Source organism: Bradyrhizobium symbiodeficiens, from assembly GCF_002266465.3.
GTDB classification, from domain to species: domain Bacteria; phylum Pseudomonadota; class Alphaproteobacteria; order Rhizobiales; family Xanthobacteraceae; genus Bradyrhizobium; species Bradyrhizobium symbiodeficiens.
Genome location: NZ_CP029427.2, coordinates 3331981 through 3443288, shown reverse-complemented (window position 1 = coordinate 3443288; position 111308 = coordinate 3331981). Strand labels below are relative to the sequence as shown.

The window sequence follows — 111308 nt, the reverse complement described above, 5'->3', positions numbered from 1 at the left end:
GCCTTCCACGTGCCGAAATTCATTCTGCCCTCCCCGCTCGCGACGATCCAGACGCTGGGAACCGCGAACTACGCCTGGGGCGCCAACACGCTGGTGACGGCGATCGAGATCCTCGGCGGCTTCGCGCTCGGCGCCTTCGTCGGTGTCGCGCTCGCCGTGATCTTCAGCTGGGCGCCGCTGCTCAGCCTCGTGCTGCTGCCGCTGTTCGTGACGCTGAACATGATCCCGAAGGTCGCGCTCGGCCCGCTCTTCATCGTCTGGTTCTCCTACGGCATCATCCCGAACATCCTGATCGCTTTCAGCATCTGCTTCTTTCCGATTCTGCTCACCACCGCGCGCGGCTTGCGCGAGGTCGAGCCTGACCTGCTCGACCTCGTCAAATCGCTGCGCGGCTCGCGTTGGACGCTGTTCCGCAAGATCCAGCTGCCGGGATCGCTGCCTTACATATTCTCCGGCATGAAGGTCGGCGCCATCCTCGCGGTCGCCGGCGCCATCGTCGGCGAGTTCATCGCCTCCGAGCGCGGGCTCGGCTACCTCATGATCCAGGTCCAGTCCTCGCTCGACACGCCCGCGATGGTGATGGCCGTCGTGCTGCTGACCGTGCTCGGCGTCGCTCTCTACGGCCTGGTCCTCGTCCTCGAACGCATGTTCGTCGTCGGCGACGCCAGACAAAACTAACGAAGGACCGACCATGCTGCTCACCCGCGAGACCCTGCCCAAGACGATTCCCGATATCGCGGCGCTCGACGATCTCCTGTGCCGTCCGACGCAAGCGCTGATCGACGACCTCGCCAAGGTCGAGGGCGACATCATGATCCTCGGCGTCGGCGGCAAGATGGGTCCGACGCTGGCGGGACTTGCGAAGGCGGCCGCTCCCGATCGCCACGTCATTGGCGTCGCCCGCTTCAGCGAGGCCGGCGTGAAGGAATGGCTGCACGCGCGCGGCGTCGAAACCATCAATTGCGATCTGATGGACGAAAGCGCCATTCAGTCGCTGCCGAAGGCGCCGAACGTCGTCTTCATGGCCGGCCGAAAATTCGGCGCCGAGGGCGATCTGTCGCTGACCTGGGCGATGAACGCGCATGTGCCGGCGCTGGTGGCGCAGGCCTTTCCGTCGTCGCGCATCGTGGCGTTCTCGACCGGCTGCATCTATCCTTTCGTGCCCGTCGACGGCAAAGGCTCGACCGAGGAGATGGCGCCGAACCCGCCCGGCGAATACGCCCAGTCGTGCGTCGGTCGCGAACGGATGTTCGAATATTTCTCGCGCAAGTTTTCGACGCCCGGCCGGCTGTTCCGCCTCAACTACGCGATCGACATGCGCTATGGCGTGCTGCACGACATCGCGACGAAAGTGCTCACGGGTGCGCCGATCGACGTCAGCCTGGGCCACGTCAACTTCATCTGGCAGGGCGACGCCTCCGCGCAGGCGCTGCGCTGCCTCGCCCATTGCACCGCGCCAACCTCGCCGATCAATGTCAGCGGCCACGAGATTTTGGCGGTGCGTGATCTCGCGGCAAAATTCGGCGCAAGGTTCGGCCGCGCGCCGGTGCTTGTCGGCGAGGAGCAGCCGACAGCATGGCTGACCGACACCTCGAAGGCCGTGGACCTGTTCGGCCTGCCGGTCGTGGACACCGAGCAGCTGATCGCCTGGACCGCCGATTGGGTCTCGCGGGCCATGCCGAGCCTCGGCAAGCCCACCAAATACGAGGTCCGCGATGGCCGTTACTGACGCCCCGCACATCGTCCGGCTCGGCGTCGACGACGCGATCGCGGGGCTGGCGTTGTCGACGGAAGCGCATTGGAACCAGACCGATGAGGACTGGCGCATCTTCCTGCGCGACGGAATCGTGTTCGGCATTCGCGACGGCATGCGGCTGGTCGCCACGGCCGCCCTGCTGCCCTATTCCGGCAACAACGCCTGGATCAGCATGGTGCTGGTATCAGGCACGCATCGCCGCCGTGGGTTTGCCACGCACCTCGTCGATAGTTGCCTGGAGACGGCGCGCCAGAACGGCCTGACCAGCTGGCTCGACGCCACGCCCGACGGCGCCGCCGTCTACGGACCACTGGGGTTCACGCCGACGCTACAATTGCGCCGCCTGAAGCTGGCGAATCCTGCGCCGGCCGAAACGCCGCCATCGTCATCCGCGACCATCGAAGCGCTTCGTGCGCGGGACAAGCGGGCCACCGGTTTCGACCGGACCGCGCTGCTCGAAGCCTTCGCGCAGCGTTCCGGTTCACGCATCGTCGGCGCGAACGGCGCCATCGCGCTGGTGCGCTACGGCCGCACCGCCCGCCATGTCGGCCCGTTGTTGGCAGACGATGCGCTGGCAGCGCTGGGCCTGGTCGACGCGATCGCGCGATCCGAGACCGGTCCGCTGCTGCTCGACGCTGTCGCCTCGCAAAGGACGTTTCTGGAAGGCCTGACGGCATCCGGCTGGACCATCGAACGGCCGTTCCAGCGCATGCGGTTCGGCCCCGCCACCACTGCCGGTGAAGAAATGCCATTCGCCGTCGCCGGCCCGGAATTCGGATAGGACATCATGCACCACAGCCAGATCAATGCCGACATCCGCAAGCTGATTGCCGAGGGCACCGTGATGCCGGCGCATCCCCTCGCGCTCACCGCCGAGCGCCAGCTCGACGAAACGCGTCAGCGCGCGCTGACGCGCTACTACATCGACGCCGGCTCCGGCGGCCTTGCGGTCGGTGTCCACACCACGCAGTTCGCCATCCGCGAGGTCGGGCTCTATCGGCCCGTGCTCGAGCTTGCCGCCGAGACCGCGGCCAACTGGACCAAGCGTCCGCTGGCGATGGTCGCAGGCCTCGCCGGCCCGACCACGCAGGCCGTTGCCGAGGCCCGTACCGCGCGGGACATCGGCTATCATGCGGGCCTCCTCAGTCTTGCCGCGATGAAGAACGCCTCCGAGGACGAGATCATCGCGCACTGCACGGCGGTCGCCGCCGAGATTCCGCTGGTCGGCTTTTATCTCCAGCCGGCCGTCGGCGGCGTCATCCTGTCGAGCCGGTTCTGGCAGCGCTTCGCCTCGATCGACAACGTCATCGCGATCAAGATCGCCCCGTTCAACCGCTATCGCACCCTCGACGTCCTGCGCGGCGTCGCGGCCGCAGGTGCGCTCGACCGCGTCGCGCTCTACACCGGCAATGACGACCACATCCTGCTTGACCTGATGTTGCCGTTCGATCTGCGCGACAAAGGCGTGACGACGCGCACGTACTTCAAGGGCGGACTGCTCGGCCATTGGTCGGTGTGGACGGCGAGTGCGATCAAGCAGTTCGAACGCTGCAAGGCGGCACGGCACAAGGACAGCGTGCCGGCCGACCTGCTGGCCCTCGATGCCCGCGTCACCGACTGCAACAGCGCCTTCTTCGACGTCGCCAACAATTTTCACGGCTGCATCGCCGGCTGCCACGAAGTGCTGCGGCGCCAGGGCCTCATGCGGGGCCTGTGGTGCCTCGATCCGGACGAGGGCCTCAGCCCCGGTCAGAAGGAGGAGATCGACCGCGTCTACCGCGAGCATGCCGACCTCAGCGACGATGCCTTCGTCGCCGCCCATTTGAGCAAATGGCTGGCATGAGTTCAGAACCCTTCATCAGCCTGCGAGGCGTCCGCAAGGTTTATCGCAGCGGCGGCGCCGAATTTTTGGCAGTCTCCGACGTCACCATGGACGTGCAGGAGGGTGAGTTGGTCTCGCTGGTCGGGCCGTCCGGCTGCGGCAAGACCACGGTGATGAAGATCCTGGCCGGCCTGCACGGCGCCGACGGCGGCACGGTGAAGATCGGCAACGCCGAAAGCCCGTTCGACCCGACCCGCGACATCGGCATGGTGTTCCAGCAAGCGCTGCTGCTGAAATGGCGCACCATCCTGGACAACGTGCTGCTGCCGGCCGAGATCGTCGGCCTGCCGATGAAGGCCGCGCGCGAACGCGCGCGCGACCTGCTCAACCTGGTGGGCCTCTCAGGCTTCGAGCAGAAATATCCGCGAGAACTCTCCGGCGGCATGCAGCAACGCACCGCGATCGCGCGCGCCTTCATCCACGATCCAAAACTGATCCTGATGGACGAGCCGTTCGGCGCGCTGGACGCCCTGACGCGCGAGCAGATGAACCTGGAGATGCTGCGGATCTGGCGCGAGAGCGGCAAGACCATCATCTTCGTCACGCACTCGATCCAGGAAGCGGTATTCCTGTCGTCACACTGCGCGGTGCTGACGGCGGGACCTGCGAAGATGGCCGACTACTTCCCGATCGACCTGCCCTTCCCGCGTGACCTTCCGCTCAAGACGACCGATGCGTTCGGTGTCTATGCGCGGCGGATTTATGCGAAACTGGGGTTGGGGACGGCGTAATTCAACACACGATAGATCTCGTAGGGTGGGCAAAGCGCAGCGTGCCCACCATGACGAGTCAAGCAAGTAGTGGTGGGCACGGCGCAAATGCGCCTTTGCCCACCCTACAAGAGCGCGGCGCAATCGCAGAGCCGCGCCCTCTCGCCGTCAGCTCTTGTTGCGCATCTTGCTGAGCAGATAGTTGTCGTAAAAATTCTCCGCGATCTGCGTATAGAACAGCAGCTCCTTCATATACGCGTCGTGGCTTTCCTTGGTCCGCTTGAACAGGTCGCTCTTGGCGGCGAGTTCGTTCAGATGGTCCTGGGTCGCGTTGTAGCAGGCCTCCAGCACCGGCTGCGGGAACGCCTTCAGCTCCGCGCCGTTGGCGATCAGCCGTTTCAGCGCCGCCGGATTCACGCTGTCGTACTTCTCGAGCATCCAGGCGCCGGCCGCCGCGCCCGCCTGGTTGACGATCGCCTGGTACTGCTTGGGCAGCGAGGCCCATTTCTCGTCGTTGACGATCATGTGCAGCATCGCGCCGCCTTCCCACCAGCCCGGGAAATAATAGTATTTGGCGACCTTCTGGAAGCCGAGCTTCTCGTCGTCATAGGGGCCGACGAACTCGACCGCGTCGATCGTGCCCTTCTCCAGCGCCGGATAGATATCGCCGCCCGCGATTTGCTGCGGCACGACGCCGAGCCGTGCCAGCACATGGCCGCCCATGCCGGCGATGCGGAATTTGAGGCCCTTGAGATCGTCGACGGTCTTGATCTCCTTACGGAACCAGCCGCCCATTTGGGTGCCGGAATTGCCGCAGAGGATGGCGTGCGCCTTGAACGGCTTGAGCGCTTCGTTGGTGAGATCGGCGCCGCCGCCGAAGTGCCACCACGATTCCTGATGGCGATGATTCATGCCGAACGGGGCGCCGGTGGCATAGGCCAGCGCAGGCTCCTTGCCGATGTAGAAATAGAGCGGGGTCTGCGCCATCTCTACCGAGGCGGTGCTGACGGCGTCGAGCGCCTGCAAGCCCGGAACGATCTCGCCGGCGCCGAAGGTCTGGATCTGGAATTTGTTGTCGGTGGCCTCGGCGACGTATTTCGCGAAGGTCTGCGCCGTGCCGTAGATGGTGTCGAGCGACTTCGGGAAGCTCGAGGTCAGGCGCCATTTGATCTCGGGCGCGCTCTGCGCGATCGCAGGTGCAGCAACCAGCGTCGTCGCGCCGGCGACTGCGCCGCCCTTGAGAAATGTACGGCGTTTCATGATGGGTCTCTCCCTGAACTAAATTTCAAACATATGGGCTTGCAGCGACGATCTTCGCGGATCGTTTGCCCGTTCCCGTCGTGGAGTTCAAGATGCGCGAGGAGAAGGCCCCTGGCCGCTAGCCCGCATGACGCAGCGCGCTCCACCCGGACTACGAGACCGTGAGCAGACGAGCTTCAGAGCAGCCTGGCGCTGACGAACAGCGCGCGCACGGCGTTGGTTGCCTGCACCGCCAGCATCGCGTTACCGGCCGCACCTTCCAGAGCTTCGACGGCGTCCTCGTGCAGGGAGCGGAATTCCATCCATTCGACCGACTTGAAGTTGGTGAGGAATTGATAGGCCTGACCGACGGTCGCTATCGCCAACGTGTCACCGTTCAGCTTGATCTTGAACGTCGTGCGCAGCGGGGTCTCGGAACTTGATGGATCACTCATGGGCTGCTTCTGGACGATGACGGCTTAACGAAGGGGAAACGGCAGCCCCGCCGCAGCAGGCGAATATCAGGAGTCGGTGCTGGCGCGCTGCGAGGCGGTCGCCGATCCGCTCAGGCTCGGCACCACGACAAGACGGTTGAACTCGCCATTGTCCCACGCCTTGAGGAAACGATCATAATCCTTGATCGAGACGCAGCCGTTGGAATCGCCGCGCGGGCCCAGCATGTAATTGTGGGTGAGAAGGCCGACGCGGCCGAGTGCGCTGGTGCCCTCGGTCGGCGTCAGGCGCAAAGCGCGGACACCGTGGAACAGCTTCTCGCGCGGCTTCAGGTCGTAGATCGCGGGCGGAGTCGCACCGACCATGCGCTGATCGACATGATCGGGGTCGTCCATAAGCGCGCCCATGCCGGAATGGGCCTCCAGCGCGACGCCGCTCGGCAGGTAAAGCGCCTTGGCCTTGATGTCATAGACCGCCGTCCGCGAATCGTAGCCAAGGGCGGCCAGGTCCGGCGCCTTGCCGAACAGGCCGTCGCCGGGCGTCAGCGAGGCGAGCCTGATCTTGTCGGTGAATTTTTCGAACAAGTTGCGGTTGTCGACCCTGGGGTTGGTCTCCGCGTACGCTTGGCTCGACGCGATCTGGGCGGAGAGGTCCGCCTGCGCCGGGCGCGAGCGCGGCATGGGCACCGCGTCGGCGTGCTGCGTACCGGGCCTGGTCTCATCAACCATGTGCCGGTCGTCATCGGTCAGGGTCGAGCGCCAATCGTCGCCCTGGAGCTTCTGGGCGAGCATCGCCTTGGCGTCGCGGAGCTTGAGCTGGACCGCGCTCAAGGCGGAACGCTCCATCGTCCGCAGGCCGAACTCGCGGGCCGGCGGATTGCCGGACGCCGACGCGAAACGGTCCTCGAAAGACGGGCTATTGGCCGGCGGCAGTGCAGCAGTGACCAGTGCGGTCGTATCGCCGATATCAGCGACCCAGGCAGCAGTCCCCAGTGCCAGCGCGACGGCAGCCAAAGACAGCAATATCGTCTCCGCTCGCCCCATACGGCGGCGCGGCAACAGCCTCTCGGCGCTTGCGCGGTCGGAAACCATCAGATCCCCAAAACGACCCCCGGGGGGCCCAACCCCCACCCGGCGACTCTATACCAGCTATCACATTGGGAGCCAAAAGTTAGGCATAATCGCGGCCGGCAAGGGTTGCGACAAGGCACCTTGAGGTATCTAATGACCGATCTTTTCGATCTAGAGCGCTTTCTCCGGGCCCAGGATCCGGTCTACCGCAACGTTCTGGAGGAGCTGACCCGGGGCCGGAAGCAGACTCACTGGATGTGGTTTGTCTTTCCGCAGGTCGCCGGACTCGGGTCCAGCGCCATGTCGCAGCGCTACGCCATCGGCTCCCGCGCGGAGGCTAAGGCCTATCTCGCCCATTCCTTGCTCGGGACGCGCCTGATCGAATGTACCAGGCTCGTGCTCGCGGTTCAGGGCCGGAGCATCAACGCGATCCTCGGCGCCCCGGATGACGCCAAATTCCGCTCGTCGATGACGCTGTTCGGCGCGGTGTCCAACGAGCCCGTGTTCGGCGAGGCGCTCGCCCGCTATTTCGCAGGCGAGCGCGACGCCGTGACGCTGGAGATCCTTGCTACCCTTGGTCGCTAGGCCAGGCCCGCACCCGCGGACCCCGGCAGCGTAAACCCCCGATTAATACGGGTCTGTCAATTTCCGGAGAATATCTTTCTCCCCTCCCGCGCCAATTGCCGGACAGATCATGAAAATCGGAACGCTCCTGACCACCGCCATCGTCTCGCTCTCGACCGTCGGTGGCGGCCTCGCCGTCTACGTCGCCGTGACCAAGTACCAGACCATGGAGCGGATCACCGAGGCCCAGGGGCGGCTGGCAATCGTCCGCGCGGCCAGCGACATCCCGCGCTACCTCAACCCCGAACGCGGCTTTTCCACCAACATCCTCTACGGCCCTGCCACCATCGATCCGGCACAGCTCGCCGAACAGGACAAGCTGCGCAAGCAGACCGACGGCGCCCGCGACAGGATGAATGCCCTGCGCAAGGAGCTGCCCGGATCGTTCGACGACGGCAACACCATCGGCAGCAACATCGACGGCATCAATGCGAAATTCACCGCGCTCCGCGCGGCCATCGACAAGGCGCTCGCGGGACCGGCCGAGGCACGCAAGGACGCGGCCAAGAAGATCGTCGCCGAGAACGCTGTGCTCAACAGCGGCGTGACCGCGCTGCTCAACGAGCAGGTCCGCCGCATGGCGATCCTCAACGGCGACGCCTACCGGCAGGCCAGCTACGCCAACACCGCCATGACGCTGCGCGACGTCGGCGGTTTCAACTCCAGCCTTCATAAGAATCTCGTCGGCGGCAAGAAGCCGGCGACCGACACCGAGAAGGCCGACATCGGCCGCTCGCAGGGCCGCAACGACCAGCTCGTGATGGCGCTGCTGGAATTACGCGGCAATCCGGCAACCCCGGCGAACGTCGCTAGCGCGCTGGAGAAGTTCAGCTCGATCTATGTCGAGGAGTTCGGCCGCGAGCTCAAGCTCGTCAAGGACGGTGCGATCAGCGGCAAGTACGAACACGACATGGAGACCTATTACGCCGCCACGCAGCGCGGCCTCAGCACCATCATCGAGGTCCGTGACGCATTCTACGACAATGCCGAGCAGATCCTTGCCGGCGCGTCCTCCGCCGCGCGCATGAGCTTCACCATCGCGCTGCTCGGCCTTGCTGCCGTGTTGATCGCGAGCGCCGGCCTCATCGTGATGGTTCGCCGCCGCGTCTGCGCGCCGATCGTCAACCTGACCAGCCGGATGTCGCGGCTCGCCGAGGGCGAGGTTGCGGACAGCATCCCGGGCGCCGAGCGCTCCGACGAGATTGGGGCGATGGCTGCGGCCGTCCAGGTCTTCAAGGACAACATGATCCGGGCTGACCGGCTCGCGGCCGAGAAGCAGGCCGAGAACGACGGCAAGATGCGCCGCGCGCAGGCGCTCGACGAACTCACCCGCGCGTTCGAGGCCAAGGTCACTGAGCTCGTCGGCGGCCTGTCGAACGCGTCCTCGACCATGGAAAGCACGGCACAGTCGATGACCTCGACGGCGGCCCAGACCAACAGCCAGGCCGCGGTCGTCGCCACAGCCTCCGAGCAGACCTCGACCAACGTGCAGACCGTCGCCAGCGCCACCGAAGAGCTGACCTCCTCGATCTCCGAGATCGGCCGTCAGGTCGCACAATCCACCGAGATCGCGGCCCGCGCCGTCGAGAACGCCCGCCGCACCGGCGACACTGCGCGCACCCTCGCCGAGGGCGCGCAAAAGATCGGCGACGTCGTCACCCTGATCCAGAGCATAGCCGAGCAGACCAACCTGCTCGCGCTGAACGCGACCATCGAGGCCGCCCGCGCCGGCGAGGCCGGCCGCGGCTTTGCCGTGGTCGCCTCCGAGGTGAAATCGCTGGCGGGCCAGACCGCCAAGGCCACCACCGAAATCTCCGAGCAGATCACGGCGATCCAGACCGCGAGCGACGAGACCGTGGCCGCGATCCGCAACGTCGCCGACGTCATCGGCGAGATCGACCAGATCGGCACCGCGATCGCCGCGGCGATCGAGCAACAGGGCTCGGCGACCAAGGAGATCTCCCGCAGCGTCCAGGAGGCCGCCCGCGGCACCCAGGAGGTCAACACCAACATCGCAGGCGTGCAGCGCGCCGCCGACGACACCGGAGCTGCTGCCAGGGAAGTGCTCGGCGCCGCCGAGCAGCTTTCGACGCAATCGCGCGACCTCGCCGGACAGTTCGACCGCTTCCTCGGCGAGGTCAGGGCGGCGTAAGACGCCCTCTTCGCTGCGGCCAGAGGCCGGAGGGCGGAAAGGCCCAGGCGAGCACCTGCGCAGCCATCGCCAGGCGAACCAAACGTTGTGGACGAGAGGGAATACGGATTCCTGCGGGAGACGTTCTATCGATGTTGTTCTTTGTGATCATCGCAAGCTCCTTCCGACCAAATCGTGATGCAGCACTGACAATTGACTGAGAGCGGCTCAGAGGTCTCCCGCTCGTCGGCGTGTCCTACTGCCGTTGCGCAGCCGCCTCCGCGATCTGCTCCGGCGTGAAGGGCTCGAGCTTGACAGTCAGCTTGTCGATCTTGCCCGTGAACTTGAACGGAGAGTCGTAACGATACTCCAAGAGCGCGACCCCGGTCCGGGTGTCCCGGCCGATATCGAAGGTTTCATCCTCCGGAAACGTGATCGGCGTGGTGTGCTCCAGGGAGTTCTTGGCTACGATCTTTCCATCGACGGAGAGAACGCCCGTCCCTCCCTTGCCCAGGCCAGGACCATCGGCCTTGAATTCGAAGACGATGGTGTGCTTGCCGGATTCAAGCTCGGGGCCTTCCCACATGGTGCGCTTGAGGTCGAGCAGGTTGTAGAGGAACACCACCCTGCCGTGGCCCACGCCGAAGTCGCCCTTGCTCAGGAACAGGCCATAGCCGCCGAAGCGTCCGCCTTCGGTGACGATCATGCCCTCCGCGCCGCCCTCGGGCACGTCGACCTCGGCCGTGATGGTGTACGACTTGTTGAGGATGCTGGGCGCGGCGCTTGCAGGCACGCCAGTCAGTTCGCCCGAATAGTTGAACACCGTGCGTCCCGCCGTGAGGCTCGGGCGCGGCGTGTTCCAGCGGGAGAGCGAGGAGTTGTCGAGCGGCAGCACGTTGTACTTCTTCGCCTCGGCGTAGAAGGCGTCCTGAAGCTGCTTGAGCTTGTCCGGCAGCTGGCTGGCGAGATCGTTGAACTGGGTCGGATCCTCGTTGACGTTGTAGAGTTCCCAATTGTAGCCGGTGATGACGTCCGGAGGCGTCTTGGTGCTGAGCTCCCAGGGGATCGTCGCCGGCGTCGTGGCCGCCACCCAGCCGTCCTTGTAGATCGCGCGGTTGCCGAGCATCTCGAAGTATTGCGTCGCGTGCCGGGTGGCAGCGTTGCCGTTCGCCTTGTCCCAGGTGTACGCCATGCTCACCCCTTCGACAGGGCTCTGCTTGACCCCGTTGATTGTCTCGGGTTGCGGAATTCGGGTCGCTTCCAGGATGGTCGGAACGATGTCGATCACGTGATGGAATTGGCGCCGGATGCCGCCCGCGTCGTTGATGTGACCGGGCCACGACATGACGACGCCCTGGGCCGTGCCGCCGAAGTGCGACGGCACCTGCTTGACCCACTTGAACGGCGTGTCCATCGCCCATGCCCAGGGCGCCGCGAAGTGCGGGAACGTCCGCTCCGAGCCCCAGAACGGGTACCAGAGAAACTGGTCCTTCACCGGAACGGCGACGCCATTGAAGGTGGTGAACTCGTTCGGCGTGCCGTTGATCATACCTTCGGAGCTCGCACCGTTGTCGCCGCCGATATAGATGATCAGGGTGTTGTCGAGCTCGCCGAGATCTTCGACGGCCTGGATCACACGGCCAATTTCATGATCGGCATAAGCCAGGAAAGCGCCATACACGTCCGCTTGCTTGATGAAGAGCTTCTTCTCGTCGAAGCTGAGCGAATCCCACTGTGGCAGGTCTTTCGGCCAGGGCGTCAGCTTGGCGTTGTCGGGCATGATGCCCAGGCGCTTCTGGTTGGCGAAGATGGTCTCACGCACCTTATTCCAGCCGTCGTCGAACAGGTGCATTTCACTGATCTTCTTGATCCACTCAGGCGTCGGATGATGTGGCGCATGTGTGGCTCCGGGCACATAGTACACGAAGAACGGCTTGTCGGGCGCGACCTCCTTGAGCTGCTTGATGTGCTGGATGGCGTCGTCCGCCATCGCCGTCTCCAGATTCCACTTGGGATTGCCCTCGAACGGATAGATGGCCGTGGTGTTGCGGAACAGGTTCGGCTGCCACTGGCTCGCATCTCCGCCGACGAAACCGTAGAAATAGTCGAAGCCCATCCCGTTGGGCCATTGCTCGAAGGGTCCGGCCTGGCTCGACTGGTAGGAGGGCGTGTTGTGATCCTTGCCGAACCACGAGGTGTCGTAGCCGTTCGCCTTCAGGATCGTGCCGATGGTGCCCTTCTCGATGGGAATGATCGAGTCGTAGCCGGGAAAGCCAGTTGCTATTTCGCCGACCACGCCGAATCCGACCGAATGATGGTTGCGGCCGGTGATGAGTGCTGCGCGGGTCGGCGAGCAAAGTGACGTCGAGTGAAAGTTCGTGAACCGCAGCCCCGCTTTCGCGATGCGATCCATGGAAGGTGTAGGTATGACGCCGCCGAATGTGCTGGGTGCGCCGAACCCCTGGTCATCGGTCATAATGAGCAATACGTTGGGTGCGCCCTTCGGCGGCACCACGCGCGGCGCCCACCACGGCTTCGATTCGGTGGCCTTCTCCCTGATGACACCGCCGAACTTCGGGTCTGGAGGCGGGATCTGCTTGCCGTCGATCGTGATACTGGCGCCGGGATCACCCGAAACGCCAGTCATCTGCTGAGCCGACACCGGGGCACCGATGATAAGGACAAGAAGACTCGCGCCTGCGAGCAAGCAGCCAAAGATTTTCATGACGCAGGTCTCCCGTCATCTGAGAAAGGGCCGACACGCTTCAAAAATGAGTCAGACGTTCGTCCCGCTCGCAGGAGGGACGTTCGGAGGCGATCAGCAGGGTCGATTCGAATAGTGGTCAGGCGCCGCAAATGCTCCTCGGCGGCGTCTCACAGCTTGTTTCGGTTCTTGCTCGCGCCCCTCAATTTTGGAGCGTCCGCCGTCGATTTCGCCCAATCCGCCATTTGCATACAGGTCAGCATGTCGACATAGCTGTCACTGCCGCCGGCAGTCGCCTCACCTTCGCACTGGTTTCGAAGGGTGTCGGAATTCTGGAGCCAGACGGTGTTGAGCTGTTTGAGCGCGGTATTCTCGTCGCGCATGCAGTTGTCGTAGCTCTCCGGCAAAGTCAAACCCATTGCCTTGTCGGTGGCTACGGTCGCCTTGCACAGCGCCTCGACATCGAAGTGAGGGACGCGGTCGCTGACGGAAATCGTCGGCTGGCCGACCATCATTGCCAACGAGAGCAATGCAATCTTCATGATAGAGTTCCCCGGGTGAGACCTTACCGAAGTTGAAACTCCATCCGACGACATCCGTGCGAGTGGATGTTGATCTGAATCAAGGAATAGATGTGGGTTGGCTCCTCACTGAATAGGGCGCGAGAGCTGAGCACTCTGTCGATGGCCGCCGTTGAGCGGATGCCATCCTTACCTTTCTTTGCCTTCGTGATTTTTCTTCGCCAGCGCTCGGAGGGTAAGCTGGTGGCACGCGAGCGACGGCATTCCGGCACCAGGGGCGGATCGCAACAGGGACGTGCGACCCGACCCGCGCAGGACATGTCGCTTAAGAAGCGCGCTCACCAGCGATCGGAGCAGGCTTCCCGCTCCGTTCCGTCGCGGTCGCCGCGGCCATCCTGACTGTATTCTTCGCAGCCCCCGGTATTTTGGTCTACCTTCGCAACATCGGCGAGGCCGCTGGGCTCACAATCGGCAACGCTGCGAGGTCGCCGGCCAGACGGGTTCAGTAAGGCGGCGCCTTGCGCGCCCGCTGCGCCTTGGCGGCTTCGATCCACCAGGCGAGATCGTCGGCAAAGCGCGGGAACGCGCGCTCCAGGGCCTTGCCGCCGTCGCCGGTCGGCTCGCCCTCGGCCGACAGCGTCTGCGCGATCGGACCGACGCCGATGGTGCTCGACACCACCACCATTCCCATCTCGGAGAGCGTGCCGTGCCAGGCGGTTGCGGCGCGCGCGCCGGACAGGCGGCCGGCCGAATAGCTCACGATCGCGGCCGGACGCCAAAACCACTCTTCGAGGAAATGGTCGGTGAGATTCTTCAGGCCGGGCTGGATGCCCCAATTGTACTCGCCGGTGACGAAGACGAAGCCGTCGGCGCTGCGGATCTGCCCGGCCAGATTCTCCAGCGCCTCGGGCGCCGAGCCCTTCGGATACTCCTTGTACATGCGGTCGAGCATTGGCAGCCCGATCGCCTTGGCGTCGATGAAGGTCACCTCGTCGCCGCGCTCGCGCAGCCGATTGATGACGAAATTTGCAAGGCGGATGCCCATGCGGTCGGAACGGTAGGAACCGTAGAGAACGAGGATGCGATTGCCCATCCCCTGACGGTAGCACGAAACCGGCGGCCGCCCTACTCGATTTGCCAACTATCGCCCGCGTCCGCACTCCAGCGTTTGCGACGGCGTCTCGCCAAACTGGTCGCGGTAACTTCGGGAGAAGTCGCTGAGATGCCAGAAGCCGAACGCGAGCGCCACGGCTTTGACACTGCCGGCGCCCGCGAGCAGGCGCTGGCGCACCAGCCACAGCCGGCGCAGACGCAGGTAACGGTGCAGGCTCATGCCGCGATAGCGGCGGACGACGTCGTGCATCGTGCGGACGGACAATCCGAGCTTGCGGGCAATCTCCTCGCTGTAGATCGGCTGCGAGAGATCGTCGGACAGGAGAGCGCTGATATCCCTGAATATCCTGAAGTTCCGCTCGTCGTTGGGGCGCAGGGTCCAGCGGGCCGAAACGACGTTTTCCAGCGCGTGGTCGACGGCCGCGAGAAGAGACTCCCTCATTGCTCTCGCCTTGAGCGGAATATCTGACGCCTCGACCGGCGCTGAGGCCGCGGCGAGGATCTCGCGAACCACACTGCGCAACCGATGAATGCCAACGGCGCTCGTTTCGAAAATCTTGAAGCTCTGGGTCGGTCTCGGCCAGCCGCGCTCGGTCACCTCCGGCCTGAAAACCACAGAGGCGATCTGCCGCTGCACTTCCTCGATGATGGTATAGGCCGCGCCGCCGCTGCCGATGACGACAGCCGGACGCATACGCTGCGAGCCGTTGAAGCGTATCGGCACGTCGAGGTCGTCCATCGTGAAACCAACCGCCGTGCAATTCTCGACAAGCTGGGCGTCGACCACGCGCGGAAATGCGGTCGTCAGATTCACGTCGCATCCAGGCATCGACAGAATGATCTGCTCGGCCGAAATCCTCCGAACAAAAGGCGTAAACTCGAAGTTCAGGCCTCGGATGGCATTTCGAAATTCATCGACATCTGAAAAGCGAAATATTCTGGGTGCCAAGCTGGGCACATCATCAATGCTGTTCATGGCGACGAGAAGCGCAGCGTCGCAACGACACGCGCCCGGCAATGAGCCGTTCGCTCCCCCCTTCGGTTTTACGTCAGACCGAGGGAATCGATCTGAGCGTGTGCCCTCAGGAGACGAGCGTCCAGTCCTGAGGACAAGGAGGGACGCGGGATCTCGCCAAATTTCGATAGCGTTTTCCGGTCATTCGGTATCCGGCTGCGCAATCCATAAAAAGCAAATTAACGCCTTTCGGGCGAAATGAAACGCGTTAGATCGTCAAAGTCATTGCATCCGGGCCCCCTGCCATGATGGCAAACGCGCCTGCTAATATATTGATCGAGCTGGAGGATGCGGTCGCAACCTGCCCGTTGGACCGTTGCGCCCGCATCCTCGAAGGCATTTTGCAGCTGCTCAGCGGCAGCCGTGAGCAGCCGCAGCAATTGCTTGCCAATGTGGTCGACCGGGTCCTGCTGCGGTTGATGGAGCGGCTCGACGCCAGCGCGTTGATCCAACTCGGCGATGCGCTCGCCGAACTCAAAGCAGCTCCACCGGAGACATCGAGACGCCTTGCCTCGCACGATGATCCCGACGTCGCCTGCCGCGTTCTGCTCAAATCGCTCGCGCTGTCCGCGTCCGATCTTGAAACGATCGCGATCTCGAGCGGCGAACCACAGCAGCTCGCGATTGCTGCCCGCGCGCGCATCGAGCCGCAATTGACCGAGACGCTCATCAGGCGCGGCGTCCGAGCCGTCCACCTTGCCCTGATCGGCAACGCAGGTGCACAATTCTCCGATGCCGCCTACGTCGCACTCGTCGAGACGTGCGCAGGCGATGACGAACTCACAAAGGCTCTGGCGCTGAGACCAGGCACGCCAGATCCGGTCTTGAAGAAATTGCTGTCGGCCTCGCCGGCCCCCAACGCTCGCGCGGAGACAAAGGCTCCCTCCGTTTCGGCTCCACAAGCGGCAGCGCCGATTGTGCCCCGGTTGCCCAGTGCGGCCGCCTATGCGAGCGCTCGGCCGGAGATCGTCGCGCTCAACCGCATCGGCAAGCTCAACGATTCCACGGTCAATCGCTTCGCGATCCGCGGCGAGACCGCCAATTTGCTCACGGCCTTGTCGGTGCTTTCGGGGACTCCCGTCGAGATCGTCGAGCACGTCATGACCGACGACGATTGCGAAGGACTGGTCATGGCCTGCCGGGCTTCGCGGCTGAACTGGCAGACCACGCTCGCCATCCTGAGCAACCGCAGCTGGACCAGACTTTCCTTTGCCGAGCGCGAACGCGCACAACTCATTTTCGAGACGCTGCTTCTGTCGACCAGCCAGTGGACGGTGCGGTGGGGGGAAATCGCCGCAAGCGTCAAGGGGAGCAGTCGGGGAAGTCGCGGCGCAAAAGCGGGGGCTAGCCGATGAAGTTCGACGGCCGCAAGGCGGCGCGCGTGAAGTTGGATCACAAGCAGCCGGTCAATCTGATGGGCTCGGACGGCACGTGGCGCCGCGGCTGCGTTCTGCTCGACATCTCACAAAGCGGAGCCAAGATCGAGGTCGAGGGCACGCTCGACGTACTCCAGGCCAAAGAATTCTTCCTGCTGCTGTCTTCGACTGGGCTCGCCTACCGGCGCTGCGAGCTGGTCTGGATCGACGGCACCACGGCGGGCGTGCGCTTCGTCACCGCAGAGAGCAAGAAGAAGCCGGCAGACCGACAGATCGCGGCAACGCAGAACTCGATTCAGAGCAAGTAAGCCGGGGGAATCCTTTCCCCGGATTGAACTATGGCAACGTCGAGGTCGAACCGTGCAGAACGCGCGAACCTTACCAAGCCCCGTCAAGCGTGACGCCGGGATCCGAGAGCGGGAAGTCGCCCGCCCATTCGTTCATGTGCTGGCCGACACGTCCGATAAGCTGTCAGGCGTGTGCTCGATCGTCGAAGACAAATTCACCGTTGCGGGCGAACGGCTCGACGCCGATTCCAAATTGTCACAGCAGCCGTTCGCCTTCGTCATCCGCGCGGAGCTGCGCGACGTCGGGACCATCGCGGCCATCAAGAAGCGGGCCGGCAAGCTGGCGAAGGCGAAAAAACGCATCTTTCTGCTCGATCACACCTCCCACGCGGTCGTATCGCAGGCCTACGCACTCGGCGCGACGCTCGTCCTTCCCGGACCGGTCAACCGGGTCAAATTGCTGGCGGCGCTGTCCGATCCGGCAGAGCCGTCGTCTGCCTCGTCAGGCGAAACCGCGCAATCCGGCAACGCCGTCGAGACCGCGGCGACCGCCATCGCGTCGATGTTCACTTCGGTGACGTTGAGCCAGCCGCTCGATGTTGACGGCGCCAGGGAAGCCGGCCGCCAGATCGCCGATCGCATCACCCAGCATGGCCTGTCGGAATGGCTCACGACGGTGCGGCGCCATCATGAGGGGACCTATCAGCATTGCCTGCTCGTGACCGGCCTCGCCATCGACTTCGGCCTGAGCCTCGGCATCGGCAGGCCCGATCTGGAGCGTCTGTATACGGCGGCCATGTTCCACGATATCGGCAAGGCCCGGATCCCGCTTGCGATCCTCGACAAGCCCGGCCGTCTCGATCCCGAGGAACGTGCCATGATCGAGACTCACCCGGCGGCGGGCTACGATTTCCTGAAGGGCCACGACAAGATCTCGCCCGAGATTCTCGACGCCGTGCGTCATCATCACGAATATCTCGACGGCAGCGGGTATCCGGATGCTCTCTGCGGCGAGAGCATCAGCGACCTCGTTCGTATTCTCACGATCTCGGACATCTTCGCGGCGTTGATCGAGCATCGCCGCTACAAGCCGACGATGCCGCGCCTGGAGGCTTATAACATCCTGTGCGGAATGAACGGCAAGCTGGAGAAGGCTCTTGTAGCCTCCTTCAGGCAGGTTGCGCTCACGAGGTGAGCGCAACGGCGCGACAATCATGACGGGACCGGCGCAACGAACCCGCTAGTGGGTGGCGCGATGGCTGGCGCGGCGCGGGATGGACCGGCAGGCCAGCCCTTCGGCCAGCAGCTTCATGTCCTCATGCCGGCCGCTGCGAATCAGCCGGCCGAACTCTTCGGGGGTGAAGGGGAGACTTGGATCAGCATCGATCGGACGCCGCAGCCGCGGGCCGAAGAACCGTCGAACCAGGCTAGCCAGCCGCCGCATGTCAATTCCCTCGCGCCAGCAACAAAGCTCTCAGGAGGCATATTGTTCCTCCCGCATCTTCGAGATTGCAAGAGGCCGCAAGGAGTCCACACCAAAAATTTCTGCCAGAGAATAATCTCCTCTCCGTCGTCCTAATCGACAAAACCGACGTAGCGCACAAACTCCTGATTGTGCTCGCGATCCGAACGCACCGTATTCGCGGCAAAACCGTCGTCGGGATAGCCCATCGCGACGCAGGTCATGATCACCTCGTCTTCCGGAATTTTCGCGACCTCGCGCACGATGTCGGAGCGCATGATGCCCTGCCCGTTGATGACGGAGCCGAGACCGCGATCCCATGCCGCGAGCACGATGCCGTAGCAGAGCGCGCCGAGATCGAAATGGCAGACGGCGCCGGGGTCGAGCACGCGGTCGTAGGTCAGGACGAGCGAGACCGGCGCGTCGAACTGGCGGAAGCCGCGCAGCACCCAGTCCTGCCGCATCGGCTTGTCGTCGCGCGCGATCCCCATCGCGCCGAACAGCTTCTTGGCGACGTCGACCTGCCGCGTGCGATGCACACCCTGGTACTCGCCGTGGCTGATGATGTCGCGCTTGACCTTGGCCCCGCCGATCATCTCTTCCATGTTGCGGCGGCGAACCTCCTCGAGCGGCGAGCCGGTGAGTACATGGACGTGCCAGGGCTGGGTGTTCATCGATGACGGCGCGCGCTTGGCGCTCTCGATGATCGCCTCGATCACCGCGCGCGGCACCGGCTCGTTCCGGAAGCCGCGCACGCTGCGGCGCGACTGGACCAGCGTTTCGAATTCCACCTCGTGAACCTCCCTGCCCTTCATCCGGCCCTGAACACCGTTGCCGATGCGGCACGCAAAACCTATGCTACCCCGCAAGCAAGACCAAGAATCCAGTGAGGAACAATGCCCGCACCGCTCGATCCCGTCATCGCCCAGATCATTCCGCTGCTGCCGCTGCGCGATCCCACCGCGATGACGCCACAGAGCGCGCGCGATTCCTTGCGTGCACTGGCTGCCTCCCGCGCCGCCATTCCGCCGCCGCCGGTCGAGACGGTGCAGGATATCGAGGTGAGCGGCGGCGCCGGGCCGCTTCCTGCCCGCCTCTACCGGATCGGCACCACGCCCGCGCCGACCGTGGTGTTCTTCCACGGCGGCGGCTGGGTCGCCGGCGACATCGAGACCCACGACCGGCAGGCGCGCAATCTCGCGATCGAGACCGGCGCCGTTGTCATCTCGGTCGATTATCGCCGCCCGCCCGAGACGCGGTTTCCCGGCGCCTTCGAGGATGCGTTCGCGGCCGTAAGCGACATCTTCAACCGCGTCGCGGAATTTGGCGGCGACGCAAAACGGCTTGGTGTTGCCGGCGATAGCGCCGGCGGCAATCTCGCCGCCACCACCGCGATTGCCTGCCGCGATGCCGGCATCAGGCTTGCCGGGCAATTGCTGGTCTATCCCGTGACCGACGTCCTTGGCGCCTACGCCGATGCGGGCGAGAACGCGCGCTATCCCTCGCGCGCCGAGAATGCCGACGGCTACTTCCTGACGCGTGCCACCATGGAATGGTTCTGCGGCCACTATCTCGCCGACCCCAATCACGCCCTTGACTGGCGCGTCTCGCCGCTGCGGGCACCGTCGCTCGAGGGCCTCGCGCCCGCGATTGTGACTACCGCATGGTTCGATCCCCTGCGCGACGAGGGCGCGGCCTATGCGCGGGCGCTGGAGGCTGCCGGCGTGCCCGTGAAACACCATGAAGGCCCCGGCCTGATCCACGGCTATTTTGGCCTCGGCGATGCCTCCGAGGTCGCGCGCGCCGAAGCGCAGCGCGCAAGGGCCGACTTCAAGGCCCTGCTCATGCGGGGCGCATGAGGAGGCGCTAGGTGCGCGGCACTGGCTGCGCCGCCGTGTGCCCCCAGGTTTCGTCCCAATCCTGACCGGCGGCGTCGACGACGCGGCCGTCGGCTTCGAAAAACTTGTTCGGCACCTGGAAGATCGCCAAGATCAAGGCGCCCTCCGGACACCAGGCGGCATGCCGGCTGCCCGCCTCTCGCCAGATGAATTCGCCGGCGTTGCAGGCGATGCCCTCGGCCGGCCCCTCCTTGTCGACGAGCGCGCCTTCGATCACCCAGCTCTGCTCGATGCCGACATGCTCATGATCGGGCAGCACCGATCCCGGCGCAAATCGCATCAAGGCGGTCATCAGGCCGGTGCGGCGATCGAACAGCAGCGTCTTGGCCTCGCAGCCTGGAAAGCGCGTCGTCTGCCAATCCATGTCTTGAGGCCGAACCAGATGCGAATGCTGATCGGCAGCTTCCGAGTGTTTCGGGATCACGGCGTCCATCACGATGCTCCGTCCGGCTAAGCTGGCCAAGCCTAGCAGGGTTGCCCGCCGCGGTCAGCGAGCAGTGCAACAGGAAGCGAGCCCGGCCAGAGCTCCCGCTCGGAAAAATCGCCAGCCGGACCGGACGGCGGGCCCTCATCCAGCTTGATTGCGCCACGATTCCCGGTTCCAATCTCTCCGCCATTTCTGGTTTACGGAGATACCCATGATGAAGCGGATTTTCCTGGCTGCGATCGTTGCCACGTTTGCAGCGGGCTCGGCCTTCGCGGACGACACCTGTGAGAGCAAGGCGGTCGGCAAGGACGGCAAGGCGCTGGCCGGCGCCGCCAAGGCCTCGTTCCTGAAGAAGTGCAAGGCGGACGCCTGCACGCCCAAGGCCGTCAGCGCCGACGGCAAGCCGCTCGCCGGCGCCGCCAAGAACAGCTTCATGAAGAAGTGCGAGATGGGCGCGTAAGCGCCTGGAGAGATCCTCGAACGTCATCCCAAGACGTCATCGGGCTCGATTGAGACCGTATCGAGCTCGATTTGCTGATTCTAATATCTCCAATTGGCCGCTTCGATGCGTTTGCGGCTTCAGCTCCCTGCGCCGACTCAGGGGCACGACCGGCGAGTGTCCTGATCTTGGTCACCACAGCTTCGCAACCGACCAAAGCGGCCGTGCTGACGGCCGCAACGATGATCTGCTTCGCGGCGAACTCGCTGCTGTGCCGGCTCGCGCTGGGGCCGGGGCTGATCGATCCCGCAAGCTTCACGACCGTGCGCGTTCTGGCGGCGGTCGTCATTCTGGCGCTGGTGGTTTGGCAACGCTACGGACATTTGCCGTCATTTGCCTACGCCAAGGTCAGGTCGGTGGCCGCCCTGTTCGTCTATCTGATCTGCTTCTCGTTCGCTTATGTGCGGCTGACGGCAGGCACGGGCGCCCTGATCCTGTTCACCGCCGTGCAGCTCACGATGTTCTGCGTCGCGCTGCGGGAGGGAGAGCGTTTCTCCGCAGCCGGCTGGATCGGGCTTTCAATCGCAAGCCTCGGCCTCATCTGCCTGGTTCTGCCGGGCGTCAGCGCGCCCGATCCCCTCGGCGCGATCCTGATCGCCGTATCGGGAATCGCCTGGGGCGTGTTCTCGCTGTCGGCAAGAGGCGTCGATCATCCCATCGAGGCCAACGCTATCAATTTCCTCTGCTGCCTGCCGCTTGCCGCGGCGGTGAACCTCTGGCAGCTCTCCGATGTCCATGTCACGTCGACCGGGCTTGCCTATGCCATCGCATCCGGCGCGGTGGCCTCGGGGCTCGGTTATGTGATGTGGTACGTCACGCTGCGCCATCTGTCGGCAGCACGCGCGGCCTCCGTTCAGCTTTCCGTCCCTGCCATCGCCGCGATCGGCGGCGCGCTCTTCCTGGCCGAGCCGGTCACGCTCCGATTGCTGCTCGCCTCCCCCGCCATGCTTGGCGGCATCGCCTTGGTGCTCGCGCAACGCAGCAAGCGATAAAGCGTTTTCCGAATCTTGAGCCCCGTTTTCGATCCGATCGGAACGGTAACCGCTCTAGCGGCTCCGCTAGCGCTTCAAGCCCGCTTGAACCGGTAGTCGAACGCCCCATCCAGCGGCTTGATCCGTCCGACCGTCGGCGCCGGAAAATGAACCGGCAGGATCAGCGTGTCGGTGTCCGCAACTGACGCAAAAAACTTCCGCCGCGACACCGCCGACTGCTTCGGGTCCCAATCCGGCTTCGCCGACCAGTCCGGCTCGCGGCACTGGATCTGGTGATACATGAGATCGCCAGCGACCACCGCGCGCTGCCCCTTCGAAAAGATGTTCACGCAGCAATGGCAGGGCGAATGCCCCGGCGTCGGCGTCAGCGTGACGGTATCGTCGAGCGCGTAATCGTCGTCGACCAGGAGCGCCTGCCCGGCCTCGACGATCGGCAGGCAATTGTCGCGAAACACGGTACCGGGCGGATTGCTGCCCTTGGCGTGCTCGGCCTCCCAGGCCGCATACTCACCCTTGTGGAAGACGTATTTCGCATTCGGGAACGTCGGCACCCAGCGCCCGTCGCGCAAACTCGTGTTCCAGCCGGTGTGGTCGATATGCAGATGCGTGCAGAACACGTAGTCGATCTGCTCAAAACCGATGCCGAGCGCGAACAGCTCGTTGCGCCAGCGCTCCTTGCCGGGAAAATCGAACGGCGGCGGATGGCCCTTGTCCTCACCAGTGCAGGTATCGACCAGAATAGTGTAGCGCGGCGTGCGCACGACGAAGGTCTGATAGGTGATCACCATCATGCCGCGCGCGGCGTCGAACACCTCCGGCTCCATCGTCGGCAGATGACGGGCGAACACGCTCTCGTCATAGGCCGGGAAGAAATCCTGCGGTCGCCGCCACGGCCCCTCCCGCTCGATGACGGCGTCGATGGTGATGTCGCCGATCCGCAGTTGCTTCATGATGGTTCGCTCCCTTTTTTGCAGGGAGCGTAGCGCAGGGCGCTAACCCGTCAAGCCACGCCGCGGAATGCTAGCTTCGCAGTCCCGGCGCTTCCTGCCCGGTGCGCGCGACATATTCCGTGTAGCCGCCGCCGAACTGGTGGATGCCTTCCGGCGTCAGCTCCAGCACGCGGTTCGAAAGCGTCGCCAGGAAGTGCCGGTCATGCGAGACGAACAGCATGGTGCCCTCGAAATCCGACAGCGCATTGATCAGCATTTCCTTGGTGGCGAGGTCGAGATGGTTGGTCGGCTCGTCCAGCACCAAAAAGTTCGGCGGGTCGAACAGCATCTTGGCCATCACCAGGCGCGCCTTCTCGCCGCCCGAGAGCACGCGGCAGCGTTTCTCGACGTCGTCGCCGGAGAACCCGAAGCAGCCCGCAAGCGCGCGCAAGGATCCCTGCCCCGCGGTCGGAAACGCGTATTCGAGCGACTGAAACACCGTCTGCTCGCCGTCGAGCAGGTCCATCGCGTGCTGGGCGAAATAACCCATCTTGACGCTGCCGCCGACCGCCACCGTGCCCTGGTCCGGCTCGCTCGCGCCCGCAACGAGCTTGAGCAGCGTCGATTTGCCCGCGCCGTTGACGCCCATCACGGCCCAGCGCTCCCTGCGGCGGATCATGAAATCCAGTCCGTCATAGATCCGCTTGCTGCCGTAACCCTTGTGGACGCTCTTGAGCGCCACGACATCCTCGCCCGAGCGCGGCGCCGGCGGAAAATCGAATGCCACGCTCTGGCGCCGCCGCGGCGGCTCGACCCGCTCGATCTTGTCGAGTTTCTTCACCCGGCTCTGCACCTGGGCCGCATGCGAGGCGCGCGCCTTGAAGCGCTCGATGAACTTGATCTCCTTGGCGAGCATGGCCTGCTGGCGCTCGAACTGCGCCTGCTGCTGCTTCTCGTTCTGCGCGCGCTGCTGCTCGTAGAATTCGTAGTCGCCGGTATAGGTGGTGAGCGAGCCGCTATCGATCTCGATCACCTTGGAGATCACGCGGTTGATGAACTCGCGGTCGTGCGAGGTCATCAGCAGCGTGCCTTCGTAATCGTGCAGGAATTTTTCCAGCCAGATCAGGCTTTCGAGATCGAGATGGTTGCTCGGCTCGTCGAGCAGCATGACGTCGGGACGCATCAGGAGGATGCGGGCGAGCGCCACGCGCATCTTCCAGCCGCCGGAGAGTTTTCCGACGTCGCCCTCCATCATCTCCTGGCTGAAACCGAGGCCGGACAGCGCTTCGCGCGCGCGGCCGTCGAGCGCGTAGCCGTCGAGCTCCTCGAAACGGTGCTGCACCTCGCCGTAGCGCGTGATGATCTCGTCCATCTGGTCGGCCTTGTCAGGATCGGCCATGGCCGCCTCGAGCTCGCGCAGCTCGGCCGCGACCTCGCTGACCGGACCGGCCCCGTCCATCACCTCGGCGACGGCACTGCGGCCGGACATCTCGCCGACGTCCTGGTTGAAATATCCGATGGTGATGCCGCGATCGGTCGACACCTGCCCCTCGTCGGGCAATTCCTCACCGGCGATCATCCGGAACAGCGTGGTCTTGCCGGCGCCGTTCGGCCCGACCAGGCCGATCTTCTCGCCTTTGTTGAGGGCGGCGGAGGCTTCGATGAACAGGATCTGGTGGCCGGCTTGCTTGCTGACGTTGTCGAGGCGGATCATGGGGTCTTTTCAGGGGGATTTTTGCGTTGCAGCGTCATAGGCCATGCGGGCCGCCGGGGGAAGCCCGGCGGGGTACGGATTCCTGCCCGCATGGGGCGCCAATTCGGTGGCTTTACCCGGCGGCTTGGGGCGGATGGCCGACAGGCGTTCTGATGACACCCTTTCGTTTCTTTTACGCATTCACGGCGCGACCATGTCGGTATGGGCTGGCCTCGACCGTCCTCCGGTCGACACGTCTCTGAAGTACCGTGCATGCACCCGTGCACGTGACGTGATGTCATCACCTCGAGCCGCCAAAATGAACCTGGAGCAATGCCCATGAGGATCGCCGTCGAGACCAACGTAGCAGCGCCCATCGATCAGGTCTGGCGTGCCTATACGACGCCTGCCGACATCGTGAAGTGGAACGCCGCGTCCGACGACTGGCATACGACGAGGGCTACGGTCGAGCTGCGTGACGGCGGCGCGTTCTCGTCGCGCATGGAAGCCAAGGACGGCAGCATGGGTTTCGACTTCGCCGGCACTTACACGAAGATCGTTGAACACAAGCGGATCGAATACGCGTTCGGCGATCGAAAGGCCGAAGTCGAGTTCGTGCCGGGCCCAAAGGGCGTTGTCGTCCGCGTCGTCTTCGACAGCGAGCCGACGCACTCGGTCGAGCAGCAGCAAGGCGGTTGGCAGGCGATCCTCGACAGCTTCGCGCGATATGTGGAGGCAAAACAGAACAAGTCGTGACGTCGTGCAGGCAGGAAAAACGCATCTCTCCGGGCATCGAACCAAACCATGCCGGCGAACTCGTTCCGCGAAGGCGTCGAAAAGGACTTGCCCTATATCTTCACCGACCTGGAATTCGAGCCGATGGTCGAAGCGCGCTTCGCCGCAGTCAAGCAAGGCTTTGATCACAACCGCGGGCGCCCCCCGAAACGTTGAGGGTGCCGCCCGGATTCAAAACGGTTGCGTAGTGGACCGCCGATGTCCCAGTCGGAATGAGCGATCGGCCACCAGCGGTCATGCGCCTACTTGCCGCGGTGAGAGCCTCGACAGTCGGAGGAAGGAGTCATCAGGTCACTTCGCGTAACCCTGTGATCGGAGCCACGCGATCCGACGCTCACCATTCATCCAATCGTCAATTTCGGCCTTGCTCGTGAAGCCCGTGATTTCTCGGGGTTCTGCGCCCGGGTACTCGGCGATAATCGCCCAGTCGCCCTCTGCCTTACGAATTGGTTTGAAGCTCACTTTTACTTTTGCCATGCCCTACCTATGCAGGAAAGTGCGCTAAAAGGGAACCTCTCCAAGCACTCGAGGTCGCCTCTGCAATCACTCACCGGTTCGCGCGGCCCTTAGCTACGGAACAAATGCACCAACCATAAGAAGGAGCCGTCGGCTTCTACTTGAAGTCTCGCGGCTGCCGATGTAAGGTGTCAAGCATCGATACTGGCCGAACAACTGTTCCGCTTTCGCCTCAGATCCTGACGGCGCGCACGTTTCAGACATTCTCCAAAATCGACTAACCGGAACGCTGGCCGCACGTCCGCGCGCCAGCTGTCCTGCGCGCATACGAAAGGAAGACCCGATGAATACGGGAACAGTGAAGTGGTTTAACAGCCAAAAGGGCTTCGGCTTTATCCAGCCGGCAAACGGCAGCACCGACGTTTTTGTTCATATCAGTGCGGTCGAACGCGCTGGCATGGGCACCCTGAACGAGGGACAGACGGTGTCTTATGACGTCGTCGCAGACCGTCGTACGGGCAAGTCCGCTGCCGATAATCTTCGTGCTGCTTAATTAAGAGCACGACAGACCTGTCGCTCTCGCCACGGATGTACTGGCAGAGCTTGTGGTCCCGCCCCGCTCCTGAGTCTTCAGGGCGGGGTTTTTGCGTCAACCCCTGCAAGCGACTGTAAAGTATGCTTCTCGTCACTGTCGGCCCTGTGGTCGCCCTGCTGGTAAGCCAACAGATCGAACCGGTGAAACGAGCGAGGCTTCTCGGTCTCTGACCTCACGGCCATCGAATTTCGAAGTGGCTTGTTTTGTGTTTCGGGCGCATAGACGGGGATGCTCGAATCTCATCACCGATCCTGTCGGTGCGGCGCCGTCTATGGCCGAAGCGAGGCAAAAGCCCCGGTCGGCAGATCGTCAGCTGCGAATGCTCGGTTTGCGGCGCGACCCTGGAATCGTGGAACAGTGCTTACGAGCCAGGTCGGGAGCCGACAGCATGCGTTACGTCACTCCACGCTTCACGCGAGAGCAGCCGCAAACATCGAGGTAACACATGTCGTATGCCTATAAGCTGAATGAAGACGTTCGCCATCAACCCCAGGGGCCGCAAGGACGTGCCACCACCGAACCGCCAATGATTTATACCATCATTCAACACATGCCCATCGAGTCCGATGGACGCGTGAGATACCGCATCAGGGCCAAGTCCGAGAAGATCGAGCGAGTCGTTACGGAAGATCAGCTTTCGTATTTTCAATGATCGACCGGCCGAGACCGGCAGCAGATGCGCGCGGCGAGAACCTCGTGACGACGTCTCCCTACGCCCAGAACGCGAGGGCACTCGTTCTGGTTGAAAATTACAAGATTGCCGGATGAACAAGCACGGGCTCTAGGCCCTTCTCATCAACCTGAGCGAAGCCGCCAGCCGCAGGCTGCGCTTGCCGGCGAGCGCGATGCCTTCGAGCTCGCCGCTATCTTCGTTGCAGGTTCCGGAGAAGCCGATCCCGACCTCATAGCCGCCGAACACGGGATTCTCGCCCTTCGCAGGCGTGTGCTCCTGGTTGAGCATCTCGCCCTTCCAGCGGCCGTCCGCCGAGGAATAGGAGCCGAGATAGTAGAAGAACGCATCGCCTCCGAGGATGCGGCCGTCGATCAGCAGCATCACGCCGGAGAGTCCGGCATCGACGCCGTCGAGCGCGCGCAGGCTCATTCCGTAGAATCCGTTGGCGATGCCGCCCTGCCCGATCGTGCCGCGGGGCGGCAACGCCCCGTCATCGAGCCGCGTGAGATTGGCCCAGAAGTGGGCGCCCGGCATGGTGTTCGCACCGCCCTGCAGACGGATCTCGTTGCCAACCAGCCGGCCGCGCGCCTCGATCGAGGCGACGTCCGCCCCCATCAGCGGCTTGTAGTTGGGATCGTGGTTATGCCGCTCGGTGATGACTTCGGCGATGATCTCGCCGTCGCGCTCGACATAGGTGCCGAGATGCGCAAAGCCCGAATTGCCGCCTAGCATCTTGCCGTCATGCAGGCACATGATGCTGCGGCCGAGCGCATCGTTGACGCCGTATTCAACCTTGTAGAGTCCGTCCAGCAACGTAACCAGCCCACAACATCGGAAAAGAATGCAGGCTACCTAGCATTGCCGCCGCATCTCGGCCACCCGGCTTTTCCGCGCAGGGCCTTGCGAAACCGCGACGGCCCGATGCCATCATCTTCCTGTTTTGCCCGACAGGCCAAAGCGGAATTCTTTGCCCGATAGGTCAAAGTGGACTTCGCAAAATCCGTGGCTCGTAATTTCGCTGCGATTTCAAGGACCTTCTACTGTGCATGGGGTTGTTTTCGAGATTTTTGCTTTGGCGGGCCTTCATCGCGCGTCAGTGCCGCTTGAAATACTGCACCTCGCGCTCGTGCTTTTCGGCAGCCGCACGGCTCCTGAAGGTCCCGAGGTTACGACGCTTGCCGGTCTTCGGATTCACCTTGCGTGAATAGAGGCGGTATTCGCCCGACGCCAGTTTGCGGATCATGATCGCGCTCCGTTTCGTCTCGAAGTCAACGGGTGCGCGCGATTGAGGTTCCGGCGTGTACGGCTCTGCTCAGAAGCACAGCGTGGTGACGAGCTTGCCCTGCTTGTCCTTGATCGCATAGGGGCAGCGCAGCCGCTCCAGCGCTGCCTTGGCGTCTGCGTCGCCGAGCGCGGCGGCGCGCTCGTAATAGGCCTTCGCGGCGTCCTTGTCCTTCGGCCCGCCGCGGCCGCCTTCCGCGAAGGCCCCCATCCGCTCCAGCGCGCCGGGATGGTTTTGCGCCGCCGCCTTCTCGAACAGCGCACGCGCCGCGACGTCGTCCTTCGCACCGCCCGTACCTTCGGAGAGCATCAGGCCGAGTTGGTACTGCGCCTCCGCATTGGTCTCGGCGGCCTTGCCGAGCAGCGCGCGCGCCTGCGCGGGATCGGCCGGCGCGGCGCCACCCGCACCGCCGAGCGCGGCGAGGTTGCTGACGCCGCGGGGGTTGCCTGATTGCGCCGCCTTCTCGAACAGCTTTCGCGCCTGAGCCTCGTCCTTGGCGATGCCGGAGCCGGTGCCATAGGCAACGCCGAGCTCGACCATGGCCGCGCTCGATCCCTTCTCGGCCGCCTTGCGCCAGGCGGCGATCGCCTCCGCCGTCTGCCGGTTGGCGGCATAGGCGCGGCCGAGCGCGAACATCGCGCGGCGCGACGATGCTGCGGCCTGCTTGCAGAACCTGATCGCGGTGGCAACGTCGGAGGATGCGATCTCGGCCACGCCCCTCACGTCAGCCGGCTTGTCGGGATCGCTGGGATCGGCAGCGACCCGGTCGCACAACACGAGATCGGCCGATTGCGCGCGCGCCGCAAGGGGCGCGGCGAGCACGAGGACGACGGCAAGGAAACAAATCCGCATGGTCGTCACGTTGCGTCCTCGCTCCGGCAAATTCAAGGCTCGAGTCCTGATTGACGCAGGACCGGCACGACCTCGGGCGATGCCAGATAGCGCAGCAGGCGGTCCGCGGCATCGGCATGCTTTGCGGTTGCGATGCGGCCGGCAGAGAACACCGCCGGTGTCTGCAGCGCGTGCGGGATCGGACCGACCACCTCGATGCCGCCGATCTGCTTCAGCTCGCTGATCTGCTGCACGGCGAGGTCGGCCTCGCCGCTGACGAGACGCTCGGCCGTGAAGCCCTGCTCGACGACGGTAGCCTTGGCGCTGATCTCGGCTGCGATCCCCATGCGCACGATCAGCTGGGCGAAGTAGACGCCGCTGGCGCCCAGCCGCGAATAGGCAACGGACCGCGCTGCGAGCAGCGTCCCGCGCAGCGCCGCTTCGCTTCCGATATCGGGATGCGCCTGCCCTGCCCGCACCGCAATGCCGACATAGGAGCGCGCCAGATCGGCCGCGCTTTCGGCGAGCACGCGGCCTTCCGCGATCATCTCGTCCAGCCCCTCGCGCGTGAGGATCACGAGATCGGCGGCCTCGCCCTCACGCAACCGCTTCAGCAAGGCGAGCGTCGGCGCGAAGTCGGCGTCGATGCGGACGCCGGTTGCGGCTTCGTACGCGGACGACAGGCTGCGCATCGCCCCCATCAGGCCGAGCGTCGAGAGCATGCGAAGGTTTTCCATGAGCTATTCCCGTCGCGATCAGGCGCGATGCATCAGCTTGAGCGAAGCGGTCAGGCGCAGGCTGCGCTTGCCCGCAAGCGCGGTCGCCTCCAGCACCGCCCGCTCTGAATCGTACGTGCCGCCGAAGCCGATGCCGACCTCGTGGCCGCCGAAGATCGGGTCATCCTTGGCCGGCGTGTGCTCCTGGTTGAGAAGCTGGCCCTTCCAGCGCCCATTCGCGGCGGTGTAGCTGCCGAGATAGTAGAACGACGCATCGCCGCCGAGGATGCGGCCCCGGTTGAGCAGCATCACGCCGGTGAGGCCGCCGTCGAGACCATCGAGCATCCGCAGATGGATGGAGTAGAGGCCGTCGGCGATGCCGGCTTCGCCGACGCCTCCGGCGATCGGCACCTCGTCTTCCCTGATCGGCGTCATCACCGACTGGAAGGGAATGCCCGGCAGCTCCTTCAGCTCGCCCTTGAAGCGATAGAGGTCGCCATCCGCCCAGCCCTCGGCGAGCAAGGTGGCATCATCGGTGCCCGCCATGGCGCGGTAGTTCGGATCGGGGTTGTGGCGGACAGTGTTGATCACGACGTCGACGCCGCTGTCGGTCTTCTCGTAGGTGCCGATATGGGCGAAGGCCGAATTGCCGCCGAGCATCTTGCCGCTGCCGGCATGCATCACGCTCCGGCCGACGGCGTCGCCGAGCTGAAATTTCACCTTGTAGAAGCCTTCAAACACCAGCCGTCCCTGGCCCTGCGCGCATCCTGCGGGCACTCTATCGCGCTTTGGGCTGAGATGGACAGGCTTTACGCGACGCAGCCCTGCTGCGTCACGGGAATGGCCCTCATCAGGATGCTAAAAAATCCGCCGGAGCCTTTCAGCTCCGGCGGATTGAAAGCCAACCCGGGCCAGCCCCCCAGCCCGGGCCGGGAGGATCTTAGGCCGCGGCCTTCTTGTCGGCCGGCACGGACGCGATCGTCTTCAGGATCTGCGAAGCGATCTGGTATGGGTCGCCCTGCGAGTTCGGACGGCGGTCTTCCAGATAGCCCTTGTAGCCGTTGTTGACGAAGGAGTGCGGCACGCGGATCGAAGCACCGCGGTCGGCAATGCCGTAGCTGAACTTGTTCCACGGCGCGGTCTCGTGCTTGCCGGTCAGACGCTTGTCGTTGTCCGGGCCGTAGACGGCGATGTGGTCCATCAGGTTCTTGTCGAAGGCGGCCATCAGGGCCTCGAAGTACTCCTTGCCGCCGACCGTGCGCATGTACTCGGTCGAGAAGTTGGCGTGCATGCCGGAGCCGTTCCAGTCGGTGTCGCCGAGCGGCTTGCAGTGGAATTCGATGTCGATGCCGTACTTCTCGGTGAGGCGCAGCATCAGATAGCGGGCCATCCACATTTCGTCAGCGGCTTTCTTGGAGCCCTTGCCGAAGATCTGGAATTCCCACTGGCCCTTCGCGACTTCCGCGTTGATGCCTTCATGGTTGATGCCGGCGGCCAGGCAGAGGTCGAGATGCTCTTCGACGATCTTGCGGGCGACGTCGCCGACGTTCGAGAAGCCGACGCCGGTGTAGTACGGGCCCTGCGGCGCCGGATAGCCAGCGGTCGGGAAGCCGAGCGGACGGCCGTCCTTGTAGAAGAAGTATTCCTGCTCGAAGCCGAACCACGCGCCGGAGTCGTCGAGAATGGTGGCGCGCTTGTTGGAGGCGTGCGGGGTCTTGCCATCGGGCATCATGACTTCGCACATCACGAGCACGCCGTTGGTGCGCGCGGCGTCCGGGAAGACGGCGACCGGCTTCAGCACGCAATCGGAGCTGTGGCCTTCGGCCTGCTGGGTGGAGGAGCCATCGAAGCCCCAGAGCGGAAGCTGCTCGAGCGTCGGGAACGACGCGAATTCCTTGATCTGAGTTTTGCCGCGCAGGTTCGGAGTCGGCGTATATCCGTCGAGCCAGATGTACTCGAGCTTATACTTGGTCATTGAGCCTCTCTGTAGATGATGCGAAAGGTTGGGGGCCCGGAGGCCACCGAACGTTTTGTACCCGGCCATCATCGGCCGGCTATTTACAAGCATTTTACGTGCCAAAAGGCCGCAGTGCTGAAGGTCTCCACCGGCAACCGAGGTCTCCCCGTCGCGAGGAGATGTCCCCGGTAATATGCGTCATAGCCGCGCACCTTCGCGTGAAGCTGCATCGCAAAAAACCCACGGAAATCGCCCGATTCTGAAGCAGCCAAGCTGGCGTGGAGGTTGCCGATGAAACGCGCATCAACGTCCAGCAATTTTCGCAAAGTCTTCAGCCCCGGCCCAGCAACCTTTGGAATGGCTCAGGCGTTAGTCATCGACAGGCTGCCTTGGAGGATGCAGAGCTCCATCTGCCCACAAATTGGGCGGCAACTGATTTCCTTTTCAGCACTTTCCAATTCGGGAGGCGCGGCCGATATGGGGAGTCCGGTAACCACAATCGAACGAGTCGGGCGCACCATGGGAGGCTATGGCGCTTCGACCAAGGAGAATCTCAATGATGAACAATGGTCTGAGTCAGGGATCGGCAACGATCTACCAGTTTCCGGTCGGGGGCCGCGCTGCTCTCGCCCGAGGCCGCTATGGCGAGACCCGCCTTGCTGCCGATCATGCTTCGCTTCCCGCGAACGTCTCGATCTGCAGCGACAGCTGGTACCATCAGGACGCGGTCGACGAAGCCAAGCCGAAATGGGATCGCTGATGCCTATTGCTGGTTTGAGACCGCCGCGCCCTCGCAGGTGCCCGGCGGCAGTTTGAAAAGGGGTCGAAACAACGAGGTTTCGGCCCTTTTTGATTCCAGCTCGTCCTCGCAGCTAGATCCCGGGCTTTTCGATCACCGCGCAAGCCGTGACCGGCCGCCTCAGGTGCTTCACCGTGGTGGGTCCGGCCTTGGGAATCTTCAGAGTCACCCCTGCCCCCGAATAGCGTGCGCCCGAAACCGACAGTCGCTTTGCGAGCGTGACCGGTTCACCGTCGATCTGGAGGAACGCGCGCTTGTCGTCGTCATAAAACCCAGCGATGAACTGTGTACCATCGGCGCAGCGATAGGTACGGAACGTCTGCGCTTCAGTCTGCGGCGCACCGGTCGATCCAGCCGCCAGCATGGTGCCCCCCAAAAGAATGGCCTTGTGCCGGCCCATGATCGCCCCCTGTAATGCTTTCAAGGATGCCCCCTCGTGCGTCCAATGGAACCATAACCATAGCCGATCCCATGTCAGATTCCCCTGCCCGTCACCTCGCCCTGCAAGGCGCCAGCAATTTTCGCGATCTCGGCGGTTACCCGACCACCGACGGCCGCACCACGCGCTGGCGGCACATCTTCCGCTCCAACCATCTCGGCCTGCTCACCGCTGATGATGTCGAGATCGTTCGCGCGCTCGGCGTGCGAAGCGCTTTCGATTTCCGTGGGGTTGAGGAGCGCGCGGCCGGCGTCTGCGTTATCAGCGAGATCACGGTGCATTCGCTGCCGATCGAGCCGAGCGTCGTGGCTGCGCTGCGGAGCGAACTCGCGAGGGGAACACTGACTGCACCGGTCGCGCTGGAGCTCATGCGCGAATCCTATCGCAACTACGTTCGCCACCACACGAACAGCTTTCGCAACCTGTTCGGCCATCTCCTGGAAGATCGCGCGCCGCTGGTGATCCATTGCACGGCGGGCAAGGACCGCACCGGCTTTGCCAGTGCGCTGATCCTGCATGCGCTCGGCGTCGCCGATGAAATCATTGCCGAGGACTACCTGCTCACCAACCGGCATTACAAGCGCGACGCGACGGCTGCCACCGACCTGCCGGAGGACGTACGCAATGCCATCGGCAGCGTCGAGGCCTCGTATCTTGCCGCGGCTTTCGAGGCCATCGGCAGCGAATATGGCGACCTCGAAACCTATCTGCGCGACGGACTCAAGCTCGGCGCGACTGAGCGGACCGCGCTGAAAGAGCGCTATCTGGAATCATAGGCAGCCGTGCCAGGAGAACAAGGATGCAAGACAAGGTCCTGATCGTGACAGGCGCGCTCGGTGCGCTCGGCAAGGTCGTCGCGGAGGTCGCGCAGTCACGCGGCGCGCGCATTGCCGGCATCGATCACGCGCCTTCACAGAACTCCGCGACGCCTGATAGCATCGAGATCGGCGGCGTCGATCTCTCCGATGCGGCGCAGGCGAAGACGGCGGTCGAGATGGCGGCAAAGCATTTCGGCCGCCTCGACGCACTCGTCAACATCGCCGGCGGCTTCGCCTTCGAGACCATCGGCGACGGCGACATCAAGACCTGGCAGCGCATGTACGCGCTGAACGTCCTGACCGCGCTCAACACCTCGCGCGCGGCGCTGCCGCATCTGGCCGCATCCAGGGCCGGCCGCATCGTCAATATCGGCGCCATGGGCGCCCTTCAGGCCGGCTCCGGCATGGGCCCCTACGCTGCGTCGAAGGCAGGTGTGCATCGCCTCACTGAAGCGCTCGCGAGTGAGTGGAAGGGCAAGGTCACCGTCAACGCCGTGTTGCCGTCGATCATCGACACCACAGCCAACCGCGCCGACATGCCGAAGGCGGACTTCTCCAAATGGGTGACGCCACAGGAACTCGCCGAGGTGATCCTGTTCCTCGCCAGCGAGGCCGCCAGCGGCATTACCGGCGCGCTGATTCCGGTCAGCGGGCGGGTGTAATCGCAGTCTGATCGTCCGTGCTGGGCGCCAGCTCGGATTCAATAGGGGCCGGGAAGGCTCTAAACTGCCCGCAACTGATTCGCTGATCGGATCCCCTTTGGAAACCGCGCTCTACCTGCCCGTCAAACGCTTCCTCGAAGAGCTCGGCTTCACGGTCAAGGGCGAGATCGGCGGCTGCGATCTCGTCGGCCTCAGCGCCGGCGATCCACCTGTGGTGGTGATCGGCGAGCTCAAGCTCGCCTTCAATCTCGAACTGATCCTCCAGGCGGTCGACCGCGCGCCGGCCGGCGACGAGGTCTGGATCGCGGCAAAGATGTCGATCCGGGGCAAGGGGCGCGAGAGCGACGCGCGCTATCGCAACCTCTGCCGCCGCCTCGGCTTCGGCATGCTCGGCGTCACCGACCGCGGTCAGGTCGAGGTGCTGGTGAAGCCTCCGACCGCAGCGCCGCGCCGCGAGCCAAAGGTGCGCTCGCGCCTCGTCGCCGAACACCAGCGCCGCCAGGGCGATCCCGTGCTCGGCGGCAGCACCCGCGCGCCGATCATGACGGCCTATCGGCAGCAGGCTCTGGCCTGCGCCTCGGCGCTCGCCGACGGGCCGCGGCCCGTGCGCGAGTTGCGCGGGCGCTGCCCTGACGCCGGCAAGATCTTGCTTAACAATGTGTATGGCTGGTTCGAACGGGCCGACCGGGGAATCTACGGGCTCACCGAAGCCGGGCATGCCGCCCTGAAGCGCTGGCCGCAACAACGGATTGAGATCGAGGCCGGTGTCGCGTCACCGCCCTGACACCCGACCGGTGCATAGCTGAGATGCCACACCAAATTCATATTGCAATGCAACATTCCCGGCACTAGGTATCCCGGCATCAAACGAGGCCGTTATGAGCGCAGACTGGAATACCAAATATGGCACGCGGCGCGTCCGCCATGATCCGCCGACCTTGGACGAGGCGATCTTCGCCGCTATCGGCATCACCGACGATCAGGGACAGCAGGCCGAGATCGCCGCAGCCTTGATGGGGATGCCGCTCGATGTCGTGCAGGCCGAGGTGAAGAAGCAGGCGCGTACCAACAGCCGCATCACCGCGACGCGCGTGATCGCCGGCGAACAGGGCGCACAGCGCTCCGTCGTGGTCGAACGCCGCGTCGTCCGCCGTTTCGGCAACGACAAGCGCACCGGCACCTGAGCGCTTCATTCTTTGTTTCAAGGAAAAAGCGGACCGGTTAGCCGGTCCGCTTTTTTGATTCAGGCCCGCGGATGTCAGGCCGCGCGATTGCCGTACATGCTGGAGATCAGCTTCCAGCAGGTCGAGTTGAAGCTGATAAGAGCACGTCCCGCCTTGAACGGCGCTGCGGCAAGCTCCGCAAGCTCGTCCTCAGGCGTCTTCGCAAGATCAATCGTACCGGTGGACTCGCCATGGCGGAAAGCGAGATGCGCGCCGAATTTCCTGGCGAGCGCGCGCATGGCGTGATTCTCCGCGCCTGTGGTGATGCGCAGAGTCTTGTAGCCCTTCCAGCGCGCTTCGGCGATCAAGCGACTGAACAGCACGGTGCCGACGTTCTGGCGGCGCGCGGAGGCCTCGACACTGAAGGCGACTTCGGGGAGCGAGGCGCCTTCCGGCGGGTGCAACTCGGCCGCACCGCGGACCACGCCGTCGACGATATAGGCGACGATCACGGTGCCGTCCTCGGCGCAGCGGGCGGCGTAACGCTCGATGAAGCTGTCGTCGAGAAAGCCGTTGAAACGGTCGTGCCGGCTTTCGGCATCGAGCCTCAGCAGATGATCGCGCAAGAGCGGCAATTCTTCGTGCTGGATCAGGGTCCGCACATAGCCAGGAGCGGTGCGGACGGTTTCTTCAAGTACCACGTCAAAACTCCTCTTGGTGTCCCTCGAGGAGGCGTTCGAATCCCTAGACCTCCTATATTGTGCATCGCAACATCTTTTGCAAGACGAGGACCTGCCCAAGTTAAAGGCACTGCAAACGACTAATTCGTTAATAGAATCAAAGACCCGTAGTCTTACAGGACCAGCTGAGTCTGGGTGACCACGGCAACCAACTTGCCATCCTCAGTTTCCAACCGGGTGGTCCAGACCTGGGTCCGCCGACCACGATGGACCGGGGTCGCGGTGGCAATGACCGTGGTTCCCTCCTTGGCCCCACCGATGAAATTGGTCTTGCTCTCCAGCGTGGTCGTGCCCTTGGCGTCCTCGGGCAGGTTGATCACGGTCGCCGCCGCCCCGACGGAATCGGCCAGCGCCATCACCGCCCCGCCATGGATGGTGTGGTGGAGCGTACAGAGATCAGGCCGGACCATCATGCGCGCCACCACGCGGTCCTTCCCGGCCTCGATGAACTCGACGCCCTTGAGCTCGGCGAACGGCATCTTCATCGCTTTAAGCTTTTCGAGCGGCGTCATCGAAAGTCCTCCCAATTGATTGTTGTCCCAGCGTGAATTGCTTCGTGCGGCAAAGCAATGACGTCAGAGGTAATGGGCGGGCTGACATGGGGGCGCAGGGCAAATACTCTCGTGTCGCGGACGCGCTGCAACGCCCCAGCGTTGCTGCGCAGAGCCGGGACCCATCTCACGACGGAGCACGATGCGACATGAGCCCCGGCTCTGCAGCGCATCACGCCCCAAGTGCGGCGCGCCACGCTGCGTCCGGGGCGCGGCTTCGTTCACGTCACCGCGTTCACCACCTGATATTCCGGCCGTCGCCAGACCTCGCCCGCGATCACCTCCTCGATGATCTCGGCCGCACGGATAATCTCGCTCTCGCCAATGTACAGCGGCGTGATCCCGAACCGCATGATGTCGGGCGCGCGGAAGTCGCCGATGAGTCCGCGGGCGATCAGCGCCTGCATGGCGGCGTAGCCGCCGTCGAAGGCGAAGGAGACCTGCGAGCCGCGGCGCTCATGTGCGCGCGGGGTGACGAGCTTCAAAGTCGAGCAGCGCCGCGCCACCTCGGCGATCAGCAAATCACCGAGCACCAACGAACGCGCACGGACCTCTGCCATATCGACGCGGTCCCATATGTCGAGCGAGGCCTCCAGCGCCGCCATCGCCAGCACCGGCGGTGTGCCGACGCGCATGCGTTCGACGCCGCCCGCAGCCGCATAGCCCAGCTCGAACGCAAATGGTTTTGCATGCCCCATCCACCCCGACAGCGCGGCGCGTGCGCTGTCGGCGTGGCGCGGCGCGACGTAGAGGAAAGCGGGCGCACCCGGGCCGGCGTTGAGATATTTGTAGGTGCAGCCCGCCGCGAAATCCGCGCCGCACCCGGCAAGATCGACCGGCAGCGCGCCGGCGGAGTGCGCGAGATCCCAGACCGTGACGATGCCGAGCGCATGAGCCTTTGCCGTGAGCTTCGCCATGTCGTGGCGGCGGCCGGTGCGGTAGTCGATCTCGGTGACGTAAAGCACCGCGACCTCCTCCGACAGCGCGGCCTCGATCTCCTCCGGCGCCACTAGGCGCAATTGATGGCCGCGCCCGAGCGTCGCGATCAGGCCTTCGGCCATGTAGAGGTCGGTCGGGAAGTTGCCGGTGTCCGACAGGACGATCTTGCGGGACGCATTCATGTCGAGCGCGGCGGCGAGCGCCTGATAGACCTTGAGCGACAGCGTGTCTCCGACCATCACCGAGCCCGCTTCGGCGCGGATCAGCCGCGCGATGCGATCGCCGACATGGCGTGGCTGGGCATACCATCCTGCACTGTTCCAGGCGCGGATCAGCTCGTTGCCCCACTCCGTCGTGATGACGCGGTTGACCCGCTCGGCAACGCCGAGCGGCAGCGCGCCGAGCGAATTGCCGTCGAGATAGATCACGCCGTCAGGCAGATGGAATAGCGCTTTGGTGTCGTCATAGACGCGATATCTGGTCATGGATATTTCTTGGGCATTCTACAGAATCGTGCGGACGCGCCAGAGTTCGGGGAACAGCTCGACCTCCAGCATGCGCTTGAGATAGCTGACGCCACCGGTGCCGCCGGTGCCGCGCTTGAAGCCGATGACGCGCTCGACCGTCGTCACATGGTTGAAGCGCCAGCGGCGGAAATAGTCCTCGAAGTCGACCAGCTTCTCGGCAAGCTCGTAGAGCATCCAACGCGTCTCCGGCGCCTCGTAGACGATCCGCCAGGCCTGCAGCACACCCTCGTTGAAACTGTGGGTCTCGCGAACATCGCGCGCCAGCACCGCCGCCGGCATCTTCAGCCCGTTGCGGTCGGCGAGCCTGAGCACCTCGTCGTAGAGGCTCGGCGTCGCCAGTTCTGCCTCGAGCAGCTTCGTCGTCTCCGCATCGTGCGCGTGCGGCTTGAGCATGGCGTGGTTGCGGTTGCCGAGCAGGAATTCGATCAGCCGGTACTGGCGCGACTGGAAACCGGAGGACTGTCCGAGCTGCGAACGGAAACGCGTGTACTCGCTCGGCGTCATCGTGCGAAGAACGTCCCAGGCGTTGTTGAGCTGCTCGAAGATCCGCGACATCCGCGCCAGCATCTTCATCGCAGGCTGCACCTCATCTTTGGAGATGGCGCGGCGTGCGGCGCTGAGCTCGTGGATGGCGAGCCGCATCCACAGCTCCGTGGTCTGATGCTGGATGATGAACAGCATCTCGTCATGCGCTTCCGACAGGGGGTGCTGCGCGCCCAAAATCGCATCCAGCGCAAGGTAGTCGCCGTAGGACATCCGCCTTGCGAAATCGGTCTCGGCGCCTTCGCTGCTGGGATCGTAATCGCTGGACGTCATGGGCAGGCCCTTTCGATCAATCTTCCCCGGCCCGGCTTTGCTCAGTCGAGGCCGATCAGGCGCGCGGTGATCGGCGACGACGGATCCTTCAGCCCGTCGATCACGGTAAAATGGTTCAGGCCGGGATCGACGACGAGGCGCGTCGGCACGTCGAGGCCGGTCCAGACATTGGCCATCAGGTCGGACTGGCGGATGAATTCCGGCCGCTCGCTGCCGCCGACCCAGGCGGTGACGGGCGAATGCCCGCGCGGCAGATGCAGCGCCGCGCTTTCGAGCGTCGCCTCCTCCATGGTCAGGCCGAGCGTCTCGTTCATCTTCGTCTTCAGCAGCGGACGCAAATCATGCAGGCCGCTGATCGAGAGGGTGCCGGCAACGCGGTTGTAGACGGCCGGCTCAAGCCGGCTGTCGTCACACAGCATGCGCGTGACGAGGTGGCCGCCGGCAGAATGCCCGGCGAGCCGGATCGGCCCGGAGACGAGCGACGCCGCCTTGGCGATCGCCGCGGCGATCTCGGCGGTGATGTCGGAGATGCGGGCGGCCGGCGTCAGCGTGTAGCTCGGCAGCGCCACGCTCCAGCCATGGCGGCGCGCGCCTTCGGCCAGATCGGTCCAGGTCGACTTGTCGAAGCGCATCCAATAGCCGCCATGGACGAAGACGACGAGCCCGTTGCTGTCGCCGTCGGGCAGGATCAGGTCGAGCTTCTGGCGATCACCTGCGCCGTAGGCAATATCGGGTCGAAAATTCTCCAGCCCGGCACGATAGGCCGCGGCCCGCTCCGCCCACTGTGCCGGCGTCTTGTCCGAGCCAGGGATATGGGCCGAATTGGCGTAGGCATCATCCCAATCGCGCATTGTGACTTCCTCGACGGACCCAGGCCTTGTGGACTTGACGCCAGTCTGCCACTGCCGCGGTCGGCATCCTAGTCTTTATTTTAAGCTTAAAGGATTTGGGAGGGCTGGTGGGACGTTCCGTCATTGCGAGCGCAGCGAAGCAATCCGGCGAGCTGTCGTAGGGTGGGCAAAGCGAAGCGTGCCCACGATCTTTTCATGTCGGAAACATTTGGTGGGCACGGCGCAAGGGCGCCTTTGCCCACCCTACTGCACCGCGCATGGAGCGACGGCTTACGCCTTCTCCACCCCGCACCATTCCGCAATGAACAGCGCCATCGCCCAGGTCGTCTTCTTCAGCGACTCCAACTCGACGAACTCGTTGAAGCCGTGCATCTCGCCGCCGCTGGCGCCGAAGCACAGGCTCGGGATGCCGTGGTTGAGGCCGTAGAAGCGGGTGTCGGTGAGCGCGGTGAAGACGAGATCCTCCGGCATGCCGCCATAGACCTTGCCGAACGCCTTTGCAAACGCGGCCTCCGGCGCGGCGGCATCAGTCAGTTCATAGCCTTCCGACAGGAAGCCCGACCATTCGATCTCCGGCGGATTGTTGGCGAGGAAGCGGTGGTTACGCGCGGCAGCCGCGACGCAGGCCATGATCTCCTTCTGGTGATCGGCGATCGACCAACCTGGCAGCACTGCAATCCGGCAATCGACGTCGCACCAGGCCGGCACGCTGGAGGCCCAGTCGCCGCCCTTGATGATGCCGGGGTTGAAGTTGATGGGATGGTCGAGCGTCTTGAAGTGCCTGTCAGCTTTGGCGCGCTCGTTCCACTCGATCTCGAGCTTCTGCAGCGCCTGGATCAGATGATAGGCAGCCATGATCGCATTCGCGCCGGAGCCGGCAAAGGCGACATGGGTCGGGTGCCCCTTCACACGCAGGCGAAACCAGATCACGCCGACTTGCGAGCGCACCATCTTGCCGCCGGTCGGCTCCGGAATGAAGCAGGCGTCCGCGCGATAGCCGCGCTGCAGCGTCGAAAGCGCGCCGACGCCGGTGCTCTCCTCCTCGATGACGGATTGGAAGTGGATCCGCGCCGTCGGCTTGAAACCCGCGGCCTTGATCGCATCCAGCGCATAGAGCGCGCCGATGGTCCCCGACTTCATGTCGCAGGCACCGCGCCCGAACATCTTGCCGTCCTTGACGACGGGCGAGAACGGAGGCGTGTCCCACAATTCCAGGGGGCCTGCGGGCACCACGTCGCAGTGGCCCTGCAGGATCAGCGATTTGCCGGCGTTCGTTTGCGGGCGGTAGGTACCCACCACCGAACGCGCCTTGGAGAAGTCATGCTCGATCGGACCGAAGCCGCGCAGATCCTTGAGGTCCTCGACATCGATGTGCCAGTCGTCGACCTCGTAGCCGCGTTCGCGCAGGAGGTCGCCGATCATGTCCTGGCATGGCCCCTCCGCCCCGCGGGTCGAGGGGATCGCGACGAAATCGCGCGTGGTGGCAAGCTGGGCTTCGAAGCCGGCATCGACGGCGTCGAGAATCCTCTGCTGCGTTTCGGCATTCATCAGGCAACTCCAGGCAGTTCATTGGTCCCAAGGAGGCGCAAGCTAGCCGATTTCAGCCGTTCGGGTACTCCACAAAATATGCATCCCGCAATGCATCTTCGAGCAAGCGGCCTTCCGAATAGCCATTGAGCGTCGCGGGCCGGCCGACGCCGTCGAGCAGGCGCGGGCACGGCTCGGGCGCGCCGAGCACGGTGCGAACCGGGATGCGCTCGGCATAGATCGGCAACGCATAGTCCTCGTCGTCGTCGGCAACACCCTTGGCGCGTATCTTGGCCGAGGCTTCCTCGATCTCCATCGCAATGAAGGACGTCGCCTTGATCTCCTGCGTGGTGCTCGCCCGCAGGCTGGCGGTGCGATCCGGGAAGAAGCGGTCGACCATCGCGATCACCGCCCGCTCTTTCTCCTCGGCGTCGGTGACGAGATAGGCGGAGCCGAACGCCATCACCGCGCGATAGTCGGCCGAGTGATTGAAGCCGCAGCGCGCCAGCACGAGGCTGTCGAGATGGGCGACCGTGAGGCACACGCGCTCGCCCTTGGTCTGATTCCGCAGCATGCGGCTCGCGCTCGAACCGTGCCAATAGAGCTTCGTGCCTTCGCGCCAGAAGAAGGTCGGCGTGCAATAGGGCTGGCCGTCGATCACGTAGGAGACGTGACAGAGCATCGAGGAGTCCAGGATCCGATGGACGGTCTCGTGATCGTAGAAGCCGCGGTCGTGCCGGCGCTTCACCTGGTTGCGCGCCGATGTCGGATAGGAATTCGAAGTCTCGGTCTGGCTCACGGCCGCTCCTGCTCGGATTGGAAGAAATCTGGAAGTAGTTGTAGCGGCGCCTTTGGTCTGCGATAGTTCCAATTCCATGCGAAATATTCCAACCAATTCTCTGCCCTCGGCTACCAAGTCTTCCTTGCCGACCAAGACCGGGCTGCCGCTCGACCTTACCGGCCCGCACGTCACGCCCGCCGCCTCCGCCGCGCACCGGCTCTATCAGGCGCTGTGCGAGATGATCGTCTCCGGCCTGGTCAAGCCTGGCGAGCCGCTGCCGCCGTCGCGCACGCTGGCCACGCAGACCGGCTTCCGGCGCAACGCCGTCGTCATCGCCTATGAGCGCCTGATCGCCGACGGCTTCGCCGAGGCGACCGTCGGCTCCGGAACCTTCGTCGCCGCGCGCATCCCTGCGCGCACGGCCGAACCGAACAAGCCGAAAGTCATTGTGGAAACGCCGGGGCAAGGCGCGTTCGCGCTCGGCTGCACCCACATCGACGAACGCGCCGTGCAACGCTTCCGTGCCTTCGTCGGCCGGCGGATGCGCAACTTCGGGTCTGAGCATCTGCACTATGGCGATCCCCGCGGCAGCCGCGAGCTGCGCGCGGCGATCGCCGATCATCTGTTGTCGGCGCGCGGGCTGCGCTGCGATCCCGATCAGATCATGCTGACCTCAGGCACGTTGCACGCGTTGCGCATCGTGCTGAGCGCGATCCTCAAGGCGGGCGACCAGGTCTGGTGCGAAGACCCCGGTTACCCGGCCGCGCGGAAAACCATCGCGAATTGCGGCTATCGCGCCGTGGGCGTTCCCGTCGATGAGCACGGGATGCGGGTCGCCAAGGGCCGCATCGCCGGGCCGGCCGCGCGCGCGGCCTATGTCACGCCGTCGCATCAGTTTCCGCTCGGCGTGCAGATGTCGATGCCGCGGCGGCTCGAGCTTCTGGACTGGGCGAGGCAGGCCGGCGCTTTCGTGCTGGAGGACGATTACGACAGCGAGTTTCGCTATGACGGCGCGCCGCTGATGTCGCTCGCCGGCATCGACCGCCTCCAGCGCGTGATCTATCTCGGCACCTTTGCCAAGACGCTGTTTCCCGGCCTGCGCATCGGCTATTGCGCCCTGCCCGAACGCCTGATCGCGGACGTGACGGCTGCGCGCGCGGCGCTTGACCGCTTCCCCGGGACGCTGATGGAAGGCGCGGTAGCCGACATGCTCAACTCGGGCGCGTTCGCCGCGAACCTCAAGCGCGTGCGAAAGCTCTATCGCGAAGCGCGTGACGCATTGGCGGAAACGCTGGAGGCTGAGTCCGACGGCGCGCTGTCGGTACCGGTGCCGTCACAAGGCCTGCATCTCGTCGCCCGGTTCGATCGCTCGGTCGACCTTTCCGTGGCCGCGCGGGCCAAGCAGGCGGCCGGCGCGGAAGGCTGGCTATTGGCCGACACCTATTCGCGCGCGCGACCTCTGCCCGGCTTCGTGCTGGGATTTTCCGGCCATGCGGTTCCACAGCTCGTCGCCTCCGCCGAACGGCTCGCGCGGGAATCGCGCGCAGCCCTGCGCACCGGGAACAGATCGGCCCGGCAGACCTGACGAAGGTTCACTATCAGAATCGCAAGCCCGTTTTTACACTGCGGTATCAATGCCGGGATCTTTCGCCATGCTTTTCCGCCGTGCTGCTTGCCTCTCGGTCCTGATCTCCGCCGCCCTCGTGACGACGGCGCACGCCGTCACGGTCGGACGCGAACAGGACATCGTCGACCTCAAGCTGGGTCAGCGCGTGCAGGTGGACGACGGAACCTGTCCCGCCGGACAGGTCAAGGAAGTGCGCGGAACGAAGATGACAGAGAAGGGCGTCGCGCGCACCGCCGCCTGCGTGCCGCGCTACGGTCCGAAGACGAGATAGTTACTGCTTCGCCGGGTCGAACATGCACTGCAGGGTCGGCTTGGCGATCTTGGTGAAGGTCGGACCGATCTCGCCCTGCTTGGATGCCGGCACCCAGTCGGTCTCGATGGTGGGCACGCCGGTCTCGCTGATGCCGCGCAACAGCGCTTCGCGCAGATCGCGGTCCTCGACGGCGGCTGCGGCATGATCGTGCAGGCAGCCGCAAACTTCCTCGGGATGTTCCCACCGCCCCAGCATCCGCGGCGCACATTGGCGCACGAATTCAGTGCGGGGATCCGGTAACCTTGAGGGCGCGCGCACCTGTGCCTGGGCGGCATTGATCGTCAGAACAGACACGAACACAGCGGCGCAAAATCGAACGATCATGACGGCCTTTATCGGCTGATTTTCTTGGTGTTGATCAGAAGCGCGCGGCGACCACGATCGACTGCGTCGCGGCGGTCGTGATCGGCGAGCCGCTGTACTGGAAAGTGCCGACACCGGGTATACTGCCGTCCGGCGAGCCTGCGAACGAAGAACCGGCAACAACGAAACCAAAGGCAAGGATGAAGCTGAGCGCGCGCATGGTCTTGTCTCCGAGTTCCGGTGGCCGGCGGTGCGCCGTTCGTCGTTGTGAAGCTGATAACCATGGGCGGTTTCGCCCGTGATGCGCCAAAAGCGCAAAATGGTTTCATCTTGCGTGAGAATTGTTTCGTCCGGCCCGAGACGACGACACATTTCGCCGGAAAGACCAATCATTTCAGATGGGTCTCCCCGCAGCTCAAAGTAGCCTGCCAGGTTCCGGCTGCTGTGCGCGAATACTCCGGAGGCATCGGCCGTCATGCTCCCGCCTCACCGGCTTCACACGCATTTTACGTTTTTCTGCTGAATGGAGCGGCAAACGAAGGCTGGGTCGAACCGAGGGCGCATCGGCCGCGACCCAAGCCTCGAAGCCAGGACGCCCGGATCACCGGGCGCGTTCACTTGAGGGATGGCCATTATGGTGGCGCAAGATCGCGCAATGCCGCGCGAGGCGGAGCAACGGACCGACCGCGGAGATCACCGATCGAGTCGCGTCGCCTCAGCCGGCGCGATGTCGCTGCAATCCGGCCGCGGCTTTGAAGCCGTGCCACAAGCGTTCGTGCGGCTGACCGGCTCGCACCTCGTCAAACCGCAGTCCCGCCGCGCCGAGTGAAGCGCCAACGCGTCACTGCGTGAAGAACTCGCCGCATTTCTGCACGTTGGCGTCTGCCGGCCCCCACGGCATGATCGGCACGCTCGAGGTCGAGTTCTTCGGCGAGCCCTCGATAATCCTGTCCGAATAGACCATGTAGACCAGCACGTTGCGCTTGGTGTCGCAGCCGCGCACGATCTGCATCTTCTTGAAGAACAGCGAGCGGCGCCGGCGGAACATGTCATCGCCCTGCTCCATCTTGTTCTTGAACTTGATCGGGCCGATCTGACGGCAGGCCAGCGAGATGTCCGAAACCTCCTCGGCAAGGCCCAGCCAGCCCTTGAAGCCGCCCTTCTCCGGTACGGTGAAATGACAGGCGACGCCCTCGACTTCAGGATCGTCGAGACCATAAGTCGCGAGTTTGTCGTTCGGGCTCATCCATTTGAACACGGTGGAGCGGCGGAAGATCAGATCGGGCTCGTCGGCGGCCGACGCGGACACTGCCGGCACGACCAGGGCCAGGAGGAGGAAAGCAAAGCCTTTCAAGCGGATGCCGGAAAGACCGGGGAAACGAGATGACATGAAGTTCTCCGGTAACAAGTCGCCACAATGTAGGTATGAGACAGCCGCTCAGGAAGACGACGGACCGACGGCGCGGCCGCCGTTTACCGCTCCGTGAGGCTTTTTTGCTACGACTTGGACAAAAGTAGCTGATGGCAGAACCGCCATGCTGGTGAACGCGTATCCCCTTTGCGAGACTAACGTCTGATTTGGATTATGGATTCGAGGATGAACAGCGTGAACGGGTCGAGTTTTTCTGCCAAGCCGGCGCGGCTGTGGCAGGTCGCTATTGTGACGGCGGCGGCTGCGATCGGCGCGACCAGTCAGGCAGACGCAGCATTTTACTATTGGACGGATTATCCCGACGGATCCTATTACACCCGGCAGAACCGGCATCCCGAAATACCGCGCCAGAAGCCGCAGAAGCACGGCGCTGGCGCCAAGAAACAGGTTGTCGCCGAGAAGGCCGGCAGCAAGCCACAGGGGCCGCTGGTCATCGTAGTCTCGATCGACCGGCAGAAGGTCACGGTCTACGACACCAACGGCGTGTTCGCGGAATCGCCGGTGTCGACGGGCATGAAGGGCCATTCGACGCCGATGGGTGTGTTCAGCGTCATCCAGAAGCACAAATTCCACCACTCCAACATCTATAGCGGCGCGCCGATGCCGTACATGCAGCGGATCACCTGGTCCGGTGTCGCCATGCATGCCGGCGTGCTGCCGGGCTATCCGGCCTCGCACGGCTGCATCCGCATGCCGATGGCGTTCGCGGTGAAGATGTGGAATTGGACCAGGATGGGTGCCCGCGTCATCGTCGCGCCCGGCGAGATGTCACCGCACAGCTTCTCCCATCCCCTGCTCGCCTCCTTGCGCGTGCCGCCACAACCCACCGCCAGCCTCGAGCCGCAGACCAATGTCGGCGACAAGGGCGCCGCGCAAACCAAAGCCGCCGAAGCCAAACCGGTCGAAACCAAGCCCGTCCAAACCAAGACCGCCAGCGCCGACAGCGTATTGGAGCTGCGCACCTCCCTCGGTCACACCGTGATGTCGGATGTGACCACGGGCAATGCGGCAGCCCACGAAGAAGCCACCGCGTTGGCCGACAACGCCAGGACGGCCGAAGCATCGGATGCAGCCAAGCCTCCGGCGAATGACGTTGCCAAGCCGGTGAACGCAGACAAGCCTGCCGACAAAGTCGAGGCCGTCAAGAGCGAGCCGGCCAAGACGGACGCTGCGGACTCCGCGAAGACACCCGATGCACCGGCACCTGCGATCGCCGCCTCGCCCGACGCGAAGAAGGACGAGAGCCGTGTTGCCGAACCGGCGCCGGCCGCAAAGCCGGAAGCGCCAAAACGGGCCGGACAGATCGCCGTCTTCATCAGCCGCAAGGATTCCAAGCTCTACGTGCGGCAGAATTTTGCGCCGCTGTTCGAGGTGCCGGTCACCATCGCCACGAGCGAGCGGCCGCTCGGCACGCATATCTTCACCGCCGAACTCGACAAATCCGATTCCAATGCGCTGCATTGGTCGGTGGTGTCGCTGCCCGTCTCCGCCCGCTCCGCGGCCCGCGATGACGACGGTCGCCTCACGCGCCGCCAGCGTGGCGTGGCCGTGATCCCCGTCGCCGCCAAACCCGTGGTCACGCCGGACAGCCCGGCCGCGGCCCTCGACCGCATCTCGATCCCCGCCGACACCATGGCGAAGATCAACGAAATGCTGACATCGGGCGGCTCCATCATCATCTCGGACCAGGGCATCAACCAGGGCGAGACCGGCGAGGGCACCGACTTCATCGTCCGCCTGTACTAAAGCGCTTTCGAGCGACGTGGATACCGGTTCGCGTCAAGAAAACGCGTCAACAGCTTACCGTTTCACGGCTCCCGATAACGCGGTGTTGACGCAGCAGGTCGCAGCGGCGGAGTAACATGCGGCCCGGATCATTTCGGGGGACGCCGTCATGATGAATCGCAGAACCATGCTCATAACCGCGCTGGCCGGCACGCTGGCGCCGGCAACGCGCGCGATTGCCGATAGCGGCATGAGCCGGATTTCGGCCTATGCCTTCTCCTTCCCCGCTTTGTCCGGCGACGCCATCCGCCTCGCCGCTTTCACCGGTAAGCCGCTGCTGGTGGTCAACACGGCCTCGCTCTGTGGCTACACGCCGCAATATGCCGGCCTGCAGGAGCTCTGGAACGAGTTTCGCGCGCGCGGGCTCACCGTGATCGGCGTGCCCTCCAACGATTTCGGCGGCCAGGAGCCCGGCGGCAGCAGCGAGATCACGGAGACCGCGCACCACCAATATGGTGTTACCTTTCCGATCACGGCCAAGGCCATCGTGGTCGGCGCAAAGGCTCATCCGTTCTACAAATGGGCCGCTGAGGCGCGGCCAAGGGAAGTTCCGCGCTGGAACTTCCACAAATATCTGATCGGCCGCGACGGCTATATCGCCGAGGTCTTTCCGTCCGCGGTCGAACCCGCCGACACACGGATCAAGACGGCCATTGCCAGGACGCTGGCCGACAGTTGATGCAAGGCGCGCCAATCCGGCTGGGCACAATTGTGGCAAGGTGCCAAACAGCCGTTGCAAAGGCGATGGCCCACCATCTAGGCTAGGATCGTTTGGGGCAGGATGGGTTTTGCCCGCGTCGAAAAAAGACGCGGCGGAACAACGGGATCAATCTCGAGGACAACACCATGCGTGTGGCGGCAGGACTGATTTTGGCAAGCGCGATATCGGTCGCGATGACCGGCGCAGCGTGGTCGCAGACGCCGGCGGCAAAGCCCGCAGCCGCGACGCAAGCCGCACCCGCGGCGACGGCGGCCGCAGCCGCGCCTGCGGCCGCTCCACCCGCAACTCCCGCGGTCGCCGCAGCACCAGCGGGCTTCGTCAATCCGCCCCCGCCCAAGCAGGCGCCGCAGCCGGCGCGCGCGGCCTGCAACACGCCCGGCGCGCTCGGTGTCGCCCGCACCGTCGAGATCGACACCACGGGCGGTCCCGGCTTCGGCTTCGAGCATTTCAAGGAGCTCGACTTCCTGCGCGACAAGGAGGTGGTGCTGACCTTCGACGACGGCCCTTGGCCGCGTAACACGCCCGCCGTGCTGAAGGCGCTCGCCGACGAATGCACCACCGGCATCTTCTTCTCGATCGGCAAGCACGCGACCTACGAGCCGGAGATCCTGAAGCAGGTCTACAACGCCGGCCACACCGTGGGCACTCACACCTGGTCGCACGCCAACCTCAACAACAAGAAGCTCACCGAAGCGCAGCGCAAGGAAGAGATCGAGAAGGGCCTTTCCGCGGTGAAATGGGCGCTCGGTGGCATCTCTCCCTCGCCGTTCTTCCGCTTCCCGGCGCTCCAGCATCCGCCGGAGATGGTCACCTATCTCGGCAACCGCAACACCGCGATCTTCTCCTGCGACATCGACTCCTTCGACTTCAAGGCCTCCAAGCCCGAGAAGGTGGTCGAGACCGTGATGAAGAAGCTCGACACCAAGGGCAAGGGCATCATCCTGATGCACGACTTCCAGAAGCACACCGCGGAGGCCCTGCCCGAGTTGCTCAAGCGCCTGAAGGCCGGCGGCTACAAGGTGGTGGCGATGCGCGCCAAATTCCCGGCCTCGTCGCTGCCCGAATACGACCAGGAGCTGCTCAAGGACGCCAAGCTGCCGACGGTGAGCCAGCGCCCGGTCAATTCCGTGGTGACGACCGTTTCCGAATAGACGGCATTGTCTTTCCGTATCGAAGGCTACGTCATCGTCTCCGCCGACGGCATGCTCGCCGACGCCGGCCATGTCATGCCCGACAGCCTGAAGTTCGACGGCGACAAGCTGTTCTTCGAGCAGGCGCTCGATCGCGCCGCGCTGATCGTGCACGGCCGCAACTCGCATGAGCAGCAGCCGAACTCGCCGCAGCGCAGGCGGCTGATCCTGACCCGCAGGATCAAGGCGCTCACCGTCGATCCGGAGATGCCGAACGCGATGCTGTGGAATCCTGAACAAGCGAGCTTCGAGGAGGCCTGCGCCTTTGCCGGTGTCGCCTCCGGAATGGTCGCCGTCATCGGCGGCCCCGTCGTGTTCGAAATGTTCATGGGCCGCTACGATACGTTCTGGCTGTCGCAAGCCCCGCATGTGCGCCTGCCCGGCGGCGAAGGCTGTTTCGTCGGGGTGCCAGCGCGGACGCCGCAGCAGGTGCTGACGTCGCACGGGCTGCAGCCTGATGCGCCGTATTTGCTCGACGCGGCGCATGGCGTGACCGTGACCCCGTGGCGACGAACGTAGGCCCTCAGACGTCCCCGTAGGCCGCCTCGGCCGGACGCGTGGTGCGGCCGTATCCCATGATCATGAACAAGGCGCCCATGATCGACAGGTTTTTCAGCGCGTCGACCACCATCCTGGCATTGTCGGGCGGCGCCTGGTTCCAGAAATCGTCGAACAGCACGGTCGCAATCGCGACGTAGATGATCATCAGCATTGCGAAGAACCGCGCGCCGAAATTCAGCGCGATCATCAACCCCGCTATGATCTCGAGACCGCCGACCGCGATCGCCAGCAGTTGCGGCGTGGTCATGGCAGTGGCCGTCTCGATTTGCTTGGCGTAAGGCGCGACGATGTCGGGCACCACCACCTTGGTGGCGATGAAGTCGGCAGTCGCCTGGATGGCAAAGAGCTTGGTCGCGCCCGTGTAGACGAACAGCACGGCGAACAGGATTCGCCCGAAAGTCACGAACGCTGGCATGATCGGCCTCTTGGCAAAGTGCTAAGCACGGAACGCACGTGGGATTATGAAGAGTCGTGCGCTGGTTTACAAACGGGGAAATGGAGAACTGAAAGTATTACAAGATTTGCGAGACGGGCGCGTAGTGGTTCTCCCTAGCGGAATCGAACCGCCTGGACGAATTCAACCACCACTCTCTCGGCGTCATGGCCGGGCTTGACCGCCATCCACGCCCGCGCAGGCGGGACAAGCCCGGGCATGACGAGTTCGGGGAATGTTGATCCCTTACGTGAACGAGCCCTTACGTGAACAACGTCGGCTGCCGCGCGGCGCGCTCCTGCGCTTCGACGACTGCGACGGCCGTCATGTTGAGGATGCCGCGTGCCGTCACCGAGGGGGTGAGGATATGTGCCGGGCGCGCCGGGCCGATCAGGATCGGGCCGACGGGAAGCGCGTCCGCCAGCGACTTGATCATCTGATAGGCGACGTTGGCGGTATCCAGCGTCGGCATGATCAGGATGTTGGCCTCGCCCTCGAGATTGGAGTGCGGCAGCACCATTTTCCGCGCGGCCGCCGAAAGTGCCGTGTCGCCCTGCATCTCGCCGTCGGCCTCGATCTCCGGATGCTTTTCCTTGAGCAGCTGGGTCGCGCGGCGCATCTTGCGCGAGGAATCGGTGTCGTAGCTACCGAAATCCGAATGCGAGACGAAGGCGATCTTCGGCTTGATGTTGAATCGCTGGACGTGGACCGCCGCGAGCGAGGCGATTTCCGCGAGCTCTTCCGCGCTCGGATTGGGCCTAACCTGGGTGTCGGCAATGAAGAAGGCGCCCTTGCTCGTGATCAGCAGCGCCAATGCCGCGTAGTCGCTGATGCCCGGACAGAATCCGACGATCTCGCGGACATGGCGCAGATGGCTCATATAGCGACCCTCGACACCGCACAGCATGGCATCCGCCTCCCCGCGCATGACCGCGAGCGCAGCGATCACGGTGTTGTTGGTGCGCACCACGGTGCGGGCCGCATCCGGCGTCACGCCGCGGCGGCCGGCGACCTCGACATAGGACTGCACGTAGGATCGGTAACGCGGATCGTCCTCGGGATTGACGAGGTCGAAATCCTTGCCGGCGCGGATCGAGAGGCCGAAGCGCTTGATACGGGCATCCACGACCGACGGACGGCCGACCAGGATCGGCCGCGCCAGATTCTCCTCCAGCACCACCTGCGTGGCGCGCAGCACGCGCTCATCCTCGCCTTCGGCGTAGATCACGCGCACCGGCTGGGTCTTGGCCTTGGCGAACATCGGCTTCATGACGAGGCCGGAGCGGAAGGCGAAGCGCTCGAGCAGCGCGGTGTATTCGTCGAAATTGGTGATCGGCCGCGTCGCGACGCCGGATTCCATTGCCGCCTTCGCCACCGCCGGCGAGATGCGCAGAATCAACCTGGGATCGAACGGGCTCGGGATCAGCGAGCCCGGGCCGAAGCCTTGCGTCTCGCCGGTGTCGAAACCCTGCGCGACGGCATCCGATGGCGCCTCGCGCGCGAGCTGCGCGATGGCCTCGACGGCCGCGAGCTTCATCTCCTCGTTGATGGCGCTGGCGCCGACATCGAGCGCGCCGCGGAAGATGAAGGGGAAGCAGAGGACGTTGTTGACCTGGTTCGGATAGTCGGAGCGACCGGTGCAGATCATCGCATCAGGGCGCACCTTGCGCGCCTCCTCCGGCATGATCTCGGGGGTCGGGTTGGCAAGCGCCATGATCAGCGGCTTGTCGCCCATCGCCTTGGCCATGTCAGGCTTGAGCACGCCGGGCGCGGAGAGCCCGATGAAGATGTCGGCGCCGCCGATGACGTCACCGAGCGTGCGCTTGTCGGTTTTCTGCGCATATACCGCCTTCCAGCGGTCCATCGTGGTGTTGCGGCCTTCGTGAACGAGGCCATCGATGTCGCAGACCCAGATGTTCTTGCGCTGCGCGCCCATCGACACGAGCAGATTGAGTGTCGCGATCGCGGCAGCTCCTGCTCCCGACGCCACGATCTTGACGTCGGAGAGCTTCTTCCCGTTGAGTCGCAGGGCGTTGGTGACGGCGGCGGCGACGATGATGGCGGTGCCATGCTGGTCGTCATGGAAGACCGGGATCTTCATGCGCTCCTTGAGCTGCGCCTCGATCTCGAAGCATTCCGGCCCGCGGATGTCTTCCAGATTGATGCCGCCGAAGGTCGGCTCCAGCGCCGCCACGGTCTCGACCACGCGCTCGATGGTATCGGCGGCGATCTCGATGTCGAACACGTCGATGCCGGCGAACTTCTTGAACAGGACCGCCTTACCCTCCATCACCGGCTTGGAGGCCAGCGGGCCGATATTGCCGAGGCCGAGCACGGCGGTGCCGTTCGAGACCACCGCGACCAGATTGGAGCGGATCGTCAACGAGGCGGCTTCGCCCGGGTTCTGGGCGATCTCCATGCAGGCCGCAGCAACGCCCGGCGAATAGGCCAGCGCGAGGTCGCGCTGATTGGCAAGCGGCTTGCTCGCCTGGATCTCGAGTTTTCCGGGGCGCGGCAGACGGTGATAGGCCAGCGCCGCCTGGTGGAGATCATCGGAATAGGACGACATGCGGTCTCTTGCCTCGCGTTACCGGCCTCAAACTACGGTGTTCTGACCGGTCTGTCGCGGGTCGCGGTATTCCGGGTCATGGAAACGGGATGAAGCACGCCGGGCGCCCCGGTGGCAACATCGGATTGCGACCCCATCAACAGGCCGCGCGGTCAAACATTTGAAAACCATAGCTTTCCATGGACCGCGCCGCGTTTTGCGAATATGGCAGGTTGCGCGGTGCAAAATGAGCAACTGGAGCTGAGAATGAAGCGGATTCTGGTCGGCCTGGTCGCACTCCTCGTGCTCGGCGCGGGCGGATGGTTCGGCTTCAATCTCTATGTCCAGCACCGGGCCACCGCCGAGGTCGAGACGGCGTTCGAACGGATGCGCTCCGGCGGCGGCAAGGCGAGCCACGGCAAGATCACGTTCGAACTCGCGAGCCGGACGCTGACGATCGAGGACATCAATGTCGAGCCCGGCGAGCCGCAACTCGCCAACGTCAAGATCGCAAAGGTCACGGCCGTCGGCGTAAGCCAACCGGATGACGCCCGTTTCTCGGCCGACAGCATTGAAGTGTCCGGGGTCGAGGTCGCCTTCTCGTATACCGAGCCCACAAAGCTGAAGGCGAACTACAAGATTCCGCAGATCAGCGCCCGCGATTTTTCGAGCCCGACCCGTGCAGACGGCGCTCCGTTGTCCGGCTCGATCATCGACATGTACCGCTTCATGCTCGCGCAATACGCGACCGTCTCGGCCTCCTCGATCGCGGTGCCGACCGTCACGGTCAACGTCGATGCGGGCACCGGCAATGCCGGCAGCGGAGATTACGTCTATGCGGGCCTGTCGGTCCAGAACGTCAATCGCGGCAAGATCGAAGCGGCAAAGACGGACCGCTTCACCTATTCGCTCGATCTGGCCCAGCCGGGCAAGCCCGCGAGAATGACCGGCGAGCTGTCCGGACTTGCCGCCTACGATTTCGACGCGACCCCTCTGAGGGCCGCGCTCGAACAGCAAGGGTCGAGCGACGACAGTTTCCACAAGGTCTATCGGCGCGTCACCGCCAATTCATATGTGGTGACGACGGCACCGGGCGTGCGCGTACAGGTTGACGGCTTCACCTTCGACGACATTGCGATCCGGCCTTCGAAATTCCGCCCGGCCGAGATCATCGCGCTGGTGCCGGCCGAGGGCTCGACCCCCACGCCGGCGCAGTCGCGCGACATCATGGAAAAGGTGGCCGACTTCTTCGAGGGCTTTCAGATCGCCAAGGCCGAAGTCGGCAAGCAGACGGTCGAGACGCCGCAAGGGACGGGACGACTCGATGCCGTCAAATACGACCAGGACAAGATTGCGCTGGAAGGCCTCGTCATGCCGCTGCCGCAGGGGCAGCTCAAGATGGAAAGCTTCGCTCTGAAGTCCTTCAGCGCGGCGAAACTGATGCGCTGGGCCGCAAGTCTTCGATCGCCCGGACAACCGCCCTCGCCCGATCAGATACTCGGCTTGTTCCGTGTGCTCGAAGGCGCAGAAATCAAGGGCGTGGTGGCGCCCTACAAGAACACGCGCCAGGTCGTCACCATCGACACGCTCAGCCTGAACTGGGGGCAATTGGTCGGCTCGATCCCAAGCAAGGCCAATCTGGTCGTGAAGATGGTCACTCCCACCGATCCTGCCAATTCCGCGCAGCGGCCGCTGATCATGGCGGGCGTGGAAAAGCTCGCGATCGACCTCGATCTCGGCGCCGCCTGGACGGAGTCGTCAGGCGCATTCGCACTTGCGCCGGCCACGATCGATCTTGGCAATCTCGCCAGGGCACAGGCCCGCTTCGCACTCGCCAACGTGCCGCGCAGCCTGTTCACGATCGACCCGGTGCAGGCGATGGGCCAGGCGGCGCAGGTCGAGACCGGTGCGTTCGAGCTCTCCTTGCGCGACAGCGGCGTCGTCGATCTCGTCGTGGCGCAGTTCTCGCGGATGCAGAATGTCAGCCGCGATGCCGCGCGCAGCGCCATCGTCGAGATGATCCGGGCGCAGGGCGAGAAGATCGCCGGGTCCAATGCCGATACCAGGGGCGCGGTGGATGCGCTCGCTGGCTTCGTCGAAACGCCGGGGCAGACGCTGACCATCAAGCTCGCGCCCCGCGCCAAGGTGCCGCTGCTGCAATTGATGCAGCTCGTCCAGAGCGACCCGGAGAGCGCACTCGCGCAGTTCAAGGTCGAGGCGTCGACGGGGCTTTAGAACTTTTCCGGCATCGGCACGCTCACGGGCCGTAGCCTCGTTCGGGTGTGAAGGGCTTCGCCCCTCACTTCTGCGGCAGATTCACCCGCACATGCAACTCGCGGAGCTGTTTGGTCGATGCTTCCGACGGCGCGCCCATCAGCAAATCCATGGCCTGCTGGTTCATCGGGAACAGCGATATCTCGCGCAGATTGTTGGTGCCGCACAAGAGCATCACGATGCGATCCACACCCGCGGCCATGCCGCCATGCGGCGGTGCGCCGTACTGGAAGGCGCGGTACATGCCGCCGAAGCGGTCGACCACTTCCTGCTCGCCGTAACCTGCGATTTCGAACGCCTTCACCATCGCTTCCGGCACGTGGTTGCGGATGCCGCCCGAGGCGATCTCGTAACCGTTGCAGGTGATGTCGTACTGGAACGCCTTGATGGTCAGCGGGTCCTGGCCCTTCAGCGCGTCGAGGCCGCCCTGCGGCATCGAGAACGGGTTGTGCGAGAAATCGACCTTCTTGTCCTCCTCGTTGTACTCGTACATCGGGAAGTCGACGATCCAGGCGAGCTCGAACCGTTCCTTGTCGGTGAGGTTCAACTCCTCGCCGACCTTGTTGCGGGCCAAACCAGAAAACTTCCAGAACTTGTCGGGATCGCCGGCGACGAAGAAGGCGGCGTCGCCTTCCTTGGTGCCGATCTGCGCGCGGATCGCGGCGGTGCGCTCGGGACCGATGTTGTTGGCGAGCGGACCTGCACCCTCACCGCCCTCGCGCCACATGATGTAGCCCAGCCCAGGCTGGCCCTCACCTTGTGCCCACGAATTCATGCGGTCGCAGAACGCACGGCTGCCGCCGCCCGGCGCCGGGATCGCCCAGACCTGGTTCTTGGGATCTTCGAGCATGCGCGCGAACACCTTGAAGCCACTTCCGCGGAAGTGCTCGGAGACATCCTGCATCTCGATGGGGTTGCGCAAATCCGGCTTGTCGCTGCCGTATTTGCGCAGCGCCTCGGCAAACGGAATACGGCGCCAATTCTTCGACACCGGCTTGCCCTTGGCGAACTCTTCAAAGACGCCCGTGATCACCGGCTCCATCGCCGCGAAGACGTCTTCCTGGGTGACAAAGCTCATTTCGACGTCGAGCTGGTAGAACTCGCCCGGCAGACGGTCGGCGCGCGGGTCCTCGTCGCGGAAACAGGGCGCGATCTGGAAGTAGCGGTCGAAGCCCGACATCATCAGCAGCTGCTTGTACTGCTGCGGCGCCTGCGGCAGCGCATAGAACTTGCCGGGATGGATGCGCGACGGCACCAGGAAGTCCCGCGCGCCTTCCGGCGAGGACGCGGTCAGGATCGGCGTGTTGAACTCGAAGAAGCCCTGCCCCTCCATCCGCCGGCGCATCGACTTGATGATTTCGATGCGCGTCATGATGTTCTGGTGCAGCTTTTCGCGGCGCAGGTCCAGGAAGCGATACTTAAGCCTGATGTCTTCAGGATATTCCTGGTCGCCGAACACCGGCAGCGGCAGGTCGCCGGCCGGGCCCAGCACCTCGATCTCGGTGACATAGATCTCGATCTTGCCGGTCGGCAGATCATCATTGTCGGTGCCCTCGGGGCGGCGGCGGGCCTTGCCGTCCATCCGCACCACGAATTCCGAGCGCAGCTTCTCGGCCTGCGCGAAGGCCGGCGAGTCCGGATCGACCACGCATTGGGTCAGGCCGTAATGGTCGCGCAGGTCGATGAACAGCACGCCGCCATGGTCGCGAACGCGATGGACCCAGCCTGAGAGGCGGACCGTCTCGCCGATGTTGCTCTCGCGGAGCGCGCCGCATGTATGTGACCGGTAGCGATGCATGGTCGTCCCAAAATCAATGTGGAGAGGTCGAATCGGGTAGGGCCTGATGCCCTAGCCGAAGTTGCGCAGGGTTTACCCGACGAGGCCGAGGGCGGCAACCAAGGGAACGGCCTGTTTTGGGCCCGGAAGGCCCATTTTTGGCCGGTTTTGGCTCAAGCCTTTGCCATCCGGCGTTCCCCGCCTATCTTTACCGGTATGACCGTCCATTTCCCCTTCCAGAACTCCTATTCGGCGCTGCCGGACAGCTTCTTTGCCCGCGTCGCGCCGACCCCGGTCGCGGCCCCCCGGCTGATCAAGCTGAACCGGCCGCTGGCGCTCCAGCTCGGGCTCGATCCCGACTTGCTGGAGACCCCCGAAGGCGCGGCGATCCTGGCCGGCAAGACGGTTCCGGAAGGCGCCGATCCCATCGCCATGGCCTATGCCGGCCACCAGTTCGGGCATTTCGTGCCCCAGCTCGGCGACGGCCGCGCCATCCTGCTCGGCGAGGTCATCGACAGGGACGGCGTCCGCCGCGACATCCAGCTCAAGGGATCTGGTCCCACCCCGTTCTCCCGCCGCGGCGACGGCCGCGCCGCGCTCGGGCCGGTGCTGCGCGAATACATCGTCAGCGAAGCCATGTTCGCGCTCGGCATTCCGACCACCCGCTCGCTCGCCGCCGTGTTCACTGGCGAGCACGTCATCCGCGAGACCGCGCTGCCCGGCGCGGTGCTGACGCGTGTCGCAGCGAGCCACATCCGGGTCGGCACCTTCCAGTTCTTCGCCGCCCGCCGGGATACCGAGGCGGTCCGGCGGCTCGCCGACCACGTGATCGTCAGGCACTATCCGGGGCTGCGCGACCTGGAGCGGCCCTATCACGCGCTGCTTGCCGGCGTGGTCGAACGCCAGGCCAATCTCATCGCGCGCTGGCTGCTGGTCGGCTTCATCCACGGCGTGATGAACACCGACAACAGCTCCATCTCCGGCGAGACCATCGATTACGGTCCCTGCGCCTTCATGGATACCTACAATCCTTCGCAGGTGTTCTCGTCGATCGACGAGATGGGCCGCTACGCCTATGCAAACCAGCCGCGCATCGCGCTGTGGAATCTGACGAGGCTGGCCGAGTGCCTGCTGCCGCTGTTCTCCGACGAGCAGGAGAAGGCGGTCGCCGAAGCGCAAGACATTCTCGGTGCTTTCACTGAGACGTTCAGCACCGCCTATCAGGCAGGCCTGCGCAAAAAGGTCGGCCTGTTCACCGAGCGCGATGGCGACGAGGCCCTGATCCAGGACCTGCTCGACGCCATGGCCAAGAACCAGGCCGATTTCACCCTCACCTTCCGCAAGCTCGGCGATGCCGCCGTAGATGACAGCGCGGATGCGCGCGCGCAGTTCATGGAGCCCGCAGCCTTCGACGAATGGGCCGGCCGCTGGCGCGCGCGTATCGCGCTTGACTCGCAGAGCGCTACCGAGCGGCAGGCCGCGATGCACGCGGTCAATCCCATGTTCATCCCGCGCAACCATCGCGTCGAAGCCGTGATCCAGGCCGCCGTCAACGACGACAATTACGCGCCGTTCGAGGAATTGGTGAAGGTACTGGCCAAGCCGTTCGACGATCAGCCCGCGTATACCGCCTACGCCGATCCGCCGCTGCCGGACCAGCGTGTGCTGCAGACGTTCTGCGGGACGTGAGGCGGGTTCGACCGTTCACTACCATCCCTGAATTATCCACTGCGTGGATCGCGCCTTGCGCGGTCCGTTGCTGTCCCGCGGGCCCTGTGGACACGTCTGCCCGCGGGAACCGCTGTCATCAAACTGAAACACACACGCTCTAACCGCCTGTCAGGGTCGTCTTGCCGGAGACGTCCTTTCTCCAACACCCCTGACAAGCGCCATGCCCTTCAAATTCATCCACCTCACCGACACGCATCTGGCGAACCCCGGCTCGACCCTCTATGGCCTCGATCCGCGCGCCCGGCTGGACGCGGCCATTGCCGACATCAACAAGCATCAATCCGACGCCGCCTTCGCGGTCGTGACGGGCGATCTCACCCATTGGGGCGAGGCTGAATCCTACGCCAATTTCGTTGACGCGATGGCCGCACTGAAAATCCCCTACATCGCCATGGTCGGTAATCACGACCGGCGCGTCACCTGCCTCGACGCGCTCAAGGCCGCGCCGCGCGATTCCAACGGCTTCGTGCAGGGCACGCGCACCACCGAGCACGGCCTGTTCGTCTTCCTCGACACGCTGGACGAAACCAGCCACGCCGGCGAGATGTGCGCCAAGCGCTTCGACTGGCTCGCGAAGACGCTCGCGGCCGCGCCCGACGACCAGCAATTCGTCGTGTTCATGCATCACCCGCCCTTCCCGATCGGCGTCCATGCGATGGACGAGATCGGGCTGAAACAGAGCACGGAGTTCGCCGAGGTGATCGCGCCATATCGCACGCGCATCCGCCACCTCTTCTTCGGCCATGTGCACCGTCCCATCTTCGGCAGCTACGGCAAGATTCCGTTCTCCACCCTGCGCGGCACCAACCATCAGGTCTGGTTCGAGCTCGACGCCGGCGCGCCGCATCTCGCCAGCCACGAGCCGCCCGCCTATGGCGTGGTGCTGATCGACGACGAGAACCTGGTCGTACACAGCCACGACTTCCTCGACACCAGTCTGCGCTTCCCCTTCGAGCCACCGGCGGGGGTGGACGGCCGCGACTATGCACTCAACTTTCCGGCGCGGTGAGATGAGCCTCGCCGAACCCGCGACTCTTCCGGTCGCGACCTCGGCGGCGCCGCGCCTGGACGTGCCGAAGCGCCTCGTCGCGCGCTTCAAAGCTTCGCTGCCCGCCTATCTCCTGTTACTGCCCTCGCTGGTCTTCCTCGCGCTGTTCACCTATGGCGCGATGGGCCGCGTGTTGATCGATGCGCTCTACCAGCGCGCCACGCCGAAGGCCCCGGTCCGCTTCGTCGGTCTCGACAACATCGCAGCGGTGCTGGCCGACCCCGCTTTCACCGGCGCCGTCGTCAACAACCTCATCTACGCCGTCGGCACCGCGATCCCGAGCATCGGCCTGGCGCTGCTGTTCGCGCTGACGCTGTCGCGCACCCATGCCGTGAGCAGCGCGCTGCGCGCCGCGCTGTTCCTGCCGGTGCTGATCCCGATGGTCGCGGCCTCCGCGCTGTTCATGTTCATCTTCCTGCCCAATGTCGGCCTGCTCGATTACTACATCGGCCGCCTGCTTCCGGTGCTGCCGAACTGGCTCGGCGATCCCGACATCGCGCTTTACGCGATCATGATCATCACGATCTGGAAGAACGCCGGCTATTACATGCTGTTCTTCCTCGCCGGCCTGCAGGCCGTGCCCGAAGACGTGATGGAAGCCGCGCATCTCGACGGCGCCGGGCCTTATCAGCGCCTGCGCAATATCATTCTGCCGGAGCTCAAGCCCACCTTCCTGTTCGTCATCGTCATCGCGATCCTCAACGCGGTGACGCAGGTCGACCACGTCTTCGTCATGACCCAGGGTGGGCCGTCGAATTCGACCAACCTCGTGCTGTTCTACATCTACCAGCAGGCAGTCGAGCATTACGACGTCGGCAAGGCCTCGGCCGCGACGCTGCTGACGCTCGCCGCACTGATGGGCCTGACCGCGCTCTCCTTCCGCACCATGGCCAACCGCGAGGGCGGGCCATGAAGCTGATCGACTGGCTCTACAAGGACACCCCGCTCGCCACTCGGGGCGAGATCACGCCCAAGCTCGGCTTCCTGCTGACCGTGCTGCTCGCGATCGTCTGGCTCATCCCCTTCCTGTGGATGGTCGTCGCGACGCTGCGCCCGGCCTCCGACGGCATCAACGCCATGGCCGAGCTGATGCCGAGCCTGAAGCCAACGCTCGACAATGTCAGGGACGCCTGGGAGATCGGCGACTTCCCGCGCTACACGCTCAACACCACGATCATCTGCGCCGGCATTCTGCTGGTGCAGTTCGTCACGATCACGCTGGCGGGCTTTGCCTTTGCGCGCCTCGACTTCGCCGGCAAGTCGCTGATCTTCTATCTATTCCTGATGCAGCTGATGCTGGTGCCGGTGCTGCTGATCGTGCCGAATCTGAGCCTCGTGGCGCGGCTCGGCCTCTACGACACGCTCGCCGGCGTGATGATGCCGTTCTTCGCCTCCGCCTTCGGCACCTTCCTGATGCGTCAGGCGTTCGAGGCCATCCCGACCGAGCTCGAGGATGCCGCCCTGATCGACGGGGCCAGCCTCATCCAGCGCATCCGCCACATCTACGTGCCGCTGTCGATGCCGAGCTTCTCGGCCTTCGCCATCATCTCGGTCACCAGCCACTGGAACGACTTCCTGTGGCCGCTGATGGTGATCAACTCGCCGGACAAGCGGCCGCTCACGGTCGGGCTCTCGGTCTTCACCAAGACCGCCGAAGGCACGCAGGCCTGGGGCACCATCGCCGCCGGCACGCTGATGGTGATCGCTCCGCTGCTCATCACCTTCCTGATTTTCCAGAAGCGCTTCATCAGCTCTTTCGTCACCTCAGGCATCAAATAGGAGATTCTTCGATGCTGTTTTCCCGCAGGCTCATGTTCGGCCTCGCCATGGCAAGTAGTTTGGCAGCCACTTTGGCCGGCGCCCTCGCCGTCCCGGCGATGGCCGAAGGTCCGACCGAAATCGATCTGTTCTTCCCCGTCCCCGTCGACGGCAAGCTCGCCCGCGACATGGGCACCCTGATCAAGGAGTTCAACGACGGTCACCCCGATATCAAGGCGACCGCCGTCTACACCGGCTCCTATGACGACACGCTGATCAAGACGCGCGCCGCGATCAAGGCCGGCAAGCCGCCGTCCGCCGTGATCATGTCGGCGAACTTCCTGCTCGACATGCAGATCGAGAACGAACTGACCAATCTCGATGCCCTGATCAAGGCCGACGGCACCACCAAGGAGCAGTTCCTCGGCCAGTTCTTCCCCGCGCTGCAGGGCAACGCGGTGATCAACCGCTCCGTCTACGGCGTGCCGTTCCACAATTCGACGCCGCTGCTCTACATCAACGCCGACAAGGCCAAGGAAGTCGGCCTCGACCCGAGCAAGCCGCCGCAGACCTGGGCCGAGCTCACCGACTGGGCCAAGAAGCTCACCAAGCGCGAGGGCGACAAGGTGACCCAATGGGGCATCGCGATCCCCTGCGCCTACGACTATTGCGGCTGGATGATGGAAACGCTCACCATGAGCAATGGCGGGCGCTACTACAACGAGGAGTTCGGCGGCGAGGTCTATTACGACACGCCCTCGATGCTGGGCGCGCTCACCTGGTGGAACGACCTCGTGTACAAGCACAAGGTCCACGCCCCCGGCGCCACGCCGGGACCAGCCGTCAGCACCTCCTTCATCTCGGGCAATGCCGCGATGATGATGCTCTCGACGGGCTCGCTGACCTATGTGCGCGACAACGCCAAGTTCAACTACAAGGTCGCGTTCATCCCGCGCAACGTCCGCAACGCCGTGCCGATCGGCGGCGCCTCGCTGATCATTCCCGCAGGGCTCGAGGCCGGCAAGCAGAAGGCGGCCTGGACGCTGATCAAGTGGATGACCTCGCCCGAGAAGAGCGCCTGGTGGAGCCGCGCCACCGGCTATTTCGCGCCGAACATGGCCGCGTACAAGACGCCCGAGATGGTCGACTTCCTCAACAAGAACCCGGACGCCAAGACCGCCGTCGAGCAGCTCGACGTCGCCAAGCCGTGGTTCGCGACCTACAAGACCGTGCCGGTGCGCAAGAACCTCGAGGACGAAGTCATGCTGGTCCTCAACGGCAAGAAGCAGCCGAAGGAAGCCCTCGTCGCCGCGCAAAAGGCCGCCGACGAGACGCTCAAGCCGTACAACGCGGATACCTCGCTGAAGCTGCCGTAAGGCTCGCTGCAACCGCCAACGACCATCGGCGCTCCGTCATGCGGGGCGCCGATTTCGCTTTAGGCGGCCCCCGCCATTAACCCCCCGTCCACCATCCGACCGACCGCGCCGCCGGTAACCATTGCAATTAACAGACCCTCAACGCACCCCCGACAAATCTACCTATGTTTCTGGAGGTTTCGCCGTGGATCTGTTGGTTATCGAGTTCCTGGGGTTGGCGCTGGTCGCCATGTGCGTGGTCGTGGTGGCGCTGCCCCGCGGCCGCAAATCCTCGCACCGGGTCCGCTACGAATAGGAATTTCGTCGGAAAAAGCGATTCCGGCCCGAATGCAAGGCTCGAATTCGCACTGAGCCCCTTGACATCACAGCACTTTCGGCAGATCGGCTGATATCACGTGTCATGGGTCGTTCATGGATTTGATTACCACCACCGCTGACCTCGCGGCTGCCTGCAGCCGACTGGCCAAGCACCCCGTCATAACCGTCGATACCGAGTTCCTGCGAGAGACCACCTACTACCCGCTGCTATGCGTGGTGCAGATGGCCAGCGCCGAGGAAGCCATCGTCGTCGATACCCTGGCCGCAGGCATCGACCTCAAGCCGTTCTTCGAGCTGATGGCCAACGAGGCCGTGCTGAAGGTCTTCCACGCCGCCCGCCAGGACATCGAGATCATCTGGCACCAGGCCAACATCATCCCGCACCCGGTGTTCGACACCCAGGTTGCCGCGATGGTGCTCGGTTACGGCGACAGCATCGCCTACGACGCCCTGGTCGAGAAGGTCACCGGCCACCGCCCCGACAAGACCCACCGCTTCACCGACTGGTCGCGCCGCCCGCTGACCAAGGAACAGATGCATTACGCGGTGTCCGACGTCACGCATCTGCGCGACGTGTTTGCAGCGCTCGACGCCGATTTGAAGAAGCGCCGCCGCAGCGAATGGGTCTCCATCGAGATGGAGGTCCTGACCTCGCCCAAGACCTACGACTTCCACCCTGAGCGTGCCTGGGAGCGGCTGAAGACGCGGGTGCGCAAGCCGAAGGATCTCGCAGTGCTGATGGAGGTCGCGGCCTGGCGCGAGCAGGAAGCGCAGAGCCGTGACGTACCACGCGGCCGCGTGCTGCGCGACGAGGCCATCAGCGATATCGCCACCCACGCGCCGAATACGCTGGAGAAGCTCGCAAACTTGCGCTCGGTGCCGAAGGGCTTTGAGAAATCCAAATGGGGCGCGGACATCGTCGCCGCGGTCACGCGCGGACTGGCGCGCGATCCTGCCACGCTGCCGAAGCTGGAAAAGCCGCGCAACAACAACAATGGCGCCGCCATCGTCGAGTTGCTGAAGGTGCTGCTGCGGATGACCGCCGAGCGCCATGCGGTCGCCAGCAAGGTGATCGCCACGGTCGACGATCTCGAAGAGATCGCAGCCGACGACGAGGCCGACGTCCCCGCCTTGCGCGGCTGGCGCCGCGAGCTGTTCGGCGATGCCGCGCTGAAGCTGAAGCGCGGCGAACTCGCGCTTGCGGTCGAGAAAGGCCGCGTGATCGGGGTTCAGCGGGCGGAATAGGCCCGCGCGCCCTCCCCGAGATCGTCCTGGCTTTCGCCAGGACGACACCAAGAGTTTGGCGAGCCGCTCCGCCCGCTAGGAAGCCCGCCTTACGCCGGCGTCAGCTTCGCGACTTCCGGCTTCATTTCGTCGAGCACGCCCGATATCGCCGCGATCAGCTCGTCGATCTGGGCCTTGGTGACGATCAGCGGCGGGCAGATGGCGATGGCGTCCAGCATGTTGCGGGAGATCACGCCGCGCTCCTGCAGCATGCGGCTCGCCATGCCGCCGACGGCGCCGGGCGTCGCCGCGGCGGTCTTGCGGCCCTTGTCGAGCACGAGCTCGATCGCCGCGATCATGCCGACGCCGCGGACCTCGCCGACCAGCGGATGGCTGGTGAGCTCGCGCAGCTTTCCCTGCATGTAAGCACCGAGCTCGGCGGCATGCGCGACCAGGCCGCGTTCCTCGATGATCTTGAGGTTTTCCAGCGCGATCGCCGAGCCGACCGGATGGCCGCCCGCGGTGAAGCCGTGACCGAGCACGCCGATCCTGTTGCTCTCGTCCGCGATCGGCTCGAACATGCGGTCGTTCATGATGATGGCCGAGAGCGGGAAATAGCTCGACGTGATCTGCTTGGAGACGACCATCACGTCCGGCTTGATGCCGTAGGTCTCGCAGCCGAACATCTTGCCGGTACGGCCGAAGCCGCAGATCACCTCGTCGGCGACCAGCAGGATGTCGTACTTCTCCAGGACCGCCTGGATCTTCTCCCAATAAGTCGCCGGCGGCACGACGACGCCGCCCGCGCCCATCACGGGCTCGCCGAAGAAGGCCGCGATCGTCTCGGGCCCCTCCTTCTGGATCAGCGCATCGAGCTCCTCGGCCCGCCGCGTCGCGAAGGCCTCCTCGCTCTCGCCAGGCGCACCGTCCTTGTAGAAGTGCGGCGAGCCGGTGTGCAGAATGTTCGGCAGCGGCAGATCGAACGAGCGATGATTGTTCGGCAGGCCCGTCAGGCTGGCGGATGCAATTGTGACGCCGTGATAGCCGCGCATGCGGCTGATGATCTTCTTGCGCTGCGGCTGGCCCAGCGAATTCGAACGATAGGCGATCAGCTTCAACACGGTGTCGTTGGCTTCCGAGCCGGAATTGGTGAAGAACACCTTGCTCATCGGTACAGGCGCGAGCGCGACCAGCTTCTCGGCAAGGTCGATCGAGGGGCCGTGCGATTTGGCGGAGAAGGTATGGTAGAAAGGCAGCGCCAGCATCTGCTTGTGCGCGGCCTCGACCAGCCGCTTCTCGTTGAAGCCGAGACCGACGCTCCACAGGCCTGCCATCGCCTCGAAATAGCGTTTGCCCGATGCGTCGAACACGTAAGGCCCCTCGCCGCGCTCGATCACCAGCGGACCGGCCTGCTGATGCGCGCGCGCATTGGTGTACGAATGGAGCTGGTAGGCCACATCGCGGGCTTCTTGCGAATTGGGCAGCATGGACATTTGCGCAGATCCTTGAAAGCGTCACGTCGCCGGCAGGGCCGGCGTCATCACTCGATGATCAATTACCTTGGCTATTGCGGCAGCGCGGAACTTGCAACGCCAATTCGTCGACAACAAGCGCTCAGCAGCGATGCACAAAGATGCACGCGACAACGCTGCACGTGACAAATCCGCCCATGACGAAGCGGCACCTCGACGCAGCACCTGGAGCCGCTCTCACGCCGTGTCGTCGTCATGTCCGTCGTCAGTGCCGGCAGCGGCTTCCCTCACCTCCACCAGCGCCATCGAGAGCAGATAGACCGTGGTCGGCAAACCAAGTCCGCGCGCCCTCTCGGCCGCACGCGACAGATCGCTCGCCAACTCCTTGAGCTCGTCTCCCCGCGACAATCTCCACCCCATCCGCCGGTCGCGGCCGCCTACACCGCAACGGCGCCGCTGGTTCTGAGCAGTTCGGCGCTGGATTGGATTGTAGCAAAATTCCCGACGACATTCACTACTGCATCCTTATAGCCGGCGGCATCGCCTGTACCGGGCTGCCGGCAAGCCACGGCGTCGGCGACCACTAGATAGCGGTGACTGCGGTGAAACCCATCGGCGGCGGTGGCCAAAATGGTCTCATCCAGGGAGAAACCGATCAGAATGCAGCGTACAGTGCGGATATTGGACATGTACTCCACGAACCGCGACGAGCTATAAGCGGACGGCAGCGGGTGCTCGAACGTCAGCTCCCCCGGCCGCGGCTTGGTCGCCGCGATCCAATCGGTCAGCCTCGATGCCGGATTGAACCAAGCCGCCTGCGCGATGCGCTTCAGATGCATCACCGGCCAGAGATTGCCCCGCCACACGGTCAGGAGTTCCAGGCAGCGCGACGTGACGGCGTCGCCGTCGAGGATGACGTGGCGACGCCCGGGGGTCAGATATTCGCCCTGGAGATCCGCGCAGACCAGGATCGGCGGATCATCATGGATGGAAGCCAGCATTGTCTTGCGCAGAGCTGCATCAGTTTCAACGGTCGGCGAGCGCGAGGTCCCGCAGCGGAGAGGTCACGGCCCGCCCTGCCGAGGCGTCGAGCACGCCCGGCCGGTCCCAATCGCCTTCGGGACGGATGATCACGTAGGGATCGCTGTCCAGCGTGATCGCGTCCGGTCCCGGCTCGATCTCCAGCAGCATTTCCGTGTAGGAAAAATCCGAGAAGGTGACCTTGCGATTGTGGCCGAGCGGCTTGGCGCCGAAATGGGCCCAGAAATCGACCAGCCGGTCCTGTGCCTGGCCATAGATCTTGCGAAAGCCCTTGCGCTTCACATAGTCGACGCTGGCCTGCACCAGCTTGAACGAGACGCGCGAACGCCGGTATTGGTGACGCACCGCGAGCCGCTCCACCTTGGCGAAATCGCCGAAGAAGCGCACCCGCAGGCAGCCTGCGGGCTCGTTGCCGACGAAGCCGATGAAATGGGCCGCGACCATGTCGTTGCCGTCGAACTCCTCCTCGAACGGACAATCCTGCTCGGCGAGATAGACCGCGGAACGGATGGCCGTGACCAGCATGAGATCGCTGGGATCGCGCGCAAGACGGATGGAGATGGCCCGGGAACTGGGCTTGGCGAGAGGAATCCTAGTACCGTGCATCTGCAAAACTCCTTGCCTGGATGATCGCGCCCGGCATGCGCAGCGGCTGGCGATGCCAAGGCCGCTCGTAGCACCAGAGGTCGGGCTGGAAGCTCGGGACCGGCGCAAAGCCGGTCGCCTTCATGATGTCGCGTCCGGCCACCGTTGACGGCTGCGCATAGCAATCGGCGCCGCGAAACCTTAGCTGTCGGAGATGTGCTGCAGCCTTGCCGAGACCGGCGATCCCGCGTCCTGTCGCCGCGATCGCCCAGATGTAGATGGCAGCGACGTCTTCTTTCGCGGAAACGAGATAGTGCGTCTCAGGCGCAGTGAGGCAGATCTCGTCGAGCAGCAGCGCATCGTGCCCGCGGTCGTTGAGGAACAGGAACGCCATGCCGCCGACGAGATCGCCCTTCCGGGTGAACGTCAGGATACTCTGGGGGTCGAACGCGACGTATCGCGCAAGCTCGGCGGCCCCGATCCGAACGCCCGGCACCAGCCGGTGCGCCATCTGTGCAAGCACGGCAATTTCGGAAGATTGCGCGCAACGGACTTCGACATCCGGGCTCAGCGGCAAGGCATCGAAATCATGCCTTGCGGCAAACGAGCCCCTTTCCATACACATGTCACGCCTCTATCGTTCGAGGCTTTCGTGCCCCGCTATGCCGATGAGCTTAGCGGCTGGGGATCAGGAGTATGCAGCAGTTATTGCACCGGGGTGCTGCGGTGACGCAGCACGGTGAAGAAGCCCTGGATGCGTCCTGGGACGATTTGAAACTGTTTTTAGCGTGTGCAAAATATAAAAGTTTTCGCAATGCCGCCGAGGAGCTCGGGCTCACCTCGACCACGCTGATGCGCCGGATCGACCGGCTCGAAGAGAGCATCGGCTGCAAGCTGTTCCTGCGCGACCAGAGCGGGCTCACGCTCAGCGATGAAGGCACCGCGATGATCGCCGACGTTGCGCATATGGAGCGTCATGCCTTCAACGTCTTTCGGCGCGCCTCGCGGTCGTCGAACGACACTTCCGGCACCGTGCGCGTCGCGGTGACCGAAGGTCCCGGCAATTTCTGGATCCTTCCGCGACTGATCGACTTCCAGAAGACCTACCGCAAGATCACCGTCGATTTGCGTTGCGCGATGGAGCAGGCCGACGTCGCACGGCTTGAATCCGACATCGCGATCCAGCTCGAGCCTCCGACCAATCCCGACCTGATCGTCGCCAAGCTCGGCCGTCTGCACATCTATCCCTTCGTCTCAAAGGAGTACGAAAGCCTCTACGGCGTGCCGACGACGCTCGCCGAACTGAATAACCACCGCATCATCAAGCAGAGCGCGCCGCAGGTCGACGACAGCGCCTACGCCCGCGTGCTCGGACTGAAGTCGCTCGAGGGGATCGTCGGGATCAAGACCAATTCCTCGGTCGGCGCGCTCTATGCCGTCGAGCGCGGCGCCGGCATCGGCTTCCTGCCGACGGTCTCGATCGCGCTGGGCGCGCCGTTGATCGCCGTCGATCTCGGCGTCAGCCACCACGCCGATCTCTGGCTCACTTATCACAAGGAGTTTCGAACCTCCGAGCGCCACAAGATCGTGATCGACTGGCTGAAGAAGATCTTCGATCCCAAGATCTATCCCTGCTTTCGCGACGAATTCATCCATCCGAACGCGCTGGTGCCGATGATGACGGCCGCGCGCGAGGGATTTGGATTGACGGGATATGTCGCGGCGACGCCGGCTTAGAAGGTCTCTGCCTACCAGCGATATTCGAAGCCGACCGTGCCCTGGTGTGACGTCAGCTCGTTGCGGAACTTGCCGTCGTAATTGACGTAGAGCCGCGCCACACTGGTCAGGCTGAGCGAAGCCGAGGCACCTGCATCCATGCCGTAACGGCTCTCGCCGATGCCGGGCACCACGATGTTCTGGGTGCCGAGGCTGACCTGGATCAATCCCAAATCCTGATGGAAATTGTCGACGAGCTTGCCGTAGGCCGACAGGTCCAGGATTCTCTGGTCGATGATGAAGTAGCGGCCGATCTCGGCCCCGACCATGATGCGTGCGCGCGAGAGCGTGGTCGAACCGACGGTGAGCGGATCGAGGCCGCCGGCCTCCTGGAACGCCGCGCTGGTGGCGCGCACATATTCCAGCGCGCCCTTGGGCACGATCCGCATCTGGTCCTTGGTCCAGTAATAGCTGATCTCGGTCAGCGCGCCGTCGACTGCGGCGCGATAGCCCGCGGTCGCAAGGCCAAGGCCGGTGTCGCGGCTGGAACGGACCTTGCCGAAGCCGTGCACCACGGCAAAGGCCCAGGTCCATGGCCCCTTGTCGACCGAACCGTTGATGCCGACTTGCGTCAGGTCGAGCGTCGCCGATTGCAGCGCCAGCGGCACGTCGACGTCGGTGTGGCTCTGGTCGACGGAGAAGCCGAGATTGACGCCCGGCGACACCCGCGCGCCAAAGCCGGCAACGCCGCCGACCGTCTTGCGCCTGTCGCCGACGAAGTCCCCTTGCGCGTCTGTCCGCACCGAGATGCCGTAGCCCTCGAACCAAGTGCGATAGCGCGGGTCTTCCGCACTCGCGGATGCGCCGCCGCCGCCGGGATTGGTCCGGAACGTCCGGTTGACGCCGCCTGATGCCTGGTTGCCGAGGCGCTCCAGGAAGTTCGAGCCGAGATTGAGCGCGCTGTTGCCGGCCGATTGGTCGTAGTTGGTCGAGATGGCCGAGGGCGTGGGAGGCGGCAGCGGCGGCGCCACCTGAGCAAAAGCAGCCGGCACCATCAAACCAGCCACGACGGCACCCGCGACGTTGGCCGTCGTCCGGCGAACCCGGGCTCCTCCACTTACCTGCCGTGTCCCGGAGGGCTGCGATGTGCAGCACATGACGAAAATCCCGAAGCAAATGGCGGCGCGCAAAAATGCAACAGGCGCGGCGCACGTCGCGATTTGCGCCGAACTGCTACGGAGGGTCAACCGCTTGGCCCGCTGTCACCGAGGCTATTGCCCTCGATTGTGGTTCCGCGGCCACAGGTCGGAAATTGCAAGTCGGCACAAACGGCTCGCCCTTGAAATCCGCGCACGGCTTGCTAACGGGCGATTTTCATGTTGCAATATCGGACACAATCGGAATTGGCCGCTCGACTGTGCGTTTCGCGACATTGAGACTCAAGACTCGAACAGACTTCCGGAAGCCCGTTTGTGGCGTGGCACGCGAAAAGCGGCCGCGTCGTTTTTGTATCTAGCGGAGGAGACTGAGGATGCCGCAAAAGGGCACCGTCAAATGGTTCAACCCGACCAAGGGCTACGGGTTCATCAAGCCGAACGGCAGCGACAAGGACGTGTTCGTCCATATCTCCGCCGTCGAGCGCGCCGGACTCTCGACCCTCAACGAAAACCAGGTGGTTGAATACGACCTCGTGGAGAACCGCGGCAAGGCATCCGCGGAGAACCTCAAGGTCTCCTGACTTCTCTCAAGGCTACACACGAGAGAACATGACGTTGCCCCCGGCTCTGCCGGGGGATTTTGTTTTTGTTGGATGATATTAGCGAAAGCCGCCGTTGCTTTGGAGCCGACCATCACCACCAAGCCACCACCGATGACGACTGATGAGCAGCAACGCTCGGCTTCGGCAGGCGTTATCGCAGGCACTGATGTCGGGGTGAACGGTGCTTTCGACGTTTTCGGCTCGGAGCTTCCCGATGAGGCGTTCGAAGGTGTGTTCGATCAGCCTCGGCAAATGTACAAACCGGTCGATCTGTTATTTCGCGGCTCGTGAGCCCGAGACCATCTTTACCCTACGACGGGCGAAACTAAAAAATTCTCCGACGCAGCACTCCCGGCCGTCCTGCACACATCGCCCTCGATCCGGACCTTTCCGGTCGCAAGCAACCGCAGCGCTTCGGGATAGATGCGGTGCTCGACTTCGAGGATGCGTTCCGACAGCGTATCTCCCGTATCGTGATCGCCAACGGGCACCGCGCCCTGCATCACGATCGGGCCGGCGTCGGTCTCGGGGATCACGAAGTGCACCGTCGCGCCTGACAGTTTGACGCCGGCGCGCAGGGCCTGGCCGTGCGGGTCGAGGCCGGGGAAGGACGGCAGCAGCGAGGGATGGATGTTGAGCATCCGGCCGTACCAGCTTTGGGTGAACTCGGCCGTGAACAGGCGCATGAAGCCGCCGAGACAAATCAGCTCGATACCGTGCTGGTCGAGGGCCGCCTGAAGCACCTTTTCGAAGCCGGCGCGGTCCTTGCCGAACGGCTTGCTCTCGATCACCAGCGTGTTCACGCCAGCCGCTTGGGCCCGTTCGAGCCCGAGCGCGTCGGCCTTGTTCGAGATGACGAGCGATATCTCGGCCGGGAAATCCGCAGCCGCAGCGGCCTTGATCAGCGCGGACATGTTGGAGCCGCGGCCGGAGATCAGGATGGCGACGCGGCGCTTCATCACAGCGCCAGTCATTACAAGGCCATGTCGAGATGGCCGTTATAGACGACGCGGTGCTCGCCCTCGGCCGGTATCACGGTGCCGAGCTGCGCCACGGTCTCGCCGGCGTCGGTGAAGACCTGCACAACCTCGTCGACCTTGTCGGGCTCGACGATCGCGATCATGCCGATGCCGCAGTTGAAGGTGCGCAGCATTTCCAGCTCGGCGATGCCAGCCTGCGCGGCCAGCCATTTGAACACCGGCAGCACCGGCAGGCGTGCCAGATCGATGCCGACGCCGAGCTCCTTCGGCAGTACGCGCGGAATGTTGTCGGTGAAGCCGCCGCCGGTGATGTGGGCAAGGCCCTTCACCGCGCCGGTCTCGCGGATCGCACGCAGGCAGGATTTGACGTAGAGCTTGGTCGGCGTCAGCAGCGCGCCGCCCAGCGTCATCACAGGGGCGAACGGAGCCTGGGCTTCGAAGCCGAGGCCCGATTGCTCGACGATCTTGCGCACCAGCGAGAAGCCGTTGGAATGCACCCCCGACGAGGCGAGCCCGATCACGGCGTCGCCCGCGGCGATGTCCTTGCGCGGCAGCAGCGTGCCCCGCTCCGCAGCACCGACAGCAAAGCCGCCGAGGTCGTAGTCGCCGTCCTTGTACAGCCCGGGCATCTCGGCGGTCTCGCCGCCGATCAGGGCACAGCCGGATTCTCGGCAGCCTTCCGCGACGCCCGCGACGATCGAGGCCGTCGCCTCCGGATCGAGCTTGCCGCAGGCGAAATAGTCCAGGAAGAACAGCGGCTCGGCGCCCTGCACCACGAGGTCGTTGACGCTCATGGCGACGAGGTCGATGCCGATCCCGCCGTGCAGCCCGGTCTCGATCGCAATCTTGACCTTGGTGCCGACCCCGTCGGTCGCAGCCACCAGGACCGGGTCCTTGAAACCGGCCGCCTTGAGGTCGAACAGACCGCCGAAGCCGCCGATCTCGGCGTCGGCGCCGGGCCGTGCGGTGGCGCGCACCATCGGCTTGATCAAATCGACCAGGCGGTTGCCCGCGTCGATATCGACGCCTGAATCGGCGTAAGTGAGGCCGTTTTTGCGGTCGGTCATGCCCGATTTCCAGTGGGTTTGCGGCTGGTTACGTCGAATTCCGGGGACGCGCAATGGCAAGCGTGGCGCCCCACCCTATAGTATGTAGATATCAACCGGTTCAGCCTCCCGAGGGGGCCGGATTCGAGGTCAGACCGGGTGCCGGGAAGCGCTTTCGTGAGTATTCCGAATATCATTACCCTGGGCCGCATCATGCTGGTCCCGATCATCGTCTGGGCCATCGTGTCGAGCCAAATGGAGGTCGCGTTCGCCGTCTTCCTGATCGCCGGGATCAGCGATGCCGTGGACGGCTTCCTGGCCAAGCGCTTCAACATGACGAGCGAACTCGGCGCCCTGCTCGATCCGCTCGCGGACAAGGCGCTGCTGGTCTCGATCTACATGGCGCTCGGGATCTGGGGCGCAATCCCGCGCTGGATCGTGATCCTGGTGGTCTCGCGCGACATCATGATCGTCGCCGCCGTGATCGTATCCTGGCTGTTCGACCGGCCGGTCGAGATGAAGCCGTCGAAAGTGTCCAAGCTTAACACCGTGGCGCAAGTGGCGTTCGCGGCCCTCGTGCTGGCGGCGCTTGCCTTCGGCTTCAAGCCGGCCCCTTATGATATCATCCTGATGAGCCTCGTCACGGTCTTCACGCTCGCCTCCGTGTCGCTCTATCTGGTCGAGTGGCTGCGGCACATGAGTACGATCGAGGCCAAATGAGAGGCGATGTGGCCCCGCAAAAGGCCAACTCCCGCTCGATACGTTCGATCTCTTCACATCACGCCGGGCCCGCCGGCATGGAGCAAAGCAAGCGTGCCAGGCCGCGTTCACCCCCGACAATTGGCGTTTTCGCTTCCGCATGCGGAAAGCCTCAGCCGGGACAATTTCCTCGAAGGCCCCGCCAACGCGGCCGGTCTCGGCCTGATCGACAGCTGGCCGGAATGGCCGAACCGGATCATGTGGCTGGCCGGCCCGGAAGGAAGCGGCAAGAGCCATCTCGCCGCGATCTGGGCTGAGGAATCCGGCGCCCCGCTCCACCACGGCCAATGCACTGACCGCCGCGAGCGTTCCGGGCGCGCTCGCCACCGGCGCCCTGGTGGTCGAGGACATCAAGGTCGGGGAATTTGACGAACGCGCCCTCTTCCACCTGATGAACCTTGCCCGCGAGGACGAGGCCAACCTCCTCTTCACCGGACGCGAGGTGCCAGCCGCGCTGGAAATCGAGCTTCGCGACCTGCGCTCGCGTCTGCGGGCCGTGCCGGTGGTCGCGTTGCTGCCGCCCGACGACCGACTGTTCCGCGGCCTGATCGTCAAATTCTGCGCCGACCGCCAGCTCGCCGTCGACGAGAGCGTGGTCAGCTACCTCGCCACCCGCCTGGAGCGGTCCTCGGCCGCCGCCCGCCAGGCCGTGGAGCTGCTCGACAGCGAAGCCCTCAGGCTCGGCCGCCCCGTCACCCGGGCGCTGGCCGCCGAGCTGTTGCGGGACGCCTGACCTGCGCTTCCAAGGCCCCACGCGAAGCCCGCTTGACGCGGCGAAGCGGCGGAACATCAATGTCATCGAAACGTCATCGCTCTAACACATGCTCCCGGCGGTTTTGCGGGTAAGTCGCAAATTGGGGCGAACTGGATGGACCGACTTCTGATGGACTCTGTGCAAACTGTTGAAACTAAAGAAAAAGCCCCAGAGACCGAGAGCCTGCCGGCGATCGCATCGAGTCCCGAGCGATTCATCAACCGCGAGCTCTCCTGGCTGCATTTCAACCGCCGCGTCCTGGAGGAATCGGTCAATCCAAGCCACCCCATGCTTGAGCGGGTGCGATTCCTGTCGATTTCGGCGAATAACCTCGACGAGTTCTTCATGGTCCGCGTCGCCGGCATCAAGGCCCAGGTGCGCGAGGGCATTGCCGAACGCAGCCCCGACGGTCTGACCCCGTCCGAGCAGCTCGCGCTGATCAACCGCACCGTCTCCGAGCTTGCCTCCGACCAGCAGGCAATCTGGCGCGATTTGCGCGGCACCCTGGCCGATGTCGGCATCGTGCTGGTCGAGGGCAAGGACGTCACCAAGGCGGAACGGACCTGGATCGAGGACTACTTCCTCAGCAACGTGTTCCCGCTGCTGACGCCGCTGGCGATCGACCCCGCCCACCCCTTCCCGTTCATCCCGAGCCTCGGCTTCACCATCGCGCTCCAGCTCACGCGCGCCGCCGACGGCAAGCAGATGAACGCGTTGATCCGCATGCCGGGCAAGATCGACCGCTTCATCCGCCTGCCGACCGAGGGCAAGGTGGTCCGGCTGATCTCGCTGGAACAGGCGACCGCCCTGTTCATCAACCGCCTGTTCCCCGGCTACAACCTGCACGGCCAAGGCGCTTTTCGCGTCATCCGCGACTCCGAACTCGAAATCGAGGAAGAGGCCGAGGATCTCGTCCGCCTGTTCGAGACCGCGCTGAAACGCCGCCGCCGCGGCTCGGTGATCCGGCTCGAGATCGACGCCAAGATGCCGGAGCAGCTGCGCAACTTCGTGCAGCACGCGCTGTCGACCGCCGACGACGAGGTGTTCCTCGTCGACGGCGTGCTCGCCATGAACGAGCTCTCGCAACTCACCCGCCTCGACCGGCCCGATCTGGAATTCACCCCTTACGTGCCCCGGCATCCCGAGCGCGTGCGCGAGCAAGGCGGCGACATCTTCGCTGCGATCCGGCAGAAGGACCTCGTCGTCCATCACCCCTACGAATCCTTCGACGTGGTGGTGCAGTTTCTCCAGCAGGCGACGCGCGACCCCGACGTCGTCGCCATCAAGCAGACGCTCTACCGCACCTCGAGCAACTCGCCGATCGTGCGCGCGCTCGTGGAAGCTGCCGAAGCCGGCAAGTCCGTCACCGCGCTGATCGAGCTCAAGGCGCGCTTCGACGAGGAGGCCAATATCCGCTGGGCGCGCGATCTCGAACGCGCCGGCGTGCAGGTCGTCTACGGCTTCCTCGAACTGAAGACGCACGCAAAACTCTCGATGGTGGTGCGCCGCGAGGGCGGCAGCCTCACGACTTACGTTCATACCGGTACCGGCAACTACCACCCGGTCACCGCGCGCATCTACACCGACCTCTCCTACTTCACATCCGATCCGACCATCGGCCGCGATGCTGCGCGCGTGTTCAATTTCATCACCGGCTATGCCGCGCCGAGCGATCTGGAAAAGATGGCGGTGTCGCCGCTCACCCTGCGCAAACGCATCATCGAGCATATCCAGGGCGAGACCGCACACGCTAAGCACGGCCGGTCCGGCGCGGTCTGGATGAAGATGAATGCGCTGGTCGATCCTGATATTATCGATGCGCTGTACGAGGCCTCCCAGGCCGGCGTGCAGGTCGAGCTGGTGGTGCGCGGTATCTGTTGCCTGCGGCCCGGCATTCCCGGCCTGTCCGAGAACATTCGCGTCAAGTCGATCATCGGACGCTTCCTGGAACACGGCCGAATCTACTGCTTCGGCATGGGTCAGGGCCTGCCGAGCGCCAAGGCGGCTGTGTATATCTCGTCGGCCGACATGATGCCCCGCAACCTCGATCGCCGCGTCGAGGTGCTGTGCCCGCTGCAGAATCCCACGGTGCATCAGCAGGTTCTCGAACAGATCATGGTCGCGAACCTGAAGGACAATGAGCAAAGCTGGCAATTGTTGCCGGACGGGTCCTCAACGCGTATGAAGACCGCGAAGGGCGAGGAGCCTTTCAACGTGCACAACTACTTCATGACAAATCCGAGTCTGTCTGGCCGTGGAAAGTCGCTCAAGGAATCCTCGCCGCGTCGTCTCACGCGCCGGAACGAACGCCATCAATCCTGATCGGGGATTTCCGACGTGAAGCGGCCGCGCAAGCGCGGCTCGAGCGTCGCGGTCATCGATATCGGCTCCAACTCGGTCCGTCTCGTCGTCTACGAGGGACTGACGCGCAGTCTCATTCCGATCTTCAACGAGAAGACGCTGTGCGGCCTTGGACGCGAGGTGCAGAGCACCGGCCTGCTCGCGCCCGATGCCGTCGACAAGGCGCTGACCTCGCTGAGGCGCTTCCGCGCATTGTGCCGCGTGATGCAGGTCGGACGCGTGTTCGCGATCGCGACTGCGGCCTGCCGTGACGCCTCCAACGGCCCCGATTTCATCGCCAGGGCCGAGCGTATCTGCGCCGTGAAGATCGAGATCCTGTCGGGGCCGCGCGAGGCGCGGCTGTCGGCGCTTGGCGTGATCTCCGGCATCCACCATCCCGACGGCATCGTCGGCGACCTCGGCGGCGGCTCGCTCGAATTGATCGACGTGCGCAGGAACAGCGTGCGCAGCGGCGTGACGCTGCCGCTCGGCGGGCTGGCGCTGCAGGACCTCGCGCATAAATCGCTCAAGCGGGCCGACCGCATCGTCCGCGAGGAGATCGACGACGTCGAGCTGCTGACCGCGGGCCGCGGCCGCACCTTCTACGCGGTCGGCGGCACCTGGCGCGCACTCGCGCGCATTCACATCATCCAGAGCGGCTATCCGCTCCAGGTGATGCATGGCTATTCGATTTCGGCCGCCGAGGCGCTCGACTTCTCGCGTCGTCTGCGTCGTCTCGCCGCCGCGGACATGCTCGCCGACATCGAGAGCGTCGCCGATGCACGCCGCCCGCTCCTCACCTATGCGGCGCTGGTTCTCGAGCACATCATCCGGGTGGCGAAGCCGAAGACGATCGTGTTCTCGACCTTCGGCGTGCGCGAGGGCCTGCTGCACGAGAAGCTGTCGGAGGCGGAACGCACCAAGGACGGCCTGATCTGCGCCGCGGAAGAGCTCAACCGGCTGCTGTCGCGCTCGGCAAAGCACGCCCACGAGCTGATTGCCTGGACCGACCGCCTCGTTCGCGTGGTGAAGCTGCGCGAGACCGAGGAGGACCGCCGCTTGCGCCACGCCGCGTGCCTGCTGTCCGACATCGGCTGGCGCGTGCATCCCGATCACCGCGGCGAGCAGACGCTGAGCCTCGTCGTCAACGGCAATTTCGGCGCGATCACCCACACCGAGCGGGCCTTCGTCGGCCTGTCGGTGTTCTATCGCTATGCGGGCCTGAGCGAGGAAAACCAGCCGCCGTTGACCATGCAGGAACTGCTGACGCCGGCGCAGCTCGAACGCGCGCGCCTTCTCGGCGCCGCGTTCCGCGTCGCGCATCTGATCTCGGCGGCGCGTCCGGGCGTGCTGCCGGCCACGCATTTCCGCAGCGAGGGCCGCAAGCTGATGCTCATGTTCGAGCACCGACTCGGCGACCTCGTCGCCGACCGCGTCGGCAGCCGCTTCAAGCAGCTCGCCCGCCTGATCAACCGCGCCGGCTCGATCGTGCGGCGCTGACAACGAGGACAGTGCGTCAAGCGAGCGGCTGGGTCTTCAACCAGCAGTGGCCGTTGGATCTCCGCTACCTTCGGGCGCGATGACGGCTTTCAGTCCGCCGAGCTCGGAATCGGTGAGGACGAGCTGCCATCCATAGGCACTCAGCACGTCCTGAACGATCGCGAGGCCGAGACCGGCACCTTCGCCGCGCTCATCCAGTCTCGCACCGCGTTCGAGTACGCGCGAACGTTCGGCGGGCGCGATGCCCGGGCCGTCGTCTTCGACCGTGATCGCCGGATTTGCAGTGGCGTCTGCGCCAATCCGCACCCGGCTCCTGGCGTGACGGGTGGCGTTTTCCAGGAGATTACCCAACACTTCCGCCAGATCAGCCCGATCGAGCGGTACGCTCGGCTCGCCCGTGATGCAGGTCTTGAATTCAAGCAGCTGGGCAGCAGGCGTGCGCGCCAGCGTCAGCATCAGGGATTCGACAAGCGGTCTGAGGGGCGTGGAAGTACCGCCACGCAGTCGCGCCGTGCCCCGCGCCCGGGCGCGTGCCAGCTCGCGGTCGACATGACGGCTCATCGCATCGGCGACGGCTTCGATGGCCTGGGCGATGTCCTGCTCGCCTCGCTGGCGCAACAGCGCGACATCGGCCGCGAGAGCGGCGAGCGGCGTCTTCAGCCCGTGAGCCAGGTCGGCGGCGCGGCTGCGCGAACGCTCGATCTCGCCTTCCTGGGCGTCGATCAGATTGTTGACCTCTTCCACCAGCGGCTTCACCTCGGCAGGGACATCGACGGGAAGATGCTTGCGTTGGCCGGAGCGGACGTCGGCGACGCCGCGGCGAAGTGCATCGAGCGGCCGGAGGCCCAGTCCGACCTGGACCGAGGTGGCCGCCGCCAGCACCAGGCCCAGCAGGCCGAGCGCCAGCGCCAGATCCCTGGCGAATTGCGAGGCGGCGACCGACACGCGGGCAAGATCGGCCGCCACCGCAACGCGCACCGGAACGCGGCGGTCGCCCACGGTGAGCAGCACGCGGCGTTCACTGACCAAAAGCCGCGCGTTCGCCGGCCCGGCGATGACGTGACGGTGCAATTCGCGAGGCGACGGCTCGTCCTGCGGCAAGTCCAAGGCCGTATCCCACAGCGAGCGCGAACGCAGCACCTGACCGCCGTCGTCCGATACCTGCCAGTACAAGCCCGAAAGCGGGTCGGCAAAACGCGGATCGGCCGGCGGCCGGCCCACCACCAGCTTGCCCTTCGCATCCACGTCGATACCTGCGATGAGTTGCTTCAGATAGACGTCGAGGTCGTCGCCAATGCTGCGCGTGACGTGGCGTTCGAACAGCAACGTCAGCCCGGCTCCGGCGATGGTCAGCGCGATCAGGATCGCCACCACTCCGCCGGCCACCAGTCGCAGCCGCAGCGAGCCCCAGCTCACGGCGTCGTCTCCGGGACCAGATAGCCGAAGCCGCGCCTGGTCTCGATCAGATCCGCCCCGAGCTTCTTGCGCACCCGGCCGACCAGCACCTCGAGTGCGTTCGACTCGTGGTCCTCGCCATGGCCATAGACGTTCTCGTCGAGCTCGTGCTGCGGCACCACGCGGCCACGATGGTGCAAGAGAAAGGCGACCAGGCGGTATTCCAGCGGCGACAACGCGACGGGTACGCCGCGCAGCGTCACCTTCATCTGGCGTTCGTCGAGTTCGACGTCGCCGGCAACGATCCGGGGGGAAGCATGCCCCGCCGAGCGACGCACGATCGAGCGCAGCCGCGCCAGCAATTCTTCCATGCGGAACGGCTTGGGCAGGTAGTCGTCGGCGCCCGCGTCGATCCCGTCGACGCGCTCGGCCCAACTGCCGCGCGCCGTCAGGATCAGCACCGGCATGGAGCGTCCGTTCGCGCGCCAGCGCTTGAGCACCGCCAGGCCGTCCATGCCGGGCAGGCCGAGATCGAGGATGACGGCGCCGTACTCCTCGGTATCGCCGCGGAACCAGGCTTCCTCGCCGTTGCGGACGGTCTCGACCACATAGCCGGCCGCGTGGAGCGCCCTCTCCACATCGGCTGCGATCCGTCGGTCGTCCTCCACCAGCAACAGGCGCATCACTTCTCCCTGATGCGTTCGATCTCGCCGCTCCGCGCATCGACGTGCACCTCGTAGAGGCGGCCCTTGTCGTCCACGACGCGAAACTCGTAGACCCAGCGGCCCCGCTCGCGCTCTATCTCGACGCCGGCGACCTCCCCCGGCAGCTTGCCACGAATGGAGGCGAGGATGTCGGCGAGTGACTTGATCTCGCCCGCCTCGACTGCGCGGCGAACCGCGTCGGGCGCGCCTCGATCGTGGCCGCCTGCTGCGGCAGGCACCGGCGCGAGCAGGACGCCTGCCAGCAAAGGCACTGCGAGGAATCCCAGGAAGCTGGCTGGTTGCATTCACAAAGACTGCCCTAATCAACCTGACAAGACGCTGACGTGGATCAACAGGTAGCCGTCAGGGCCCGTCTGCCAATATCCGTACATCGCCTCGCCGCATGACGCGGCCGGACGCCAAAAGCCGGAGAGAATCATGCGCAAGATCACCATCCTCACCGCTGCCGCCGCCTTGCTCGCAGCCGCCGCGACCGCTCATGCCGGCAGCCTCGGGCGCCCCTGCACTGCAGCGCCACAGACAAGCTGGCTGCCGCTCGAACAATTGCAGGCCAAGGTCGAAGCCCAGGGTTACAAAGTCCAGAAGGCCAAGCTCAAGAATGCCTGTGGCGAACTCTACACCATCGACAAGTCCGGCAGCCGGGTCGAATTGTTCGTCGATCCGACCAGCGGCCGGATCGTCGGTCAGTTGTAAGAGGCCGCCATGAGCGTCATTCACGACGCGATCGTGGCCGGCGGCGAGAAGCCGCCGGCCGCCGTCAAGGTCTGGGACCCCTTTGTGCGCGTGTTCCACTGGTCGCTGGCCGGGCTGTTTCTGCTCGCTTATGCGACCGGCGACGAGATCGAGAATGTCCATATCGCCGCCGGCTACACGATTGCGGGGTTGCTCGGCTTACGGATCGTGTGGGGCTTCGTGGGACCGCGCCATGCGCGCTTCAGCGACTTCGTACGCTCGCCGCGCGCGGTGCTCGCCTACGCGCGCGACGTGGCGCTGCTGAGGGCGCCGCGCTATCTCGGCCACAATCCCGCCGGCGGCGCGATGGTCGTGGCGCTGATCGTCATGCTGATCGGCACCTGCGCCACCGGTTACATGATGACGACCGGCAGCTTTTGGGGAGCAAAATGGGTGGAAGAGGTCCATGAGACGTTCGCCAACCTCACGATCGGCCTCGTCGTCGTCCATGTGATTGGCGTCCTGGTGGCGAGCTTCGAGCACCGCGAGAACCTGGTGAAGGCGATGATCACCGGCAGGAAGCGTCCATCGTGAGCGAGACTGCTTGGCCCAGCCGCGGCCTCACCGGGAGGGGCGAAGACCGCCGATTGAGGCAAATCAACTCGCCCGCGCGCGGCTGGAGTAAGCGAAACCTGCAATCGAGTAGCGCTTCGCTCGCCGGTGAGCGAGGGAGATTCCTCATGCGAGTCCGTCACGGAAATCTCCTTTTCACCTCCTCCGGGGGCGCGCTCGCGCGTACCCTTCTTGCGATTGCATCTCTTGCGATTGCATCGATTTTGTTGCCCTCAGTCTCGATGGCGCAGGACGAGGTCAAGCTCAGCGATGCACAGGCGCGCAATCTCGGCGTGCGCGTCACCCATCCGGTCGCGAGCCGGACCGATCTCACGCTGCCCTATCCCGTCCAGATCGTGATCCCGACGCAGCAATTGTGGGTCGTCAGCGCGCCGGTGGCTGGCATGGTCGCCAATCTCCTGGTCGGGCGCGGTGACCGCGCCACCGCCGGCCAGCCGCTGGTCATCCTGGAAAGTCCGAGCTTCGTCTCCCAGCAGCGCGACTATCTGCACGCGATTGCGCAGGAGCATCTCGTCAGCCAGCAGCTCGCGCGCAACGTCGATCTGTTCGAGGGCAAGGCCGTGCCGCAACGCGTGCTCGAGGCCAGCCAGGCCGAAGCGCGCCAGGCCGCTCTCGTCGTCGCCGAACGGCGCCAGATGCTGCATCTGAGCGGGATGTCCGATGATGCAATCTCGCGCCTCGCCCAGCAAGCGGCGATCAGCGCGACGCTCACCGTCAATGCGCCGCAAACCGCATCGGTGGTCGAGCTCGCGGTGTCGCCGGGACAACGGCTCGAACAATCAGCGTCGCTCGTCAAGCTGGCGCGGCTCTCGCCGCTATGGGCCGAAATCGCGGTCCCTGCCGCCAATATTCACGTGATCCGCGCCGGCGCGAAAGTCGAGATCGAGGGCTATTCCACTTCAGGCAAGGTCGTGCTGGTTTCCGAGACCATCGACGCTGCCACCCAGACCATTCTGGTTCGCGCGGAAGTCCCCAATGACGGCGAGCTGCATCCCGGCCAGACCACCGCGGCCCGCATCGGGTTTCTCTCGGCCGGCGAAAGCGCCTTTGAGATCCCTTACAGCGGGCTGGTCCGGCGGGGCGAGCAGACATCGGTCTTCGTCGCCTTCGACGGCGGCTTCCGTCTGGTGCCGGTCAAGCTGCTTGCGGAAGACCAGGACCATGTCGTCGTGTCGGGCGCCGTCACGGAGCGGGACACGATCGCAATCGGCGGCATCTCGGCGCTGCGCGGCATGCTCTCGGGACTGGGGCAGTAAATGCTCCGGCGCCTGGTTGCGTTCGCGCTGTCGCAGCGACTGTTCGTTCTGCTGAGTGTGCTGCTGGTGATGGGCGCCGGCGCCGTCCTCCTGCCCGGCCTGCCGATCGACGCCTTTCCCGACGTCTCGCCGGTTCAGGTCAAGGTCATCATGAAGGCGGCGGGCCTCACCCCTGAAGAGGTCGAGCAGCGCATCACCGTCCCCGTCGAGCTCGAGCTGCTCGGATTACCGAACAAGAAGGTGCTTCGTTCGACCACGAAATACGCGCTGGCCGACATCACCGTCGATTTCGAGGACGGCACCGACATCTACTGGGCGCGCAACCAGGTCTCGGAGCGTCTGTCGAACATCTCGCGCGATTTCCCCGAAGGCGTGACCGGCGGGCTTGCGCCGATCACGAGCCCGCTCGGCGAGATGTTCATGTTCACGATCGACAGTCCCGAGCTTTCGCTTGCCGAGCGCCGGACCCTGCTCGACTGGGTGATCCGCCCCGCCCTGCGGACGGTCCCCGGCGTTGCTGACGTCAATGCGCTCGGCGGCTATGTCCGCGCCTTCGAGATCGTGCCGCGCAACGATGCGCTGGCCGCGCGCGGCATTTCCTACGACGTGTTTCGCCGGGCCATCGAGGCCAACAGCCGCAACGACGGCGCCGGACGGGTCAACCAGGGCGAAGACAGCGCCCTGGTCCGGATCGAAGGCAGCATCCGTTCGATCGAGGACATCAAGGCTATCGTCGTCGACACCCGCGAGGGCGTGCCGATCCTGGTCAACGACGTCGCAAGCGTCAAAGTCGGCACGCTGACGCGCTATGGCGCGGTCACGGCGGACGGCCGCGGCGAAACCGTCGAGGGATTGGTTCTCGGCTTGCGCGGCGCCAACGCGGGTCAGCTCATCCGCGACGTGCGTGCCCGACTCGCGGAGCTGCAACCTTCGTTGCCGAAGAGCGTGTCGCTCAACGTGTTCTACGACCGCAGCCGCCTGGTCAACCGCGCCGTCGGCACCGTGGTGCGGGCCCTCGGCGAGGCCACCGTCCTGGTCATCGTTCTCCTGCTGCTCTTTCTCGGCAACTGGCGCGCATCGCTGGTGATCGCGCTCAGCCTGCCGCTCGCCATCGTGATGGCGTTGATCATCATGCGCCTGGTGGGCATGTCGGCCAACCTGATGAGCCTCGGCGGACTTGCGATCGCGATCGGCATGCTGATCGACGCGCTGGTCGTCGTGGTCGAGAACATCGTCGGCAATCTCGCCAAGCACGAGCCGGGCAAAGCCGCGCCGCTGATCCACCTGGTTTACCGTTCGGTCTGCGAAGTCCTGGAGCCGGTCGCCTCGGGTGTGCTCATCATCATCATCGTGTTCGTCCCGCTGCTGACGCTGCAGGGGCTGGAGGGCAAGCTGTTCATCCCGGTCGCGCTCGCCATCATCTTCGCGCTGGCCGCCTCGCTGCTGCTGGCGCTCACCGTGATCCCGGTCGCGATCTCCTTCGTGCTCAAATCCGCCTCGCATCGCGATCCCCTGCTGGTGCGTGCGGCACAACGGGTCTACGCGCCGGCATTGCACTGGGCCCTCGACAACGAACGCAAGGTGATGGCCGCGGCGCTGATCGGCCTCGTTGCGGCAGGCTTCGCCTATACCCAGCTCGGCAAGACCTTCATGCCGACGATGGACGAAGGCGACGTCATCGTCAGCGTCGAGACGCTGCCCTCGGTCAATCTCGACGAGTCGCTTGCGATGAATACAAGGCTGCAGACCGCCCTGCTGGCCGTGCCTGATATTGCCGGCATCGTCGCCCGGACCGGGTCGGACGAGCTCGGCCTCGATCCCATGGGCCCCAACCAGACCGACACGTTCCTGGTGCTCAAGCCGGCCGCCGAGCGTGCGACCGACAATCGCGAGGCCCTGCTGCAGAAGCTTCGCGAGGTCCTCGCCGGCTTTCCCGGCATCTCGCTCAGCTTCACCCAGCCCATCGACATGCGCGTCCAGGAGATGATCAGCGGCGTGCGCGGCGACGTCGCCGTCAAGATCTTCGGCCCCGACATCGCCCGGCTGAACGAGACCGCGGCAAAGCTGTCGGCGATCCTGTCCAGTATCGACGGTGCCGAGGACGTTTACACCACGCTGAACGAAGGCGCTCAATATTACACGGTTGCGGTCAATCGCCTGGAGGCCGGCCGCCTCGGCCTGAGCGTGGATTCCATCGTCGCCTCGCTGCGGACCCAGATCGAGGGTCGCATCATCGGGACCGCGCTCGAGGAAGGACGCCGTACGCCGATCCTGGTCCGGGGCAGCGAGACGACGCGGGAGGCGCCGACATTGCTGGCGAGCCTGCCGCTGACGCTGGCGTCCGGGCGGCATGTCGCGCTGTCGCAGGTCGCCCGCATCCAGCGCGTGGATGGCCCGGTGAAGATCGACCGCGAGGACGGCGCCCGCATGAGCGTGGTGCGGGCCAACGTCCGCGGCCGCGACATGGTCGGCTTCGTCGAAGCCGCCCAACAAAAGGTGGCGACCGAACTGCCGCTGCCGAGCGGCTACCGGCTGACCTGGGGCGGACAGTTCGAGAATCAGCAACGCGCCGCCGCGCGCCTGTCCGTCGTGGTCCCCGTCGCGATCGGCCTGATCTTCGTGCTGCTGTTCACCACCTTCGGGGCCATCAGGCAGGCGCTGCTGGTGCTGGTCAACATTCCCTTCGCGCTGATCGGCGGCGTGTTCGCGCTGGTCGTGACGGGCGAGTATCTGTCGGTGCCGGCCTCGGTCGGATTTATCGCGTTGCTCGGCATCGCCGTGCTCAACGGCGTTGTGCTGGTCTCCTACTTCAATCAGCTCCGCGCGCACGGCCTTCCCGAGGATCGCATCGTCGTCGAAGGCGCCATGCGCAGGCTTCGCCCCGTGCTGATGACCGCGAGCATCACGGCGCTGGGCTTGATCCCGCTGCTGTTCGCCACAGGGCCGGGATCCGAGGTGCAGCGGCCGCTCGCCATCGTCGTGATCGGGGGACTGCTGTCCTCCACCCTGCTCACCCTAATTCTCCTGCCGATCCTGTATCGCCGCTATGGCGGGACGTCGAAGGTGACGAAATGACCGAGCACCCCGTCTGTCTCACGCTGATCGTGCCGCATCGCCTCCGCGAGGAGGTGTTCGACTATCTCACCGAGCAGAGCGACCTGGTTTCGGGATTCACGGCATCGCACGGAGCGGGTCACGGCACTGAGGTCCGCTTGCATACGGCCGCCGAACGCGTGAAGGGCCATGCCGATCAGGCAGTCGTGCAGGTGATCCTGGCGAGCAGCGATGCCGGCCGCTTGCTCGACCGCCTGCGGCTCTCGTTCGCCGGAACCAAGCTGGTCTACTGGACGATCCCCGTGACGGAGCTCGGCACGATCGACTGAGCGGCCCTACTCTGCCGACGCCCGGGCGTGCCGCTCCGACGATGCCAGTGCGGCAGAGGTCAGTTTGCGCCGGCGCCAGATGCTGCCGACCACCAGCACGACGACGACGCCGAGCGCCGCGCAGAAATATTCGCCGCCGGCACCGCCATGGCCGAACTGCGGCGGGATGCGCAAGGCACCGAGCATGCCGTCGAGCGAGGCGCCGAACGAACCTTCGAACAGCGTGTGCAGCTTGGGCGCAACGCCCGGATCGGTCGCGATCACCTCGCCGGCGATCCAGCCGAGCAGCGCCGCACCGGCCCAGACCAGCACCGGCAGCTTTTCGAGCAGCGCCATGATCAGCGCCGCGCCGGCCACGATCAGCGGCACGCTGATGGCAAGGCCGAGGATCAGCAGCGGCACGCTGCCATTGGCGGCCGCGGCGACCGCAATGACGTTGTCGAGCGACATGACGATGTCGGCGACCACGACGATCTGCACGGCCTGCCAGAGATGCGAGGCAGCATCGACGTCGTCGTCGTCTTCGTGTTCCGGCACCAGCAGCTTGGCCGCGATCACGATCAGCGCGAGACCGCCGATCAGCTTGAGGTACGGCAGCTCCATCAAGGTCGCGACGATGCCGGTGAAGATGATCCGCAGCAGCACCGCGGCGCCAGCACCGAAGATCATGCCCCACAGGCGGTGTCGCGGCGACAGGCCGCGGCAGGCGAGCGCGATCACCAGCGCGTTGTCACCGGACAAGAGGATGTTGATCCAGATGATCTTGCCGACCGCAATCCAGAAGGTCGGCTCGGCCATCTCGTTGCGAAACTGGGTGAAGAATGCCCCGATCGTGGCGGGATCGAAGATCTGCCAGAGCCAGTTCACAATAGGTCCTTTCGCCCGGTCTTTAAATTACGGCTGATGGATCAGCCGACGATCTCGTTGCCCGAGAAGAACTGCGCGATCTCGATCGCGGCGGTCTCCGGCGCATCCGAGCCGTGGGCGGAATTCTCGCCGATCGACTTGGCGTAGAGCTTGCGGATGGTGCCGTCGGCAGCCTTGGACGGGTCGGTCGCGCCCATCGCGTCGCGATACTTGGCGACGGCGTTCTCGCCTTCCAGCACCTGCACGACCACGGGGCCCGAGGTCATGAACTCGACGAGCTCGCCGAAGAACGGCCGCGCCTTGTGGACGGCATAGAAGGTCTCGGCCTGTTCCTTGGTCATGCGGATGCGCTTCTGCGCGACGATGCGCAGGCCCGCCTTTTCGATCACGGCGTTGACGGCGCCGGTCAGGTTACGGGCGGTCGCGTCGGGCTTGATGATCGAGAAAGTGCGTTCGATGGCCATAATCTTGTCCTTGGGAAGAAAAGCGGTGATTGTCGAGTTGCCGGGCTTATATCGGCGCCTTTGTCATCCGGCAAGCGACCGCCCGAGTGACGTCACAGGCGCTTCGCCGCAGGACCGGAGGGTGCGGTTCAACATGGATTACGACAATTTCACCCAGATGAACCCAATCTGAAGGCTCCGTCAGGATTCGGTTCAGCCTCGCCGGCGTAGGGTTGGCCGCATCGAAACCGAAGTCCGATCACCGGGCGGACCGTTTCGGAGGCCTTTCCATCGGACGCGATAGCCCCGCGCCGGCAGTTTTGAGGAGATCACCATGTTGAGGAAACTTTCGCTTGCCGCTGTGGCCGCGGTTGCGCTGGGTGCCGCGCTGGCGCCGACCTCGGCTTCAGCGCACTGGCATGGCGGCGGCCCGGGTTGGCATGGCGGTGGCGGCTGGCACGGCGGCCACCGTTGGGGCGGACCGCGCTTCTATGCCCCCGTCTCCTACGGTTATGGCGGCTGTTATGTGCGCCGGCTGGTCCCGACCCCCTGGGGACCCCGCTGGCGGATGGTCAACCGCTGCTACTGAGCCCGACAGCACCTTCCTGAAGACCGACAGGTATCTGCGCCCCCACAGGTACCTTCCTAGAGGAGCCCCGGCGATCCCCCCGCCGGGGCTTCGCATTTTGGGCGGACATGCCGGGAATCATGCAATTTTGACGAGAATGCCGGCATTGCCCAAAAGCGGCGAAACCATTTTGGGGGTCAATGACTTGGTACCGTGTCTTTACTTTGAGCACACGGAACCTAACGCGATGGCCGCCCTTTTTGCCAATGACAGCGAACAGATCGACGGCCGCACCAGTCGCTCGATTCGCGATGCCGTGGGCGAACGGCTCCAGCAGCGCCTGCGTCCCGAAACCCAGCTCCCGACCCATCTCGAACAGCTCATGAACGAGCTGAGACAGCGCGACCGCGACCAGCATTGAGCTGGTGCGAAAAACGGGTTGCGTTCGACGCGCCTTGCGGTGACAAGGCCGCATGCTTGGGATCACCGACCTCTCCATCCGCCTCGCCGGACGCCTTCTGATTGACCAGAGTTCCGTGCAGATCACGCCGGGATCGCGCGTGGGTCTGGTCGGACGCAACGGCACCGGCAAGTCGACGCTGTTCAAGGTGATCCGCGGCGAGCTCGCGGCCGAGCACGGCTCGGTGAGCCTGCCGCCGCGCTGGAGCGTCGGCAGCCTCGCCCAAGAAGCCCCGAACGGACCCGAAAGCCTGATCTCCGTCGTGCTCAAGGCCGACCTCGAACGCGAGGCTCTGCTCACTGAAGCCGAAGGCGCGACCGATCCGCACCGCATCGCCGAGATCCAGACCCGGCTGGTCGACATCGACGCGCATTCGGCGCCGAGCCGTGCCGCGGCGATCCTGTCCGGCCTCGGCTTCTCCGCCACCGACCAGCTCCGTCCCTGCGCCGAATTTTCCGGCGGCTGGCGCATGCGCGTCGCGCTCGCCGCCACGCTATTCGCCGCCCCCGACCTGTTGCTGCTCGACGAGCCCACCAACTATCTCGATCTCGAGGGCACGCTGTGGCTGGAGGATCATCTCGCGCACTATCCGCGCACGGTGATCGTGATCAGCCATGACCGCGATCTGCTCGAAAGCTCGGTCGACCAGATCCTGCATCTGGAGCGCGGCAAGCTCACGCTCTACAAGGGCACCTACTCCTCGTTCGAGGAGCAGCGCGCCATGCGCGAGATGCTCGATGCCAAGGCGGTCAAGCGCCAGGAGGCCGAGCGCGCCCGCCTGCAAGCCTTCGTCGACCGCTTCAAGGCCAAGGCCTCCAAAGCCCGCCAGGCCCAGTCCCGCGTCAAAATGCTGGAGCGGCTGAAGCCGATCACGGCGCTGGTCACCCAGGACGTGCGCGAGATCAGCTTTCCCGCACCGGAGAAGATTTTGTCACCGCCGATCATCGCGGTCGACAACGTTTCGGTCGGCTACGATCCGGCTAACGCCGTGCTCAATCGCGTCACCTTGCGCATCGACAATGACGACCGCATCGCCCTGCTCGGCTCCAACGGCAACGGCAAGTCGACACTCGTCAAACTGCTCGCAGGCCGCCTCGCGCCGTTCTCCGGCAAGGTGACGCGTGCTGACAAGCTGTCGATCGCCTATTTCGCGCAGCATCAGCTCGACGAATTGAACGAAGACGGCTCCGCCTACGACCACGTCCGCAAGCTGATGGGTGGCGATGCGCCCGAGGCCAAGGTCCGGGCCCGCGCCGGTGCGATCGGTTTTTCCGGCAAGGCGGCCGACACCAAGGTCAGCAAATTGTCCGGCGGCGAGAAGGCGCGGCTGCTGCTCGGCCTTGCGACCTTCTTCGGCCCCAACATGATCATCCTGGACGAGCCAACCAACCATCTCGACATCGACAGCCGTGCAGCGCTTGCCGAGGCCATCAACGAATTCCCCGGCGCCGTCATCATGGTCTCGCACGACCGCTATCTGATCGAGGCCTGCGCCGACCAGCTCTGGATCGTCGCCGACCGCACCGTCACGAACTACGACGGCGACCTCGACGAATACCGCCGCCTGGTGCTGTCCGCGCGCAACGGCGAGCCCGCCCCGCGCGAGCGCAGCGTCGCAAGCGAAAAGCCGCAGCGCGCCAGGTCGGACAATCGCGGCTCGCTGAAGAAGCGCATCACCGAAGCCGAAGCCGAGATCGCGCGCGTCGGCGCGATCATCGCCAAGATCGACACCGCGCTGTCGCTACCCGACATCTTTACCCGCGATCCCAAACAAGCCGCGCAATTGTCGAAGGCCCGCGCCAATGCCGCCGACGCACTCGCGCGCGCGGAGGAGCAGTGGCTGGAGGCGAGCACGCAGTTCGATGAAGCGGCTGGGTAGCTCGTGTGCCCCGGCCAAGGGGGCAGCGCGAAGGCGATGCGCCGCAGAGCCCGGACCCAGGAGCAGCTTGCACGCTGAAACATGGGTCCCGGCTCAGCGTCGCGTCATTTCATGCCGCGCCGCGTCCGGGACACGGGCATTTTGTTACGCGTGCTTCTTCTTCGGCTTGGCTGCCTTCGGCACCGGCTGCGGATCAGGATTGCCTTCGATCGACGACAGGCGACCCGCCGTGAAGGTGTAGATGCCCGCTCGCGGGCCCGTCGTCCATGTCACCACGGCGACGCGCCGCCCGGCGCCATCATTGGAGAGATTGACGTTCGACGGCGCGCCGATGCCGCGCACCACGTCGCATTCGGTGTGGCCGAGCGCGACCGTGCCGCCCATCGGAGCCGGCGCCGTCGTCGACGCATTGGCATCGGCCGGTCCCGGAGGCGGCGTCATGCCGGGACAGGCGCCGTCGGCGCTGACGAGATCCTCAGCGGCCACCGGCTTGTCGGGGGTCAGCGGCGGCGACTCGATCGAGATGTTCTTGATGAACAGCCGGCTGGGCGTGTTGAACCATTGTGCGTCCTTGGCGGACGCGAGCAGGTCGGTCCCGCCGGAGCAGCCCGCAACCAGAGGCCCGACGGCAGCCAACGCAACGATGAGCGAGCTGGGAAGCTTTTGATGTCGCACGATAAACCAAATTCCCCGCGTGAAGGACCAGCCCTAAGCGATTGTCCCAACATCACTTTGCGGCACGAAGGTGACAAAAGCCAGCATCGCCCGAAAAGTGCAAATTATCATTAATTGCGAAGGCCCCCTAATTCCGACGCTGCCATCGGCCCCGCTCGTCGGCCTGCCAATAGGTGACATCAAATCCCCGCGCCTTGCAATCCGTCCACGCGCTGCGGGCGAGCGCGAGGGCATCCGGATCGTCGCCGTTGAACAGCATCACCATGCGCGCATAGCCCTGCGCGTCCTGCGGCAGGGCGGCGTTGTCGACCAGGAATCGGACATGGGCGCCGTTGGGATTGCCCTCCTCGATTGCCAGCACGACCGGCTGATCGGCAGCATCGTTCACGCGCCATGTCGCATGCGGCAGGAATGAATCGTCGCGATAGGTCCACAGGTGCGCATCGAGCGCGTCGGCGCGCTCTTCCGAGGTCGACTGCACCACGACGCGCCAGCCGCGCTCGAGCGATTTCTCGAGAAGCGGCGGCAACACGTTCTCCACCGTCATGTTTTGCAGATGATAGAACAGGACTTCAGTCATCTCGGGTCATTTGCGTTCGTAATGGTCTACGACCAGGCGGTCGAGCAGGCGGACGCCATAGCCGCTTGCCCAGCTTTGGTTGATGTCGGTCTTCGGCGCGCCCATGGCGGTACCGGCGATGTCGAGATGGGCCCAGGGCGTGCCGTCGACGAAGCGCTGCAGGAACTGCGCCGCGGTGATCGAGCCGCCATGGCGGCCGCCGGTGTTCTTCATGTCGGCGAACTGGGAATCGATCAGCTTGTCGTATTCGGGACCGAGCGGCATGCGCCAGACCTTGTCCCCGGTCTCGGTGCCGGCCGCCAGCAGGCGTTCGGCGAGTTCGTCATTGTTGGAGAACATGCCGGCATGCTCGGTGCCGAGCGCGACCACGATCGCGCCGGTCAGCGTCGCCAGATCCACCATGAATTTCGGCTTCACCTTCTTGGCGACGTACCAGAGCACGTCGGCCAGAACGAGGCGGCCCTCCGCGTCGGTGTTGATGATCTCGATGGTCTGGCCCGACATCGAGGTGACGATGTCGCCCGGCCGCTGCGCATTGCCGTCGGGCATGTTCTCGACGAGACCGATGGCGCCGACCACGTTGGCCTTGGCCTTGCGCGCGGCAAGCGCGTGCATCAGGCCGACGACGCAGGCCGCGCCCCCCATGTCGCCCTTCATGTCCTCCATGCTGCCGGCCGGCTTGATCGAAATGCCGCCGGTGTCGAAGCAGACGCCCTTGCCGACGAAGCTCACCGGCGCCTCACCCTTCTTGCCGCCGTCCCAGCGCATGATCACGGTGCGGCTCGGCCGCGCCGAGCCCTGGCCGACGCCGAGCAGCGCGCCCATGCCGAGCTTCTGCATCGCCTTGACGTCGAGCACCTCGACCTTGACGCCGAGCTTGCGGAGCTGACTGGCGCGGCGCGCGAATTCCTCGGGGAAGAGCACGTTCGGCGGCTCGTTGACGAGGTCGCGCGCGATGATCACGCCGTCGACGACGTGGCCGGCCGAGGCAAAGGCCTTCTTCGCAGCAGTGGCATCGCCGACCGCAAGCGAGATGTCGGCGCGCGAGCCGCCCTCCTCGCCGTCCTTCTTCTTGGTCTTGTAGCGGTCGAACTTATAGGCGCGCAGGCGCAGGCCCGAGGCGATCGCAACCGCCTGCTCGCTCGTCATGGCACCGCTCGGCAGTTCCGCCATGACGGTCATGGCGGCCGCCCCCGCGGCAAGCTTGCCCGCCGCCACCCCGCCGAATTTGAGGAAATCGTTCGCCTTCAGGCCGGCCGCCTTGCCGGCGCCGATCACGAGCAGACGGGTGGCCTTCACCCCTTCCGGCGCCAGGATGTCGAGCGCAGCCCCGGTCTTGCCCTTAAAGGCGGCAGCGGCGGCCGCGCGCTTCACGAGTTCGACAGCGCCGCCCAGCGCCTTGGCCGTCGCCGGACCGACCTTCAGACTGTCGTCGCAGAACACGACCAGGATGCCACGGGCGGCAGCAGACAATGGGACGAAGCCGACCTTGATGGCATCGGACATGGGTAACTCCTTCAAAAATCTTGGTCTTTTTGCTGTTCAGGGTCCCTGGCCGGGGCCGGACCTGAACGGCGATTCATTGAGCCATCCGCACTATGGGCCAGCGCCCCGGCAGATGCCAAGCACCCCCCGTGGCCTCAACGCCACAACGAGGGAAATATTAACCGTATAATGAGGGTGCCACGGGGCAGCCATTTTGTTGACGGATCAAAGGGATGGTAGTGAGAGAGTGAGCTGGCGGAAGAGGCGCTGGCCAACCTTGGGGATCCCCTGATCGGGGATTGGTTGGGCAGCGGGAATTTCGGCCGACATTGGGGACTTGGTGGGATTCGTGCGGTAGCGCATGGGGTCGATCGATAGGTATATCTTCCGCACGACGCTGGCGTCGTTTGCGCTGATCCTGGTCAGCCTCACCGGCGTGATCTGGATTACGCAGGCGTTGCGCGGCATCGACCTGATGACGAGCCAGGGTCAGACCATCCTCACCTTCCTCGGCATCACCAGCCTCGTCGTGCCGGCGCTGGTCCTGATCATCTCGCCGATCGCGCTGATGATCGCGATCTCGCACACGCTGAACAAGCTCGCGACCGATTCCGAGATCATCGTGATGAATGCCGCCGGCCTGTCGCCGATCCGGCTGTTCCTTCCGTTCTTCTATGCCACCTGCGTGGTGGCGCTGCTGGTGGCCTTCATCGCGGCCTATCTCGCTCCCGACGGCATGCGGCGGATCAAGCAGTGGGATGCCGAGATCACCGCGGACGTGCTCACCAACATCCTGCAGCCCGGGCGCTTCGCCCAGCTCGACCAGAATCTCACGATCCGGATTCGCGAACGCCAGCCCGGCGGCGTCCTTGCCGGCATCTTCATCGACGACCGCCGCGATCCCAAAGAGCGCGTCTCGATCGTCGCCGAGCACGGCGAGGTCGTGAAGAATGAGACCGGCTCGTTCCTGGTGCTGGAGACCGGCAATCTCCAGCGCTTCGAGGCGGGCAAGCGCGATCCCGCGCTGGTGGCGTTCGGCCGCTACGGCTTCGACATGTCGAAGTTCTCGGGCCAGGGCCGCGACGTCACCCTCGGCATCCGCGAGCGCTATCTCTGGGAGCTGTTCTCGCCGTCCGAGAACGACCCCGTCTACAAGCAGATTCCCGGCCAGTTCCGCTCGGCGCTGCATGACAGCCTGCTCGCGCCGATCTATCCCTTCGCCTTCGCCGTGCTGACCTTCGCCTTCCTCGGTGCGCCCCGCACCACCCGCCAGAGCCGCAATTTCTCGATCGGCGGTTCGGTCGTCGCGGTGTTCGGCCTGCGCATGGCCGGCTTTGCCTGCTCGGTGATGGCGGTGAAGTCATCGAGCCCGGTCCTGGTCCAGTACGCGATGGTCTTTGGCGCCATCGGCGTCGGGCTGTGGATGATCATCGGCGGCGTCGTGGTCGAGCCGCCCCCTGGCCTCATGGAAGCCATCAACAGGTCGAACGCGCGCATCGCGCGGCTGTTCGGACGGCCGGCCACCGCATGAGCATGCTCACCAACACGCTCGGACGCTATTTCGCCGGCCGCTTCGTGGTCGCGGCGCTCGGCGTGTTCCTGGGCATTTTCCTGCTGCTGGTGCTGGTCGACTACATCGAGATGGTGCGCAAGACCTCGGGGCTGGCGTCCGCCTCGGCGCTGATGGTGGCCGAGACCTCGCTGTTCCGGGTGCCGCAGCTGCTGGAGAAACTGACGCCGTTCTGCATGCTGATCGGCGCCATGACCTGCTATCTCGCCCTCTCCCGCCGACTCGAGCTCGTGGTTGCGCGCGCCGCCGGCATCTCCGCATGGCAGTTCATTTCGCCGGCGCTCGGCAGCGCGCTCCTGATCGGGGTGATCGCGACGATCGCCTACAATCCGATGTCGGCGAATCTGCGCGAGCTCTCCAAGCGCATGGAAGCCGAGCTGTTCGGCTCGGCACCCGGCGGCGGCATCCAGGACGCCTCCGGCTTCTGGCTCAATCAGCTGACCAGCGACGGCCAGACCATCATCAACGCCGCGCGCAGCGAGCAGCAGGGCGTCCGACTCACCGGCCTGACGCTGTTCCGCTTTGACACAGACAGCCATTTCAAGGAGCGGGTCGAGGCGCGCGAGGCGACATTGGAGGCGGGCCATTGGCTGTTCAAGTCCGTTCGCCGCTTCTCGCTGGACTCTCCGCCGATCGACCAGGCCACTCTGGAGATTCCGACGACGCTGACCGAGGCGCAGGTCCGCAACAGTTTTTCCACCCCCGAGACTGTGTCCTTTTGGCAACTACCGAGCTACATCCGCTCCTCCGAAAGCTCGGGCTTCGCGACAGCCGGATACCGACTCCAGTATCAGAAGCTCTTGGCACAGCCGTTTTTGCTGGCCGCCATGGTGATGCTCGCGGCCTCGGTGTCGTTGCGCTTCTTCCGGATGGGCGGCGTGCAAAAGATGGTTTTGAGTGGCGTGGGCGCAGGCTTTCTGCTCTACGTTCTGTCGAAAGTGACTGAAGACTTGAGCAAGGCTGAGTTGATGCATCCGATCGCTGCGGCGTGGTTGCCCGCGGTGGTGGGCGGCCTCACCGGCTTTTTGGCCTTGTTGTACCAGGAGGACGGTTAGTGACTGCCGTCCGTCGAGGACCCGTGTCTGGTTTGACGCGCCGCATCGTGATGCGCGCGAACGGGTTCGGCTTGGCTCTTCGCAGGCTCGTGATGGCTGGCGCTGCCGTGGCATCGCTCGGCGCGCTGATCGATGTTGCCGCCGTGGCCCCCGCCTCGGCCCAGAGCTTCACCTACAATCCGCTGCCGCCGCGCCCGAAGCCGCCGAAGGTCGCCAACGACAACCAGATGCTGGTTCAGGCGACCGAGGTCGACTACGACTACAACAATTCGCGCGTTTCCGCGGTCGGTAACGTCCAGCTGTTCTACAACGGCACCAGCGTCGAGGCCGACAAGGTCATCTACGACCAGAAGACCAAGCGGCTGCATGCCGAAGGCAACATCCGCATGACGGATGCCGACGGCAAGATCACCTATGCCGAGATCCTGGATCTCTCCGACGATTACCGCGACGGTTTCGTCGATTCGCTGCGTGTGGATACCGCCGACCAGACCCGCATGGCCGCGAGCCGCTCCGACCGCTCCGACGGCAATTACACGGTGTTCGAGAACGGCGTCTACACGGCCTGCGCGCCGTGTAAGGACGATCCGAAGAAGCCGCCGCTGTGGCAGGTCAAGGGTGCGCGCATCATCCACGACCAGCAGGAGAAGATGCTGTATTTCGAAACAGCGTCGCTCGAATTCTTCGGCGTGCCGATCGCCTACATGCCCTATTTTTCGACGCCCGACCCGACCGTGAAGCGCAAGAGCGGCTTCCTGATGCCCGGCTATTTCCCGGGCACGACGAACACGGGATTCGGCGCCGAGGTTCCGTATTATTGGGCGATCGCGCCCGACATGGACGCAACCATCACCCCCCGCTTCATGTCGCGGCAGGGCGTGCTGCTGCAGGGCGAATTCCGTCAGCGCCTGATCGACGGCGCCTACCAGATCCGAGCCTATGGCATCAACCAGCTCGATCCCGGCGCGTTTTCCGGCCAGCCCGGCGACAAGCAGTTCCGCGGCGCCGTCGACACCAAGGGTCAGTTCGCGCTGAACGACAAATGGGTCTGGGGTTGGGACGGCGTCCTGATGTCCGACTACTATTTCTTCTCGGACTACCGGCTCTACCAGTACCGCGATCCGCTCGGCTCGTTCCTGCTGCTGCCGACGGAAGCGCTGTCGCAGCTCTATCTGACCGGCGTCGGCAACCGCAGCTTCTTCGACGCGCGCACGATGTACTGGCTGAGCTATTCGGGCAACCAGAGCCAGGTGCCGATCGTCTATCCGGTGATCGACTATTCCAACGTGCTCAACTATCCGGTGTTCGGCGGCGAGTTCAGCTACAAGACCAATTTCGTGAACCTGTCGCGCGACGAGGCGGTGTTCGACCCGATCACCACGGTCGCCAACACCAGCAGCCTGTGCACGACGGCGTCGGCCGATCCGCTGGCCCGCACGCCGTCGCAGTGCCTGCTGCGCGGCTTCCCCGGCACCTATACCCGCCTCACCGCCGAGGCGCAGTGGCGCAAATCCTTCACCGATCCGCTCGGCCAGATCTGGACGCCGTTCGCCAGCCTGCGCGCCGACGCGATCAACTCCTCGGTCTCGAACCAGCCGGGCGTGTCGAACTATCTTCCCGTCGGCGACACCCAGGCGTTCCGCCTGATGCCGACCGTGGGCCTGGAATACCGCTATCCCTTCATCAACATTCAACCCTGGGGTTCGACCACCGTCGAGCCGATCGCGCAGATCATCATCCGGCCGAACGAGACCTATGCCGGCAAGCTCCCGAACGAGGACGCCCAGAGCATGGTGTTCGACGCCTCGAACCTGTTCAGCGTCGACAAGTTCTCCGGCTATGACCGCGTCGAGGGCGGTGGCCGCGCCAATGTCGGCGTGCAGTCCACCACGCAGTTCGACAAGGGCGGCGCCGTCAAGGTGCTGTTCGGCCAGTCCTACCAGCTGTTCGGCATGAACTCCTTCGCGGTCCAGGACTCCATCAATACCGGCCTCGATTCCGGCCTGGACAAGCCGCGCTCCGATTACGTCGCGAGCGCCAGCTATTCGCCCAACAGCACCTACACGTTCAGCGTCCGCTCCCGCATGGACGAGCAGACCTGGAACGTGCAGCGCTTCGAGGCGGAAGGCCGCGCTAACTTCAACCGCTGGGCGGTCAGCGTGCTGTACGGCAATTACGCGCCGCAGCCGGAACTCGGCTATCTGACCCGCCGCGAGGGCATCCTGACCTCGGGCTCGCTGAAGATCGCGACCAACTGGGTGGTGTCGGGCTCGGCGCGGTGGGACCTCGAGGCCAACAAGATCAACCAGTATGTGCTCGGTGCCGGCTATGTCGACGATTGCTTCGTGCTGGCGGCGAACTACGTAACTTCGTATAGCTATGCGGCGGGCACCGCGCCGCCCGTGCTGAGCCATGCGTTCATGTTCCAGATCGGCCTGCGCACGCTGGCGACCTCGTCGACGAGCAGCAATTCCGCCGGCCTCCAGTGAACGGTTTGAAGTGCCGGCGCGTTGCCCCATCACAGGCTCGACGCGGCTGACATGCGAGCGACAATCATGACGACCTCATTGCCTATCTTCCGCCTCCTCATCATCGCCCTCGCTGCCGGACTGATCCTGACCGGACTGCCATCGCCGTCGCGCGCGCAGAACATCGTCGTCATGGTCAACGGCGACCCGATCACCGATTACGACATCGAGCAGCGCTCCAAGCTCGACCAGCTGACGACGCAGAAGACGCCGCCGCGGCAGGAGGTCATCAACGAGCTGATCGACGACAAGGTGAAGATGAAGGAGGGCAGGAAGTACGGCGTCGATCCCGGTATCTCCGACGTCAACCAATCCTACGAGGGCATGGCGCAGCGCATGCGCATCTCGCCGGAGCAGCTCACCAAGTCGCTCGAAACCAAGGGTGTCCGCCCCGAAACGCTGAAGAGCCGCATGAAGGCCGAGATGGTCTGGACCAGCCTCGTGCGCGGCCGCTTCAAGGAGAAGCTGCTCGTCGGCGAGCGCGACGTCGCCCAGGCCGTGCAGGCCCAGACCGGCGACAAGCTCCAGATCGAAGGCACCGAATACAAGATGCAGCCGATCGTGCTGATCGTGCCGCGCGGCTCCTCCGCGGCGTTCCTGGAGACGCGCAAGAAGGAAGCGGAGACCTACCGCACGCGGGTCGCAAGCTGCGAGGAAGCCAACTCGCTGTTCCGCTCGACGCCGAACGCCACGATCCGCGGTACGATCACCAAGACCACCGCGGAATTGCCCGAGCCGCTGCGCAAGGTGCTCGACGATACCCCGATCGGCCATTTGACCGCGCCCGAGATGACCAAGAACGGCATCGAGATGGTGGCGCTGTGCTCGCGCAAGCCGACCATGATCGACACGCCGAAGAAGCGCGAGGTCCGCGAGAAGATGTATCAGGAGAAGTACGAGAAGACCCAGAAGGCCTATCTCGACGAGCTCCGCAAGGCGGCGATGATCGAATATCGCAACCGCTGATGGCCAACCGCGCAGTCAAACCGCTTCCCCTTGCCCTGACCCTGGGAGAGCCTGCCGGCATCGGCCCCGACATCACGATCGCAGCCTGGCTCCGGCGCCGTGAACTGAACCTGCCCGCCTTCTATCTGCTCGGCGACGAGGCGTTGATCGCGCGGCGCGCCCGAGCGATCGGTGCCGATATCAGGACCGCGGCGGTGACCCCCGGCGAAGCCGTTTCCGCCTTCGCCGATGCCCTCCCCGTGGTCACCACCGGCGAGCGCGCGACCGCCGAGCCCGGCAAGCCCGACGCATCGAGCGCGCCGGCCGCGCTCGCCTCGATCCGGCAGGCGGTCACCGATGTCCGCGAGGGCCGCGCCGGCGCCGTCGTCACCAATCCGATCGCCAAGAGCGTGCTCTATCGCGCCGGCTTCCGTCATCCCGGCCACACCGAATTCCTCGCCGAGCTCGCCGCGGAAGACGGCCGCGTGCCGCAGCCGGTGATGATGCTATGGTCGCCGCGGCTCGCCGTGGTGCCCGTGACCATCCACGTCTCGATCCGCGATGCGCTGGCAGAGCTCACCAGCGCGCTGATCGTCTCGACCGTGCGCATCGTCGCAGCCGAGCTGAAATCGCGCTTCGGCATCGCGCAGCCGCGCATCGCGGTCTCCGGCCTCAATCCGCATGCCGGCGAGGACGGCTCGCTCGGTCACGAGGAGCAGACCATCATCGCTCCCGCGCTCAAGATATTGCGCAGCGAAGGCATCGAGACCAGGGGCCCGCTGCCCGCCGACACCATGTTCCACGAGGCCGCGCGCAGCACCTATGACTGCGCAATCTGCATGTATCACGACCAGGCACTGATCCCGATCAAGACCGTCGCCTTCGAGGACGCCGTCAACGTCACGCTCGGCCTGCCCTTCATCCGCACCTCGCCCGATCACGGCACCGCCTTCGACATCGCCGGCACCGGCAAAGCCAATCCGGCCAGCCTGATCGCGGCCTTGAGGCTGGCCAGCCGCATGGCGGCTTCGCAAAGCTGATGAGCGCGATCGACGACCTCCCGCCGCTTCGCGAGGTCATTCGCCAGCACGCGCTGTCGGCGCGCAAATCGCTTGGCCAGAATTTCCTGCTCGACCTCAATCTCACCGCCCGCATCGCGCGCGCAGCAGCCCCGCTCGAAGACTCCACGATCGTCGAGATCGGCCCCGGACCGGGCGGGCTGACACGTGCGCTGCTCGCGCTCGGCGCGCGGCGCGTCATCGCCATCGAGCATGACGAGCGCGCAATCCCGGCCTTGCAGGATATTTCCGCGCGCTACCCTGGCAGGCTCGAAATCGTGCATGGCGATGCCATGACCTTCGATCCCCGTCCGCTGCTCGATGGCGAACGCGCGAAGATCGTCGCCAACCTGCCCTACAACATCGCGACCCAGCTCCTGATCGGCTGGCTCACCACCGAGCCCTGGCCGCCCTGGTACGACATGATGGTGTTGATGTTTCAGCGCGAGGTCGGCGAGCGCATCGTCGCGCGCGAGGACGAGGAGGCCTATGGCCGGCTCGGCGTGCTCGCCAATTGGCGCTGTGAGACCAGGATCCTGTTCGACATTGCACCGTCCGCCTTCGTGCCGCCGCCGAAGGTCACGTCCTCGGTCGTGCGCCTGGTGCCGCGCGCTGAGCCGCTTGCCTGCGATCGCAAGCTGCTCGAGCAGGTCGCGGCCGCCGCCTTCGGCCAGCGCCGCAAGATGCTGCGCCAGAGCCTGAAATCGCTCGGCGTCGATCCGGCGCGGCTCGCCGCTGCCGCCGGTGTCGATGCGACGCGGCGCGCCGAGACCATTCCCATTTCCGGCTTTGTTGCCATGGCCCGTGAATTGGCGGATATACGAGCCGAAACGTGAAATTGAAATTCCGGAGGAAAGAAATATGGCGTTGATGCGTCGGCAGTCCCTGGTCAAGTTCGATGCGCCCTTGTGCGAGACCATCGTCGACACGCCGAAGCCGAAAGGTGCTGAGGTGTTGGTGCGCATCGAGCGCTGCGGCCTCTGCCATTCCGATCTGCACATCCAGGACGGCTATGCCGATCTCGGCGGCGGCAAGAAGCTCGACACCACGCGCGGCATGACACTGCCCTTCACGCTCGGCCACGAGATCGCCGGCGTTGTCGACGAAGTCGGCCCGGACGTTCCGGCCGGCCTCGTCGGCACCAAGAAAGCCGTCTTCCCCTGGATCGGCTGCGGCCAATGCCGCGACTGCGCCAATGGCGACGAGAATCTCTGCGTCAAGCAGCGCTTCCTCGGCGTCTCCATCGATGGCGGCTTCGCCACCCATGTGCTGGTGCCCGACGCGAAATATCTGCTCGATTACGATCCCCTGCCCGTCAACCAGGCCGCGACCCTGATGTGCTCCGGCGTCACCGCCTACGGCGCGCTCAAGCGCCTGGTCGACCGTCCCCGCCAGCGCAACCTGCTGCTGATCGGCCTCGGCGGCGTCGGCATGATGGGCCTGTCGTTCGCGCAGGCGATGTTCAAGCAACCGATCACGGTCGCCGACCTCTCGCCGGCCGCCCGCGACACCGCGCTGACCAACGGTGCCGCCGTCGCCTACGACCCGTCCGAGCCCGACGTGATCAAGCGCATCCTGAAGGAGACCGAAGGCGGCTTCGACGAGATCGTCGATTTCGCCGGCAACGAGAAGTCGATGGCTTTTGCTGTCGCGGTCGCCGCGCGCGGCGGCAAGATCGTGGTCTCCGGCCTGATGGGCGGCCAGTTCACGCTGCCGATGGTGCAATGGGTCTACAAGCGCATGACCATCGAAGGCTTCATGGTCGGCACGCTCGAGGAGGCCCAGGAGCTGATGGCGCTGGCGCGCGCCGGCAAGATCAAGCCGACGCCGATGCGCGAGGAGCCGATGGGCGACGTCCAGAAATGGATCGACGAGCTTCGCGCCGGCAAGGTGGTCGGCCGCATCGTATTGAAGAACTGACCCATCGCCGCGGCGGGCCCGGCGCAAGTTGCGCCCGCCGCGGAACGCCTGCGGCCTCGCCGCGTTGGCTGCGCATGACCATTCGCTGCACCGTCGAAAGCGCATTCTTCATCGCCTGGAGCTGCCTCGAGCAGAGCGGCGAGCTCGGCCCGCCCGACGAGAGCGCCAACGTCATTCTCGACGCCATCGAAGCTCAGCTCAGGACCGGCGAACGCCGGCAGCTGATGCTCGCCAACAGGGCGATCGACGCCTACCGCGCACACGCGGCGCTGCACCGCTCCTCGTGGGATCGCGCAGCGCGCTTCGGGTGATGATCATCGCCGCCCCTCGGGCCGCCGGCTGAACTGACCGAATCCCCAAGGCCCGCGCGCCAACTTCTCAACCATTGACGCGCCCTTGTGTGCACTTTGGAACCGTCGGTTCCGACACGGAAACGTAGGCTTGGCTCGCGCCGATTCCCGGCCAGCCAAGAGAAGAAACTGTGACCGGTCGGCCCCCGAACGATCTGCTCCGGCAGCTCACCCCTCAGGATTTCGAACTGCTCGCGCCTCACCTCCAGCCGGTCGAATTCACGGCGAGCCACGTCCTGCATCACGCCGGCGACGAGGTTGCGGCGGTGCATTTTCCCTGCGGTCCCGCGCTGGTATCGTTCGCCGTGCCGGTCGAGGACGACCGCGAGGTCGAAAGCCTGCTGGTGGGCCGTGAGGGTGCGGTGGGCTTTTCCGCAGGCCGCGGCCCTTCGCTCGCTTATTCGCGCGTCGTCGTGAAGCTGAGCGGCACCCTGGTCCGGCTGCCGCTGCGCGGGCTCGAGCAGGCGCAGCAGAGATCGGCGACGCTCCAGGAGGTCTTCGCGCGCTACGCCGACTGTCAATTCGCGCAGTTGTTGCAAACCGCGGCCTGCAACGCCGCACATTCGATCGAGCAGCGCGCCGCCAAGTGGATCATCTCCACGCAGGAACGTACCGGCGGGGCCGAAATCCCCCTCACCCACGAGCAGCTCGCCGGCATGCTGGGCGTCTCCCGCAGCTATGCCAGCCGAGTCATTCAGATGTTCAAGGCCAGGCGCATCCTCGCGACCCGCCGCGGCGCCATCCTGATCCTCGACGCCACCGCGCTCGAAGCCAGAGCCTGCTGCTGCAACGATTGGGTGAGGAAGCATTTCGACGAAGTGCTGGGCGCGGCAACGGCTGGCGGCTAGGCCGCGAACGCATAATCTTCGTCGACGTACGACTCTACCCGACAAAGATGCGCCTTGTGGAATCGCAGGAAATGTCGCGATAATGAGCCGCAAGCGCTGATGAGGGGTAATCAATGCCGCATCACTCGGCGCAATGCCGGGTGTCATGAGGCCGAATAGCAAGCCGCACGCTGAACCTCAATCGCCCGCAGATGCAGCGTCGAGGACCGCTTCGAGAAAGATTTCGACGTCCACGCCCGGCAGAGAGGCCATCGTGTTCTTCAGGCGGCCGTCGAGCAACAACATGGCCAACCCATGCACGAGGGCCCAAGACGCAGTTGCTTTCGCGGCCACTTGTAAAGGCTTCATCGGCCTGTCCTCGGCCATGGAAATGACCGCCGTTCGTAACGACTGGCGCGACTGGTCAATTGCCGCCAACAGCGATGGCCTTTTCATGTCCAGCCGTTCGCTGTGGAACATGAGCAAGAACAGCTTCGGGTGAGCTCGCGCGAATACGACATATGCCGATCCCATCGCTCTCAAGCGGTCACCGGCGTTGCCAGATGTCGAATTGACAGCCTCCGCAAGTGCTGCAGCAAATTTTGTGTAGCCGACGGCGGCGAGCTCAGTTAGCAGCCCAGTAAGGTCCCCGAAATGGTTCTTCGGCGCGGTATGCGAAACGCCGACGGTCCGTGCCACTTCGCGCAGCGTCACGGCCTGTAGCCCATCACGCTCAAGAATCTTTTCCGCAGCTAAAAGGACCGCCGATTTGAGATCGCCGTGATGATAGGTGGAACGGCTAACGCGTTTGACCATGCCAATATTTACACTGGAAATATTTCAATTGACAAGCTCCGATGACGGGCCTACGGATATTTCCACTGTAAATATTGGGCCGGTAGCGTGGAAACGGGGTTCTCGTCGATTGCCCTGGCTCGGCTGTAATGACGTTCAATCGCCATATCGAGAGTGCCCGTGTAGGGCGCTCCATCCATTGCTAAAAGGTGAAGTGTCATGCTGGCTGAATTTATCAAGGCAACGATCACCTTCGTGATGTCGAATTACTCGTTGAGCTTCTTTGTGCTCGGACTGATCGTCTCTCTTATTGCGATTGCGCGAGCAGAGCATCCGATTGACCGGCCTCTTGTCGTCGAAAAGCTGCTTGCTTGGTACGTGTTCTTCAGCATCGGTGTCGACAATCTCTATAATTTCGTCATGCACGTCTTCTTCGGCAAGCTGTCCGCCGCTTTCATCGGCTGGGCCGATAGCCCGTTCCAGTTCGAGGTCGGAACCGCAAGCTTGGGCTTCGCGGCAGTTGGATTGCTCGCGGCGTTCCGGAGTTATGATCTTCGCCTCGCCGCCGTGCTCGGCCCCAGCATGTTCACGCTGGGGGCGGCGGTCGGTCATCTCTATCAGATGGTAACCGCGCACAACTTTGCGCCGGGCAACGCCGGGATCATCTTCTGGACTGATATCTTCATTCCGCTGTTTGGATTTGCGCTGCTGCGGTTGAGCTGTCCATACGCGAGCCCGAGAGCGACGCTGGCCACCGCCTGAGCGAACCCGGAGAGCCCTTGAAGAATAGGAACGACGATGGTCGACGGCATCACGCGGCGACACTTCCACCATTTCCTGGCGGCCGGCGCGGCGACAGCGGCTCTGGCGCCGGGGATAAAGCCGGCAATGGCGCTGGAGACGGCGAACATCATCTGGACCTTCGATAATCCGCATCTCACCGGCAACTTCGCTCCAATCGGTCCTGAGATCGATGCGACCGACCTGCCGGTGATCGCAGGCCGGATCCCGCCCGACCTGAGCGGCGCTTACATGCGGAACGGCCCCAACCCGCTCTATAAGCCCAATGCCTTCACCTATCCCATGGACGGCGATGGTATGGTTCACGCGGTCTATTTCGATAACGGCCGGGCACGCTACCGCAATCGTTTCGTGCAGACGCCCAGCTTAGCGGCCGAGCGTCGGGCGGGGCGCGCCATCTACGGCAGCTTCGCGCATCCGATGCAGATTGATCCGAAACTGCTGCATCCCGGCGATCCTCAGGGGCCGTTCAAGAATGGCGCCTTCATCAACATCATTCAGCATGGCGGTCATCTGCTTGCGCTTAATGAGTCGACGACGGGTTTCGAAATTACCCGTGATCTCGACACCATCGGTGAGTGGAAGGCGGGAACTGACAAACCGCTCAGGCTTGGCGCGCACAATCGCCGTCATCCAAAAACCGGCGCGCTGTTCGCGATCAACTATTCGCACGCAGAACCCACCGTTCAGATCCACCAAATCGACGCGTCGGGTACTTTGGTCAACAGCTTTCCGGTCGCGCTCGCTGCGCCGACCATGATCCACGATTTCGTGCTGACCGAACGCTATATTGTGCTGCTGGTCTGTCCGGCCGTGTTCGACAGCGCAGCTGCACAGCAAGGACAATCGTTCCTGCAATGGCGGCCGGCCATGGGTACGCGCATCGGCCTGATCGCGCTCGACGGCAGCACGACCCGATGGCTCGACGCCGATCCGTTCTTCGTCTTCCATTTCGCCAACGCCTTCGAGCGCGGCGGCAACATCTTCATCGACTACGTGAAGCATGAAAGCCTCGCCCTCGGCTACGCCCAGCAGACCCAGAAATCGCCGACGCTGCACCGGATGATGATCGACCTTGCAACCGGCAAGGTCGGCGATGCTCAGGTGGCAGGCATGGTCACCGAATTCCCGCGCGTCAACGATGCGCTCGATTCGCTGCCGACGCGCTTCGTCTACCTGCCGACGCTGACGGACACATTGCTGCTGTCAAAGCCGCCCTCAGCTACCTTCAATACCATGATGAAGGTGAACGCCGAGACCGGCGATGTCGTCCGCCACGACTTTGGCAACAAGATCGCAGGCGAAGCCGTCTTCATTCCGCGCGGCACGAATGGCGAAGACGACGGCTATCTCGCAGTTTATGCCTTCGATCAGGAGCAACAGACCAGCGATCTCGTGTTGCTCGACGCGGCGCGTGTCGACGCCGACCCGGTTGCAGTGATCCGGCTGCCCCAACGTGTACCACAAGGCCTGCACGGAAACTGGATTCCGAAGAATTAAGGCCTGTTCTGGCTGCAAACTAAGCCGATACGATATTCGGGCCAATATTGATATGAATGAACTGAAGGATGACAAATGACACCTGCTCAGGAGAATACAGCGAAGTCCTGCTTGCTCGGTGCTGAAAACAATACCATGACGTTTCCTGAAATCGTTCAGGCGCTTACTCGCGAAGGCTTTGAGAGCTACACGATCGATTTTCGTCGAGGCCGCGCAATCTACTATCTTCCCGACGGTCAAAGCGTCGAATATCCCACTCGCTCTACGCTTTCGGTTGCCAAGGATTTCGACGCGGGCGCCATACAGGCGGCCATCCGAGAGGCTCAGCAATTGGTGGCTGGCTACACTTACGATGGATTCTGCGAGAAAGTAGCAAAGGCTGGCTGTTCAGGGTACGTCGTGTCATTCGCGGGTAGGCGGGCGGTCTATATGGGACGGACGGCGGAAACGCACCTCGAACACTTTCCTTCCTGAGGTCCGCTCCAGATCGCTTTCGCCGGATTGTCGTTCAGCCCCTATCTCTATCGTGCTCGCAACCAGGTCGAGCGGGTTCTTCAACACGATCAAACAATGTCGTCGGGTGGCAACGCGCTACGATTGGCTCGCCGCCAACTACCTCGCATTCGTTCAACTCGCGTCAATCAGGCTATGGCTGCGCCCTAATGAGTCCACGTCCTAGCGCCCGAAGGCCTCACGCCTGGGGCGGCGACTGGCGCTTCAGATGCAGATAGACCGGGTTGAAATCGCCGAGCCGCTGCAGCTCGCGCCATTTCAGGACGATGAGCTCCCCGTCGCGCAGATCCATCGCGCCGCTCCGCCTGAGGTCGGCAAGCGTCCGGTTCACCGTCGCGATCGCCATGCCCAGCGTCTCGCCGAGCTGCGCCAGGCTGATCGGCACGCGGAAGCGATTGCCGCGGACGAGCTGCGAAGTGCGGGCGCGGTAGAACAGCTCGCAGAACAGATGCGCCATACGCGCCTGCATCGGCCGGGCGCTGTTGTTGGTGATGGCCTCGCGAAAGATCGCGGCATCGCGCAGCGTCTCGCGCCAGACGGAGTGCGCGAATGTGGGGCGGCGCCGGAAAGCCCTGAACAATTCGCGATGCGGGATGAAGGCCACCGTGGCCGGTCCCAGCGCGCTCAATCCGTGATCCATCTGGTCAATGAACAGAGCCTGGGAGTCCGGCAGGTCGCCGGTCAGGTGGAAGGACAGGTATTGCCGCCCCCCGGTGCCGAGAAGATGGTAGCGCGCGACCATGCCTGAAACGACGAGCGCCGAGTGTTCCGGCTCATCGCCCTGACGGATGAAATCCTCATTCGGCTCGAAATCGCGCAGCGTGAAGGTGAGCCCGCGGATCTCGGCAAGATCCTCCGGCTCAAGCGAGGTGTGCTCGGAAAGGTTCCGGATCAGCACGTCGTGAGCTTTGTCCATGGCACCACCAAAAATCGCGCCGACGCTATCAAATGATACGTCGACCCCGGGTTCAGCGCACTAGAACGCGCAACGGAGGCACAGGTTGCTAACCGGCTGACGGCCTGACCGGGTCGCGTTCAACCTTTCGTCCCTACGAACCGAGTCCCGGAATGAGCCCCGCAACGATTTTGGACCGCATCCGCGATCTGTTCGCATCCGATCCGGGCGCGCACCTCGACTGCATCAGCGATGCCTTCGAGAAGGGCACGCTGACGGAGCCGGCCCGGCCGATGTCCGATCAGGAACTCGCCCGCGCCATCCGCGAGTTCCGCTCTGCGCCGGTCTCCGACTGGAGCCTTGCAAAGCTCTCGCGGCGCTTCGTCGAAGCATCAACGCCGCGAGACGACTGAAATACACCGCGAGTTTCATGCCGCATCCGAAGTTCATAGCGCGTCTCCAGACCGTTGACGGCCTGTCCGAGGACGAACTCCGGCAGATCGCGGGCCTGCCCTCCACGCTGCGTCAGGTCGCGGACGGCGAGATCGTGCTGCGCCAGGGCGAGGCCGCCTCGCGCAGCGTCTTCGTCGTCAGCGGCTTCCTCTACCAGGCCCGCATCGTCGGCGACCGCAGCCAGATCCTGGCGTTCCACGTTCCCGGCGACATGCCCTGCCTGCACACGCTGCTGGTCTCGCCGATGGATGCGGACCTCGTCGGCCTCGGCCCGACCATCGTGGGCTACGTCGGGCACAGCCAGCTCCGCCAATTGCTCGACGGCTCCCTCCATTTGACCCGCGCTTTCTGGCGCGAGACCCTGATCGATGCGGCTATCTCGCGACAATGGATCGCCCGCCTCGGCGCGCAGACGGCCCTGCCGAAGGTCGCGCACCTCATCTGCGAGCTCGCAGCGCGGCTGGATATCGTCGGCCTTCTCAAGGACGCCTGCTTCCAGATGCCGATGACGCAGCGCCACGTGGCCGATGCCTGCGGCCTGTCGATCGTGCACGTCAACCGCACCATCCAGGAACTGCGGCATCGCCGATTGATCGCATGGGAGGGCAGCGAGATCGAGCTGCTGCAGCCTGAGGAGTTGCGCAGGCTCGCCGATTTCACCCCCGACTATCTGGCCTGAGCGCGGTGGATGGATGAGCGGAGCGCTACCCGACGCGTCACGATCGCAGCCGTGCCGTCCGCCATGATGCGAGCAGCGGACGATCTCTCGATCGATGCCTTGCACCTTCCACGCTACGGCGTGAGGATGTCCAGCCTGTCCCACGACGAAAAGCGTTGCCTCGAAGCATCGAAGCCCTACGTCGAGGGGCGAAGGACTGGAACCAGGGAACGCGGGGTCTCGACGACAGCTGAGACCCGCCCGCGGATATCTATCTCACCGAGAACGGCGCCTGATAAGGCCGGCCGAACGGCACGCCGTTGATGACGGTCTGGATCGGCTTGAGCTGGGCCTTGCCGTCCCTCTTGTTGTTGCGGGTGTCGACGAAGCTGACCGGCCCTTCCACCAGCTCCATGATGGCGACGTCGCCGGGCGCTCCGACTTGCAGCGTGCCGATCTTCGGCGCGCGGTTGATGATTTTCGCCGGCGCCGCGGTGGCCATCGCGACCACCTGCTCCAGCGTGAAGCCCAGCGTCATGAACTTGCTCATCACGTTGGGCAGGAACGGAATCCCCGGCGAATTGCCGGAGAAGACGTGGATGTCGGAGGAGATCGTGTCGGGCGTGCATCCGCCGGGGATCGCGATTTCCGCCACGGTGAAATCGAAACTGCCGCCGCCATGACCGACGTCGAACATGACGCCACGCTGCTTGGCCGCCAGGGCTGCAGGCAGCAGCTTGCCCTCTTGCACGATATTGGTGAAGACGTTGGACATGTTCGGTGCGCCCGAATAGGCGTGCGTCAACACGTCGCCGGGGCGCAGCAAATCGAGGATCTGCGACATCAGCTCCTTGGACTCGACGCCGCCGATATGCACCATCATCTTCGCCGGCCAGCCGCACATCTCGCAAGCCTGGATGCCGCGCTTCAGCGGCTCGAGCCCGTGCTTGTAGATCACGTTCTCCGACATCCGCACTTTGACGCCGAGCAGGAAATCGGCGTTCTCGGCGAGCGCCATCGCGCAGGCTTCGGTCTGTGCGACGTCGATATTGTACAGCTCGGCGGCCGGGAATGCCGACAGGCCGTTATTGGCGATATGGACGAAGGCATACATCCGCGCGCGCGTCTGGGCCACGATGAACCGGCGCAACGCCGCCAGATTGTTGACCCCGGCGTCGCCCGCGGAGACGACGGTCGTCGTGGCCTGGAATTGCACCAGCTCGTCGGCGGGAATGCCGATCGCCGAGCCGTAGGGATAGACGTGAGAATGCAGATCGATGAGACCGGGCATCACGAGCTTGCCTGACGCGTCGATGCTCTTCAGCGCGCGCTCGGCGGGGATCGCCTCC

General features: G+C 64.5%; 115 protein-coding genes and 2 pseudogenes (2 of these 117 only partly in view). 66 read left to right on the top strand and 51 right to left on the bottom strand.

Going from position 1 to position 111308, the window contains the following annotated elements:
* The 5 genes in view from CIT39_RS15815 to CIT39_RS15795 are tightly spaced (at most 13 nt apart) and all read left to right on the top strand, a layout consistent with a single transcriptional unit that may run on beyond the window.
* Positions 1-678: the 3' portion of an ABC transporter permease gene (locus tag CIT39_RS15815; protein WP_094974421.1), read on the top strand. 93 nt of this gene lie to the left of the window's left edge; only the last 678 of its 771 coding nucleotides appear in the window; its start codon lies beyond the left edge, outside the window; its stop codon occupies positions 676-678.
* 13 nt (positions 679-691) lie between these two features.
* Positions 692-1729, top strand: a complete 1038-nt coding sequence (locus tag CIT39_RS15810; protein ID WP_094974422.1) for an NAD-dependent epimerase/dehydratase family protein — start codon at positions 692-694, stop codon at positions 1727-1729.
* Positions 1716-2537 carry a GNAT family N-acetyltransferase gene (locus tag CIT39_RS15805; protein WP_094974423.1) on the top strand — a complete coding sequence of 274 codons (822 nt, stop codon included), beginning with the start codon at positions 1716-1718 and terminating at the stop codon, positions 2535-2537. The genes CIT39_RS15810 and CIT39_RS15805 overlap by 14 nt, the downstream gene beginning before the upstream one ends.
* A 6-nt stretch (positions 2538-2543) precedes the next feature.
* Positions 2544-3599 (top strand): dihydrodipicolinate synthase family protein, encoded by a 1056-nt coding sequence (locus tag CIT39_RS15800; RefSeq protein ID WP_094974424.1) that lies wholly within the window; start codon positions 2544-2546, stop codon positions 3597-3599.
* The gene (locus CIT39_RS15795) at positions 3587-4369 is read left to right on the top strand and encodes an ABC transporter ATP-binding protein (RefSeq protein WP_094974425.1); all 783 of its coding nucleotides are present in this window, start codon (positions 3587-3589) and stop codon (positions 4367-4369) included. Before CIT39_RS15800 ends, CIT39_RS15795 begins: the two co-directional genes overlap by 13 nt.
* Before the next feature lie 147 nt (positions 4370-4516).
* Here the strand turns inward: CIT39_RS15795 and CIT39_RS15790 are convergent, their stop codons facing one another.
* The 3 genes from CIT39_RS15790 to CIT39_RS15780 all read right to left on the bottom strand — a co-directional run bounded on the left by CIT39_RS15790 (position 4517) and on the right by CIT39_RS15780 (position 7062).
* Positions 4517-5608 carry a TRAP transporter substrate-binding protein gene (locus CIT39_RS15790; RefSeq protein WP_094974426.1) on the bottom strand — a complete coding sequence of 364 codons (1092 nt, stop codon included), beginning with the start codon at positions 5606-5608 and terminating at the stop codon, positions 4517-4519.
* Positions 5609-5784: 176 nt separating this feature from the next.
* On the bottom strand, positions 5785-6042 hold the full coding sequence (locus CIT39_RS15785) for a hypothetical protein (protein WP_094974427.1): 258 nt from the start codon (positions 6040-6042) through the stop codon (positions 5785-5787).
* A 66-nt stretch (positions 6043-6108) separates the two neighbouring features.
* Positions 6109-7062 carry a DUF2778 domain-containing protein gene (locus CIT39_RS15780; RefSeq protein WP_162308522.1) on the bottom strand — a complete coding sequence of 318 codons (954 nt, stop codon included), beginning with the start codon at positions 7060-7062 and terminating at the stop codon, positions 6109-6111.
* 201 nt (positions 7063-7263) lie between these two features.
* Here CIT39_RS15780 and CIT39_RS15775 point away from each other — a divergent pair, with 201 nt between their 5' ends.
* Positions 7264-7695, top strand: coding sequence for a DUF1810 domain-containing protein (locus tag CIT39_RS15775; RefSeq protein ID WP_094974429.1), 432 nt, complete (start codon positions 7264-7266; stop codon positions 7693-7695).
* A 109-nt stretch (positions 7696-7804) separates the two neighbouring features.
* Positions 7805-9886 carry a methyl-accepting chemotaxis protein gene (locus CIT39_RS15770; RefSeq protein ID WP_094974430.1) on the top strand — a complete coding sequence of 694 codons (2082 nt, stop codon included), beginning with the start codon at positions 7805-7807 and terminating at the stop codon, positions 9884-9886.
* Between the two features lie 235 nt (positions 9887-10121).
* On the opposite strand, the gene CIT39_RS15765 is transcribed toward CIT39_RS15770, so the two are convergent.
* The 4 genes from CIT39_RS15765 to CIT39_RS15750 form a co-directional block, all read right to left on the bottom strand.
* Complete coding sequence (locus CIT39_RS15765) at positions 10122-12512, bottom strand: arylsulfatase (RefSeq protein WP_244607588.1); 2391 nt, start codon at positions 12510-12512, stop codon at positions 10122-10124.
* Positions 12513-12739: 227 nt separating this feature from the next.
* A complete protein-coding gene (locus CIT39_RS15760) occupies positions 12740-13111 on the bottom strand; it encodes a hypothetical protein (RefSeq protein WP_094974432.1) in 372 nt (123 codons plus the stop codon).
* Between the two features lie 481 nt (positions 13112-13592).
* Positions 13593-14183, bottom strand: coding sequence for an NADPH-dependent FMN reductase (locus tag CIT39_RS15755; RefSeq protein WP_094974433.1), 591 nt, complete (start codon positions 14181-14183; stop codon positions 13593-13595).
* A gap of 48 nt (positions 14184-14231) precedes the next feature.
* Positions 14232-15179, bottom strand: coding sequence for an AraC family transcriptional regulator (locus CIT39_RS15750; RefSeq protein WP_094974434.1), 948 nt, complete (start codon positions 15177-15179; stop codon positions 14232-14234).
* A gap of 284 nt (positions 15180-15463) precedes the next feature.
* Here CIT39_RS15750 and CIT39_RS15745 point away from each other — a divergent pair, with 284 nt between their 5' ends.
* The 3 genes from CIT39_RS15745 to CIT39_RS15735 are packed head-to-tail and all read left to right on the top strand — an operon-like array spanning position 15464 to position 18076.
* Positions 15464-16573, top strand: coding sequence for a DUF2336 domain-containing protein (locus tag CIT39_RS15745; RefSeq protein ID WP_094974435.1), 1110 nt, complete (start codon positions 15464-15466; stop codon positions 16571-16573).
* A complete protein-coding gene (locus CIT39_RS15740) occupies positions 16570-16902 on the top strand; it encodes a PilZ domain-containing protein (protein WP_094974436.1) in 333 nt (110 codons plus the stop codon). Before CIT39_RS15745 ends, CIT39_RS15740 begins: the two co-directional genes overlap by 4 nt.
* Before the next feature lie 52 nt (positions 16903-16954).
* A complete protein-coding gene (locus CIT39_RS15735) occupies positions 16955-18076 on the top strand; it encodes an HD-GYP domain-containing protein (protein WP_094974437.1) in 1122 nt (373 codons plus the stop codon).
* A gap of 45 nt (positions 18077-18121) precedes the next feature.
* Here CIT39_RS15735 and CIT39_RS15730 read toward each other — a convergent pair whose 3' ends face one another.
* The gene (locus CIT39_RS15730; protein ID WP_094974438.1) at positions 18122-18325 is read right to left on the bottom strand and encodes a hypothetical protein; all 204 of its coding nucleotides are present in this window, start codon (positions 18323-18325) and stop codon (positions 18122-18124) included.
* Positions 18326-18456: 131 nt separating this feature from the next.
* Positions 18457-19134, bottom strand: a complete 678-nt coding sequence (locus CIT39_RS15725; RefSeq protein WP_094974737.1) for a nitroreductase — start codon at positions 19132-19134, stop codon at positions 18457-18459.
* A 105-nt stretch (positions 19135-19239) separates the two neighbouring features.
* Between CIT39_RS15725 and CIT39_RS15720 the strand changes: the two genes are divergently transcribed.
* Positions 19240-20202, top strand: coding sequence for an alpha/beta hydrolase (locus CIT39_RS15720; protein ID WP_094974439.1), 963 nt, complete (start codon positions 19240-19242; stop codon positions 20200-20202).
* 7 nt (positions 20203-20209) lie between these two features.
* Here CIT39_RS15720 and CIT39_RS15715 read toward each other — a convergent pair whose 3' ends face one another.
* The gene (locus tag CIT39_RS15715; RefSeq protein ID WP_094974440.1) at positions 20210-20674 is read right to left on the bottom strand and encodes a cupin domain-containing protein; all 465 of its coding nucleotides are present in this window, start codon (positions 20672-20674) and stop codon (positions 20210-20212) included.
* A 205-nt stretch (positions 20675-20879) separates the two neighbouring features.
* On the opposite strand from CIT39_RS15715, the gene CIT39_RS15710 reads away from it, so the two are divergent.
* A complete protein-coding gene (locus CIT39_RS15710; RefSeq protein WP_094974441.1) occupies positions 20880-21128 on the top strand; it encodes a hypothetical protein in 249 nt (82 codons plus the stop codon).
* Between the two features lie 167 nt (positions 21129-21295).
* Complete coding sequence (locus CIT39_RS15705) at positions 21296-22159, top strand: DMT family transporter (protein ID WP_244607587.1); 864 nt, start codon at positions 21296-21298, stop codon at positions 22157-22159.
* A gap of 74 nt (positions 22160-22233) precedes the next feature.
* On the opposite strand, the gene CIT39_RS15700 is transcribed toward CIT39_RS15705, so the two are convergent.
* Positions 22234-23109 carry an MBL fold metallo-hydrolase gene (locus CIT39_RS15700; RefSeq protein ID WP_094974442.1) on the bottom strand — a complete coding sequence of 292 codons (876 nt, stop codon included), beginning with the start codon at positions 23107-23109 and terminating at the stop codon, positions 22234-22236.
* Between the two features lie 70 nt (positions 23110-23179).
* Positions 23180-24802: an ABC-F family ATP-binding cassette domain-containing protein gene (locus CIT39_RS15695; protein WP_094974443.1), complete on the bottom strand. Its 1623-nt coding sequence runs from the start codon at positions 24800-24802 to the stop codon at positions 23180-23182.
* 318 nt (positions 24803-25120) lie between these two features.
* On the opposite strand from CIT39_RS15695, the gene CIT39_RS15690 reads away from it, so the two are divergent.
* The 4 genes from CIT39_RS15690 (at position 25121) to CIT39_RS15675 (ending at position 27279) form a co-directional block, all read left to right on the top strand.
* Positions 25121-25537 carry an SRPBCC family protein gene (locus CIT39_RS15690; RefSeq protein ID WP_094974444.1) on the top strand — a complete coding sequence of 139 codons (417 nt, stop codon included), beginning with the start codon at positions 25121-25123 and terminating at the stop codon, positions 25535-25537.
* A gap of 48 nt (positions 25538-25585) precedes the next feature.
* A complete protein-coding gene (locus CIT39_RS15685) occupies positions 25586-25732 on the top strand; it encodes a hypothetical protein (RefSeq protein ID WP_244607586.1) in 147 nt (48 codons plus the stop codon).
* 643 nt (positions 25733-26375) lie between these two features.
* Positions 26376-26585 (top strand): cold-shock protein, encoded by a 210-nt coding sequence (locus CIT39_RS15680; RefSeq protein ID WP_094974446.1) that lies wholly within the window; start codon positions 26376-26378, stop codon positions 26583-26585.
* Between the two features lie 487 nt (positions 26586-27072).
* Positions 27073-27279 (top strand): hypothetical protein, encoded by a 207-nt coding sequence (locus CIT39_RS15675; protein ID WP_094896792.1) that lies wholly within the window; start codon positions 27073-27075, stop codon positions 27277-27279.
* Between the two features lie 129 nt (positions 27280-27408).
* On the opposite strand, the gene CIT39_RS15670 is transcribed toward CIT39_RS15675, so the two are convergent.
* The 6 genes from CIT39_RS15670 to CIT39_RS15645 form a co-directional block, all read right to left on the bottom strand.
* Positions 27409-28113, bottom strand: a complete 705-nt coding sequence (locus CIT39_RS15670; RefSeq protein WP_094974447.1) for a hypothetical protein — start codon at positions 28111-28113, stop codon at positions 27409-27411.
* A gap of 280 nt (positions 28114-28393) precedes the next feature.
* Positions 28394-28543 carry a hypothetical protein gene (locus CIT39_RS15665; protein ID WP_007591825.1) on the bottom strand — a complete coding sequence of 50 codons (150 nt, stop codon included), beginning with the start codon at positions 28541-28543 and terminating at the stop codon, positions 28394-28396.
* A 69-nt stretch (positions 28544-28612) separates the two neighbouring features.
* Positions 28613-29434: a tetratricopeptide repeat protein gene (locus CIT39_RS15660; RefSeq protein ID WP_094974448.1), complete on the bottom strand. Its 822-nt coding sequence runs from the start codon at positions 29432-29434 to the stop codon at positions 28613-28615.
* Between the two features lie 32 nt (positions 29435-29466).
* Entirely contained in the window at positions 29467-30150 is a 684-nt protein-coding gene (locus CIT39_RS15655) for a substrate-binding domain-containing protein (protein ID WP_094974449.1), read from the bottom strand.
* An 18-nt stretch (positions 30151-30168) separates the two neighbouring features.
* On the bottom strand, positions 30169-30870 hold the full coding sequence (locus CIT39_RS15650) for a GrlR family regulatory protein (protein ID WP_094974739.1): 702 nt from the start codon (positions 30868-30870) through the stop codon (positions 30169-30171).
* Between the two features lie 199 nt (positions 30871-31069).
* Positions 31070-32104, bottom strand: coding sequence for a glutamine synthetase beta-grasp domain-containing protein (locus CIT39_RS15645; protein ID WP_094896739.1), 1035 nt, complete (start codon positions 32102-32104; stop codon positions 31070-31072).
* 538 nt (positions 32105-32642) lie between these two features.
* Here CIT39_RS15645 and CIT39_RS15640 point away from each other — a divergent pair.
* Positions 32643-32846, top strand: coding sequence for a DUF2735 domain-containing protein (locus CIT39_RS15640; RefSeq protein ID WP_094974450.1), 204 nt, complete (start codon positions 32643-32645; stop codon positions 32844-32846).
* 112 nt (positions 32847-32958) lie between these two features.
* On the opposite strand, the gene CIT39_RS15635 is transcribed toward CIT39_RS15640, so the two are convergent.
* Positions 32959-33285, bottom strand: a complete 327-nt coding sequence (locus tag CIT39_RS15635; RefSeq protein WP_094974740.1) for an MliC family protein — start codon at positions 33283-33285, stop codon at positions 32959-32961.
* Positions 33286-33356: 71 nt separating this feature from the next.
* On the opposite strand from CIT39_RS15635, the gene CIT39_RS15630 reads away from it, so the two are divergent.
* From CIT39_RS15630 to CIT39_RS15615, 4 genes are all read left to right on the top strand, one after another.
* Positions 33357-34100, top strand: coding sequence for a tyrosine-protein phosphatase (locus CIT39_RS15630; RefSeq protein WP_094974451.1), 744 nt, complete (start codon positions 33357-33359; stop codon positions 34098-34100).
* 23 nt (positions 34101-34123) lie between these two features.
* Positions 34124-34804, top strand: coding sequence for an SDR family oxidoreductase (locus tag CIT39_RS15625; protein ID WP_094974452.1), 681 nt, complete (start codon positions 34124-34126; stop codon positions 34802-34804).
* Positions 34805-34901: 97 nt separating this feature from the next.
* Positions 34902-35588, top strand: a complete 687-nt coding sequence (locus tag CIT39_RS15620; protein ID WP_094974453.1) for a DUF2161 domain-containing phosphodiesterase — start codon at positions 34902-34904, stop codon at positions 35586-35588.
* 94 nt (positions 35589-35682) lie between these two features.
* A complete protein-coding gene (locus CIT39_RS15615; protein ID WP_028136768.1) occupies positions 35683-35988 on the top strand; it encodes a hypothetical protein in 306 nt (101 codons plus the stop codon).
* 74 nt (positions 35989-36062) lie between these two features.
* On the opposite strand, the gene CIT39_RS15610 is transcribed toward CIT39_RS15615, so the two are convergent.
* From CIT39_RS15610 to CIT39_RS15580, 7 genes are all read right to left on the bottom strand, one after another.
* Positions 36063-36668 carry a GNAT family N-acetyltransferase gene (locus tag CIT39_RS15610; protein WP_094974454.1) on the bottom strand — a complete coding sequence of 202 codons (606 nt, stop codon included), beginning with the start codon at positions 36666-36668 and terminating at the stop codon, positions 36063-36065.
* Positions 36669-36820: 152 nt separating this feature from the next.
* Complete coding sequence (locus tag CIT39_RS15605; protein ID WP_063194196.1) at positions 36821-37219, bottom strand: PaaI family thioesterase; 399 nt, start codon at positions 37217-37219, stop codon at positions 36821-36823.
* A gap of 260 nt (positions 37220-37479) precedes the next feature.
* Positions 37480-38682, bottom strand: coding sequence for a kynureninase (gene kynU, locus CIT39_RS15600; protein WP_162308521.1), 1203 nt, complete (start codon positions 38680-38682; stop codon positions 37480-37482).
* A gap of 18 nt (positions 38683-38700) precedes the next feature.
* Positions 38701-39540: a tryptophan 2,3-dioxygenase gene (gene kynA / locus CIT39_RS15595; protein WP_094974456.1), complete on the bottom strand. Its 840-nt coding sequence runs from the start codon at positions 39538-39540 to the stop codon at positions 38701-38703.
* 41 nt (positions 39541-39581) lie between these two features.
* Positions 39582-40391 carry an alpha/beta hydrolase gene (locus tag CIT39_RS15590; protein ID WP_094974457.1) on the bottom strand — a complete coding sequence of 270 codons (810 nt, stop codon included), beginning with the start codon at positions 40389-40391 and terminating at the stop codon, positions 39582-39584.
* 270 nt (positions 40392-40661) lie between these two features.
* Positions 40662-41939, bottom strand: a complete 1278-nt coding sequence (locus CIT39_RS15585) for an ArgE/DapE family deacylase (protein WP_094974458.1) — start codon at positions 41937-41939, stop codon at positions 40662-40664.
* A 52-nt stretch (positions 41940-41991) separates the two neighbouring features.
* Positions 41992-42717, bottom strand: coding sequence for a pyridoxamine 5'-phosphate oxidase family protein (locus CIT39_RS15580; protein WP_094974459.1), 726 nt, complete (start codon positions 42715-42717; stop codon positions 41992-41994).
* Positions 42718-42793: 76 nt separating this feature from the next.
* Here CIT39_RS15580 and pdxR point away from each other — a divergent pair, with 76 nt between their 5' ends.
* The gene (gene pdxR, locus CIT39_RS15575) at positions 42794-44284 is read left to right on the top strand and encodes a MocR-like pyridoxine biosynthesis transcription factor PdxR (RefSeq protein ID WP_094974460.1); all 1491 of its coding nucleotides are present in this window, start codon (positions 42794-42796) and stop codon (positions 44282-44284) included.
* 67 nt (positions 44285-44351) lie between these two features.
* The gene (locus tag CIT39_RS15570; RefSeq protein ID WP_094974461.1) at positions 44352-44597 is read left to right on the top strand and encodes a DUF6719 family protein; all 246 of its coding nucleotides are present in this window, start codon (positions 44352-44354) and stop codon (positions 44595-44597) included.
* Here CIT39_RS15570 and CIT39_RS15565 read toward each other — a convergent pair whose 3' ends face one another.
* A complete protein-coding gene (locus CIT39_RS15565) occupies positions 44598-44963 on the bottom strand; it encodes a hypothetical protein (RefSeq protein ID WP_094974462.1) in 366 nt (121 codons plus the stop codon).
* A 34-nt stretch (positions 44964-44997) separates the two neighbouring features.
* Entirely contained in the window at positions 44998-45162 is a 165-nt protein-coding gene (locus tag CIT39_RS15560) for a hypothetical protein (protein ID WP_162848647.1), read from the bottom strand.
* 414 nt (positions 45163-45576) lie between these two features.
* On the opposite strand from CIT39_RS15560, the gene CIT39_RS15555 reads away from it, so the two are divergent.
* Complete coding sequence (locus CIT39_RS15555) at positions 45577-45771, top strand: hypothetical protein (protein WP_162308520.1); 195 nt, start codon at positions 45577-45579, stop codon at positions 45769-45771.
* Positions 45772-45783: 12 nt separating this feature from the next.
* Here the strand turns inward: CIT39_RS15555 and CIT39_RS15550 are convergent, their stop codons facing one another.
* A complete protein-coding gene (locus tag CIT39_RS15550) occupies positions 45784-46332 on the bottom strand; it encodes a CreA family protein (protein WP_094974464.1) in 549 nt (182 codons plus the stop codon).
* 207 nt (positions 46333-46539) lie between these two features.
* On the opposite strand from CIT39_RS15550, the gene CIT39_RS15545 reads away from it, so the two are divergent.
* The 4 genes from CIT39_RS15545 (at position 46540) to CIT39_RS15530 (ending at position 50589) form a co-directional block, all read left to right on the top strand.
* Positions 46540-48120 (top strand): L,D-transpeptidase, encoded by a 1581-nt coding sequence (locus tag CIT39_RS15545; RefSeq protein ID WP_162308519.1) that lies wholly within the window; start codon positions 46540-46542, stop codon positions 48118-48120.
* A gap of 148 nt (positions 48121-48268) precedes the next feature.
* Positions 48269-48838, top strand: a complete 570-nt coding sequence (locus CIT39_RS15540; protein ID WP_094974466.1) for a glutathione peroxidase — start codon at positions 48269-48271, stop codon at positions 48836-48838.
* 167 nt (positions 48839-49005) lie between these two features.
* A complete protein-coding gene (locus CIT39_RS15535) occupies positions 49006-50031 on the top strand; it encodes a polysaccharide deacetylase family protein (RefSeq protein ID WP_094974467.1) in 1026 nt (341 codons plus the stop codon).
* 6 nt (positions 50032-50037) lie between these two features.
* Positions 50038-50589: a dihydrofolate reductase gene (locus tag CIT39_RS15530; RefSeq protein ID WP_162308518.1), complete on the top strand. Its 552-nt coding sequence runs from the start codon at positions 50038-50040 to the stop codon at positions 50587-50589.
* 4 nt (positions 50590-50593) lie between these two features.
* Here the strand turns inward: CIT39_RS15530 and CIT39_RS15525 are convergent, their stop codons facing one another.
* Together CIT39_RS15525 and CIT39_RS15520 are read right to left on the bottom strand one after the other, a co-directional pair.
* A complete protein-coding gene (locus CIT39_RS15525) occupies positions 50594-51046 on the bottom strand; it encodes a DoxX family protein (RefSeq protein WP_094974468.1) in 453 nt (150 codons plus the stop codon).
* Between the two features lie 280 nt (positions 51047-51326).
* Positions 51327-53633: an NADP-dependent malic enzyme gene (locus tag CIT39_RS15520; protein WP_094974469.1), complete on the bottom strand. Its 2307-nt coding sequence runs from the start codon at positions 53631-53633 to the stop codon at positions 51327-51329.
* Between the two features lie 246 nt (positions 53634-53879).
* On the opposite strand from CIT39_RS15520, the gene CIT39_RS15515 reads away from it, so the two are divergent.
* A complete protein-coding gene (locus tag CIT39_RS15515; RefSeq protein ID WP_094974470.1) occupies positions 53880-55847 on the top strand; it encodes a hypothetical protein in 1968 nt (655 codons plus the stop codon).
* 64 nt (positions 55848-55911) lie between these two features.
* On the opposite strand, the gene aspS is transcribed toward CIT39_RS15515, so the two are convergent.
* Positions 55912-57684: an aspartate--tRNA ligase gene (gene aspS / locus CIT39_RS15510; RefSeq protein ID WP_094974471.1), complete on the bottom strand. Its 1773-nt coding sequence runs from the start codon at positions 57682-57684 to the stop codon at positions 55912-55914.
* Between the two features lie 195 nt (positions 57685-57879).
* On the opposite strand from aspS, the gene CIT39_RS15505 reads away from it, so the two are divergent.
* The 6 genes from CIT39_RS15505 (at position 57880) to rnd (ending at position 65139) form a co-directional block, all read left to right on the top strand.
* Positions 57880-59352, top strand: a complete 1473-nt coding sequence (locus tag CIT39_RS15505) for a protein adenylyltransferase SelO (RefSeq protein WP_094974472.1) — start codon at positions 57880-57882, stop codon at positions 59350-59352.
* 202 nt (positions 59353-59554) lie between these two features.
* Positions 59555-60403, top strand: coding sequence for a phosphodiesterase (locus CIT39_RS15500; protein WP_094974473.1), 849 nt, complete (start codon positions 59555-59557; stop codon positions 60401-60403).
* Position 60404: 1 nt separating this feature from the next.
* Positions 60405-61355, top strand: a complete 951-nt coding sequence (locus CIT39_RS15495; RefSeq protein WP_162308517.1) for a carbohydrate ABC transporter permease — start codon at positions 60405-60407, stop codon at positions 61353-61355.
* Entirely contained in the window at positions 61352-62221 is an 870-nt protein-coding gene (locus CIT39_RS15490; RefSeq protein ID WP_094974475.1) for a carbohydrate ABC transporter permease, read from the top strand. The genes CIT39_RS15495 and CIT39_RS15490 overlap by 4 nt, the downstream gene beginning before the upstream one ends.
* An 11-nt stretch (positions 62222-62232) precedes the next feature.
* A complete protein-coding gene (locus CIT39_RS15485; RefSeq protein WP_094974476.1) occupies positions 62233-63576 on the top strand; it encodes an ABC transporter substrate-binding protein in 1344 nt (447 codons plus the stop codon).
* A gap of 411 nt (positions 63577-63987) precedes the next feature.
* Positions 63988-65139 (top strand): ribonuclease D, encoded by a 1152-nt coding sequence (rnd, locus tag CIT39_RS15480; protein ID WP_094974477.1) that lies wholly within the window; start codon positions 63988-63990, stop codon positions 65137-65139.
* Positions 65140-65228: 89 nt separating this feature from the next.
* Here the strand turns inward: rnd and CIT39_RS15475 are convergent, their stop codons facing one another.
* The 5 genes from CIT39_RS15475 to CIT39_RS15455 all read right to left on the bottom strand — a co-directional run bounded on the left by CIT39_RS15475 (position 65229) and on the right by CIT39_RS15455 (position 68841).
* Positions 65229-66611, bottom strand: coding sequence for an aspartate aminotransferase family protein (locus CIT39_RS15475; RefSeq protein ID WP_094974478.1), 1383 nt, complete (start codon positions 66609-66611; stop codon positions 65229-65231).
* A 216-nt stretch (positions 66612-66827) separates the two neighbouring features.
* Positions 66828-66998, bottom strand: a complete 171-nt coding sequence (locus CIT39_RS15470) for a hypothetical protein (protein ID WP_162848646.1) — start codon at positions 66996-66998, stop codon at positions 66828-66830.
* Positions 66999-67027: 29 nt separating this feature from the next.
* A complete protein-coding gene (locus CIT39_RS15465; protein ID WP_094974480.1) occupies positions 67028-67591 on the bottom strand; it encodes an isochorismatase family protein in 564 nt (187 codons plus the stop codon).
* A gap of 25 nt (positions 67592-67616) precedes the next feature.
* Positions 67617-68237, bottom strand: a complete 621-nt coding sequence (locus CIT39_RS15460) for a GNAT family N-acetyltransferase (protein WP_094974481.1) — start codon at positions 68235-68237, stop codon at positions 67617-67619.
* Positions 68224-68841 (bottom strand): hypothetical protein, encoded by a 618-nt coding sequence (locus CIT39_RS15455; protein WP_162308516.1) that lies wholly within the window; start codon positions 68839-68841, stop codon positions 68224-68226. Before CIT39_RS15455 ends, CIT39_RS15460 begins: the two co-directional genes overlap by 14 nt.
* Positions 68842-68912: 71 nt before the next feature.
* On the opposite strand from CIT39_RS15455, the gene CIT39_RS15450 reads away from it, so the two are divergent.
* Positions 68913-69953, top strand: coding sequence for a LysR family transcriptional regulator (locus tag CIT39_RS15450; RefSeq protein ID WP_094974483.1), 1041 nt, complete (start codon positions 68913-68915; stop codon positions 69951-69953).
* 11 nt (positions 69954-69964) lie between these two features.
* Here the strand turns inward: CIT39_RS15450 and CIT39_RS15445 are convergent, their stop codons facing one another.
* A complete protein-coding gene (locus CIT39_RS15445) occupies positions 69965-71089 on the bottom strand; it encodes an autotransporter outer membrane beta-barrel domain-containing protein (protein ID WP_094974484.1) in 1125 nt (374 codons plus the stop codon).
* Positions 71090-71463: 374 nt separating this feature from the next.
* Between CIT39_RS15445 and CIT39_RS15440 the strand changes: the two genes are divergently transcribed.
* Positions 71464-71670: a cold-shock protein gene (locus CIT39_RS15440; protein ID WP_007591938.1), complete on the top strand. Its 207-nt coding sequence runs from the start codon at positions 71464-71466 to the stop codon at positions 71668-71670.
* A gap of 72 nt (positions 71671-71742) precedes the next feature.
* Positions 71743-71982 (top strand): hypothetical protein, encoded by a 240-nt coding sequence (locus CIT39_RS15435; protein WP_094974485.1) that lies wholly within the window; start codon positions 71743-71745, stop codon positions 71980-71982.
* Between the two features lie 14 nt (positions 71983-71996).
* Here the strand turns inward: CIT39_RS15435 and purN are convergent, their stop codons facing one another.
* Positions 71997-72650, bottom strand: a complete 654-nt coding sequence (gene purN / locus CIT39_RS15430) for a phosphoribosylglycinamide formyltransferase (protein ID WP_162308515.1) — start codon at positions 72648-72650, stop codon at positions 71997-71999.
* 14 nt (positions 72651-72664) lie between these two features.
* On the bottom strand, positions 72665-73738 hold the full coding sequence (gene purM, locus CIT39_RS15425; protein ID WP_094974486.1) for a phosphoribosylformylglycinamidine cyclo-ligase: 1074 nt from the start codon (positions 73736-73738) through the stop codon (positions 72665-72667).
* A gap of 156 nt (positions 73739-73894) precedes the next feature.
* On the opposite strand from purM, the gene CIT39_RS15420 reads away from it, so the two are divergent.
* The 4 genes and pseudogenes from CIT39_RS15420 to ppx all read left to right on the top strand — a co-directional run bounded on the left by CIT39_RS15420 (position 73895) and on the right by ppx (position 79070).
* Entirely contained in the window at positions 73895-74437 is a 543-nt protein-coding gene (locus CIT39_RS15420) for a CDP-alcohol phosphatidyltransferase family protein (protein WP_094974743.1), read from the top strand.
* A 93-nt stretch (positions 74438-74530) separates the two neighbouring features.
* Positions 74531-75209: pseudogene (locus tag CIT39_RS15415) on the top strand (P-loop NTPase family protein).
* 150 nt (positions 75210-75359) lie between these two features.
* A complete protein-coding gene (locus CIT39_RS15410) occupies positions 75360-77552 on the top strand; it encodes an RNA degradosome polyphosphate kinase (protein WP_162308514.1) in 2193 nt (730 codons plus the stop codon).
* Positions 77553-77567: 15 nt separating this feature from the next.
* Positions 77568-79070 carry an exopolyphosphatase gene (ppx, locus tag CIT39_RS15405; protein ID WP_094974488.1) on the top strand — a complete coding sequence of 501 codons (1503 nt, stop codon included), beginning with the start codon at positions 77568-77570 and terminating at the stop codon, positions 79068-79070.
* A gap of 36 nt (positions 79071-79106) precedes the next feature.
* On the opposite strand, the gene CIT39_RS15400 is transcribed toward ppx, so the two are convergent.
* Genes CIT39_RS15400 through CIT39_RS15390 form a run of 3 tightly spaced genes read right to left on the bottom strand, consistent with a single transcriptional unit; the run spans position 79107 to position 81474 of the window.
* The gene (locus tag CIT39_RS15400; RefSeq protein WP_094974489.1) at positions 79107-80486 is read right to left on the bottom strand and encodes a sensor histidine kinase; all 1380 of its coding nucleotides are present in this window, start codon (positions 80484-80486) and stop codon (positions 79107-79109) included.
* Positions 80483-81148: a response regulator transcription factor gene (locus CIT39_RS15395; RefSeq protein ID WP_094974490.1), complete on the bottom strand. Its 666-nt coding sequence runs from the start codon at positions 81146-81148 to the stop codon at positions 80483-80485. The genes CIT39_RS15400 and CIT39_RS15395 overlap by 4 nt, the downstream gene beginning before the upstream one ends.
* Positions 81148-81474, bottom strand: a complete 327-nt coding sequence (locus CIT39_RS15390) for a PepSY domain-containing protein (protein WP_094974491.1) — start codon at positions 81472-81474, stop codon at positions 81148-81150. Before CIT39_RS15390 ends, CIT39_RS15395 begins: the two co-directional genes overlap by 1 nt.
* Before the next feature lie 133 nt (positions 81475-81607).
* Between CIT39_RS15390 and CIT39_RS15385 the strand changes: the two genes are divergently transcribed.
* The 5 genes from CIT39_RS15385 to CIT39_RS15365 all read left to right on the top strand — a co-directional run bounded on the left by CIT39_RS15385 (position 81608) and on the right by CIT39_RS15365 (position 87134).
* Positions 81608-81883: a PepSY domain-containing protein gene (locus CIT39_RS15385; protein WP_094974492.1), complete on the top strand. Its 276-nt coding sequence runs from the start codon at positions 81608-81610 to the stop codon at positions 81881-81883.
* Between the two features lie 9 nt (positions 81884-81892).
* Entirely contained in the window at positions 81893-82456 is a 564-nt protein-coding gene (locus tag CIT39_RS15380) for a cytochrome b/b6 domain-containing protein (RefSeq protein WP_094974493.1), read from the top strand.
* Between the two features lie 260 nt (positions 82457-82716).
* Positions 82717-83751 carry an efflux RND transporter periplasmic adaptor subunit gene (locus CIT39_RS15375; protein ID WP_414645249.1) on the top strand — a complete coding sequence of 345 codons (1035 nt, stop codon included), beginning with the start codon at positions 82717-82719 and terminating at the stop codon, positions 83749-83751.
* Positions 83752-86826 (top strand): efflux RND transporter permease subunit, encoded by a 3075-nt coding sequence (locus CIT39_RS15370; protein WP_094974495.1) that lies wholly within the window; start codon positions 83752-83754, stop codon positions 86824-86826. It begins immediately after the preceding gene.
* Entirely contained in the window at positions 86823-87134 is a 312-nt protein-coding gene (locus CIT39_RS15365) for a DUF3240 family protein (protein WP_094974496.1), read from the top strand. Before CIT39_RS15370 ends, CIT39_RS15365 begins: the two co-directional genes overlap by 4 nt.
* Positions 87135-87140: 6 nt before the next feature.
* Here the strand turns inward: CIT39_RS15365 and CIT39_RS15360 are convergent, their stop codons facing one another.
* Both CIT39_RS15360 and ndk read right to left on the bottom strand, forming a co-directional pair.
* Positions 87141-88001, bottom strand: coding sequence for a TerC family protein (locus CIT39_RS15360; RefSeq protein ID WP_094974497.1), 861 nt, complete (start codon positions 87999-88001; stop codon positions 87141-87143).
* Between the two features lie 41 nt (positions 88002-88042).
* On the bottom strand, positions 88043-88465 hold the full coding sequence (gene ndk / locus CIT39_RS15355; protein WP_094896700.1) for a nucleoside-diphosphate kinase: 423 nt from the start codon (positions 88463-88465) through the stop codon (positions 88043-88045).
* Positions 88466-88778: 313 nt separating this feature from the next.
* Here ndk and CIT39_RS15350 point away from each other — a divergent pair, with 313 nt between their 5' ends.
* The 3 genes from CIT39_RS15350 (at position 88779) to CIT39_RS15340 (ending at position 91351) form a co-directional block, all read left to right on the top strand.
* Positions 88779-89033, top strand: coding sequence for a sulfur globule protein precursor (locus tag CIT39_RS15350; protein WP_094974498.1), 255 nt, complete (start codon positions 88779-88781; stop codon positions 89031-89033).
* Between the two features lie 136 nt (positions 89034-89169).
* Positions 89170-89433 carry a hypothetical protein gene (locus CIT39_RS15345; RefSeq protein ID WP_140479222.1) on the top strand — a complete coding sequence of 88 codons (264 nt, stop codon included), beginning with the start codon at positions 89170-89172 and terminating at the stop codon, positions 89431-89433.
* Between the two features lie 52 nt (positions 89434-89485).
* Complete coding sequence (locus CIT39_RS15340; protein WP_094974499.1) at positions 89486-91351, top strand: ABC-F family ATP-binding cassette domain-containing protein; 1866 nt, start codon at positions 89486-89488, stop codon at positions 91349-91351.
* Positions 91352-91495: 144 nt separating this feature from the next.
* Here the strand turns inward: CIT39_RS15340 and CIT39_RS15335 are convergent, their stop codons facing one another.
* The 3 genes from CIT39_RS15335 to CIT39_RS15325 all read right to left on the bottom strand — a co-directional run bounded on the left by CIT39_RS15335 (position 91496) and on the right by CIT39_RS15325 (position 94112).
* Positions 91496-91987 carry a hypothetical protein gene (locus CIT39_RS15335; RefSeq protein ID WP_181955169.1) on the bottom strand — a complete coding sequence of 164 codons (492 nt, stop codon included), beginning with the start codon at positions 91985-91987 and terminating at the stop codon, positions 91496-91498.
* 166 nt (positions 91988-92153) lie between these two features.
* Positions 92154-92606, bottom strand: a complete 453-nt coding sequence (locus tag CIT39_RS15330) for a DNA polymerase III subunit chi (protein WP_094974501.1) — start codon at positions 92604-92606, stop codon at positions 92154-92156.
* Positions 92607-92612: 6 nt separating this feature from the next.
* The gene (locus tag CIT39_RS15325; RefSeq protein WP_094974502.1) at positions 92613-94112 is read right to left on the bottom strand and encodes a leucyl aminopeptidase; all 1500 of its coding nucleotides are present in this window, start codon (positions 94110-94112) and stop codon (positions 92613-92615) included.
* Between the two features lie 340 nt (positions 94113-94452).
* Here CIT39_RS15325 and lptF point away from each other — a divergent pair, with 340 nt between their 5' ends.
* The 9 genes from lptF to CIT39_RS15280 all read left to right on the top strand — a co-directional run bounded on the left by lptF (position 94453) and on the right by CIT39_RS15280 (position 104365).
* A complete protein-coding gene (lptF, locus tag CIT39_RS15320; RefSeq protein ID WP_094974503.1) occupies positions 94453-95622 on the top strand; it encodes an LPS export ABC transporter permease LptF in 1170 nt (389 codons plus the stop codon).
* A complete protein-coding gene (lptG, locus tag CIT39_RS15315) occupies positions 95619-96716 on the top strand; it encodes an LPS export ABC transporter permease LptG (RefSeq protein ID WP_094974504.1) in 1098 nt (365 codons plus the stop codon). Before lptF ends, lptG begins: the two co-directional genes overlap by 4 nt.
* The gene (locus CIT39_RS15310; RefSeq protein WP_162308513.1) at positions 96716-99205 is read left to right on the top strand and encodes an LPS-assembly protein LptD; all 2490 of its coding nucleotides are present in this window, start codon (positions 96716-96718) and stop codon (positions 99203-99205) included. The genes lptG and CIT39_RS15310 overlap by 1 nt, the downstream gene beginning before the upstream one ends.
* Positions 99206-99271: 66 nt before the next feature.
* Positions 99272-100210 carry a peptidylprolyl isomerase gene (locus CIT39_RS15305; RefSeq protein ID WP_162308512.1) on the top strand — a complete coding sequence of 313 codons (939 nt, stop codon included), beginning with the start codon at positions 99272-99274 and terminating at the stop codon, positions 100208-100210.
* Positions 100210-101229: a 4-hydroxythreonine-4-phosphate dehydrogenase PdxA gene (pdxA, locus tag CIT39_RS15300; RefSeq protein ID WP_094974507.1), complete on the top strand. Its 1020-nt coding sequence runs from the start codon at positions 100210-100212 to the stop codon at positions 101227-101229. Before CIT39_RS15305 ends, pdxA begins: the two co-directional genes overlap by 1 nt.
* Complete coding sequence (gene rsmA / locus CIT39_RS15295; protein ID WP_094974508.1) at positions 101229-102083, top strand: 16S rRNA (adenine(1518)-N(6)/adenine(1519)-N(6))-dimethyltransferase RsmA; 855 nt, start codon at positions 101229-101231, stop codon at positions 102081-102083. The genes pdxA and rsmA overlap by 1 nt, the downstream gene beginning before the upstream one ends.
* 25 nt (positions 102084-102108) lie before the next feature.
* A complete protein-coding gene (locus CIT39_RS15290) occupies positions 102109-103167 on the top strand; it encodes an alcohol dehydrogenase (protein WP_094974509.1) in 1059 nt (352 codons plus the stop codon).
* A gap of 74 nt (positions 103168-103241) precedes the next feature.
* Positions 103242-103478 carry a hypothetical protein gene (locus CIT39_RS15285; protein WP_094974510.1) on the top strand — a complete coding sequence of 79 codons (237 nt, stop codon included), beginning with the start codon at positions 103242-103244 and terminating at the stop codon, positions 103476-103478.
* 170 nt (positions 103479-103648) lie between these two features.
* The gene (locus tag CIT39_RS15280; RefSeq protein ID WP_094974511.1) at positions 103649-104365 is read left to right on the top strand and encodes a Crp/Fnr family transcriptional regulator; all 717 of its coding nucleotides are present in this window, start codon (positions 103649-103651) and stop codon (positions 104363-104365) included.
* A gap of 177 nt (positions 104366-104542) precedes the next feature.
* On the opposite strand, the gene CIT39_RS15275 is transcribed toward CIT39_RS15280, so the two are convergent.
* Positions 104543-105160: a TetR/AcrR family transcriptional regulator gene (locus tag CIT39_RS15275; protein WP_094974512.1), complete on the bottom strand. Its 618-nt coding sequence runs from the start codon at positions 105158-105160 to the stop codon at positions 104543-104545.
* A gap of 198 nt (positions 105161-105358) precedes the next feature.
* Here CIT39_RS15275 and CIT39_RS15270 point away from each other — a divergent pair, with 198 nt between their 5' ends.
* From CIT39_RS15270 to CIT39_RS15255, 4 genes and pseudogenes are all read left to right on the top strand, one after another.
* Entirely contained in the window at positions 105359-105901 is a 543-nt protein-coding gene (locus CIT39_RS15270) for a DUF6790 family protein (protein ID WP_162848644.1), read from the top strand.
* Positions 105902-105937: 36 nt separating this feature from the next.
* Entirely contained in the window at positions 105938-107440 is a 1503-nt protein-coding gene (locus CIT39_RS15265; RefSeq protein ID WP_094974513.1) for a carotenoid oxygenase family protein, read from the top strand.
* Between the two features lie 75 nt (positions 107441-107515).
* Positions 107516-107914: a DUF1398 domain-containing protein gene (locus CIT39_RS15260; protein ID WP_094974514.1), complete on the top strand. Its 399-nt coding sequence runs from the start codon at positions 107516-107518 to the stop codon at positions 107912-107914.
* Between the two features lie 45 nt (positions 107915-107959).
* Positions 107960-108119 (top strand): annotated as a pseudogene (locus tag CIT39_RS15255) (IS5/IS1182 family transposase); the annotation flags it as partial.
* A 12-nt stretch (positions 108120-108131) separates the two neighbouring features.
* Here CIT39_RS15255 and CIT39_RS15250 read toward each other — a convergent pair.
* Positions 108132-108869, bottom strand: coding sequence for a Crp/Fnr family transcriptional regulator (locus CIT39_RS15250; RefSeq protein WP_094974515.1), 738 nt, complete (start codon positions 108867-108869; stop codon positions 108132-108134).
* Positions 108870-109021: 152 nt separating this feature from the next.
* Between CIT39_RS15250 and CIT39_RS15245 the strand changes: the two genes are divergently transcribed.
* On the top strand, positions 109022-109261 hold the full coding sequence (locus CIT39_RS15245) for a hypothetical protein (protein WP_094974516.1): 240 nt from the start codon (positions 109022-109024) through the stop codon (positions 109259-109261).
* A gap of 17 nt (positions 109262-109278) precedes the next feature.
* The gene (locus tag CIT39_RS15240; protein ID WP_094974517.1) at positions 109279-109980 is read left to right on the top strand and encodes a Crp/Fnr family transcriptional regulator; all 702 of its coding nucleotides are present in this window, start codon (positions 109279-109281) and stop codon (positions 109978-109980) included.
* Positions 109981-110230: 250 nt separating this feature from the next.
* Here the strand turns inward: CIT39_RS15240 and CIT39_RS15235 are convergent, their stop codons facing one another.
* Positions 110231-111308 carry the 3' portion of an amidohydrolase family protein gene (locus CIT39_RS15235; RefSeq protein ID WP_094974518.1) on the bottom strand. Its footprint extends 203 nt past the window's final position, so 1078 of the gene's 1281 nt are visible here — the last part of the coding sequence; the start codon falls outside the window, past its right edge; it ends in the stop codon at positions 110231-110233.

Excerpts from the sequence above, each read along its gene's own strand:
- CIT39_RS15375 (WP_414645249.1), top strand. The coding sequence starts at position 82,717 with ATGGCGCAGGACGAGGTCAAGCTCAGCGATGCACAGGCGCGCAATCTC.
- CIT39_RS15680 (WP_094974446.1), top strand. The coding sequence starts at position 26,376 with ATGAATACGGGAACAGTGAAGTGGTTTAACAGCCAAAAGGGCTTCGGC.
- CIT39_RS15785 (WP_094974427.1), bottom strand. The coding sequence starts at position 6,042 with ATGAGTGATCCATCAAGTTCCGAGACCCCGCTGCGCACGACGTTCAAG.
- CIT39_RS15535 (WP_094974467.1), top strand. The coding sequence starts at position 49,006 with ATGCGTGTGGCGGCAGGACTGATTTTGGCAAGCGCGATATCGGTCGCG.
- CIT39_RS15500 (WP_094974473.1), top strand. The coding sequence starts at position 59,555 with ATGCCCTTCAAATTCATCCACCTCACCGACACGCATCTGGCGAACCCC.
- lptF (WP_094974503.1), top strand. The coding sequence starts at position 94,453 with ATGGGGTCGATCGATAGGTATATCTTCCGCACGACGCTGGCGTCGTTT.
- CIT39_RS15245 (WP_094974516.1), top strand. The coding sequence starts at position 109,022 with ATGAGCCCCGCAACGATTTTGGACCGCATCCGCGATCTGTTCGCATCC.
- CIT39_RS15710 (WP_094974441.1), top strand. The coding sequence starts at position 20,880 with ATGATGAAGCGGATTTTCCTGGCTGCGATCGTTGCCACGTTTGCAGCG.
- CIT39_RS15755 (WP_094974433.1), bottom strand. The coding sequence starts at position 14,183 with ATGGGCAATCGCATCCTCGTTCTCTACGGTTCCTACCGTTCCGACCGC.
- CIT39_RS15695 (WP_094974443.1), bottom strand. The coding sequence starts at position 24,802 with ATGATCCGCCTCGACAACGTCAGCAAGCAAGCCGGCCACCAGATCCTG.
- lptG (WP_094974504.1), top strand. The coding sequence starts at position 95,619 with ATGAGCATGCTCACCAACACGCTCGGACGCTATTTCGCCGGCCGCTTC.
- CIT39_RS15440 (WP_007591938.1), top strand. The coding sequence starts at position 71,464 with ATGCCGCAAAAGGGCACCGTCAAATGGTTCAACCCGACCAAGGGCTAC.
- CIT39_RS15495 (WP_162308517.1), top strand. The coding sequence starts at position 60,405 with ATGAGCCTCGCCGAACCCGCGACTCTTCCGGTCGCGACCTCGGCGGCG.
- CIT39_RS15770 (WP_094974430.1), top strand. The coding sequence starts at position 7,805 with ATGAAAATCGGAACGCTCCTGACCACCGCCATCGTCTCGCTCTCGACC.
- CIT39_RS15640 (WP_094974450.1), top strand. The coding sequence starts at position 32,643 with ATGATGAACAATGGTCTGAGTCAGGGATCGGCAACGATCTACCAGTTT.
- CIT39_RS15545 (WP_162308519.1), top strand. The coding sequence starts at position 46,540 with ATGAACAGCGTGAACGGGTCGAGTTTTTCTGCCAAGCCGGCGCGGCTG.
- CIT39_RS15635 (WP_094974740.1), bottom strand. The coding sequence starts at position 33,285 with ATGGGCCGGCACAAGGCCATTCTTTTGGGGGGCACCATGCTGGCGGCT.
- pdxA (WP_094974507.1), top strand. The coding sequence starts at position 100,210 with ATGGCCAACCGCGCAGTCAAACCGCTTCCCCTTGCCCTGACCCTGGGA.
- aspS (WP_094974471.1), bottom strand. The coding sequence starts at position 57,684 with ATGCATCGCTACCGGTCACATACATGCGGCGCGCTCCGCGAGAGCAAC.
- CIT39_RS15655 (WP_094974449.1), bottom strand. The coding sequence starts at position 30,150 with ATGGAAAACCTTCGCATGCTCTCGACGCTCGGCCTGATGGGGGCGATG.
- CIT39_RS15290 (WP_094974509.1), top strand. The coding sequence starts at position 102,109 with ATGGCGTTGATGCGTCGGCAGTCCCTGGTCAAGTTCGATGCGCCCTTG.
- rsmA (WP_094974508.1), top strand. The coding sequence starts at position 101,229 with ATGAGCGCGATCGACGACCTCCCGCCGCTTCGCGAGGTCATTCGCCAG.
- CIT39_RS15715 (WP_094974440.1), bottom strand. The coding sequence starts at position 20,674 with ATGGACGCCGTGATCCCGAAACACTCGGAAGCTGCCGATCAGCATTCG.
- CIT39_RS15760 (WP_094974432.1), bottom strand. The coding sequence starts at position 13,111 with ATGAAGATTGCATTGCTCTCGTTGGCAATGATGGTCGGCCAGCCGACG.
- CIT39_RS15450 (WP_094974483.1), top strand. The coding sequence starts at position 68,913 with ATGCAGCAGTTATTGCACCGGGGTGCTGCGGTGACGCAGCACGGTGAA.
- CIT39_RS15740 (WP_094974436.1), top strand. The coding sequence starts at position 16,570 with ATGAAGTTCGACGGCCGCAAGGCGGCGCGCGTGAAGTTGGATCACAAG.
- CIT39_RS15605 (WP_063194196.1), bottom strand. The coding sequence starts at position 37,219 with ATGACGCCGCTCGAAAAGCTTAAAGCGATGAAGATGCCGTTCGCCGAG.
- CIT39_RS15380 (WP_094974493.1), top strand. The coding sequence starts at position 81,893 with ATGAGCGTCATTCACGACGCGATCGTGGCCGGCGGCGAGAAGCCGCCG.
- CIT39_RS15790 (WP_094974426.1), bottom strand. The coding sequence starts at position 5,608 with ATGAAACGCCGTACATTTCTCAAGGGCGGCGCAGTCGCCGGCGCGACG.
- CIT39_RS15665 (WP_007591825.1), bottom strand. The coding sequence starts at position 28,543 with ATGATCCGCAAACTGGCGTCGGGCGAATACCGCCTCTATTCACGCAAG.
- CIT39_RS15765 (WP_244607588.1), bottom strand. The coding sequence starts at position 12,512 with ATGACTGGCGTTTCGGGTGATCCCGGCGCCAGTATCACGATCGACGGC.
- CIT39_RS15275 (WP_094974512.1), bottom strand. The coding sequence starts at position 105,160 with ATGGTCAAACGCGTTAGCCGTTCCACCTATCATCACGGCGATCTCAAA.
- CIT39_RS15685 (WP_244607586.1), top strand. The coding sequence starts at position 25,586 with ATGCCGGCGAACTCGTTCCGCGAAGGCGTCGAAAAGGACTTGCCCTAT.
- CIT39_RS15340 (WP_094974499.1), top strand. The coding sequence starts at position 89,486 with ATGCTTGGGATCACCGACCTCTCCATCCGCCTCGCCGGACGCCTTCTG.
- CIT39_RS15285 (WP_094974510.1), top strand. The coding sequence starts at position 103,242 with ATGACCATTCGCTGCACCGTCGAAAGCGCATTCTTCATCGCCTGGAGC.
- CIT39_RS15615 (WP_028136768.1), top strand. The coding sequence starts at position 35,683 with ATGAGCGCAGACTGGAATACCAAATATGGCACGCGGCGCGTCCGCCAT.
- CIT39_RS15520 (WP_094974469.1), bottom strand. The coding sequence starts at position 53,633 with ATGTCGTCCTATTCCGATGATCTCCACCAGGCGGCGCTGGCCTATCAC.
- CIT39_RS15490 (WP_094974475.1), top strand. The coding sequence starts at position 61,352 with ATGAAGCTGATCGACTGGCTCTACAAGGACACCCCGCTCGCCACTCGG.
- CIT39_RS15585 (WP_094974458.1), bottom strand. The coding sequence starts at position 41,939 with ATGAATGCCGAAACGCAGCAGAGGATTCTCGACGCCGTCGATGCCGGC.
- pdxR (WP_094974460.1), top strand. The coding sequence starts at position 42,794 with ATGCGAAATATTCCAACCAATTCTCTGCCCTCGGCTACCAAGTCTTCC.
- CIT39_RS15345 (WP_140479222.1), top strand. The coding sequence starts at position 89,170 with ATGCCGGCATTGCCCAAAAGCGGCGAAACCATTTTGGGGGTCAATGAC.
- CIT39_RS15540 (WP_094974466.1), top strand. The coding sequence starts at position 48,269 with ATGATGAATCGCAGAACCATGCTCATAACCGCGCTGGCCGGCACGCTG.
- CIT39_RS15775 (WP_094974429.1), top strand. The coding sequence starts at position 7,264 with ATGACCGATCTTTTCGATCTAGAGCGCTTTCTCCGGGCCCAGGATCCG.
- CIT39_RS15550 (WP_094974464.1), bottom strand. The coding sequence starts at position 46,332 with ATGTCATCTCGTTTCCCCGGTCTTTCCGGCATCCGCTTGAAAGGCTTT.
- CIT39_RS15475 (WP_094974478.1), bottom strand. The coding sequence starts at position 66,611 with ATGTCCATGCTGCCCAATTCGCAAGAAGCCCGCGATGTGGCCTACCAG.
- CIT39_RS15625 (WP_094974452.1), top strand. The coding sequence starts at position 34,124 with ATGCAAGACAAGGTCCTGATCGTGACAGGCGCGCTCGGTGCGCTCGGC.
- CIT39_RS15370 (WP_094974495.1), top strand. The coding sequence starts at position 83,752 with ATGCTCCGGCGCCTGGTTGCGTTCGCGCTGTCGCAGCGACTGTTCGTT.
- CIT39_RS15385 (WP_094974492.1), top strand. The coding sequence starts at position 81,608 with ATGCGCAAGATCACCATCCTCACCGCTGCCGCCGCCTTGCTCGCAGCC.
- CIT39_RS15265 (WP_094974513.1), top strand. The coding sequence starts at position 105,938 with ATGGTCGACGGCATCACGCGGCGACACTTCCACCATTTCCTGGCGGCC.
- CIT39_RS15645 (WP_094896739.1), bottom strand. The coding sequence starts at position 32,104 with ATGACCAAGTATAAGCTCGAGTACATCTGGCTCGACGGATATACGCCG.
- CIT39_RS15660 (WP_094974448.1), bottom strand. The coding sequence starts at position 29,434 with ATGCGGATTTGTTTCCTTGCCGTCGTCCTCGTGCTCGCCGCGCCCCTT.
- CIT39_RS15805 (WP_094974423.1), top strand. The coding sequence starts at position 1,716 with ATGGCCGTTACTGACGCCCCGCACATCGTCCGGCTCGGCGTCGACGAC.
- CIT39_RS15505 (WP_094974472.1), top strand. The coding sequence starts at position 57,880 with ATGACCGTCCATTTCCCCTTCCAGAACTCCTATTCGGCGCTGCCGGAC.
- CIT39_RS15485 (WP_094974476.1), top strand. The coding sequence starts at position 62,233 with ATGCTGTTTTCCCGCAGGCTCATGTTCGGCCTCGCCATGGCAAGTAGT.
- CIT39_RS15810 (WP_094974422.1), top strand. The coding sequence starts at position 692 with ATGCTGCTCACCCGCGAGACCCTGCCCAAGACGATTCCCGATATCGCG.
- CIT39_RS15260 (WP_094974514.1), top strand. The coding sequence starts at position 107,516 with ATGACACCTGCTCAGGAGAATACAGCGAAGTCCTGCTTGCTCGGTGCT.
- kynA (WP_094974456.1), bottom strand. The coding sequence starts at position 39,540 with ATGACGTCCAGCGATTACGATCCCAGCAGCGAAGGCGCCGAGACCGAT.
- CIT39_RS15570 (WP_094974461.1), top strand. The coding sequence starts at position 44,352 with ATGCTTTTCCGCCGTGCTGCTTGCCTCTCGGTCCTGATCTCCGCCGCC.
- CIT39_RS15560 (WP_162848647.1), bottom strand. The coding sequence starts at position 45,162 with ATGCGCGCGCTCAGCTTCATCCTTGCCTTTGGTTTCGTTGTTGCCGGT.
- purN (WP_162308515.1), bottom strand. The coding sequence starts at position 72,650 with ATGAAGCGCCGCGTCGCCATCCTGATCTCCGGCCGCGGCTCCAACATG.
- CIT39_RS15465 (WP_094974480.1), bottom strand. The coding sequence starts at position 67,591 with ATGCTGGCTTCCATCCATGATGATCCGCCGATCCTGGTCTGCGCGGAT.
- purM (WP_094974486.1), bottom strand. The coding sequence starts at position 73,738 with ATGACCGACCGCAAAAACGGCCTCACTTACGCCGATTCAGGCGTCGAT.
- CIT39_RS15525 (WP_094974468.1), bottom strand. The coding sequence starts at position 51,046 with ATGCCAGCGTTCGTGACTTTCGGGCGAATCCTGTTCGCCGTGCTGTTC.
- CIT39_RS15350 (WP_094974498.1), top strand. The coding sequence starts at position 88,779 with ATGTTGAGGAAACTTTCGCTTGCCGCTGTGGCCGCGGTTGCGCTGGGT.
- CIT39_RS15690 (WP_094974444.1), top strand. The coding sequence starts at position 25,121 with ATGAGGATCGCCGTCGAGACCAACGTAGCAGCGCCCATCGATCAGGTC.
- CIT39_RS15330 (WP_094974501.1), bottom strand. The coding sequence starts at position 92,606 with ATGACTGAAGTCCTGTTCTATCATCTGCAAAACATGACGGTGGAGAAC.
- CIT39_RS15795 (WP_094974425.1), top strand. The coding sequence starts at position 3,587 with ATGGCTGGCATGAGTTCAGAACCCTTCATCAGCCTGCGAGGCGTCCGC.
- CIT39_RS15460 (WP_094974481.1), bottom strand. The coding sequence starts at position 68,237 with ATGCACGGTACTAGGATTCCTCTCGCCAAGCCCAGTTCCCGGGCCATC.
- CIT39_RS15590 (WP_094974457.1), bottom strand. The coding sequence starts at position 40,391 with ATGCGCGATTGGGATGATGCCTACGCCAATTCGGCCCATATCCCTGGC.
- CIT39_RS15365 (WP_094974496.1), top strand. The coding sequence starts at position 86,823 with ATGACCGAGCACCCCGTCTGTCTCACGCTGATCGTGCCGCATCGCCTC.
- CIT39_RS15800 (WP_094974424.1), top strand. The coding sequence starts at position 2,544 with ATGCACCACAGCCAGATCAATGCCGACATCCGCAAGCTGATTGCCGAG.
- CIT39_RS15240 (WP_094974517.1), top strand. The coding sequence starts at position 109,279 with ATGCCGCATCCGAAGTTCATAGCGCGTCTCCAGACCGTTGACGGCCTG.
- CIT39_RS15305 (WP_162308512.1), top strand. The coding sequence starts at position 99,272 with ATGACGACCTCATTGCCTATCTTCCGCCTCCTCATCATCGCCCTCGCT.
- CIT39_RS15720 (WP_094974439.1), top strand. The coding sequence starts at position 19,240 with ATGCCCGCACCGCTCGATCCCGTCATCGCCCAGATCATTCCGCTGCTG.
- CIT39_RS15410 (WP_162308514.1), top strand. The coding sequence starts at position 75,360 with ATGGACTCTGTGCAAACTGTTGAAACTAAAGAAAAAGCCCCAGAGACC.
- CIT39_RS15700 (WP_094974442.1), bottom strand. The coding sequence starts at position 23,109 with ATGAAGCAACTGCGGATCGGCGACATCACCATCGACGCCGTCATCGAG.
- CIT39_RS15250 (WP_094974515.1), bottom strand. The coding sequence starts at position 108,869 with ATGGACAAAGCTCACGACGTGCTGATCCGGAACCTTTCCGAGCACACC.
- kynU (WP_162308521.1), bottom strand. The coding sequence starts at position 38,682 with ATGACCAGATATCGCGTCTATGACGACACCAAAGCGCTATTCCATCTG.
- CIT39_RS15435 (WP_094974485.1), top strand. The coding sequence starts at position 71,743 with ATGATATTAGCGAAAGCCGCCGTTGCTTTGGAGCCGACCATCACCACC.
- rnd (WP_094974477.1), top strand. The coding sequence starts at position 63,988 with ATGGATTTGATTACCACCACCGCTGACCTCGCGGCTGCCTGCAGCCGA.
- CIT39_RS15270 (WP_162848644.1), top strand. The coding sequence starts at position 105,359 with ATGCTGGCTGAATTTATCAAGGCAACGATCACCTTCGTGATGTCGAAT.
- CIT39_RS15515 (WP_094974470.1), top strand. The coding sequence starts at position 53,880 with ATGAAGCGGATTCTGGTCGGCCTGGTCGCACTCCTCGTGCTCGGCGCG.
- ndk (WP_094896700.1), bottom strand. The coding sequence starts at position 88,465 with ATGGCCATCGAACGCACTTTCTCGATCATCAAGCCCGACGCGACCGCC.
- CIT39_RS15455 (WP_162308516.1), bottom strand. The coding sequence starts at position 68,841 with ATGTGTATGGAAAGGGGCTCGTTTGCCGCAAGGCATGATTTCGATGCC.
- CIT39_RS15395 (WP_094974490.1), bottom strand. The coding sequence starts at position 81,148 with ATGCGCCTGTTGCTGGTGGAGGACGACCGACGGATCGCAGCCGATGTG.
- CIT39_RS15390 (WP_094974491.1), bottom strand. The coding sequence starts at position 81,474 with ATGCAACCAGCCAGCTTCCTGGGATTCCTCGCAGTGCCTTTGCTGGCA.
- CIT39_RS15555 (WP_162308520.1), top strand. The coding sequence starts at position 45,577 with ATGGTGGCGCAAGATCGCGCAATGCCGCGCGAGGCGGAGCAACGGACC.
- CIT39_RS15325 (WP_094974502.1), bottom strand. The coding sequence starts at position 94,112 with ATGTCCGATGCCATCAAGGTCGGCTTCGTCCCATTGTCTGCTGCCGCC.
- CIT39_RS15675 (WP_094896792.1), top strand. The coding sequence starts at position 27,073 with ATGTCGTATGCCTATAAGCTGAATGAAGACGTTCGCCATCAACCCCAG.
- CIT39_RS15445 (WP_094974484.1), bottom strand. The coding sequence starts at position 71,089 with ATGTGCTGCACATCGCAGCCCTCCGGGACACGGCAGGTAAGTGGAGGA.
- CIT39_RS15745 (WP_094974435.1), top strand. The coding sequence starts at position 15,464 with ATGATGGCAAACGCGCCTGCTAATATATTGATCGAGCTGGAGGATGCG.
- CIT39_RS15750 (WP_094974434.1), bottom strand. The coding sequence starts at position 15,179 with ATGAACAGCATTGATGATGTGCCCAGCTTGGCACCCAGAATATTTCGC.
- CIT39_RS15630 (WP_094974451.1), top strand. The coding sequence starts at position 33,357 with ATGTCAGATTCCCCTGCCCGTCACCTCGCCCTGCAAGGCGCCAGCAAT.
- CIT39_RS15730 (WP_094974438.1), bottom strand. The coding sequence starts at position 18,325 with ATGCGGCGGCTGGCTAGCCTGGTTCGACGGTTCTTCGGCCCGCGGCTG.
- CIT39_RS15565 (WP_094974462.1), bottom strand. The coding sequence starts at position 44,963 with ATGATCGTTCGATTTTGCGCCGCTGTGTTCGTGTCTGTTCTGACGATC.